The following is a 115,343-nucleotide window of genomic DNA, read 5'->3' as shown; positions in this document are numbered from 1 at the left end:
AAGAGCAGACCCGGTTCGCCGATGTCATGCACCGCTTGCATCTGTTCAGGAGAAAGTTTGCGCTTGATCCAGATAAAAGTGCGTTCGCCGGTGAATTTTTCGATCAGGCGGTCTTCGTTAAGATCCGGGAAAATTGCTGCCAGCGCTTTTGCGGCACCCACGCGATCAACCATGACAGGTGGTTGCGCGTAGAGCGAATTTGTTACCAGGTTGGTTGCCAGTATACGGCCGTTTCTATCAGTAATATCAGCGCGCTGTGCCGTGATTGACGGCCCAAGATAGGCATTGTTCGGCTCTTCCACTGCACTGCCGGACAGATGCGTCATTCGAAGACCAACCAGAAAAAAGGCGCAAAAGAAAAACACTCCAAGAACCAGCAATCGCCCTTCGGCACGAACCCGCGCTTTGTCGCGCATTTCTTCGTGGCGCAAACGAATGTTTTCGCGTTCTATCGCATCCGGGTTTTCACCTTTTTGACGGGCTTCCAGAATACGGGCCAATGGTCGCAGAGGTGTCCGGGTCATGGTTGCACCTTCACTTCACCTGAAACGTCAATTGAATTTGACAAGCTCACTAAATTTTCGACGGGAAAGGCAATCTGATCAACACGCCCAAACTGGTCCGGCATGAAGGGCAACAGACCAAGGCGATCAAAGTTAATTTCAGCAAGTTCACGCAGGCGGTCCGGGCGGTTAAGATACGCCCATTCGGCATTCAGCACGGCCAAAGCCTCTCTTTCCCGGCCAATTTGACGGTGCAAACGCTTTACTTCGCGCACAGCTTGCTGGGTTTTGTAATTTTCCTGATAAGCCCAGTAAGCCAAGCCCATCACAGCCATAGCCGAAAGAATGTAAAAGAAACTACGCATCTCAGTGACGTCCCCGATCCGTCAATCCGGGCAGACCCAGCCCGGTTCTGTTTGGTGGCGCTGCTTCAGCACCAGTACGAATAGCAACGCGCAATTTTGCTGATCGCGCGCGCGGATTTTCACCCAGTTCTTCATCATCCGGCCCGATTGCGCGCCGGAACTTCAGCTTGAACTGCGGTTGTTTTTGTTCAGTTTCAGGGGCATAGCGGCTTCCTTGCCCGCCCCCGCCCGACCGTGCCTGTAAAAAACGTTTCACAATCCGGTCTTCAAGTGAATGGAATGTCACGACAGCAAGCTGCCCGCCCGCGCCGAGCGCTCGCTCTGCCGCCTCTAGCCCTGCAACGAGCTCTCCAAATTCATCATTCACCGCGATGCGAATGGCCTGAAAACTGCGGGTCGCCGGGTGGCTTTGCCCCGGCTTGCCCCTTGGAATGCATTTCTCGATGACATCCGCCAATTGTAGTGTCGTTTCAAAGGGTGCGTCAGCGCGCGCCGTCACGATCGCCTTCGCGATCCGGCGAGAAGCACGTTCTTCACCGTACTGGAAAAGAACATCCGCTATTTCTGATTCCGTAGCTTTGTTCACCAGATCGGCGGCTGACGGGCCAGTCTGGCTCATCCGCATGTCAAGCGGGCCCTCTTTCATAAATGAAAACCCGCGTTCTGCCTGGTCAAGCTGCATAGACGAAACACCCAGATCGAGAACAACACCATCCAGCGGGGTATCACTATATGTATCTAGTTTGCTGAACGTGCCTTCGACAAGGCGCAGACGGTCCCCATATTTTTTTGTCCAATCCGCTGCCATCTCAAAAACCATCGGGTCACGGTCAACACCGATCACACAATCAGCGCCTGCCTCAAGCAAACCACGTGCATAGCCGCCCGCACCAAAGGTACCATCAAGCCAAAGACCTGATACTGGCGCGACTGCTGCCAAAAGTGGGCGCAGCAAAACAGGAACATGAGGTGTGGCATCAGGGAGTGTGCTGGCCTGTGCAGCCATTGCCTATTCCCCTTCTGCACCGTCTAGATAAACTGACGGATCAGCGTCGGGGTCAAACCCATCATCCGCTTCCAGATCGCTATACATCTCGGTCTCGTAGGTATCGGGATGCCAGATCTCAAACGTATCGCCGTTCCCGACGAAATAGGCCTCGCCTTCAAGACCAATCTTTTCACGCAACTTGGCCGGCAGGACCAAACGGCCTGTTTCATCAACCGAGGTATTGTGTGCTTGCGCGTGATAGAGACGCTGCAAAGCTTTGCGTTTTTTAGAGCCTCGCGGCAATTTACGAATTTTTTCGTCGACTTCCGAAATCGCCTCGGAAGAGTAACACTCCAGGTGTTTGCGTTTTTCGCTGCCATATACAATCACGATATGGGGGTTCAGTCCTTCGGTCCAATCAGGATCACCTGCTTCCAGAACACGACGAAACAGAGCCGGGATAGACACCCTGCCCTTGCCATCCACCTTGTGGTGGCCTTCGCCTCTGAATGTTCCAGCCACGTGCCTGCGGCTCCTCTGTTCTGCCCCTCAAAAGGAAACGGCGGTTTGAGCCGCTGCCACTGCTCAATCCGCCGCCCTCGTCCCATTTCTGGGGTATGTCCGACTGCGCGCGCCACCTGGGGGGATGTCTGCTCGCTCGCGCGCCGGATCTCAAATTAGATGAAAGCGGGTGCCTGTATGAAACCTGACTTGGTGCCTTTGGGGTTCTTTAGAATGCCCCTTTTTTGCCCGTCCTCATCTTGGATACAGGGATGCCATGGGAATTCATGGAAATCAACTGTTTTTTGTGGGAAAATTGACTTCCAATACATTCACTGGGATCGAACCGTTCCCATAATCAAACTATTTTTGAACAAACTGCACTACCTGTTGTGATTTAAAGAAAATGCAACACCATATATAGAAAAAATTTTTGGTGCGTATTTTTCCCATAAAATCCCGAAAATTTTTAAGAATTTGCCTTTTGGGATGGAAAAGACACGGCAAACAGCCCCCAGGCACTGCGAATCCGCAGTTAGATTTCGAAAGATTCGTGATTATTTTATCGGAAATTGGAATGTCCCACGATTTCCCAGAGGCTAGGATTCAATAGCCTCCTTCAAAAGCGGGACATCTCAGAACGAACCGGTTTCAGGCGGGTGCCGAAGTCTGAACAGAGAACGTGCCTCTCCGGCTACCCACTTTGATTCAGGCAATGCCACCCGCAACCAGCCGGTACGCGAGCTGCGCGTAGGCATCAGCCAACGGCCCCTCGCCTGCTGCAATCGGTGTGCCGTTGTCTCCGGCAAGACGCACTTCCAGGTCAAGCGGCAGTTCGCCCAGAAATGGCAAGCCAAGCTTCTCTGCCTCGGCGTGAACACCACCGTGACCAAAAATATGTGCCTCATGTCCGCATTTGGGGCAAACGTAAGATGACATGTTTTCGATCAGCCCAAGGACGGGTGTATTCAGTGTCTTGAACATGTTCAGCGCTTTGCGCGCATCAAGCAGCGCAACATCCTGTGGGGTCGAAACTACGATTGCGCCGGTCAGCTGGGTTTTCTGACAAAGTGTCAGCTGAACGTCGCCGGTACCTGGTGGCAAGTCGATGATCAGAACATCAAGCTCACCCCATTCAACCTGCCCCAGCATTTGTTGAAGCGCGCCCATAAGCATTGGGCCGCGCCACACAACGGCCTGATCCGGATCAACCATCAGGCCAATCGACATCAAGGTAACACCATGGGCGTGGAGCGGGATGATCGTCTTACCATCCGGGGACGCAGGGCGTTTGTTCACCCCCATCATCCGAGGTTGTGATGGGCCGTATATATCAGCGTCCAGCAATCCAACCCGCCGTCCCTGTTTCGCGAGGGCAACGGCAAGGTTTGAGGATACGGTAGATTTTCCAACACCACCCTTACCCGATGCAATCGCAACAATTCGGTCAACCCCTGAAACCTTCTGCGCACCTTGCTGAGGTGTGGGGTGGCGACCAATTTTAAGATCGGGCGGCGGCCCCTTTAGCGCGGCTTCTGCCGTGGGGCCGTGCGCGGTGAGAACAACAGACGTTTCGGTAACGCCGGGAATTCCGGCGACGAGCCGATCCGCCGCTTCGCGCAACGGGCCCATCTGCGAAGCCATCTCTGGTGTTTCGGCTTCAATGACGAACCGAACCGTGCCACCCTCTATTGAAAGCGCCCGCACCATGTCGCGCGAGACAAGATCGCCACCATCCGGCAGGCTTATCCGGGCCAATGCAGTCAGTACATCATCTCGCGAAACGGTCATGGGTCGTCCTCTTGAACAAATCTCAGGCATTAGTTGGCAGCTTTTCAGCAAAGCGCAAGGGGAGGCAAAGCAACTGCCTGCGTTTTCATCGTTTCGCTTAAGAATAGGTCAGCACAACGTATGCATTTTCTGCATAGCAGCATTGCTCATGCAAACTATTGTGCATTCGCAGCATTTGCCTATCTTCGTATCAGAAAGCGCAACACAGCGCAGGCAGAAAGACAAAGAGAAAGAAGCAGATCAATGGCTATTGCATCACATACACGCACAGTCGACCTTGGCCTGACTGACCGTATCGCAGTTTATTTCAAGGACCTTGCGTTCCGCGCAAACCAGTTCCGTCTTTACAAGAAGACGTTCGATGAGCTGAGCGATCTTAGCGACCGCGACCTAGCCGATTTGGGCCTGACACGGGCATCTCTCAGAAGCGTTGCTCACGAAGCAGTATACGGCCGTTAAAGTTTAAAGATTTCGGAAAACCCCTCCTCCTCCCAGGGTTTTTCGTTTTAGCGAAGATGATCTCCTCCCAGACATCTCGCTTCCTTACGGGGCACAGCCCCAAAGAATGCAACGGGTTTTCTCCTCCCATTGAGCCCGTAGCTGACGAAACGATGCCATGCACCTCCTCCCGCGTGACATCGTTTAACAATAGGGGCCTTGCCCCAACCAGATGCTAAAGGTCTTATCCTCCTCCCAAGACCTGATGCAAAAAAAGACGGCGATATCCACCTCCTCCCGGATATCGTCGTTTTTTTTGCTTTTGGCCTGTAAAGAATGTTTCGCTTAAAACGGCACGTCATCTACGCGGTCGGCCGCGACCACGAACCGGGCTATCACTTTTTTTGAGCCTGCCTTGTCGAACTCGATATCAAGCTTGTCGCCCTCGATCCCCATCACCGTACCGTAACCGAACTTTTGGTGAAATATCCGGTCACCTTGGCGAAAGACAGATACAGCCTCGGCGTCGATAACCAGATTCTTGCTTTCACGTGGTTGGCTGATTGTGCGGGTTTGACTACGCGCCTGCATTCTGCGCCAACCCGGTGAATTATAGGCGTCTGCGCGGGCGGCTTTCGCTTCCATCTGGGCGCCCATTCCCCCTCCACCCATGTCGGGCGAGGCAGCGCCATAGCCACCACCGTAAAGGCCGGGTGGGGTCAGCACCTCAACATGCTCTTCAGGTAATTCGTCAATAAACCGTGAGGGCAGTGCCGATTGCCACTGGCCGTAAACCCGGCGATTGGCTGCAAATGAGATAGTACATAGCTCTTCTGCACGTGTTATACCGACGTAGGCAAGACGACGTTCTTCCTCGAGCCCCTTTAAGCCAGTTTCATCCATCGACCGTTGCGACGGAAACAACCCGTCTTCCCAACCGGGCAGAAACACCGCAGGAAACTCCAAACCCTTGGCGGCGTGAAGGGTCATAATGGTGACCTTTTCCTCAGCTTCTTCTGATGAATTGTCCATGATCAGGGCGACATGCTCCAGAAACCCTTGCAGATTTTCGAATTGTTCAAGCGCTTTCACAAGTTCCTTGAGGTTTTCGAGCCTACCCGGTGCTTCTGGTGTTTTGTCTTTTTGCCACATCTCTGTGTAGCCGGATTCTTCGAGGACAACCTCGGCCAGTTCAATATGGCTTGTCTTACCGTCATGCGCAGCGTCAGCCCAGCGATCAAACCCGGCGATCAGCTTGGCAAGTTCACTTTTAGCCTTGCCTTTCAAATCTCCTGAAGACACGAGATACCGCGTCGCTTCCAAAAGCGACAACCCATTTTCGCGCGCGCAAATCTGGATGGTTTGCAGCGCTTTGTCCCCCACTCCGCGTTTCGGCGTGTTCACAATCCGCTCAAACGCCAGATCATCGTCAGGGCTGGTCACGACGCGGAAATAGGCCATCGCATCGCGAATTTCCATGCGCTCATAAAACCGGGGGCCGCCGACAACCCGATAGGGCAGCCCGATGGTCAGGAACCGGTCTTCAAACGACCGCATCTGATGCGAAGCCCGCACAAGTATCGCCATGTCATTCAATGACATCGGTTTCTGGCCACGGGTGCCGCGCTGCATTGCTTCGATCTCTTCACCGATCCAGCGCGCTTCCTCTTCGCCATCCCAATGGCCGATAAGTCGGACTTTTTCGCCCTCGTCCCGGTCGGTCCAAAGCGTTTTACCCAGCCGATCCTCATTGCCCGCAATCACACCGGACGCAGCGCCGAGAATATGTGGTGTCGAGCGATAGTTCTGTTCCAGCCGCACAACGACAGCGCCGGGAAAATCCTTTTCAAATCTTAATATGTTGCCAACTTCCGCGCCACGCCAGCCATAGATCGACTGATCATCATCGCCAACGCAGCAGATATTTTTATGCCCGCCTGCCAGCAAGCGCAGCCACAGATACTGGGCGACGTTCGTATCCTGATACTCATCAACAAGGATGAATTTGAACCAGCGCTGATATTGTTTCAACACATCATCATGCTGTTGAAAAATCGTGACGACATGCAGCAACAGATCGCCGAAATCGACGGCGTTCAGTTCCAGAAGGCGCCGTTGGTATTGACGATAAAGTGCGATGCCTTTTCCATCGAAGGCACCGGCTTCTGCCGTCGGCACGTTTTCGGGTTTCCAGGCACGGTTTTTCCAGTTGTCGATCATTCCTGCCAGCACACGGGCAGGCCAGCGTTTGTCGTCGATATTGGCGGCCTGTATCAGCTGCTTCAACAACCGCACCTGATCATCTGTGTCTAAAATTGTGAAATTGGATCTTAGATGTAGCCCTGATGAAGTCGGAGGAGTTGATTGAACGAAATTCGGCGTCGGTACCGGCCCTTTGTCGTAAGGGCCTTCGCTATCATTATCGTCGACCACTAATTCCGTATAAGGGTGGATTGATGTTTTTTCAGAAGTTTCACCAATCAGTTCTGCATGCCGCCTGAGTAGCTTGACGCAGATCGAATGGAACGTGCCCATCCATTTAATCGGATTTTTTACATTGAATGGTGTTTTCTCAAGCCGCTCTTTCATCTGGCGTGCGGCCTTGTTTGTAAAAGTCACAGCGAGAATCTCGTCCGGTCGCACCCGGCGAAGCGTAACAAGATGCGCAATCCGCGCCATAAGCGCCTTGGTTTTACCAGTGCCAGCCCCGGCCAACATCAGCACAGGGCCATCGAGTTGCTCCACTGCTTCGCGCTGCGCAGGGTTCAGGTCATCCAAATAAAACGTAGGTAATGCCGCCATTGCACGTGCGGACAAGGATGCGCCCTCAAAGGCGTCCGATTCATCAAAACTGCTCATGAAGATCAATCTAGCTTGAAGTCTGGCCGAGGGAAAGAGTGTTCCATGAATGTTCTACTGGTTAATTTCGGCAGAACGCGCGCAACACTTGCCTTTTTCAGACAAGCCAATAGAAGGATTTATATGGATCTGCACAGCACCTTTCCCGCAATCTCGGACCTGCAAGCGCGGGCAAGACGGCGCATTCCCCATTTTGTGTGGGAATACCTTGATAGCGCGACCGGTGAGGAAAAAACCAAGGCGCGCAATCGCGAAGCGCTTGATCAGGTGTTGTTACGCACGTCTGTATTGCACGGCGAATTCACGCCAGACCTGACCACAACCCTATTGGGGCGCGATTATCCCCTGCCCTTTGGCATTGCACCTGTTGGTATGTCGGGGCTGATCTGGCCGGGCGCTGAAAAACTTCTGGCACAGCTTGGTGCGGCGGAGGGTATTCCATATTGCCTGTCCACAGTGGCGAGTCAGACACCAGAAGCGGTTGGCCCACACATTGGAAATCAGGGATGGTTTCAGCTTTATCCCCCACGTGACCCCGACATTCGCGCAGACATTCTGGCGCGCGCCAAAAATGCTGGTTTTCACACACTCATACTAACGGTGGATGTGCCGGTTGCCAGTCGGCGTGAACGCCAAACCCGTTCTGGCCTGACAAACCCGCCCCGCCTTACCCCAAGGTTGATGATGCAGGTTATGCGGTGTCCAGAGTGGGCACTTGGTACACTACGCCTTGGAATGCCAAGATTGCGGTTGATGGAAAGCTATCAAAAGACGGAAGGTAACCTGTCTTCGACCCAGCACATCGGATATCTGCTGCGCACATCGCCTGATTGGGAATATCTCGACGTTCTGCGCAAGGAATGGGACGGTAATCTCGTGATAAAGGGCCTACTTGACGCAGGTGACGCGTGTCACATGCGGGACCTCGGTGCAGACGCGATCTGGGTGTCCAACCATGCAGGGCGCCAGTTTGATGGCTCCCCCGCGACAATTACCGCCCTGCCGGCGATACGCGCGGCGCTTGGCCCGGAAATGCCGGTTATCTTTGACAGCGGTGTCGCCGGAGGCCTCGATATCTTGCGGGCTCTGGCACTTGGTGCGAATTTTGTCATGCTCGGGCGCGCGTTTCACTATGGGCTTGGTGCCTTTGGTGCGCGTGGTGCAGCACATGCCGTGGACATTTTACGACAGGACATGATCGCCAATATGGGGCAGATCGGAACCCGGCAACTGAGCGATTTACCAAACCGCGCTTTCCAAAAATAAATTCACGATTTCGCCTTTCAACATGAGAGAGTCGTTTTCCGGGGTGGAAACGAGAACAAAACCCTTCACAAATCTTTCAAAATACCTAGTGCTTGGTATTGTGCTGCGACGCAGCATAACTGTATGTTCCCGACACGTGCAGGTCTGCCGGCGCGTTTGACACCAAAGTTTGACATCACATTGGGAGGATCTTGCCCGTGGCTGAATTTCAAAAAATCCTGATTGCCAACCGGGGTGAGATTGCGATCCGCATTATGCGGGCAGCAAATGAGATGGGCAAACGCACGGTCGCTGTGTTTGCTGAAGAAGACAAGCTGGGTCTGCATCGCTTCAAAGCGGACGAAGCCTATCGTATCGGCGAAGGTATGGGGCCGGTTGCGGCCTACCTGTCGATTGACGAGATCATTCGTGTTGCCAAGGAATGTGGCGCAGACGCTATTCATCCGGGCTACGGGCTTTTGTCGGAAAACCCTGACTTTGTGGATGCCTGCGTGGCAAACGGCATTACATTTATTGGCCCAAAAGCCGAAACCATGCGCGCCCTTGGCGACAAAGCCTCCGCCCGAAGAGTGGCAATCGAGGCGGGTGTTCCCGTCATCCCAGCGACGGAAGTTCTGGGAAATGACATGAAAGCTATCAAAGACGAAGCCGCTAAGGTTGGCTATCCGCTGATGCTGAAAGCAAGCTGGGGCGGCGGCGGACGCGGGATGCGGCCAATCTTTTCGGAAGACGAAGTTGAAGAAAAGGTTCTGGAGGGTCGGCGCGAAGCCGAAGCCGCCTTTGGCAACGGCGAAGGGTATCTCGAAAAGATGATAACCCGCGCCCGCCACGTCGAGGTGCAGATTCTGGGCGACACCCACGGCAATATCTACCACCTTTACGAGCGGGATTGTTCTGTTCAGCGCCGCAACCAAAAAGTTGTAGAGCGTGCGCCTGCGCCCTATCTCAGCGAAGCACAGCGTGAAGAGATCTGTGATCTTGGCCGCAAGATTTGCGCCCATGTAAATTATGAATGCGCTGGCACGGTTGAATTCCTGATGGATATGGAAACCGGAAAATTCTTTTTCATCGAAGTGAACCCGCGGGTGCAGGTCGAGCATACAGTGACAGAAGAGGTCACCGGTATCGACATCGTGCAGGCGCAGATTCTAATCGCCGAAGGCAAATCCATTGCCGAAGCGACAGGCAAGGCAAGCCAATACGATATCCGCCTGAATGGTCACGCGCTGCAAACCCGGATTACCACCGAGGATCCACAGAACAACTTTATCCCTGATTACGGGCGTATCACTGCCTACCGTTCGGCGACTGGCATGGGCATTCGGTTGGATGGCGGCACGGCCTATGCTGGCGGTGTAATCACGCGCTACTATGACTCCCTTCTGACCAAAGTAACCGCTTGGGCACAAACACCTGAAAAGGCTATTGCGCGAATGGACCGCGCCCTGCGCGAGTTTCGTATCCGTGGCGTTTCAACCAATATCGCCTTTGTTGAGAACCTGTTAAAACACCCAACCTTCCTTTCGAACCAGTACACAACCACGTTTATCGACGAAACGCCGGAACTGTTTCAGTTCAAACGCCGTCGTGACCGGGCGACAAAAATTCTGACATATATCGCCGATATCACGGTAAACGGACATCCGGAAACGGCTGGGCGCGTCAAGCCAGCAGAAGGGCTCAAGGCGCCAAAACCGCCTATTCCGCAACGCGAAGGGGTTTCCGGGACCCGCAATCTGCTTGAAGAAAAGGGTCCGCAGGCCATTGCGGACTGGTTGGCAGACCAGAAAAAGCTTGTATTGACCGATACAACAATGCGCGATGGGCATCAGTCCCTTCTGGCGACACGGATGCGTTCGATCGACATGATCAAGGCCGCCCCGAGCTATGCCGCAAACCTACCGGAGCTCTTCAGCATTGAATGCTGGGGCGGCGCTACCTTTGATGTCGCCTACCGTTTCCTGCAGGAATGCCCATGGCAGCGGCTTCGCGATCTGCGCGCAAAAATGCCAAACGTAATGACACAGATGTTGCTGCGTGCAAGCAATGGTGTTGGCTACACAAACTACCCCGACAATGTTGTGCAGGAGTTTGTTAGACAAGCTGCAACGACAGGAGTTGATGTGTTCCGCGTCTTTGACTCGCTTAACTGGGTCGAGAACATGCGCGTCGCAATGGATGCGGTTGTTGAAAACAACAAGATCTGTGAAGGCGCAATTTGCTACACCGGCGACATTTTGAATCCGGATCGCGCGAAGTACGATCTGCAGTACTATGTAAACATGGGGAAAGACCTCAAGGCGGCTGGCGCGCATATCCTTGGGCTGAAAGACATGGCCGGCCTGCTGAAACCAGCGGCCGCGCGCTTGCTGATCAAGGCGTTGAAAGAAGAGGTTGGTCTGCCGTTACATTTCCACACCCATGACACGTCTGGTATTTCTGCTGCCACGGTTCTTGCGGCGGCGGAAGCCGGTGTTGATGCGGTAGACGCGGCAATGGACGCCTTTTCTGGTGGCACGTCACAGCCTTGTCTTGGTTCAATCGTCGAAGCGCTGGCGCATACAGAACGCGACACAGGGATCAATATTGATGCTGTGCGCCAGTTGTCTGACTACTGGGAACAAGTTCGCGCCCAATATGCCGCTTTTGAAAGTGGCATACCAGCACCCGCGTCCGAAGTTTACTTGCACGAAATGCCCGGAGGCCAGTTTACCAACCTTAAAGCACAGGCGCGTAGCCTGGGGCTTGAAGAGCGCTGGCACGAGGTCGCCCGAACCTATGCTGATGTGAACCATATGTTCGGCGATATCGTTAAGGTAACGCCTTCTTCCAAGGTTGTTGGCGACATGGCGCTGATGATGGTCAGTCAGAACCTCACGCGTGAACAGGTTGAAGACCCGGCCGTTGATGTTGCTTTCCCGGACTCCGTCATCGACATGATGCGCGGAAACCTGGGCCAGCCCCCCGGTGGCTTCCCCGCAAAGATTGTAAAAAAAGTGTTGAAAGGCGAGAAAGCGGATACAAGCCGACCGGGCGCCCATTTACAGCCAGTCGATCTTGAGGCGACACGGGCAAGCCTCGTTAAAGAGTTGGAGGGCTTCAAAGTCGATAGCGAAGACCTGAATGGTTACCTGATGTACCCAAAAGTATTTCTGGATTACATGGGCCGACACAGGGTCTACGGCCCGGTGCGGACCCTGCCGACACGGACATTTTTCTATGGAATGGAGCCTGGAGAAGAAATCGCTGCAGAAATTGACCCCGGGAAAACGCTTGAGGTGCGCCTTCAGGCCGTTGGCGAAACCAATGAGGACGGCGATGTAAAAGTATTCTTTGAACTCAATGGCCAGCCAAGGGTCATCCGAGTCCCAAACCGACTGGTGAAATCCCAGACTGCAGCGCGCCCGAAGGCGGATGTTAGCAACCCGAACCATATTGGTGCTCCGATGCCGGGCGTGGTTGCGACGGTAACTGTCACAGCCGGACAGAGTGTGAAAGAAGGAGATTTGCTGCTGACAATCGAGGCGATGAAAATGGAAACCGGCATTCATGCCGAACGCGATGCGGTGGTAAAAGCGCTGCATGTTCATGTGGGTGCGCAGATTGATGCAAAAGATCTGCTTGTCGAACTGGAATAGTAGAAACTATTCCATTGCAGCGCTAACGCGCTATTCTTTAAAGCGCGCCCCTATGGGGCTCGGATGCCTCCGGCGGGGATATTTTTGGGAAAAAGAAAGGGCGTTTTTACGTTCCATAATCCAGGGTATCAGCGCCGGGAGCCAAACTGTTCAGCGATGGTTTTCTGTTAAAGTGTCCATAGGATAAGAGGCCGCAACAAGGAATTCAGAATGCCAGACCCGGTAACAGTAACTCCGCTTTATACTGGATTGCTGGCTTTGTTGTTTCTGTATCTGAGCGCTAGGGTGGTATTTCGCCGTTATGGCGCAGGTGTTTCTATTGGAGATGGAAACGACAAAGACTTGCAAAAACGCATACGCGTCCAGGCAAATTTTGCGGAGTATACTCCGATCGCCCCGATTTTACTGGCTATGGCTGAACTGCAGAGTGCACCCTTGATGGTTTTGCATTTCCTCGGACTGACGCTTTTGTTAGGGCGCTGCATCCATGCGATTGGTCTTAGCCGCACCCCACAGCTCATTTCCGCCTGTAGAGCAGGGATGTATTCGACCGTTGGAATGATTGTCATCACAGCCCTTTCCAACATAGTGCACGCCGTTTTCTAGCAATTTCAGGCGACGCTAAAAATAACATTGCCTGAATCGTTTCTTCCAAGCATCGTGCGCTAAACTGTCTTTGCCTGAGGCCTGCACGATGTCCGAATTCACTGAAAAACTGCTTATTTTTACAGATATCCACATTAGTGACCTAGGAAAGACGATCATTGATCTCGATCCGCTTGAACGTTTCCAGACCGGATTATCTCATGCTATTCAAACTCATCCGGACACCACACGCATAATCATTACCGGTGATCTAGCCCATAACGGGGAAATTGCGGAGTATCAGCGCCTTAGCAATGCCCTAAAAAATTTGCCTGTCCCTGTCACACTGATGATTGGCAATCACGATAATCGGGATAATTTCCTTTCGGTTTTTCCGGAAACGAAATGTACAGAATCCGGCCATGTGCAGGAGATGCTGGAGCTTGGTGATACGTGTCTGATCACATTGGACACTGTGGACGCACCCCCTTACCCGAAGGGCCGCCATGCGGGCCATCTATGTGGCGCACGGCTTGCGTGGCTTGAGACTGCGTTGACGCGCGCGAACGGGCGGCGGGTACTGATCTTTACGCACCATCCGCCGTTTCGCGTTGGATTCCCGGCAATGGATGAAATCAGACTTCGAAACGACACCGCACTTATGGCGCTGTTGCAGCGCTTCCCGAACGTCCGACATCTTTTTGCCGGGCATGTGCACCGTACAATTTCAGGCAACATCGGCGGTCTTGGGTTTACGGTGTTTAAAAGCCCCTGCCATCAAATGCCTATGGATTTAACGGGAAGGGACGGTTCTCTGTCCACCGATGAACCTGGCGCCTACGGCATCGTGTTGTTGTCAGCGGATAATGTGGTAGCGCATACAGAAGACTTTGAACAGGCACGGGGACCACATCCACAGCTACAACCAGCCGATGCGTAGCCACATTAAAGCCGGGTCAGGCTAAGAAATTGGGAGCGCGACAGTAGAACTGCTGTAACAAAAGAACAAACCACAAGAGGTATTCATGATAGAGCTACTCGCCAATCCTGCTGTCTGGGTTTCCTTCCTGACGCTCACGGTTCTCGAAATTGTTCTGGGGGTAGACAATGTTATCTTTATTTCTATCGCCTCATCCAAACTGCCACCAGAACAACGCCGAAAAGCCCGAACCATTGGGCTAATTGGTGCGTTGTTACTGCGTATTGGTTTGTTGTTTTCCATCGCCTGGATTGTATCGCTTCAGAAACCTTTGTTCGAGATTTTCAGCCAATCTTTCAGTTGGCGCGACATTATACTGATCGCCGGCGGTGTGTTCCTGCTTTATAAAGCGACAAGTGAAATTTTCGTTGAAATGGAGGGCCCGGAAAACACACAAAGGGTGATTGTGACCGGCTTTGCCTCTGTAATACTGCAAATTATGGTGCTTGATCTGGTCTTTTCTTTTGATTCAGTTATCACCGCCGTCGGCATCGCGGACCATTTGGAAGTCATGATCGCCGCCGTTGCCGTGGCCATCCTGATTATGATGATCGCGGCGGAGCCAATAGCCAAATTTGTAGAGGATCATCCATCGACTAAAATGCTGGCCCTGGCATTTTTGGTGATGGTCGGCGTCGCGTTGGTTGCCGACGGGCTGCATCAGCACTTTGAACGCGGGTTTATTTACGCAGCAATGGTTTTTGCCGGGGGTGTTGAAGGGCTGAACCTGCTTCGCAATCGAAAACACAGGAAGAAGGCGTAGCGCCAACGTCGTATATTTATTTATGCGTAGAGGTGTTTTTTTCACTTGCGGCTTGGTGCGAGACTTTATAGATGATGCTCACCCAATAGGATGCGGGCGTAGCTCAGGGGTAGAGCATAACCTTGCCAAGGTTAGGGTCGTGAGTTCGAATCTCATCGCCCGCTCCATTGGAAATAAAAAAAAACAACAAGTTACAGGCTACATAGTAGCTGGTGACTTGCATTATCACAAAAAATTTTAAGAAATTCCACAACAGAAAGTGTGATTTTTTCTTGGCAAGGTGCACAAAGCTATTCGCTTTGGCCTACCCTGAGCTGCGCCCGCGTCTGTCGTTATCAGATAACTTTTTGAAAAACTGGTATCTAACCATTCAACGAAAAACGCAGAGCGGTTACTTTGAACCCAAACTACCGCATGCTGCGCAGCGGGCAACCCGCAGCGAAATGCCGAAAGCGGCCACTGAAATCCATGTGAAGGCCAATTGTCACCATCCGGGCCAACCACGCCGACAGTCCGATCCGTTCCAAAAGTACCGGGCCTCCGGTTTATATTTTGGAGTGTGTATTCCAGCCTGCGGCCCTCGCCGACTCTCCGACTAATCTGTTATGGCTGATCGAACAACATGCCCCCGGCTCGTCAAAAGGGAATCCGTCCGTTTTACGGGCATCAATAATTAAAGGCCCTGAAAATGCCCGGATCTAAAAATGAACGGATTGGGTGACGTTGAAGCCGCAACCAACCCTCCAAAACCTTACTTTATCTTCTTGCCGGCGATTGCCAGAGCAGGCCTTCCGGCCAGAGAATTCGCAGTTGCCGAGATCTTGGGTTTCACTTGTTTGGGTTTTTTGGTCTCTTTATTGCCGCGCTTGCTATTGCCTTTAGACATAGGGCTTCCTTCGATTTTGCAGCGCCCAAAGTGGATGTCGTCTGGGCCGTTTCGGGGCTGCGGGTTATCCGCTGATCGCTTACGTGTGGCGAAAAGTGGGCTTCTTCTCGTTTTGTTACGCCCTCTTGAAGCCTCGGTTAGATGACGTGTTCAGAGGGTGCGGTGCTTTGAAATCATTGCCGCTGCAGGTGCCTGGAACATTTTCTTGGCCTCTGCAAAATCGTCGTGGGCATTCGCTAGCGATCCGGTCAATGCCGGCCAACACAATTCTGCTCTGGCAAAGGTCACCACTTGCTTGACTTACCATATGTCGTTGCAACCCCATTGCGCCATGCCTTTGTTCCCTTGCAACGGTGGCAAATGCGATCTCCGAAACCGGAACTCACAAATTCCATTTTGCAACGTAGGCATAGGCGGGATTTGGAGATGTCGGCAATCGCCTGTACGACACGATCATCGTCAATGACTGTTTTGGGGAGCTTGAGCTTAGGCTGCATTAGACCAACGTCAACCACGGCCCGCTGCGTTTGGCGGGGTATGGCTCTGGCAATGGCGTATCGCCTAGTATTACTTTTGCGATGTAAGGCGCTGTCATAGCCCGCATCAACGCGCCGTACTTCATATTAAATTTAACTTCGCTCCCGACGCTCAGGTGAGATCGGGTGGTTGTTATGACTGTATGGTCACTGGTTGCTCCGACGAACGTGACACCTTCGGGCATTGTCAGGCCGGTGACGTCAGTATCCTGGAGCCCAATTGCAAGGATTGAACGCGCAGTCAAATTGGTGTCCGGAACGAGACGTGGTAACGCCGGACTGGGATCATCGAACGGAAGAAGCTCTGGTTTGACCTTCGTTTCAATAACTTCGGCGATGAGTGTAAACGCATCCGTATAAAGACCGCCGATCTGATCCCCGGAAACAGGGTCAACGCCCAGAAGGATTGCTTCGCCTAACCGCAGATCATTGATGCGACCTTTAGAATCTGGCCCCAGCGCCCACGGCAAATTGGCAGAACTACCGCCTGAAACGATCCCAACGAAGGCTCCGCATGCACCTTCAATCTCATTCGCCAGGGTCGACAAATAAGCCATTGTTGTCGCTTTGGGCGCCAGATCGCTGAGGCAAGCGAAATTCGCGCCGATACCTTTCAATGCGACCCCTGGCATCTTGACGACGTGCAGCGCCATCGCAACGAGATGTTCTGGCATGATCCCTTCGCGCATGTCACCCATTTCGACCATCAAAATGATGTTGTGGATTGTCTTGGCTCGTATCGCGGCCGCTGCGAGGCCTGCTATAACTGAAATCTCGGTGTTATAGCTGGTCTCGCAGCTCAACACGATCTCGTCCAGCTGGCTAAGCATTGGGGAGCGGATCAAGCAAATAGGGCATTTGATACCAGCCTGACGCATCCTTTTCACGTTGCTTAACCGTGCCTCCGCGAGCCCTGCCACGCCACCTTCGAGCATCGCAGTTGCGACAGCCGGATCACCACAGACGGCCTTGGTCACACCGGTGATTGTGATCACGTGGGGCTTCAGAAGCTCGACGAGGCACCGCGTATTGTGGCGGATTTTGCTGAGGTCAATTTCGATACGCGGTGAGATCATTCCGCCGCCACAACAGGTTTTTGGAGAAGACCCGGATAGGCGGACAGCACGAGTCCAACAAGGCGCGATGTCGGACGGCTGAGAGCGTCGGTAACGGGGAGGTCAAGGTTTTCCGAGTAGTCCTCGATAGCCGCCTTGATCTCCGCCTCGGACATTCCCTCGTGATTAATTGTCACGCCAATCACTTTCGTATCGGCAAAAGCCTCGATCAGTGAAATCTCGCTCGCCGGATCTGGCATAACCATATTTGGAAAGTCACAGCGATGCTTGCGCATGGGCGCGTGCTGAAGAATAACGGCGTCAGGTTGGCTGCCGCGCAAAATGAACGCTGAGGTGCAGAAAGCCGGATGGCTCAGAGCGCCTTGGCCTTCGATCAAGATAACGTCCGGTTGTTCGGCATCAGATGCTGCGACAATGGCTCGCTCGAGCTCTCCACAACAGAACTGAGGCGGCACAGCGTCCATCGCCACACCGTATTTCGCACCTTGCATCAACCCAGTCTGGCCAGTGCCGACCAGAACCGTCTTGATACCTTGCACATTCAAGGCACGTGCAAGAACGGTTGCAGTTGTCCGTTTGCCAATTGCACAATCAGTACCAAGGACCGCGATACGGATCGCCTTAACATCAGCGATGCTACCGTCAAACAGGCGCATATTTTTGCTGGCCTTGGGCTTGCGGATATCTCGGATGGTGACATCTCTGGATTTGGCGAAGGCGGCAATCTCGGGATCATCGCCCAGGTATTCGTGCAACCCACTGACAATATTCATACCGAGTGCAATTGCATCGAGCACAACGCCGCGATCTTCCAACGAAAGCTTGCCGGTAGATGGGGCCATTCCGTAGATCAATGTGTCTGGCACGGTTGCTTCGTGAACAACTGCTGCTTCAATGTCGCCGAAGATAGGAATGTTATTGATGACATTGTCGAGGACCAGACCACTGTCCGATCCGTCGTGGTTACTGTCGATCACCGAAAGAACACGATAAGCCTGTGAATGTCTGATGAGGCCGTTTGCGGTTTTGCCATCAATCTTTGCGAAGTTACCCTCGCAATACACAACCGCGGTGGGTGCTTTAGTAATGTGTTTCTGGTTGATGGTATTTTCAGTTGGCAGGGTTTGAGCACCTCTTACTTTCCGTTGGATGGTATTCAGGGTCTCAAGTTCGGTTTCCATGTTTGGTCCTTTTGGGTGACCTGCGTGCTAGATTTCACTGTGATTGACGCAAGTTTTGAAACTCTGGGGTTCAAAGCCCAGAGCATTGAAGGTTAATAGTTGGGAACGCATTGGCCTTTTGATTTCCGAAAATTCCTGTGGCACTCCCAGCGGTTGCCTGACCTGTCGAGATGAGCGTTGGCAGGCATGTCTATCGCTTCGCATCTATCGCCAGAGGCGGAATATCCGCGTTCGCACTTCCATCCCTTTCCATAGGTCGCGTCATCGAAATAGGCGTTCATAGGGATTGCAACAGCCTCGCACGTGCCATCCTGTTCAACGAAACCGCGTTCACAAGTCCAGGGCTGCCCATAGCCTGATGCATTCAGATAGGCGTTGGTCGGCACCGCAATTAGGGAACACGCGTCTCCAACATCCTCAAACCCGCGATTGCAAAGCCATTCTGAACCGTAAGTGGCATTTGCCAGATAGGCGTTTTCCGGAAGAGTGATTTCCTGGCAGACATCGTCAACCTTTCGATACCCACGCAGGCATTGCCATCGTTCCCCCGATGGATCCAGAAAGCCTCCAACGGGAACAACTACTTCAGCACAAACAGCGTCACCAGTTTCCCGGAAACCATGAAAACATTTCCAACCAGTCCCATAGACCCGGTTCGTCGGATAGGCGTTTTGCGGAATGACAACGTCAACACATGTGTCGCCTTCAACACGATACCCTAAGTCGCACTCCCACCCGTCGCCGTAGTTTTTGGCATGTGCGTTGTCTGGCATAGAGATGGTGGAAGATTGCGCGAAGGCAGGAACAGAAAACAGCAGCAGAGCCCAAATAGCGCAGGTAAGAAGTGCTACCATGTATTGAATATTTTTACTTGGATCTACCGTTCGGCACACGCACGCCAAATTTGGTGTGCGCAGCCGCGGCAAATCAGTATTACGACGCATCAAGTTCAAGCCCTTCAATGCACGCCACTGCAAGGTCGCGGTTCGGCGCTTCAGTTCCTGGCAGTGTCGCCCAGCCCGTGTCCATGACCGCTCTGCGGCGGTTGAAACCAGTGGCGTCTTGAATGGTTGCTAATTTTGCAACGCGTTCAGGGTCAGCAGCCGACATATCCAGGCAAACGGGCACCATGGCTCGTGTGACTTCGTCACTGGCAAAGCTTTTTGCCATCTTCTCGGCGTTGCCGCCGGTTGTCCATCCGCCCCAAGCAAAGCCAAGGATAGTAGCCGCAACCGCGCCTACTACAGCGCCATATACTCCGGGTTTGGTCCATTCTGGAAAAGTCATTTTTTATCCTCCGGCGGAGAAAGCGCCGCCTCACTGTTTTTATGTTTGTTTTAACAGGCCCGATCTTGCGCACGGGCCATATCCAAGTCGCGATGATCTACAGGGTAGAATTGGGACTGGCCTGTTCCCTAGCCCACCTGATCAACAGAGGCGTTGGCCATCTGCGACAAGTTGTAAACCTGAGGTTCGGCAAGACCTTGTCCTGCGCGATGACCTAGTGACCTCCCGTCGGCAACTCTTCGATGTAGCCACCTGTTACAAAGAGATGAAAGAACGTCACAAATGACGTGGTCGTGCGCGATGACATCGGCAACCTTCCAATACACCAAGCCCCCGCGAGGGGCGTGATAGCTGAATTTCATTGATAGTGGTGTGCAATTCTCTTCAGCAGGCGGTGCGCCTGAACGGCAGAAAACGGCAGTCCCTTACCTGACCTACATAGCCACTTGGCCCAATGTTTGCAACCGAACGCGTTTTGACAGGTGGAACACGGGTTCCACACAGCCCGATCCTAGCTTTCAATCTGGACCACTCAAGTGAGGCCACGCGACAGCGGCCACGTGCGCCGCGCAAACAGGCCGGACACATGACCGCATCTGACAAACAACAATCACATCAGAAATGTCTTGCTATGCAGGAGCCAACGGTATGGACCCCGCCGCCCTCGACAGCCGGAAATTGTCGTTGATAAGCCCATCTGATGTCATAGACTCGGTGCACACGCTATGAGGGGCATCAAGGGAATGATATGGAAAAAATCGCGACTGGCGTTTGCCTGACATTCGATGACCTCTTCGTTGAGAACTGGCTTGCGGCATTGCCGATCTTTGAGTCGCATCAAGCCAAAGCGACCTTCTGCGTGACGCAACTGCACAGCGCGACAGCGGGCCAAATCGAAGGACTTCGTGCACTTCAGTTGCATGGGCATGAGATCGGGTTTCATTCTCGAACCCATCCCCGGCTTCTCCCTTACCTGCGCCAGTATGGCCTAGAAAATTGGTTGACCAAAGAGATCGATGCCGGTGTGGAGGAGCATCGCGCAGCAGGATTTCCAGCGACGAGTTTCGCCAGTCCCTTTCACGCGTCCACATGGGAAACGAGGCGAGAGACCGGAAAACGGTTTGAGGTCGTCCGGGCGAAGGGGCCACGCGGCATGACTGCAGATCAGCTGGTTCGGCGGATCTACAAGTCGCCCGGTCGAAACAGTTCGGTCGACAACATCGGATCAATTGATTTTCGACATTCCAGTCAAGGAGGATGGGAATGGATGCAAACCATTCTCGACGCCCTCGTCAAACATCGAGGGGTCGGTATCTTCACCGGGCATGACATCCGAAATGAGGCAACGGGCGAGGGCCGTTACTCCACGCATTCCGACATGGAACGTCTGTTAGGTGAAATCCGAGATCGAGGGTTGAGGTTCTACACATTGACCAATTTCGCACGAATTTCGGCCGGATGAGCTCTTTCCTGAGCCCGGATTTCTGAAAGCTCCGACTTCCCCATTCCCCGATATTCTTGCTCCAATTGTAGTATGCCGCATCGCCGATCCCCACGGCTCGATACGCTGATTTCACGTCACTACCAGACGAAAGGTTCTGCTCAATCTCGGAGTTGTTTCACAACGTCTTCGCCACTGTAGCGGTTTATGGCCATACTGACTTCCCTTCTCAGAAGAAAAAAGTGACCCAATCCTTAGGCGCAAGACAGGGGTCAAAAAGTCAGATTTATGCAGCGAATAATTTCGAGACCAGCTTCATTTCAGCAATACCAATGTTGGGTGGTTCATTGTTGTAAATCCAGCACCATAACATTGCAAAAGCGAGAGCGGGCAGCCGGTTTTCTCGGGTGTGAACATTCAGTAAGCATGAACTTCAATTAGATTGCTGTTTCTTAAGATTAGAATAAGGGGGATTTCGCTTGGCTCCTCATAGGCATACTGGCTGGATGGTATGCTTGAGTTCGGTCGTGTGGGTTGTCTTTTATCTTTTGATAGAGCAATAATTAGTGCCTGAAGCAGCGGAAACGTTGTTTGGGGATGAAATGAGAGAGATACTAAAAATCGAGGAAGAAACCCAATCTGTAAATTTGTCTGTGAGGGACATTGCTCCGCGCGTTTTTGCGGCTACCGATGAGTTGATTTCTAGTTCTGCGGGTTTATTGCGTTCATATGGTCAGTATCTCGACAAGCAAGATGACCCAACAGTTGAGCAGGAAAACAAATTTGCCACCGAAGTTGAAAGCTTGGCCAACACACTTTTGGATGCTTCAAGCACCATCCGGTCTCTTTTGAAAAAAATGAAACTTTTGCCAACTAGATTGCAAATGCCGACACGAACGTTGCTCTCCCTCACACACCTCAAGTGTCGATTTGATAAGTTTTCTGAGAGTTTTCGTGGTGGCGCAACCCCAAGCGGCGATTTCTTGAATGTAAGAAACTCATTCGCAAATGCCTAATCAAGCGGGACCAAGCTGCAAATTGATCGTACGTCGCTTGGTCTGCATTCAAGCTTGCGGAGTAACGCTGCTGGATGCAGTTGAAAGCATTGGTGAAAAAGGTGTGCGCCAAGTGTCGTTGTTCTTTGGCGCAGGGACAAACCCAGAGGATATCTCATTTGCAAAGGGCTGGGAAATCGTTGCTACCGGTGGTGTCGGCGAAGGGCTCTGGTATGTAGCCGAATCCAAAAATGTTGGCCCTCTTGAGCTTAACTTGGCGAGCGAAAGGGTACAGATAGATCCTGCCAAGGCCGAGTTGGATTTACTGTCAGCCGCAAATGCGGCGGTCGCCGTACGCAACGGTGAATGCGCCGACACAGTTCTCACTTGGCTTAAGTATCATTGCACGTCGCATGGCATGAACGCAGCAGTAATTTTGAACAGGGCGAAACCCGATACTGACGAGAAATTTTTAACCACATTAAAAAATGGCCTCAGAAAGGCTAAGTTTAGTTGCGACGTGGTAGTTTTAGATGCGGTAGTACCTCTGGGTAAAGTCGGTTTGCCGCCTGAAGCTCACCCTTATTGCGCACCCGCTGCCCCCGGTAAGGACAGAATGGTTGTTCCGGCGCCCGACCCTTGGTCTTCGCCTTTTGGAACGCCCCTCTTTTATGAAATTGCGCGTGTACGGCATTTGTCTAAAGCCCGCGCAGTTGCAAACATAGATGTTTCTGACTTGCTGGCAGAAGATGGGGATGGAAATATATTTGATCGTGCGGATGAATCTGCAGGTGGAGTGATCTCAATCCTGGGAACACGATGCTATCCGTGGCGAATCCGCAAAGATAAACCCATACATTTTGCGGATCATATTTGTATTCAATTTGACAATGATTCCAAGGTGCAAAAGTGGTGTATTGCGCCTGCCCGCGCTCCCGAAAAATCTGTTTGGCGCGCTGTGCGCGTGGGAAATGCAACGCCTGATAGGTCGCAAACAGCTAGATTTTATCGTTTCATGGCGCTTCGCCATCCGGAACGGTCGGTATCGAAGATCGTACCGAAGTCGTCTCTGGTTGAGCATCGCGATCTTTTAAGACTCTCTCAATACTACTTCAAACACAAACCGGTGCGCGCGCCCAAACTGTCATCGGAGCAGCCAACATCTCAGCGAGACCGTTGCGTGATCGTGACAACGATGAAGAATGAGGGACCATTTATATTGGAATGGCTGGCATATCATCGCGCAATCGGATTCGATGACTTTCTGGTTTATTCAAATGACTGCACCGACGGAACCGACAGTCTTTTAGATCTGCTGCAATCAAAGGGTTTTCTTCAGCACCGCAACAACCCCTTTCGCTCAAAAGGGCTAAAGCCACAGCATGCCGCGTTGCAAGCCGCCGAAAAAGAACAGGTCATTAAAAACTCAAAGTGGGTCGTCTGCATTGACGTTGACGAATACATCAACATTAAGGTCGGAGCTGGCACGCTTGATGATTTGTTTACGGTCATCCCTGACGCCAACATGATATCGATGACTTGGCGGCTTTTCGGGAACGCCGATATTCACGCATATGCAGATCGCTTTATAACCGAGCAATTTACAAGATGCGCGCCCGAACTCGCACGCAAACCACATCAAGCATGGGGCTTTAAGACGTTATTTCAAAACATCGGTCTGTTCAAAAAACTCGGGGTTCATCGACCCAAGGGCCTGAACGCCCAACTTGTGGATCAGATCAACTGGGTCAATGGATCGGGCGAGCCCCTACCGCGCAATCATTACCGAAACGCCTGGCGGTCCACCGTTGAAACTTACGGCTATGACTTAGTATCGTTAAACCACTATGCCGTTCGTTCGGCCGAAAGCTTTTTGGTCAAACGTGACCGCGGGCGTGTCAACCATGTGGATCGTGATCAGGGACTGGCGTACTGGTTTCGGATGAACAACAATGCTGAAGTGGACCATTCAATCGCTAGCAAATCAAAAGCTTTGATGTCCGAGTATGACGCGATAATGGCCGATGAAGAAATAGCTGCTATGCATGCTGATTGCGTTAGGATGCACCAAGAAAAGATAAGAGAACTTTTGGAAGTGCCACACTACGCGGAGTTTTACGCGGCATTGACAAGCCAGCGGCTCGAAAAACTATCCAGAATGCATGTGCATTTTGGCGCCAACGTATTCCTGGCAGGCCCGGAAGTTATTCCAGATGAAATCCTATCCCAGGACCCGGATGAAACGTTTTTTTTCACAGTTTCCAAACGCGAGACGACGCACGAGTAGTCAGACTATACCCCCAATTTCAGAATTCTATCCCGGTAGCTTTTCACGCACGCGAACCATTAAGTTTTCAAACGTATCAAAATTTTAAAATTTCCATGGCCCATGAGGCGGTGAGGGCCTGAACGGCAAAGTCACAAAGACAAAACTCAATAAACAAGAAAACCTGGGGGCCGAGATTGAAAAATAAAGGCCCTTGAAGGGTTTCACATAGATGGCGTTTCGATCTGAATATCTGTTATCTCCGGCTGAGTGGTGTCTGCAATGTTAACGCAATCAATCAGTTGCAACACGGATAGAGTTGATAGTAGATGGCAAAAACACGAACAATCAGAAATGGGGCAAGTGATCATCGCTGCCCGTTGACCAACAAAAAGGTTTATGCGTGATTACTTTCAACCAAGCGATAGCAGCTATGGACCTCGACGAAATTGCTTCGCTTGATACCAGCGCTTTCAGTAAGCAGGATATTCTAAATCTGATACTTCAGCGTTCCGAAATCATCCGTGATCAAGACAATCACAATCGCTATATCAAGGCTTGGACGCAGGGAAATAGCGCTCCGATAATGGAACTCATTGAAAAACTTGGCGCCGATCTAATAGCCAAACGCGCTGGTGCAGTCATCTTTCTCGAATACCTCGAATTGAAACCCATTTTCGAAAAAGCTCCTCCCAAGAAAGTTGCAGATATTGGGTGCGGATACGCTTTTTTTAATCTATTTTTGGCACGCGATTTTGGTTGCGAAGTGGTGCTAATTGATCTGGAGCAAAACGACCACAAGCATTTTGGCTTCGAAAATGAGGGCGCAGCCTATTCAAATTTGGACGTCGCGCGAAGACTTCTGACTGACAATGGATTAGAGGATGGATCGATCTTCACGCTGAACCCTGAAAAAGATAAACTAAACGAAGTAAGAAATGTCGACTTTGCTTTTAGTTTCATTTCTTGTGGCTTCCATTATCCTTGGCAGACTTACCAACGTTTCTTTAAGACCTCTTTGAATAAGGGGGGGGCAGTTATTCTTGATTTAAGGCGCCGCAAATCTTTGGCAGCGCAGGCTGATATGGCAGAACTTGGCACAGTCGAAGTAATTGGAGGATCTGCAAATGGAAGCGCAGATCGGATTATGTTGACGCTTTCGCAGTAATACGCAACCCGATCCTTGCACGAATTGCGCTGCTGCATGGGCAATTATCGAAGGGAGGGCTCATCTCAAGCACCCCGCGGAAACCGTGAATTGCCTGTACGCAGACTCGCTGCACGCATATAGTATCCAAAAAACAGAGCAAGCTTTCAGGAACCCTACATGGTATGTACGCGCGAAGTTGGTACTCTTTGGATTGGTGGCCCCCTGAGTTGGATGGAACAACTTTGCTTGAAGTCCTTTGTAGACAAAGGGCAAAAAATCACACTGTTCAGCTACGAAGATATCCCAAACATCCCAAAGGGTGTTGTTTGGCGCAGCGGGCGTGAGATCATCGATACAGACGACTTCATAAAATACGAGCAGAAAGACAGCTTTGCCCTTTTTGCGGATTTGTTTCGCCTTCACATGTTACACAGGTGCCCTGGTATGATCTGGATTGACACAGATGTTTATTGTCACCGACCTATCGACTGTAGCGACGACTTTGTGATGGCATTCGAGTTACCTGGTGAACACCGCGTGAACAATGCTGTTTTGGGCCTGCCCGCCGACAGTGAAATACTGTCAGAAATGCTGCAGTTTACATCAGACCGCACATCAATCGCGCCTTTTTTGCCTGAAAAACGCCAGCGAGAGATGCGTGCTGCGCGAGATGCTGGAAATCCGGTTCATGTTAGCCAGCAGCCCTGGGGGGTTTGGGGGCCGTTGATGGTCACCCATTTTGTCCACAAACTGGGCCTGGAAAAACACGTACTACCCCTTCAGGCCTTTTATCCTATTACATTTCCCAACCGCGGAAAATTTCTCCGCGATGCAAGCTATGTAAAAGAATACATCACTGACGAAACCACAGGACTGCATTTGTGGGCTTCCAACAAAAAGCCACTAGGTAACAATCACTTTGGCCTTCCGCCTGCAGGTTCCTATCTGGAATATTTGACCCAGCTTCACGGTATAAACACAGCTTTGGCACCAATAAAGGGCCGTGCTAAAGCGAGATTTGACGGTGGGTTAGTAGATGAGCTTGATCTCGACACTGTAGAAACGGTCGCGGATCTGACAGGTGAAGCACGTAGCCTCGTCTTGGCGTTGCATCATAAACATGACTGTGACATCCATTTGGTGAATGCTGATCGACAGGGCAACATATCAAAACACCATCAGGATTGGATCAATGGATATGTTCAGTTTTTGATCGATCATGATGTGAATTCAGACAGCGTTAAAGTGATTGAGAATAAAAAGGATTTACGTCCTGTCGACGTTATTTGTAATCTGCGCGGATTTGGCGATCAGTTCAAAGTGCCGGGACTAAAAACATTTCTGGACAGATGTCTTCATTCAGAAACTCGGCTGTTCATGGATATTCGCAAAAGATCCGGCGCTTTTCCTTTCCTGAAGGATTACGGTAGCTCTGTGGTTCTATCGGACACAGTTGAAGAGGGGCGAAAAGTGTCGCGCGTGATGTTCACGCCAAAGCCGCCACAAGCAAGCGATTCTGAAACCGATTGGGATCGAATTGCACAAGAGTTGGCCGGCAAAAATGGATTCTATCGACGAGGCATTGCTGGTCACTCATTCTTATACATGCCTCGCTCAAAGGACACGCTTGTTGTCACATTTGATAACCTCGACATTGCAATGACCAAACGTGATGATCGTCGGCCGTGGGGGTTTTCGCTAATCGAGAGTCAGGACTGGTCCATGCTGGGTGTCTTGGCTGGCGGCTGGACTTGGTATCGCGAACCTTGGGTCTATCAGCAATTCGATGAACTACGCGACAGCGGTTTCTTCAAACAATTCAAGCGCGTAATATTCTACGGAGCATCAATGGGCGGCTATGCTGCGTGTGCATTTTCGGTGGCCGCACCAGGTGCAGACATCGTCGTGATCAGCCCACAGTCGACATTAGATAAGGAAATAGTACCTTGGGAAACACGGTACAAGGTTGCTTGGGATCGTGATTTTTCCGGCGACTTTGGCGATGCTGCCGAAGTTTCAAAAGCAGCACGGAGCGTTTCGATTATTTACGATCCATATGAACCTTTGGACGCAGCACATGCTGCCCGCTTCAAGCATGACAATGTGCGACACCTGCGCGCGCCCCTGATGGGACACAGGTTGGGATCATCCTTGAACCAAATGGGATTGCTATCGCAGATTATTCTCGGCGCATTATCCGGAACACTAACCAGCCAAGAGTTTTATGGTTTGCTTCGCGCCCGCAAAAAATTCCCACGCTATCAGCGCGAGCTTTTCAATCGAGCCGTAGCACGCGGGCACGTTGAACTTGCCCGCACTCTAGGAAACTACATCCTTACAAGAAATGAGAATAACGCAGTCCGCAGAGGGCTCAAAAGCCTTTAGTCAAACATGGCCTTGGGTGCGCAAATCTTATCGGCGAGCCTAAATCCAGCGATGTATCAATTAATTGTTGGCTGTCGAGACAACATCTACCCACACAAAGGCGCATCGCCGTTGGATTTCACGAACACTTCGTCGATGTGCCACTGCCAGTTCGAAAAGGCCCGCATTCGGCTGACTCGATTTCTGCGTATCTCGGCCGCGAACATCGGGCCAAACCTATTCCACTAAAACCGGGCTGTCTCATGGCTGATTTCGATGCCACGCTCGTGCAGAAGATCTTCCACGTTCTTCAGCGTTAGCGGGAACCGAACATACATCATCACCGCCAGCCGGATGACTTCTGAAATTGTTTTGAAATAGCGAAAGGGACTGCGTTTTGTCATCCAACGAAGCTACAAAACCACCCTGCCCGCCTCACGCCGGTTTCTTCTGACTTTGCCCTCGGGGTGCGAAGAAGGCTTCGCCCAAGATTGAGAAGGTCTGCAATTGGCTATTAGAAGAAGCAACTTTGAACGCTTGGCAAGCTAGAGAGAGCCACTGGAACATTGTCTTACTGACAGGCTTCAAGAATAGCACTCAGGCCATCCAGAACCTTAGTCATATAGTCGCTGTCATACCCAGCTTCGTTCTGCAGAACACTTAGGAAAGCGCACGAAATGCCAGTACTCATATCAACTAGTAAAAATTGTCCGCCATATCCCGCGTGCCCGACCAAACGGCCATTTGTCATCAGATGGTTTGAGTATCGGAGCCAATCTTTAGGGGGAAGCAAAGTCACACCTGACCTGGCCAAAGATTTATCCAAAAAATCACGGGCAGCAACGTTCTTACCATCCACACCAATTCCACGGCGGGCGATCAGCAAACCAAACCGTGCCAGATCTTCGGCGCTCATGCACCCACCACCGGAAAATGCTGGCAGGCCTTCAGCGCACGCGCTGATGTGAAAGCTCCCTTCGTATCCCGCTGCATCAACAATATTCTCAATTAATACACTCAAAGGCACTGGGCTGATCTTTGCACAAATCAAAGTCAGCACATCCGTATTCGCAGACTTGTAGTCAGCAAACCCCGATTGATTTGTGAGGTCGTCACCCGTGATCCCATTTGCGAATTCTCGCAGCGTAGGCTCCGGAGCATCGCCTATTGGCAAGCGCCATCCAAGTGCGATTTCCTCGGTGTAGCAACCTGCCTGCGGGTCCTCGTAGTCTTCGGAAAAATCATTGGCAACATTCATATCTAAAAGATTTTGGACGGGTGCTGTCGCGTACCCCGAACCAATGTCCGGCAAGTAATATGAAACAGGTTTGCCTAAATCCAGCAGACCCTGTCCTGCCAGTTTGCCAACGATCAGATGGATATTCATCTTTGATATAGACTGTATCGAATGCGGGTGCTTCGTGCTGAAATCTTCCGCGCATGTTTCATAAAGAATCTGATCGCCCCGCGCGCAAACCAAAGCAGAGAACGCGGGGTGGCTTGTTAAGGCTGCGACTTCAGGTATCGAACCTAAATCACTGTGGTTGCCGTTTTTTGTTAGCGTCAGAACAGTTCTGGCGCGAAACATCAATGCACGGCGGAACAGAAGATGTGCGTTATGAAAGCCATGGCGGCGGTGCTCCGGTTGGTTCCAACGTTGTTTGTTATTTGGCCCAACACTGAGGTCAGGGTTGGAAACAGATTTCGGGAGCCTCATGAAGATCGCCCAGAATGAACTAATACATCGACAGCTAACACTTCCTTTTCGTAGACAAACAGCGGGTTGATTTCGACCTCGGTGATTTGATCCAAATTACTTAGTACAAATTCCGTTAAATTGAACAGAGACATGCACAAAACGTCAAGGTCGACCTTGGGTTTTCCCCGAAATCCTTCTAACAACCGAGATACCTTCAACGACGCAATCGCACCTTTGATTTCTTCATTACTTGTTGGAAGCAACAAGGTTTTGGCGTCCCCAACCAGTTCAACCAATATGCCACCACTGCCAATCGTAATGGCATAGCCAAACTGCGGGTCTTGTCTGATACTAACGAATAGCTCAGCGATCGGTGGCTCAGCCATTTTTTCAATCAGAAAACGGTCTGTAACCGCATCCGGATTATAAGATGTAACTTTCAACCGCATACGTTCCAATGCACCTGAAACGTCTTCAGAATTTTGAAGATCGAGTTCGACAGCTCCCGCCTCGGTCTTATGTGCAAGCTTAGGACCCATCATTTTCAAAACAACGGGGAACCCTATTTGCACAGCAGCCTCGACAACTCCTTTGCCTCTGACATCGGAGCCAGCAGGAATCGAAATATTTGCCCTTGAAAGCAGTTCTTTGCCTTCCACTTCCTCCAGTATTGACAATGTTTCCGGTATTGCTTTGACCTTCAGAAGTTTAGGAGAGTGGGCCAAAATTCTCGATCGTTCTTGCCGCCAATTTGCAGCGGCTGCCATTGCATTCAGTGATTCGTGGACACCCTGCATCGGTGCGACACCTAAATTTATCAGATGGCTACGCGTTTCAGCATCCATGTTCTCAGGAATGGTGGCACAAATTGCTGCCGGGGTTTCGGCCTTTGCAGCAGCATCAGCGAAAGCTATGGCGTCATTTTGATACAAGAATTTGGACTCATCCAAACCAGCTGCCGGGTAGTCCTGAACCAAAATCGTTGCATCGGCGTTGCTCAGAGAGATAGCTTGCTCAAAAACAGGCGCCGTAAATTCTGGCTGACCCCAAATTGGGGTCGTATAGTCAAGCGGGTTTGACACCGTTGCGATGCTTGGCAAAATGCTAATTAGTTTATTGGTGCTGTCTTCATCAAACGGTGGAAACACCAACCCTATGTTTTCCGCATGATCGGCCAACATCGTGGCACCACCACCGGAACAAGTAAAACCCGAAACTCTGTTTCCGCAAGGTGCGCCGACGACACACAGATACTTCAGCGTCTCAAGAAATTGAGATGGGCTTGTGACAGAAATCACCCCGGTTCGCTCAAAAAGAGCCTCGTATAGCTCCTTTGAGCCCGATAATGATCCGGTATGGCTGACCGTGAGTGACCGACCAATGTCAGAGCTTCCTGATTTTAGAGCAACAATCGGAATGTTCAGCTTCAGGGCTTTAAGAGAAACTTGCGCAAACCGGGGGATGTCCTGCAATCCTTCAATATGAACGCCGATTGCCCTTACCGCCGGTTTTTCGCTTAGGATTTCTATGTAATCCTCGAGCGATAAAACCGTCTGATTGCCTGCAGATATCATATACGCAAGCGGGACCGAACGCTGGCTCATCGTTATATCAGACGAAAACATACCGCTTTGCGTGATGATTGCTGCACCATAACCTGGGCAGTCACCGCCATGCGCAAATGGCCATAGTGCTGCATTGTCCAAGTAGTTGATCATGCCATAACAATTAGGCCCGATCAGGGCCATCTCGCCCACTGCTTCTTTTAGCGCGTGCTCAGCCGCTTCCCCTTCTGCACCTGCTTCTTTGAAGCCTGCGGTGTAGCAAACAACCCCGCCAGCCCCCATTGTTGCCAGTTTTTCAATTGTCTGAACTGCTGCATCTCTAGGAACTGCCAAAAACACGGCATCTGGAGCTCGTGGAAGATCGTCGACAGAAGCGAAACAAGATATTCCCGCCAGATCCTCACGTTTTGGATTCACCGGCCAATATTCACCCGAAAATCCGCGCCGGCGCGCTTCGCCAATTGCAACAATCGCATCCGCCCCGCCAACAAACGCAATATGACGCGGGTTAAGTAGCCGATCGAAATTCTTTCGTTGTTCCGGCGTCATGCACCAAGTGGCCTCAGGATAGAGCGTGTAATAATGTGGCGCTGGATTTCCGAAGTGCCGTCCCAAATCCTTTCTAGGCGGGAATCTCTCCACAGACGCTGTATTGGCAATTCTTCCATTAACCCCATGCCACCAAATATCTGAACGGTGTCATCGGCAACCTTGTTTAGCATTTCTGAACAGTAAACCTTGACCATTGCGGCATCCATATCCTGCATGTGGCCTGCGTCGGCACGTTGGACCGCATCTGTTACCAACAAATCGGCCGTGCGCAGTCCTATCGCCATATCAGCCAAACGGAACCCTGTTGCCTGAAAACTACCTATGGGTTTACCAAATTGCTTGCGGTTTGCCGCCCAGTCGGTTGCCAACTCCATAATCCGTTCGGCTTTGCCGCAGCAGGTCGCCCCTACCCAGATACGCCCCATACCAAGCCACTTGCCTGACAATTCCAGACCATTGCCCTCTTCACCCAGAATCTGATCAGGGCCAAGCCGTACATTGTCAAAACTCAAGGCGAAAGTTTTGTACCCACGGTAGCTTACGCATTTATTGCCTTCACGTATGTTAAAGCCCGGCAATCCGACATCAACGAGAAACGCGGTAACACGTTTGCGCGGTCCACGAGTTGTTTCATCGATACCGGTTGTGGCGAACACAATCGCAAAATCAGGCATACAGGGGCCCGAAATGAAGTGTTTTGAGCCGTTCAGTATCCAGTCGTCACCATCACGCCGAGCATTGGTCTTCATACCCATCACATCTGAACCAGCCTCTGGTTCAGTTAAGGCAAACAACTCGCGTTTTTCTCCGGTGACACATGGCGCAAGGTAGCGTTCAATCTGGTCACCTTTGCACGCCAGCAACAATTCTGTCGGACGCCCAATCCACGAATGGAGTGCGTGGCTGGTTTTGCCATACTCGCGTTCGACAACGGCCATTGCAGAGTAATTCAGCCCACCGCCACCGACATCTTCGGGTAAGTTTGAAGCATAAAGACCAACTTCCTTGGCGCGCGTTTCTATTTGGCGGCCCAATTCTTCGGGTACGTCGCCTAAACGATCAACCAATTCTTCATGAGGATAAATCTCCTCCTTCAAAAAACTGCGGACAGTGTTCAGCAAAAGTTCGTTTTCGTGGGAAACCGCGATATTCACATTTTACTCCCGCTAGTCATTCTGAGTTTGGGCGCGTCTGCGCGATAGAACCGTCGACACCCCAAAAGCAATTACAGTTATGGCGATCAAAACAACGGCCGCTGCCGCGACTGTCGGATCAGTATTCTCACGGATGCCGTTCCACATGCGGCGTGGCAGCGTGTAAACGTTGAATTTTGAAATGAACAAAGTCACCACGATTTCATCCCAGGACAGGATGAAAGCAAACAGCGCCCCGGCAAACACTCCGGGCCGAATGGATGGCAGGATAACGCGACGCATCGTTGCCCAGTTTGATGCACCAAGGTTCTTTGAGGCCTGCTCCAGCTTGGGATCGAAATTCGCAAGTGATGCGCTGACAGTAATCAACACCATCGGGCTAGCAAGAATTGTATGTGCGATGATCAATCCCGGATAGCTGTCAAGCAAGCCAAGCGGTATCCAAAGTCGGTAGAACGCCATCGCTGAAATGATCTGGGGAATAATCAATGGCAGCAACAGGAATGCTCGAACCAGTTCGCTGTACTTAGACGACACTCTCCACAAGCCAATGGCGCAAAGTGTTCCCAGAATAGTTGCGAGCAACGCGGTGCTTGATGCGATTATTGCACTTTGTGCAAAGCTGGAAAGCCATTCGGGGCTTGTGAATAGTTTTTCGAAATGCCTGAGCGAGAGTTCCCCCTTGGGCATCGAAAGAAACCGTTTTGGCGTCAGCGATACGGGGATCGAGATGAGCGCTGGCAGAACAAGAAAAAACAGCAGCACCCAGGCGCCAGTACGATTAAACATTGCTAGCATGCTTTGTTTCATGACGTGCTCCCCCCGAATACGGTGCTGAGCTTCATGAATTTCGACATGATATAGAGCAGCGCTAACACGCCGAACAACATCAGTGCAGCAAGCATCGCGGCGGTGCCCCATTTCAATGTCACAAGCAGTTGTACGGAGATATATTCAGCAACCATCAGCACCTTGCCGCCGCCAAGGATCGCAGGTGTGACATAGAAGCCAAGGCTTAGAATGAAAACAAGCAGGCAAGCCGCCACGATTCCGGGTTTGGTCAGAGGCAGATAAATGCGGAAAAATGTTTGCGACCCTGTGGCACCCAGATTTCGCGATGCACTCATTACCCGGGTGTCCAGCGTTTGCATGTTTACCAAAAGGGGCAGCACGGCATAGGGCACCATGTAGTGTACCATACCGATTAAAACACCGAGCTCGTTACGAACAAAGGCGACAGGTTCACTGATGATATTGAGGGTTTCTAACGCATTGTTCAAAAGGCCATTGTGACCAAGCAGCATCAACCACGAAAACGTACGCACCAGAATGGATATCCAGAAAGACACCAGTAACAGCGTCAGCATCAGTTTTTGTCGTTTTTTGTGCGCGTGCACCATGGCGTAAGCGATTGAATAACCAAATGCGACACTGATGATCGTAGTGATCAGACATATCCGGAAAGTTGTCCAGATAATGCGAAGTAAAGTGTCGTTGGTATATAGCTTTTGATAATTTTGCAGGCCCGGCTCTGGATCCGTCAAGCTTAGCCAAAGAATGTTCAGGATCGGCCCCAGATAGAGAACAACCACCAACATCAAAAAAGGCGCGACCAGCACCCAGCCAGGGCTTACATGTTTACGCAGGGAGTCGATCACTGAGTGCGCCTTTTAATTCAAAAATTATCTTTGATCAGCCCAGCCCGGTGATCAGGAAGAGGTATCGCCGGGCTGAGGCCTTTGGCTTAGCTGATCGCTTCAAGGAAAGCGTTCACTGCATCGCCGCCGTTCTCACCCCACCAGACCGGGTCGTTAAAGGCGACATTGTCGATGTTCATCGCTGACGTTATCGCATAGGGCTGCTGGTCTTCGGGGATCATGGCAAATGCCTCTGGGTTTGACGGTGTCATCCCCAAACACTCAAGCAGCTGAAGCTGCGCAGCAGGATCTTGCGCCGTGGCAATAAACTTCATTATTGCCTCGCGGCCCGCCGGATTACCCTTTGGAACAATGTAGGCTCCGGGCATCGCCAACGCTTCGTTCATTACCAACTTGTAGCGATCATCTGTGTCGATCTCGATGTTGCGGCCACGGTTTTGCCAGACCATACCCATGGAAACTTCGCCATTCACAACCATCGAATGTGCCTCGGACCCAGAACCCCAATAAAGGCTGTCGTCCTTCATGGCCACCAGCTTGGCCAGCGCACGATCCATATCAAGTGGGTAGAGTTCGTCTTTGGAGACACCGTCCGCCATCAAAGCCGCTTCAAGAGAGCCATTGGCCCATTTGTAAAGCGAACGTTTGCCAGGGAATTTTGCAGTATCAAAAAAATCTGCCCACGAGTTAGGGGGGGTATCGCCATATGCCTCGGTGTCGTAAACGAACGCATAGCCGTAAAGGATGATCGATACACCGTGCTCTACAGCATAGTTTGGCAAGGTTTTTGCCTTATCAACAACGTCATAATCGATCGCTTCAAGATGGCCTGATGGCCCAAGCGCGATTGCGTCAAACAGGTCTCCGTCGCAAACATCGGCTGTGACATTTCCACTGTCCACCATTTCCCTGATTTTACCCTGCAATGGGCCAGAGGTGTCAAAGCGCAAAGGCATTCCTGTGGCTTCTTCAAATGGTTTACCGATGGCATTGCCGTGGCATTCCTCGGATTGACCGCCCCAGTTCCACATTACGATCTCGTTCGCTGCAGCCTCGGCATCGCCGACCATAACTGCAGAAGAGGCCACACCCGCCATCGCACAAAGTGTGAGGAAAGACCGGCGGTTCATTCTTCCGGCTTTGAACGCCTCAGCCCCTTCGAACAGTGTTTCGCGCATGAATTGCTTGTCTTGCATAATGATAACTCCTTGTTGGTGTTAACGAGCTTTTGCTCTTTTAGCTGGCGCCATTTTCTGACGCTCAAATTGATCGTGATCTACCCGTTCCTTAGCTTAACTGTTGCCCTGTCTTCCCATGTCAAATCGACTGCTTGTCCTTCTTTAAGCGGGTACCTGTTTCTCCAGGAGTCGACATCAACCTCCAACTCCTCGTCGCCTTCGACGGAAACCATGAATTTCTGGACCGAGCCAAAATAGGTGATTGAGCGAATTGTTCCCGTAGCGCGGGCGGTGACATCTCCCTGCCCCGCCGGGTGAATATCAATCTTCTCTGGACGAAGAGCATGCAGCCCGTCTTTGAGATTAAGAAAGTTGCTTTTCCCAAGGAAACTTGCCGCGAATTTCGTTTCCGGCTTCTCATACAGTTCTTGCGGTGTTCCAACCTGCTCAATTGCACCATCCTGCATGATCACGATGCGGTCAGACATTGACAGCGCTTCTTCCTGATCATGTGTCACGTAGACGAAAGTGGTACCGACACGGCGGTGGATATCTTTCAGTTGCTCCTGGACTTCGACGCGTAGTTTTTTGTCCAATGCACCCAGAGGTTCATCCAACAGCAAAACCGGAGGGGCAAAGCAAAGCGCGCGCGCCAGCGCAACCCGTTGCTGTTGGCCACCAGAGAGCTGGCCCGGTTTGCGTTCGCCAAATTCATGCAATTGAACTAGGTCCAGCATCTCATCAACACGGGCAGATATCTCAGCCTTAGGGCGCTTGCGAACGTCCAGTGCGTAACTAATGTTTTCACGGACTGTCATGTGTGGAAACAGCGCATACCCCTGAAAAACCATACCAAAGTTGCGTTTTTCAGCGGGCACATTCGCGATTGACAACCCATCAAGCTCGATGTCGCCGGAAGTTATATCCAAAAACCCTGCAATCATCATCAACAGGGTTGTTTTTCCCGATCCCGACGGACCAAGCAGTGTCAGAAACTCACCTTGCTGAATTTCGAGATCAACATCGTCTACCGCGACAAAGGATCCGAATTTCTTTTGCAGTTTCTTCAGTTGAAGACTGCCTTGTGCGTTGTTCCCACCCACCATTTATTCGGTTGCTCCGCGCAACTTAAGCTTAATGCGAGCTTCGGCCGGGTTTATTGCGCGTCCGCCCATACGTTCTATAATTTCAATCGCACGCGTCACTAACTGACCGTTTGTGGCCAGAACCCCACGATCCAGATAAATGTTGTCTTCAAGACCAACGCGAACATTTCCACCCATAGCCACTGCCGCTGCCGCCATTGGCATCTGCATGCGTGAAATTCCAAAACTTGCCCAGCTTGCGTCCGGCGGAAGGTGGTCTTTCATTACCTTCATGGTATCGACGCTTTGATCTGCGCCCCAAGGAATGCCCAAGCAGATTTGGAACATGGGTGGATCCGCAATCAAACTTTCCGCAATCATCTGACGCGCAAAACGAATGTGACCCAGTTCAAAAACTTCAAGTTCGGGCTTCACACCCCAATTGCAGGTTAACTCGGCCATTTTTCGCAAAGTCGGCGGTGTTGAGATGTAAATCTCGTCGCCATCTCCGAAATTCAGAGTGCCACAATCCAGTGAACATATCTCGGGCATACATTCCTTGATGTGAGCAAGCCGTTCTTCAGGGCCGATCATGTCGGTACCCGGACCCGGCATTGCAGGATTATGTGCATCGGGCACCCAATCTCCCCCCATTCCGGCGGTCAGATTGATAATGACGTCCGTGTCGCTGTTGCGAATACGATCAACGACCTCTTTGAACAATTCAGGGGCGCGCGAACCCTTGCCCGTCTCTGGATCCCGAACATGGATATGCGCGACTGCGGCCCCGGCTTTTGCTGCCTCTATTGCAGCATCCGCAATCTGTTTTGGTGTGATAGGAACATGCGGGCTGCGGCCAGTTGTATCTCCGGCTCCTGTAACCGCACAGGTAACAACGACATCGTAATTCAAGCGCAATCCCCCCCTTATTTGACACCATCTTGAGGCGGAGTCCTTTTCTGCATGTCGATTTTTCGTCGAATCAGCTATACTTATGGCGAATATTCTCACTATCGAAGAAATATTGTGAAAGGGCGGGAAATGGATCTTGATCAGGACCCACAAACCAAAGCCATTGGCATTGCCTGTGTCTTAATTCCGCGTTTCAACATGATGACATTCACGAGTCTGCTCGAACCAGCTCGGATCGCAAACTACCTTTCACCAACACCGTTGTTTACTCAGGAGTTCTATTCTTTCGATGGTTCAGAAGTCGCGGCAAGCAACGGATTGTCTGTCAAATGCGTTCCACCGCCCGAGAAACTAGGGCGCAACGATATCGTTTTTGTATTAGGCAGTTGGGGTGGTGAGCACTATGCCAATACAAAGCTTTTTTCATGGCTTAGGCTGCAGGCACGCCTTGGAGTACGACTCTGCTCTGTAGAGATTGGCAGCTATATTTTTGCGCGCGCCGGGCTGTTGTCGGGCAAGTCTGTCACGACGCACTGGTCTTATTTGGCAGGGTTTCAGGAACAGTTTCCCGATGCATTGGCGACGGAACAATTGTTTACCGTAGACGGACAGATAATGTCCTGCTCGGGCGGAACAGCGGGTATCGATCTGATGTTACACATCATCCAAGACGAATATGGAGAACGACTAACTGGCGAAATTTCGGACCAGATTATGCACCACCCTGTCCGCCCACCCGATGCACCGCAACGCATGACACTGGGGCGTGGAATCGAAACACTAGCACCAGATGTTCGCGCTGCAATCAACATCATAGAAGCCTTTATCAGCGAACCTCTTACTGTTCCCGAGATCGCTGAACAAATTGGTATTTCCCAGCGGCAACTTGAGCGGCAATTTAAGAAGGCAATGGGCTGTAGTGTCGTCCAATTTGGCTTGCTCCTTCGCTTGCAGCATTCACGGGTATTGTTGATTTCAACCGACTTGGGGGTTCGCGAGATTGCAACTGCCTCTGGTTTCAATTCACTTTCACATTTTGCCTTTGCCTTTAAAAAATGTTTTGAGCGCAGGCCGAGTGAGTATCGAATGGCTTGGCCGGAAAATGACACGGCACCCCATTGGCCAGGGACGCTTTCAAAATTCCTGGATACACTTGAAGTCAACCACCGACTAAAACAGGCACAGCGTTCAGGGTACTAGGCCGTGTCGCGAATGGCGCGTAAAACTGCAACGATCTGACGGTCGCGTTTTGCCGCCATCTCTTCGAAACCGCGATCACCGGCAATTTTGTTGCACCCATCAACCATCCGGTCGCGCAATTCCTTGGTCAACTCGGGCGCCTCCAATCGAGTCCAAGGTAGTTTTAGCGCGGGTCCAAACTGATCAAGATTTGTGGCCATTCCACCTGCCCCGCACGCCACGTGAAATGCCATGCATTGCCCTTGAACCGCCATACGGGGCGCCGGGCCGTTAATAAGCGCAATATCGATGTCTTCCGGCGTCGCTTCGCCGTTTGCTACCATGTGCAAGGCTTCGCGCCACAGTGCCTCTTGAAGCCGTGTCGCCACAAATCCGGGAATTTCCTTTTTCATGACCAACGGCACTTTACCCGCGATTTTATAGAATTCTTCGGCCCAGAGTACGGCCTCTGGAGCTGTTTTTTTTCCGCCGACAATCTCGACCAAAGGCAGAAGATATGGCGGATTGAATGGATGCCCAATCACCGTTCTTTCGGGAGTGGCGCAGCCAGCCTGAATATCGGTCATCATCAGACCCGATGTTGATGATCCGATCACAATGTCAGGTGGCACGATCTGCCCAAGTTTTTTGTAGAGCGTCTGTTTCATTCCCAGATTTTCTGGCGCGCTTTCCTGAATGAACTCAGCGCCTTCCACGGCCTCGTTCAAGTTCGTTACGATCTTGAGTCTGTCCAGAGAAGCGCCAGACGAAAGACCAAGATCGGTTAGGCTTTTCCACGCAGTTTCCAGTATCGCCATAAAGGCGGGCGTTTCGTCTTTATCATGAAGATAAAGCGTTACATCGTAACCGCGTGCAAGAAAATGGGCGGCCCAGCCGCCGCCGATAGGGCCACCTCCGATACTGGTGACCCTCGTAACTTCATTCACAGCAGGAAGCATCTATTTGCCCTTAAAGCTGGGTTCGCGTTTTTCAACAAAAGCAGCAACCCCTTCAGCCGCATCTTCTGACTTCAGCATTTTGCGATAGGTAGGCATTTCGTCTGTCCGCATTTTTTGGAACGCCTGCTCCAACGGCACACATTCAATTGCACGCTGCACTTCTTTGACACTTTGCATCGCTAGCGGGGCAGACCAAGCAATTGAGTCAGCCCATTCACGCGCTGCTTCCATAAGTTGGTCTTTGGGTACGACCTTGTTGATCAGTCCATAGTGTGCTGCTTCTTCAGCACTCATCCGTCGACCGAGCAGAAACATTTCCATTGCAATGTTGTGAGGAATACGACGTGGAAGCCGTTGCAAAGCTCCAGCGTCCGGCACAATTCCGAGAGGCATTTCTGGTAGGCCGAACTCGACATTGTCGGCTGCGATAATCAGATCACACGCCATGGCAAGCTCGAACCCGCCGCCTATCGCAAGGCCATTCAGGGCCGCAATGACAGGTTTGTTCAGGTTCCAGTTTTCAGTTAGACCGGCGAAACCGCCGTCTCCATAATCGGCAGTCTCCCACCAATTGTCCAACTGCATCTCGCCAGCGTTTAGTGCTTTCAGATCCCAGCCTGCCGAAAACACACGGTCGCCTTCGGCTGTTAGAATTCCAACCCAAAGCTCAGGATCATCGCGCAACTCCGCAAAAGCGGCTCCCAAGGCCTGACTCATCGGTATGTCGATGGCATTTACCTTTGGTTTGTTCAGTTTCACTTCCAGAACGCGACCGTTCCGGGTTACCTCGACACCATTTGTCACACGTTTCTCCTAATTCAAGTTATGCGAAAGCAGGAATGACTTCGTCGCAAAACAGCTCGAGTGAATGCTTTTGTTCAGCCAATCCAAGCCCCATGCTCGCGTAGTAGATGAATTCATCTACACCGCGTTCTTCGTATTGCTTCAGCTTAGCGATCACCTCTTCGGGTGTGCCGAACATAAGGTTCTGCGCCAGCATGTCCGGATCATACTCATCGCGGTTCTCTAAGCTTTCCAGTGGAATCTGTTTGGCAAAACCATTGACCACATCATCAAGATTCTTGAACAGGTTTTCAAATTGGCTGAGCTGCCTGCGGGCTGCAGCGATGGGCACACCTCGATCCGAAGGTTTATCGTAGACAGCGGTATGGCGCATCATTGCGATAATCGGGCGTTTGGCACCGGGGTTTGCCTCCATCGCTTCGTCTAACCGCTGCAAGTAAAGATCAACCTCGCTCATTGGGCGGGTCAATGGCCAGGACATGATATTGTAGCCGTGTTTGACAGCATAATCGAAGGTGATTGGCGCACGTGCTGCCACCCATATTGGAGGATGAGGTTGCTGTAACGGTTTGGGAACAGAGGTTGCTTTGGGGAAGGACCAGAACTCACCGTCATGTGCATAATCCCCTTGCCATAACGCCAGTACTGCCGGCAGCATTTCATGCATGTATCGCCAAGCATCAGACTGTTTGAGCCCCGGATGCATCCGGTCAAATTCACGCTGGTAGGCACCTGATCCAATGCCAAACTCCAAACGTCCACCGCTGATCAGATCGGTCATTGCCGCTTCGCCCGCCAAACGAATTGGGGTCCAGTACGGGGCAACTGCAACGGCGGTACCCAACCGAATTTTTTTCGTATGCTCACCCCACCATGTCAGTATCTGGAACGGGTTCGGAGCAATCGTCATTTCCATCGAATGATGCTCGGCCGCCCAGACTATGTTGAAACCGCCCTTGTCCGCCATTTTGACCATCTCAAGGGTGTGCTGCTGCACATCGGTCATGTCCAGACTGTCATCAATCCGTTCCATGTTTATTGCGAGTTGGAATTTCATGTTCAGAGCCTTTCTCGTTCTGCCAGTAACCAGTTTATTTGGTCTTCGGCGTGGCTATTCTTTTTCAGGTGATACGCGTTTCACCGCATGACGAATGGGTTTGAGATTGGTTCGCTTGAAGTATTCATCCAGACGGTTTTTGGTCGGGTGTAGTCATACATCGCCTGAAAGCCGCTTTCGCGACCGTAGCCAGACCCTTTGATGCCGCCGAACTCGGCTATGGGTGAGACGACACGGTATGTGTTGACCCAGACAATACCAGCCCGCACAGCCTTGGCCATTCGCAAGGATCGGGCGCTGTCTTGGGTGAAGATGCCTGCCGCAAGGCCATGAACCGTATCATTCGCAAGTTCGATAACTTCGTCTTCATCGCGAAAGCGCAGAACACTCAGCACCGGGCCAAACAGTTCGGTATCCACGATGCGCATGTCCTGACGCGGACAGGCAATTATTGTGGGTTCGTAGTAAAGCCCGCCCATCCCTTCGGGGCGCTTGCCACCGCATAAAAGTTGCCCGCCTTCGGTTTGGGCATGGGCGACTTCGCGCTCGATATTTTCCAGTTGGCCTGTTGTGCAAAGCGGACCCATCTGGGTTTCTTCCATCAAAGGATCCCCAATTACGATATTACGCGCCATTTCTGTCATCTTTTCCAGAAACTCATCGGCAATATCTTCGTGCAGATACAGACGAGAGCCAGCGACACAGCTTTGCCCGGTCGCACCAAAGATGCCCGCAATTGACCCGTTCACAGCGCTTTCGATGTTCGCATCATCGAAGACAATGAATGGGGATTTTCCCCCAAGTTCGAGCGAGACTTCCGCGAAGTTTTCAGCAGAATTGTAAAGAACATGCCGCGCTGCATTCGGGCCGCCCGTAAACGAGATACGCGCAACCAGCGGGTGCGAGGTCAGGGCCTTACCACACGGGTCCCCGTGGCCCGTCATGATATTAACGACGCCTGCCGGAAACCCTGCCTGTTCAATCAGTTTGCCAAATTCAAGCATTGCGGCAGAGGCGTGTTCAGAAGCTTTCAGAACAACCGTGTTCCCCGCCGCAAGCGCCGGCCCCATCTTCACAGCAACAAGAAACAGCTGCGAGTTCCACGGTACAATTGCAGCGACAACACCAAGCGGTTCGCGATTGGTAAAGACAAAAAGATCAGGTTTGTCGATTGGCAGGGTTTCTCCGCTGATCTTGTCAGCACAGCCAGCATAGAAGTGAAAAAACTCGGCAATGTATTTCGCCTGCCAGCGCGTTTCCTTCAGCATCTTTCCCGTGTCGATAGACTCTGTCCGGCCTAGTTCTTCGGATTTCTCGGCAAGCAAGTCAGCCAGACGACGCAAGTGCTTGCCGCGTTCTGTCGGCGTCATGGAGGCCCAGGGGCCTTTGGTAAATGCGTGATGTGCGGAACGAACGGCCCGATCAACATCTTCGGCAGTTGCCTCCGGAGCGCGCGACCACACCTTGCCAGTCGTCGGATTAATACTGTCGAAGGTTTTCCCGTCAGACGCATCGACCCAATCACCGTCAATGAGCATCTGGTAGGTTTGGATATCCGTCATAGCGCCCTCGTCCCTGTCTGTTTCGATTCCTATTCTTATCGGTTCTTTCCAACAAACATGCGATTTATCGCCTTCTTGTGTCGAAAATTACCAAATGATTGATCCCCTATGAAGTCTAGCTTGAGTTTAGGGAGGCTCCACAAATGTCAAAGAGAAAGCAGGTTATTGGTGGACCGCTAGAGATTGGTGGGCGCGTGCTGTCATTGTCTCGTGCAATTCGGGCGGGAGATTTCGTGTTTCTGACAGGCCAGATCCCAATGCAAAACGGCGCACCGATGACCACTGGGACAGTAGAAGATCAAACCCGTGCTATTCTCGAAGACATCAAGATAACGCTGGCCGAAGCCGGGTGTGGTTTGGAGGATGTCGTGAAAGCGATGGTCTGGCTCAGGGACCGGGCTGATTTTCCGGGCTTCAACGCAGTCTATGGCGCGTATTTCCCGAAAGAGCCGCCAGCGCGCTCCGCAGTCGTCAGCGATTTGCTCGTCGATGTGCGCGTCGAGATCGAAGTCGTCGCCTACCGCCCGGTGAAAGTAGAAATTTAGATGAAGAGTACCGCACATGATGGCACCGTATTCGAACAATATGGACCCCAAGCCAAAGAGGCTGTCGTTTTGATCCATGGGTTAGGCCTGAACCGTGAAGTCTGGCAATGGCTGGTTCCGGCACTTAGCGACAACTACAATGTTATCACCTATGATCTTTTTGGGCATGGCGACAGCGCACGACCGCCTTGCCCCCCGTCGCTCAAGATGTTCTCCGATCAACTACGTGAATTGTTGGACTATTGCGAGATATTGGCCGCCGCTGTTGTTGGGTTTTCGCTTGGTGGCATGATCGCACGGCGGTTTGCACAGGATGAACCTGAACGTGTTTTGGCGCTCGGCATTCTGCATTCACCACATCAACGCACAAAAGAAGCGCAGGCGGCAATTTTGAAACGCGTAGACCAAGCCCGAACAGACGGGCCTGCTGCTACGGTTGAGGCTGCCCTGGAGCGTTGGTTTACAGATGATTTTCGCCAAACGAACCCAGAAACAATGAACCTTGTACGCTCTTGGGTACTAGCCAACGATCCGGCGGTTTATCACACCATTTACCGGGTATTAGCTGATAGCATTGATGAAATTACCTTACCAAAACCACCCATAGCCTGTCCGACAATTGTGATGACCGGTGATGAAGACTTCGGCAACGGACCAGAGATGGCTCAGGCAATTGCAGCGGAGATCGAGGGAACTGAGACATATATTCTTAAAGGCCTGCGTCATATGGCACTTGCCGAAGACCCAGCAACCACAAACCTCCCTTTGAAGGGGTTTCTGGATCGTGCGATTGTAAAGGGTGAAGGTTTATGAACAGCACGAGTGAAGCAGGTATTCTCAAAGGGCTCCGCGTGCTGGATCTTAGCCGGATGTTGTCTGGCCCCTACTGTACAATGATGTTGGCTGATCACGGCGCGGAGGTGATCAAAATCGAAAGCGCGGGCGGCGATACAAGCCGAAACAATGGCCCGTTTCGTGATGATGACCCGGATCATGAATGGGCTGGATATTTTGTCAGTCTGAATCGCAGCAAGAAAAGTGTTCAGCTTGATCTTAAAACCCGTGAAGGAAAAGCCGCCTTTCGAGCTTTGGCAGCAACAGCCGATGTGATCGTTGAGAATTTTCGCCCTGGCGTCATGGAGCGGTTGGGCTTGTCGTACGAGAGCCTTGCCGAAATCAACCCGCGCCTCGTCTATGCTGCAATCCGTGGCTTTGGTGACCCGCGTTCGGGCGAAAGCCCATATGCTAACTGGCCCTCTTACGATGTGGTTGCGCAGGCGATGGGGGGCATTATGGGACTAACGGGTCCGGATGCGCAGACGCCGACCAAGGTTGGGCCCGGAATTGGCGATGTCTTCGCGGGTTTGATGATGTGCTTTGGCATTATGGCTGCCCTACGGGTGGCAGAGGCGACAGGTAAGGGCCAGTTCGTTGACGTCGCTATGTATGACGCCATGATTAGCCTGTGCGAGAGAGCGGTTTATCTACATGATTTTAATGGTTCAGTCCCCGGCCCTGAAGGTAATGATCACCCCTTTCTTGCGCCCTTCGGTCTGTTCCCGGCTAAAGACGGCGATGTAGCAATTGGGATTGTGGACGACGCATTTTGGCGCGCCTTGACCAAGGCAATGGAATTGCACGAACTTGGAAACGATGCCCGCTATGCAACACGAAGCGCACGTTCTGCCAATTCTAAAGAGCTAAACGCGTTGGTTTCAGTATGGACGAAATCTTTCACCAAGGCAGAGTTGTCACAAAAGCTTGGCGGGGTAATACCTTTTGGACCTCTTAATACAATTGCAGACATCGTTGCTGACCCGCATACATCGGCACGGGAAATGCTCGTCGATGTCCCGCATCCTGACCCGAATGCGCGGCCCTGGAAAGTTGCTGCTAATCCGCTTCGTTTTAGTGCGTCACCTTTGCCCGCACCCAAAACACCACCGCGAATGGGGGCCGACAATAACGAATTTTTAACAACATCTGCGCTGATACAAATATCAATCGACAAGCAACGCGAGCTTCGCGACGCGTTTAGCACATTCGCAACAGGCGTCACCGTTGTCACGACCCGCCAATCAGATGGAACACCGCGAGGTTTCACCGCCAACTCTTTCACTTCCGTTTCGCTTGACCCTCCACTTTTGTTGATATGTGTCGCAAAGTCTGCCCTTAGCTGTGATGTCTTCATCGCATCTGATCATTTCGCGATCAATGTTCTGAGTGAAGATCAAAAGGCAACCTCCGGATTGTTTGCTTCCCAGCAAGCCGACAAATTTGAAATATCTGATTGGCATTCTGGTACCTCTAACATGCCGCTTTTAGACGGCTCGTTGGCCAGTTTTGTTTGCTCAAAAGAAAAACTGATAGACGCTGGGGACCACATCATTCTGATTGGTCGTGTCGTTGATTTTGCTGAAAATGACGGCTCACCTCTGGTTTACTTTAAAGGTAACTATTTTTCTGTCGGGCTAGAGGAACAACTGGTCTCGGCAGCTTCGCATTCTGGTGATCTGACGATAGGGGCTATTGTTCAGCAAGATCAGAAACTGCTTTTGGTGGTTGAACCAGACAGTTCGTTCACTGTGCCGAAAATTTGTGGCAAATCAGCGAGCCTCGAAAGTTTGCGGGATCAATTGCGGCGCGATAATTTGAACCCGGTCCTGGATTTCTTATACGCGGTTTATCAGGACAGCGAGACCAGGGCGCACGGCATCTTCTACCATGGTACAGTTAAAGGAGATGCGCCGGAACGGTCAGCCTTTTTTCCCTTGAAAGACGTACCACTTGAAAAGATCAAAAGCCAGGCTGAACGCAGTATGCTTAAACGCTATATAAGCGAATTCCGTCACGGAAGTTTTGGTATTTATCAAGGCGATGAAACCAAAGGAACGGTTCATCACGTCACAAAAGTTGAGCCGTCAAGACACTGAAATAGGAAGCAACATGTTACCAGAACTCAGAAAAGTTGTTACTTTTGATGAAGATATTCACCGCGAGGGGGGAAGGGATCGCTGATCCGGTGTTGCACATCATTGGTGTCGCGGCAGTTGTCCGGAACCCTTGGGCTGGGCGTAGTTATGTCGAAAATCTGTCTCCTGAAATTCAGCGAATGCCACCACCCCTAGGCAAGATGTTGACGAATAGATTGATTGCCCTCGCTGGTGTTGTCAGACAAATGCGAGGCAGTCACTTCTAGGCCAGTTGTGCGACTATTTATGCCGCGCAGAGTTGACGCCACTCAGCGAGAGCGACGGTGCGGTTGAGCTTGAAATTATCGCGTGAGTAAAGGTGACGTTCATGGTTGAAATGATTGCAAACGGAGGCCTGTACTGAGACGAATTTCTGCATGCTTCGCATTCGGCGGAAGCGCAGCATGGCTCGTTCTCGTCGCCGAAACGGAATGTATGAATTCTCAACCCGGTTGTTCAGCCAACGGCCGGTTTCTTGTCTGTCAGCATTGCCGATGATCTTCATCGCGGCGCCGTAAGACCGCTGTAGATCGGTCACGACGACATTTGGCTGGCCAAAACGCTTCATCGTTTTTTGAGGAAATTCAATGCTGCTTTGCGATCACGTTGCTTGGTGACATAGCTTTCAAACACCTCGCGCTCATGATCCACAGCGCTCCAGAGATAGTGGGTTACACCGTTGATTATTACGAACACCTCGTCCAAATGCCATTGCCAATTTGAACGAGCACGAAGTTGCTGAACCCATTTTCTGCGGATTTCAGCGGCGAACAACAGGCCAAACCGGCTCCACCAAAACCGGATGGTTTCGTGGCTAGCGTCAATGCCACGCTTATGCAGAAGGTCTTCAACATTGCGCAACGAAAGAGGGAACCGGACGTACAACATAACTGCCAGCCTGATAATCTCTGGCGACGTTTTAAAATAGCGAAATGGACTGCGTTTTGTCATCCAGCGAGGCTACGAAACCACCCTGCCCGGCTCAAGTCGGTTTTGTCTGACAGTGCCTCTTGGTGGGCTAAGGGGAACCTCCTGCGGAACCTGAAGGTGCCATCTGCGAGTTCATCAAGGTGTTTTAGGGTAACCTGCTTGCACATTTAGTTGCTCCCAAGGACGCATTTTGTGTCCATGATGTGTTACAGCTGTCCGGTAAATCCCTTAAAATCAAGCATGTATGATGATTTTATCGAAAAATGGTGCCCCCACACGGCATTGAACTTCTATATCAAGTCGTAACAATCCACTCCTTTTTTTGATATTTCCCTTAATTAGCGGACTTTAAGGCATTTCATCTGGTTTCAAGCTGCATCAATATATACTATATGTAGAGGTGGATTGGCAGGGGGATTGATTTTGATACTCCACAAGTTGACGGCAGCTTTAGTTCGCAATGCCACGCCTGGTAAGTACTCGGACGGCGGTGGTTTGTGGTTAGTTAAGAGAAATGATGGAGGCGCACAGTGGGTGCTAAGGGTTACGGTTTACAGCAACCGTAGAGAAATGGGCCTTGGGTCGCTATCTGCCGTAAGCCTTAAAGAGGCGCGACAGGCTGCTGAAAAATGGCGCGCGATTGTTCGTGATGGCAAAGACCCGATCAAAGAACGTGAACGCCAACGACGCGAGGCGGCAAGAGAACGGCATACCCTAGCAACCGTTGCCGCTGAGGCCTTCGAAGCTCGCAAGGCCGAACTTAAAGGCGATGGTAAAGCTGGCCGATGGTTCACGCCACTTGAGCTTCACGTTTTGCCCAAGATTGGAAATATTCCAATCGAGGAAGTTGACCAGCAAGACATCAAAAGGACCTTGGCGCCGATTTGGCACATGAAAGCCGACACAGCACGCAAAGCGATGAACCGCCTCGGTTTAGTTCTGCGTTTCGGGGCAGCGATGGGCTTAGATGTTGACCTTCAAGCGACAGAAAAGGCCAAGGCATTGCTCGGCAAGTCCCGCCACGTTCCACAGAACGTTCCTGCCCTACACTGGAAAGACGTTCCGGAATTTTATGAAAGCCTCTCTGACGGTTCCATTACACATTTGGCGCTAAGGTTACTCATACTCACGGCTGGCACGAGGTCCAAACCCATTCGTTTTCTCCGCGTCGAGCAAATCCAAGGCGACCTTTGGACTGTTCCCGGAGAGCTTATGAAATCACGTCAAGGGCATGCGAAAGATTTTCAGGTGCCGCTTTCTCCGGAAGCGATGTCGGTCATTGAGCAAGCCAGGCCTTTCTGTCGTGATGGCTATTTTTTTCCAAGCGTTCGAAAAGGGGTGATCTCGGACGCAACGATGGCTCGGCTCATGGAGCGACGCGGCATGACGGCACGCCCACACGGTTTCCGGTCCAGTTTTCGCACATGGGTTGCGGAAACCACGGAAACGCCACGAGAGGTCGCTGAGGCGGCTCTGGCACATGTTACCGGAACGTCAGTCGAGCGTTCTTATCGCCGGACCGATTTTCTCGAAAAGCGGCGCCCCCTTATGAACCAATGGGCAGACCACGTAACTGGTTCTAGCAAAATCCCGAGTAGCGAACCTATGTGATGAAGCCACCTCCGATCACCATTCCTGTCAACTTTTTGTCTTACGGTGACACCGAGTCTCAATCAGACGATGTCTATCGGGCCATATTGCGAGATCTTCAGTTTGAAATTCCGCATGAGGAGTTTGAGGAGTGGGAAGAGCGGGGGAAAATCGAAGAGCTAAATTGTCACTTTCGGAAAATTGCGCATTTGTTGGCCACCTATTTTGAAACCGACGAGCCTTGCTGGATCGAACAAACTAAAGATTACTGTGAATATTTTGATCTTCCGATTCCGAAGGCTCTCCAAACCGCCAAGACGCTTGAAGTCACAAACTCGCAGACGGCCCGGGCAAAGCGACAAATTGAAAAAGATGTATGGTTTTATGAAATGTTGTCTCTGGTACTCTGTGGAGTTTCCGTCGAGACGGCAGCCGAGATTGCCACTTATTGGGCGCGGTTTTTCTTGGGTCGAGACGCAAGGATTACCGCGAGTACACTCGAAAAACAGTTTCCAAAATGGCGAAAAGACAGCGATTTCGCCACTCACCTAAAGTCATGGTTCGAAGGCCTAAGTGAAGCGGAAAGAGATACATATCGCACACGAACCCATAAAAGAGCAGAAAGATACTCCCCCGATAAGTATCTGCCAAAGCATCTAAAAGGGAACCGACGGGGGGACTGAAATCTCTTTGGCCAAAAACTGTCCCATTATTTAGAAGACTAGACTGGTGTTTCATGTTGCCCAGCGAAACAAATTGGGGCGTTCGACATGAAATACCTGAACTTCAACCAGCTTGGTGAGAAACTCGGCAACAGAAGCAGAAGCTCAATTTACCGCGACTTGGAGCATGGGCGATTGCCACGCCCGCTTCGCATTGGCGGCCGCCTCTACTGGCCAGAACAGCAGATTGAAGAATGGATTTCGAAACTTCAACCTGACATCACGAGCGATTGAGCCAGCCAATGCCACGCGTGTATGCGAATAATTCTCTTGAGCTTTGGAGTTTTGGCGGTGAGTGCTGAAGCGTTGAAATGGTGGACTGAAATAAAATTGAGAGGGGTCTACAACATGAACCCAAACGACTACCGAGTTATGGATATGCTGGCATACCAACATCATACGGAGGATTGTTGGAGAATGGATTTCACCCAAAGCCAGCTAGCGCGTCTATCTGATATGGATCGACGATGCTTAAGACGATCAGTAACCAACCTAGAGCTCAACGGATGGATTGTTCGGAACAAAAACCGCCCAGGATACAAGATGCACTACAGCATTCCGAGATTTGAGGAATGGATCGAACACAAGAATGAATTAGAGGAAATCGCGTTTTAACAGCGAATTGGGAAAGCCGGCCTAAATCTAGGGTCAGGACCTATCAATCTTGAAACTCGGCAATGTCCGCTCAAAGCCCAGAGGAGACATTAGATTCAAGGGCAGCATTTGGTACTTTAGGGCGAATTCTGTTGAAAAACTCTTCTTGATTTGAAGGCCATCGGCTGATTCAATTTCCCTATAAAGCGAGGGGCTGAGCGATGATGGGACCGAAGCAGGAAGCACAGGCGGCGCTGTTCTATGAGTTCTCACTGGAAGATCATGTCCCCCATGATCACCTGCTGCGATCCATTGATCGTTTCGTCGATCTGAGCGACATCCGCCAGTATCTGTCCGAGTTTTACAGCCACACAGGCCGCCCATCGATTGATCCGGAACTGCTGATCCGGATGCTTTTGGTGGGCTATTGCTTCGGTATCAGGTCAGAGCGCCGGTTGTGCGAAGAGGTGCATTTGAACCTCGCCTATCGCTGGTTTTGTCGCCTTGATCTGTCTGATCCAATACCCAACCACTCGACCTTCTCAAAGAACCGGCACGGGCGCTTCCGTGAGAGCTCTTTGCTGCGCCACTTGTTTGAAAAGACCGTCGCGCGCTGCATTGCTGACGGTTTGGTGAGTGGGCAACGGCTTGCGGCAGATGCCAGCTTAATCGAAGCTGACGCCAACAAACAGAACTCTACGCCAAAGGAAGACTGGGACCGCAGCACCATTGATCCAACTGATGCGCCACGCGCCGTTCGCGAGTATCTCAATGTGCTGGATGATGCTGCCTTTGGTGCAGCATCTGAGGTTGAGCCCAAGTTCACATCCCATTCTGACCCCTCCAGCCAATGGACGGCGGCACGTAAAGGCCCAGCATTCTTTGCCTATTCCACCAACTATCTGATCGATACCGATCATAGTGTGATCGTCGACGTCGAAGGAACGAGGTCAATCCGGCAGGCTGAAGTAGGCTCTGTTCGCACCATGTTGGATAGGATCAAGCATCGGCATGATTTGGATCCCGAACGCCTCATTGCAGATAGCGCCTATGGGTCAGGGCCGATGCTTGGGTGGCTCGTTGACCGCAAAATCAATCCCCACATTCCGGTACTCGACAAAGCCGGACGGACAGACGGAACATGGTCTCGCGTCGACTTCGAATGGGACGCCGAGAACAACCAATACATCTGCCCAGAGGGCGAGCCGCTCAAACAGTTCCGCCGCAACTATTCCGACCCCAATCGCGGTCCCAGCGGTAAAGGTGTCGCCAAGTATCAGGCGTTGAAACATACCTGTCAGGCCTGCCCATCAAAAATGCAGTGCTGCCCGAATGCGGAGGCCCGGAAGATCACCCGCGAAGAACATGAAGACGCCCGCCAAATGGCCCGCGATATCGCGAAGACCAAACAATACGCCGTATCGATGCGGCTTCGAAAGAAGGTCGAGATGCTCTTTGCCCACCTCAAGCGCATCCTTGGCCTGGGTCGCCTCCGATTACGAGGTCCGTGCGGCGCAAATGACGAATTCCTCCTCGCTGCAACCGCCCAAAACCTCCGCAAACTAGCCAAGATCTTTCCTGCACCGCAGCAAATGCAAAAAGCCTGATGTGGAAGGCGCTTGCGCCGCGTTAAAGCCTCTACTTTCTGCGCCAGCAACACGTTGTTTTTCCACAGAATCGGCGGAAAGCAGCCTTTCGCTGCGGGCGCTCAGCTTTGCCTTCTGATGGAAGAAAGCTGCCGTCCTGATGGGTGTATACTTTGGGGAAATCAAAGCTTAGCTCGGTCCAAACAGCGGAATTTCGATAAGCATTCCATTTATTGTAATTGAACCTTTTTATTTATTATCTTCCGCAAAACTCAACTGAAGCGATTAATTTAGCCCTGAACGCAACTAGAAATGCACGCTGGAACAATGCAAATCTTTGTGAAACACTGGGTATTAGACCAATAGATTCATGGATCCGAAGAATTGCCAATTTTAAAAATCGACCTTGCCACACGGGTTCTTGATGACCAGATGCAGGTGAACCTCATTCATCCAGGTGCCCGCTACGTATTCTATGACAATGTTATTCAAAATTCACTGCTGCCAGTAGATCTGCCATTCTTCGACGTCCCAGACGGGCAACCCGTACCGGACGCCGACCAGATCGCCCCGATGCTCGAACGGGCAAGGATTATGCGCAGATGGGCAAAACGACCGAAATCTGAGGCGCGCACTCCGCGACCCTCGCGAGACCTTGATTTTTACCGGACTGGCCTCAACCTCGTCGCGGGAGCACAAGGGGCAAGGACTAGGCTCAGAAACGCCGCGCAAGAAATCCTCTGGGATATGCCCGAAAGTAGCCTTGTAGTGATCCCGCAAAAGGGCATTTCAGGCAAAGCTGTTCTAGCCGAATTAGGGTCGCAGAACGCCGCAAGGTCTCGGGTTCAAGGACATGGACACTATGCTGGACTTGAATTCTTGGCGCGTTCCGTAACGGTCGTAAACAAAGTCCCCATGCTAGCTTTGCCTGCGGACGTTCTGGGTGCTGCTCGATCGACCAGCGCAGTCCAAAACATCGGCGGGCATTCTGAGGATAGAATTCTTCGCCTTGCGTATGGTGACTATCAACGGGACAGCGATTTTGTAGCTGGCGTGATGGCCAACACTGATGATTTTGACGCCCTTGTCCTGGGTCAGATGATTGATCTACACGTCGCAATCGAGCATTTCGTCGAGACTGGTGAGGTACTCGAACCTGGTCGGGTGACGTGGGCACGACGGGTCGCACACGCGCCATATCTTCATGCGACGATTAATAGCCCCAACGGTCGCGCATCTCTCGAGTCGAAAGGAGTGGCCACTTTTGGGGTGAAATTGCTTGGGATCGTTGCTGCTAGCGGCATTTCGCTTGCGGTTGCAGGTGATCTGATTGCTCAAGGTCATGTCGATGTCGCAAACAGCCAAGAACCTGGAGGAAGCACCGCGATAATCCAAGCTAGTGCGAGCGCTTTGACCAACTTTTTCGCAACATCTGGATATTCGAGCTATAATGAATATCTTGTAGGGTTGCAAAACGGCCTCGAACGGAACGCAACAAAGCCACAGGGGACGGCTAAGATTACGCCATGACACCGATGACAGCTGACCAAGACCAAAATCCGACAAAGAAAGTCTCCGCCGTTTTGCAGTGGGCTCGAAAGTCGTGGCTAATCCAGTTCGTTATCTGGGCAAGGTGGTTCCTCAGCATAGGGCTGACCCTCTTAGCGCTGCTGTGGTCAGCGTATGTTCTGGGGCAGGATATCAGCAATAACCTATCCTATGATTACAAGGCGTTGCAAGAAACCCAGAAGACTCTTCTGCAAGATGCCCAAGAGTTTCGGGATGCGCTTCTCAATCCGAATGTTGATGTCGCTATGGAAGATGAGCTCAAGGAGTTGAGAGAGACGGCCATCGAAACGATTGCGTCCTTAGGTGGGATGCGTACACCAAGCAATCGGATCGAAGTCGCAAAACTTGCGTATCGTGATGCGTTGCAGGAGCTCATCGCCGTTTCCAATCGCCTTGCACGTGGTGACCACGCGGGAATGGCAATTCCCCTCCATAATGCCCTGCAGAGTGTTGCAAACGAGGGAGGTAATCTCAATGATGAGATCAGCTATTTCCAAGGCGGTATGTGGCCTCAGTTGAAAGCGGCTATTTTTTAACTGGATCACTAGTCATACTTTCCCTCCCTCTCGTCGTGTTTACTGGCGTGGTATTTTGCCTGCTGGACTTCACGCATTGTGATCATTGCTCACTCAGCGTTGAGGTGCTCCCAAGCGGGTTTAGACTCGGTAGCCAACTTGATACATGACCGGATGTCAGGCTTTGCCTATACAGCGAATGTCTCCTTCAGTGGGCCGCATTGCAGCATGCCAAGGTCCGGAAAGGGCCGTAAGCCACATCAACTAAAATGGCGAAAAGCGGACACTCGCCGCATCACGCACCGACGGTAACAATGCGCAGGAACCGGACTTTGCAAAGTTTGACGGACTTTGACTTGCACAACTGCGAAAGAACAAAAACGACTGGCCGCGCTCCGTATCGCAAAGTAGTAACACTTGAAAACTGTTCAATTTTCCAGCTAGGCTTGAGGCCCTTATTCTGAGTGCACTGCAGCCTTCGTTGTTCTAGCCTACAAGAGACATATGTACCCATATCCTGTAAAAGACCTAATCCCCGACTTTGCGTTCGCAATGATGAATGAGCTGTTTAGGGTGGTGAATGAGCAAGCGCTCGAACTCAAATCAGACCTGCCTTCGTTTACAAAGTGCAACTTCAAGATAGGTTTAGACGAAAATGTTTGCATCACCACGATCCAGTTCAAAGAAAGTGGTTTACCTGCTGGCGGCTCAATGGATGAGGACGAGTTCACTGACCTGCGTAACTCAGTGGGAAATGCCAGAGAATATTCCGAATTGTGTCAGATTCAGGCATTGTCAGACCGTTTTGGCTGGGATCGAGTGTTGATTGTAGCGGACGTGGAAAATGAAACCATCGATTGGCACCAAGTCCATCGTGATCTCATAAGCTGGGCAAATGATAAACCTCTTCCGCGTGCACGACGGATCAATGAAAACCGGGTTAAGATGGCGCTTCCCGCTCCGCCGCAATACTCCCTCAAGGATGTAGAGGCTGCAATGTGGGTCCTTGAATGTGATGAAGCTTGCATCCAAGGAACTGCTTTTGATCTAGAAGGCTTCGGCACGATCACGAATAACCACGTCGTAAGTGGAACTTTCAACTTGAGGGCGTTCCGGGCAGATGATGTCTCTCAAAAGTATCCGGTTACGATCAAGAAGAGTAACAGCGTCCTTGATTTAGCAGTTATTGAGATCGAAGGCGCTTCGGTTTCAGGCGCTCTGAAACCATCAAACCGAGATTTGAACCAGATGGATCACGCAGCTGTTTGCGGATTCCCAAATTACAATCGCGGAGATTCCGGTATCCTCTCGCCCGGAGTTATCGTGGGCACTCGAATGAAGTCAGGGGTCCGCCGCCTTCTTACCAATGCCGGTATAGTTAGCGGCATGAGTGGGGGGCCGGCGATTGCCCAGGACAATCGAGTTATTGGCATTTGCGTGACCGGTTCAAATTACATGCAAAAGAGTCGAGAAACCGAAGATCAGTCCATTATTCCAGTTTCTGCCTTGGAGCTATTGGAATAGCTCAAAGTCTGTTTTTTTCTGAGGCTTCGGGTTATTCCTGACTTGCCACGAAGGTCCGCATCGGGAAAATTGAAACGTCGTAATTTTGAACGGCCGAATGTCGGCTATGGGCCGTCATTGCCTACTGCGGCCTAAGCGATCATGCTTGACCGCACGAACAGCGTACAACAAAAAATTGGAAACATAGATTTGGACCGCAACCAGCTCGATGAAATAGTGAGAACATGCCTGCAAGAACTCTACGAACAAGATGGGCAGATCTTAGCTCAAGACATCGGTGAACGCGCAATATGCGGGCGACTGGCTATGCTGATGGACCCGAAGTTTACGCGATACAACGTGGATATTGAGTACAATCGCAAGGGTCCCGGTCTGGAACCGAAGGACATCGAAATGCCGGACGAAAACGGTGTTTTGACGACCAGTCGAGTTTTTCCGGATATCATAGTGCATGACCGTGGGCACAATCTTCGCAACCTCTTGGTTGTTGAGGTGAAGAAGTCCACCAATGCCGTCGGTGATGAGCACGATCACGCTAAGCTGCAGGCGCTGTGTTGGCAGTTGCGATACCAAAACGGATTGTTCTTGCGTTTGTCGACAGGGCCAGAAGCTGACTCAAGACGGGTTCAACAACAATGGTTTGAAGGGCCTGTGATTGATGAACTTTGAACGGCCTATTTTGAGAGGCTGCAGCGCAGTGAAAACGAATGTTGGCTGTAGGTCGAAGAAGGAAAATCTTTTGCGATGACAGTGCTGAGTATTGAGAGAGCAAATACTACTGCATTCAAGACCTTTAGTAATTCACATGAAGAGCTTGGGAATGTCCTAAAGATAGTCAGCGTAGGCCTTTCGCTGACAATAGAAGAAATTCAAAATGGAACCCCGGCTAAATCACTTTGGTCGCGAGTTGGGGCGCTATCTGAGCATTGGGGGACAGTACCCATTTTCACTCAAGAGATTGCGGAAACAGCATATGCCGAAGTTGCGAACCTTGGACTCGCCAGGAGTTTTTCAGCGTTCGATAGATATTTGAGCGACATTGGAGCCGAGCTTGATAGCATCGACCATTATCACTCTTCACAGCCCGTCGCATTGAAAAGCGGACCGGACGACGACAGTGGTGGCCTCGACAATCCAGGGATGGCGTTTGAAAGGTTTTGTGAACGCCAAAACTTCAGCAGATTGAATGTCGAATTTGTAGCGCCTGTTTTTGACTACTATCGTGCGGCTCGTAATTGCATAATTCATCGTAGCGGGGTGGCAAGTCGAGAGCTAGAGACGAAGGTAATTTCGGCCAGCCTATCTGAGTCTTTGGCCAACTGGGAAGAGCTAACGAACGAGCACGGGCCGCTGAAGTTGAAGAGCTTTGAGGAAGGTGAACCGATCAGACTCGACTATTTTGACGCGATTTTATGTTCCTCGATCTTAAGACGCCTAGCCTTGGATATCGACGCCCAAGTGATAAGACGCATGGGGATTGAAGGTTTAACTTTATTGGCTGCAAAACGTTACATGAAACGATGTCAGATCGGCGCAACCAATCTCGAACATTCTACCGCGCCAAAGGCCATCGCTTCGTATTTATCACGAGTTAACCGTGTTGTTGGGGTTGGCTGGAAAACTGTTGAGCCCCAACTCAATAGACTTGGAATTCTTAAAGACTTAAATCGAGCATTCGAAGGCAAGCGCTAGACACTGACCTGATCATACCAAGCGCTGTAGCTCGACACCAATGTCCGGTTTTGAGAAGCTGCGCAGCAGCGTCCGTGGCGCGGTCCAAAGTCCGCTACGGGCCGTTAGCGGTAGTCGCGCCTTTTGCGGCCAATGTTCGATTTGTCCGCATGCCGGTCATTCGGGCTATATTGGATTAATAGGTCCTGACCCTAATTACGCAACTAGATTAGAAATCCGACCACAAAACTTATCCAATTCAGCCGATAAGAATGTGGGACACCACGCCCACCAAGTTGGGACATTACGTCCCACATTGCCGGACACCACGCCCACCTTTTCAAGCAAGTTAATTCAAGAAGAAAACATCCAATGACGTGCTGAACTATTTTTAGTCTAGAAAGCCTACGAAAAAAACATTGTTCCAGCGTTGCGCAACCAAGCGCTAAATACAGCACGAAATCGGGTTATATTTCCCACGGCACGCGCGCGCGCGCGATGAACGGATCTCTGTCATAGCACCCAACGTGGCGAACACGCGGTTTAATACCCAAATCCAATCAGCGTAGCATGTTGTTAAGTTTATTTCGCCAGTGGTTCCTAATTCTCGTGAACTGTAATCTTTTCAAGAGATAGAGGGCCAGGCTGACCATCCATGTGATAGGTCACAAGAGGGCCGACGGTTCCAGCTGAGTAATCCAAGCACAGGGCGTTTGGCGCTTGAAAGGCAGGGGTTCCATCGAGCCAGTAATGCCCAAAGAACACGGGGATTGCGATCTCCGGATAAACACTACCGCTAATACTCGAAGGAAGCTCTTCCTGCGGAAGATCACGAAGATCAGGAACCGATATTGCAATGTCAGGCCACGTTTTTGCACTGCTATTCCACCACTGAAGGCGAATTTCCGTGCGATGTGAACCTTCCTTGTCCTTGATGGAATACCCAGGGGGAAGCGGCGCTTCTGGTCCTTTGGTTGTCGTTTCCACAAGGTTAAAAAGGGGGTCGCGTTCGTCAGCAGCTCGAATGATCTGGTCTTCGCTTAAAACACCGAGATTTGAGAGGCCGCGCAGGCGCTCAATTTTTGTTTCATCCCAGCAAGCGTGGACCGCCCGAAAGCCATCAAGCTCGAGATAGAGCGGCAGGCTCCTCATCCAGGCGATTGCATCTGCTGTTTGAGTTTCACCAATTGGAAACTCCTCTAAGAAGGCCTTATGTTGCCGAATATTTTTTTCGGACTTCGGTCGCAGTGCCTCCCCAGTTTTTGGGTTGTCTGTGTGGAAGTGAATGGCGTTGAGTTCGTGGTTGCCCATTATGGCGAAGGCAGTTCCTGCGTCGACCATGTTACGCACAATCGACAAGACTTCACGGTTGTCGAGACCCCGATCAATGAAGTCACCAAGAAAGATACATTGCCGGCCTGGGTTGTCGTGGCGCCAAGCACCGTTGCGGAGTTTATATCCAAGGCTTGCCAACGCCCCTTTGAGCTTTGCGGACTGGCCGTGAATGTCTGGTATAACGTCGTACAAAGTTTTTCCTTCCGGATATTTGTGTTATTTTAAGCGTGAGGGAGCGGAATTGCGACACAGAAGCAATTTTGCAACGAAATGATGCGCCTATTTCTGAAGACCAAATAACCGAGGCATTACCCCACCGGGCGAAGCGAATAGACACTACCGCCACGAAAGCAGAACCCCCTGATTACTTCGTCGATTTCATTTAGAGTCATGTCGAGGCACTAGTAGGCGGACCGCAGCTTGCGAACCATTCAAACAAAGATTTGATGGATACTCGGGTGGATTAGAGGCTAAATTTAAACATTTTTTATTTCTATTTCTGAGTGTTAGTGAACATATTAGGTGCCCTATAGCGGCAACGAACACCTATAATCTTCAAGAAAACAAGAAATCGCATCGCGGTTGAACTGAACAGTTCGGGCGCGTGGTTGTGATAACCGATCGGTGATCCCGCGCTGTCGCTCCTTTGATGAAAAGCTCCTTGAAGGCGCATACTCGGGTCCCTGAAACGCTTGAAAGCCTACGCCGATCGGCGTGAAGGTTAGTCCTTCTCCAAGGAGGCCCTCTACAAATCCCAGGCGATGAGGAGCAGGCCGACGGAGCGGAACGAGGACGCTGCAAACTGGTCCCAAGATGTCGAGCGGAAAAAACCCTCCTTTCTTCGTAAGAAGCTCGAGCAGGGCAAGAGTTTTAAGGACTAACGCGAGAGGTGATAGGATCCTGTGCGGCGGGTGTCCACACCTGCCGCACTTTTTGGCAAGGCACCTGCCCCTATAGTGGAATGATGGACTGATCAGCCTGAACACGTGAGTGGTAATGACAGTTTTCCTAGTCTAATCATGATTAGAATTTGCATTTGAAGGCGCAGCCATGTTCGCATTTTATGACTTAGAAACAACGGGCACGTCTCCCGCTTTTGATCAACCGCTCCAGTTTGCTGCGATTTTAACAGATGATAAGTTCAGACAAATCGAACGGGTCGACATTCGCTGCAGGTTGGCCCCGCATATTCTTCCGGCGCCTTGGGCGATGGCTGTAACCGGTGTCACGCCCAACATGCTAGAAGATCCGAGCCTGCCCTCCTGGTATGAATTTTCTTTTCAAATAGCCGACCTCATATCTCGCTGGGCCCCGGCAACCTGGACCGGATACAATACCATCGCCTTTGATGAAGAGTTTCTACGGCAGTCGTTTTATCAGAACTTGCATCCCAATCTTTACCAAACCCAGTTTGATAACAATGATCGCTTGGATCTGATGAAAGTCGTATACGCCGCCTGGGAGCTTGCTCCAGATGCTCTCTCTTGGCCGCTTGATGACAAAGGTCGCCAGAGCTTCAAACTCGACCGTCTCGCCCCCGCCAACGACTTCGCACACCACGATGCTCACGATGCATTAGGCGATGTGGAAGCTACCATTCATTTGGCGTCGCTTCTTCGTGAGCGCGCCCCTGATCTGTGGTCACAAGCTTTGCAGAACAGAGATAAAAATGAGGTTGGCCGCAATCTCGAAAGTGCGCGGCCTCTTCGACTAATCGAACGGTTTGGTGCAGCTCCTCCCCGTTCCTACTTTGGTGTTTTTGCGGGGAGAAACCCAACAAATCGAAATTCCGTCGCCTTTCTGGATCTGGATTTATGTGACACAGCCCGCCTCCTGGAGGCTGATGACGAGACGCTTGCGAAAGCAGTGTCAGCATCGCCTAAGCTTATCCGGACAATTGCCATCAATAAGGTGCCCAATGTCTTCCCTATTGCCGACCCTCAACCCAAACATCTTGCAGCTGCGGATATAGTGTCCGCACGCCCAGATTTTCAGAAACGCGTTGGCCAAGCTTTGGCCAATCGTTACGCCGACCAAGAGCCACCAGAGCATGTAGAACAAAAGATTTATAGTGGGTTCTACAGAGCCGCCGATAAACGAATACTGGAACTCTTCAAGGGTTCTAACTGGGAGCAACGGACTCATCTGGTTAGCCAGTTGGAAGACGAGCGGCTACGACAACTTGGTCAACGTCTATCATACTGGAATGCTCCCAACTTCGTTTCAGAAAATTTTCGTTCAGCCGCTCAGGCTGCGGTGCATGAGCGATGGGTGTCAAATGATCCAAGCGCACCATGGACTACGAAAGCGGCCGTTGAAAAACAACTGGTTGAAATTTCGAGCGAAGGAGTTCTGACTGCGGAAAACTTAGGCTATCTTCGGGAATTTTACCGAAAAAAGTTATCTCAATTAGTATGATTGTGCTGAGTATACATGTTCAAGCTCCCATCAGACAGCAGCCTCAACTGCCCGGATGACCGTTCACTTGCCTGATTTCTGAGTCCGTCTCAGCCCGTAACGCGCTCTTCAGGTCCGCAATATGTGTCTTCGTAAAATAGATGGTTTGATCCGCCTTCGCCAAAACAATCTCTAATCTGCTTTCGGTGAGGTCGACAAACATGACCTTCATGATGTCCTTCGACCCGTTCGCGTGTCTGAACATCGCTGCGTGGTTAGGGCACAATGCGAGATAGTTTTGGGGATACCGTTTCTTGAGATCTCTGTCGCTTAGAAACTCTACCGCCTCAAAATATGGACTTCCATCATCAAGAGCAAATGGCATTGGTTCTTCGCAAATTTGACAGAAGAGCCCATCATCACCTGTATACTGGTGCTGCAGGTACTGCTTCGCTTCTTCCTTGACGGCTCCTTGGCCGACCGAAACACTTCTCGAGCGCTTCTCCGTTTCTCGCCCCTGTGCATCCTCCGCGATTTCACGCATTTTGGCATCTCGGCGCTCGGTATTGCTAGGTTCATTCTCGGGTAGCCCACCGGCACACTTCCGCCTGCGGCTTTCCTCGAGCATTTCGAGACGCTCTTCAGCTGATAGCGAAGAAAGCTCGTTTAGCAACTCTAGGTCACCAGGGTTTTCGAAGCCTAGCTCAACGGCGGCAGCCTGCCTTTTGTCTTTTTTCGCCTGAGCAGCGGCTGCCTCAGCGCGAGACTTTTCATTTTCGAGTTCAACTTCTTTGCCGAATTCTGTCGCTTTGACCCAGCCCCAACCAGGGTCAAAAGTGAACCCGTCTGGCAGAAGTTCCGCTCGGGCAGCCGCGGGACGAACGAACTTCCCAGATTGAGGAACCCACTCAAGCTCTTTCAAAGTATGAATGAGCTGAGAGTCGACGTATCTGGACCCCCCAGAACGGTTTATCTGATACTGCGCTTTAAGATACTTTGAATACGGAGATTGTAGGTTTGAAACCAACGTCATCCAAACCAATTTCGACAACGCTACGGATTGGTTTTTTAGGGTCTTCTTCAGATTTGAAATCTTGAAATCCCTATCAATTGAATATTCGGTCCAACGCCAGCCCGGAACCTGGAATAAGTAGTCCCATCGCACATTGTCCCGGCAGCTAGTCTGCTCGATCTCTAAGAGAGTCTGTGTACCAAGACTATCTGCCAATTCAGCTATCTTTGGCAGTTCAATAGGGAGTTTCTGGTACAAAGAATGAAGTTGCACCATGTCCTTGGAGTTAGTGACAACCTCATAATACTCGCACAGCCCCGTATCCAAGTAAGGATCATCGAGATAGATTTCTCCTGGTTTGTGCCACTGTCCATCACTCCCAAGAAAAATCCAATAATCTTTAAACGCAGATCTTGCCGAAGGTTCATTTTCGACCAGTTTAATGAAGCGTCGGAGGTGGGCGACGTAATCCTTCTCGTTCAAAGCGTGATCGGAAGATGAGTAACGCTTCTCGAGCAGTGCCTCGACAAGCTGTCGCTCTCCAATTTCAGATACACCAACTTCCTCCAGAAAAAGCTTTGCGAACTTCTTGCGCTTCGGGCTAGTTCCACCGTCCAGGACTTCGCGATCGACGCACGGGACAATTTTCTCGTACCGCCCTTGTTCATCGGGAAAATAGGACTCGTCTGGAACGCCGAAGGTGCCATCCCTAAGCTTGACGATCTTGGCGTCGGTCAGTTGGTAAAGCTCTTCCTTCGTATCTGGATCGCTTGCGAGAAGGGCATATAGCTGCTGTACCCACTCCGGAGACTTCGCCGACAGCCACTCCAAGAACTGAGTGTCGGGCGGACTCCACGAGTAGCTTGCATTCAAATTACTGGCTACTTCTTCAAGAAAATCATTAACATCCCAATCCTTGATAGCCAGGCTACTCATGAACCTCTCGACGTTCGTACCCTGCAGCGCACGGCTTGCAGCCCACTTTGGCGCCACATCCGAGTATTCGATAAGAAACTCGATGTCCTCTATCGAAAGTAGCTCTTTGAGCGAGGCCTTGGCTTGGATGAGGTGTTTTGCGGGCGCATGAATCTTGTCGAAGGTTGGAGTGAGCGGCTGCTCGTTGAAAGCAACTGTGATCTTCTTCCTGATGACCTGATACCGATCGCCAAGCTGATCATTGCGGTTCGGCAAAACTGCAAGGAAATCGGTCGTCATGAAGCCCAACGACTTTACACCGTGAAGTGCGTTCACGCTCAGCGACGCAAGCTGTTCGAAAAGAGGTGCGTTGGCAGGGGTATCTTTGATACTCGCGCGGCTGAGCTCCGGGACAAACGGGGCATGCAGGTGGTAGCGAAGCCCCGACGTCTCCTTCTCCGCCGGGAAGAACACCGCCACCTGCCCTTTGACCGGTACGATCTTGAACTGCTTAGCCAGTGGCACATCAGAACGGTAAGGCTCTTTCTCTTTGGCCGGTTCCAAGCTGAAAGCAACCGCAACCTTCTGCCTCGACAGTCCTTCCACGGTTTCCGAAAACCTCAGAAAATGCGACGAGGCTGTTGTCGAGCCGCCACTTTCCTTTAGGACTTCGACATGTTCCTCAGAGTGCTCAACACGCAGAATTGAGCCCTGTTGTTCATCATCTGTTTTCCAGTTGATCGCATGAATGTTTGACAGGAAGAGGAGCGTTGTTTCTGCAAGGTCACGAAGACCTTCGCCTACCTCTTTAAAGGCCACGTCTTTTGGTTTTTTCGGATTATTGAACGGAAACCAGAAGCGCGTAACTGCCGGATCGCCACCGTCCAAATCGAGGCATTCAGGCATTACAAGTCGTGAGATGCGAAACGCAAAGTCTCCCGACCGGATTTCGGGCGTGAGAGTGTACACGAATACAGATTTGAACCCGACGCCGAATTTTCCAATTTCGTCGGCAGATTTTTCCTTTGTACTGTTATGTATTCCCGTGATTGAACGAACATCCGGCTCAGTGAAGACCCGCGCGCCATTGTGTTCGAACACACATCCTCCCGAGCTCAGTGAGAAAGAGACTTCCGTCGCTTGGGCGTCTTCTGCGTTCTGAAGCAACTCAAAAACAAAGTGCGCCTGGTCCGGGTAGAATTCTTCAAAGATATCGAGATTGATGTCCCCTTCATTAGCGTCCAGCCCTTCTAGGAACTTTCGTCGTTGCTCGGACAGTTTGGTCAGGAAATCAGTCACTGCTTAACACCCTGAACCGAAATGGTACCGAGCATGACCGATGCAGCCCTTATATCGCCCGTATTACCTGCACTGCTTAGTTCCCTCACTCGACGTTCGAAGTCAGCGTTCGCCCGCGCGAGTTCCGCTTCCTTCATTCTGTGGATGCGGTCGTTGGTGGCTTTTGAAAGCTGATCCTCTAGGGTCCGCACACGAGCACGATGGCTTACCGTCAGGCTCTGAACTCTATGCTCCGCCAGCTTCTGATTCTCGGCGATATGATTGGCCTGCGCTGCCGACCACTTCGCATGGTGCAACCGGTCGAGATCATCAAAGTCAAAGGAGAACTGTGAAACAGTTCGGATGGGCTCCACCGCCGTATGCAACACCTTGAGCAGCGCGGCTTCTACCACGGGGTTGGTGGCGACTGCTACGAGCTGTTCGTCAGGCTTGATGCCATGCATGGTCCATCTGTACAGCGCGAACTTGTGCTGCCCCGGTGGTAGACCCTCCGCGACCTCTAGTGAGCAGTACATCGCTTCATCCATTTCAAGGAAGCGCGCTGCCTGCCTTACAAGAGGGTGCAGAACAGTGAGATGTGCCGCAGATGGGTTCTCAGCAGCGGTCTCTTGGTCGAAGGTTACCAACAGGTTAGGGTCGCCGCCCTTCAGCCATTTCTCCCAGTTTCTGGACGATATGTCCTTGCCGCGCTTGATCATCCTAAAGTCTGCAAGAAGTGCATTTCGCACTTCTTGACTAACCCTAAGCGTCCTAAGCGGCTTCTCACCTGGAAGTGGGTCCGTGTCCCCGCCTGTTTTGGACTGAATGTACCTTGTTAGACAGCGCTTGATCGAAGCTGGTGAAAGCCATTCGCTCTCTGCATCTTCGATTTCCTCGCGCCATGACTTCTTCGGCACATTAAGCCCGAAGAGTTCAGATTCCTTTTCCTCAAGGTCTTGCTCTTCTTTGATCCGACGGATCCCGTTGTCTGCGAGTTGCTTAAGTTTCTTCTCCCTTTCCTCTTCCGTCAGGACAAAACTTTCTGCGATGTCATGAATCTCCTGTGTAATCTCGCCAAGAATTTCTTCGCTTCCCCCCACCGCATGATGAAACACACCTATCCGCCAAAGACAGCGCTGATAGATGTCAGCGTCGACCGTTCCGGGCGTTACGAGATTGACGATACTGACAGCCTCACTCTGCTGCCCATAGCGGTCAATCCGCCCGATTCGTTGCTCGACCCGCATCGGATTCCAAGGAAGGTCATAGTTGACCAAGAAGTCACAGAATTGGAAGTCTAGACCCTCACAGCCGACTTCGGACGACAGGAGCACGTCGAGCGCATTGTCGTCCTCTTTGGGAAGAGCAAATCGCCGCCTGAGGTTAGCACGTTCTTCATCGGAAACATCCCCATGAATTAAGCCAAAGCGAAGGCCTGCCGCCTCGGCGTGCCTCGCGAGATAAGCCAGCGTGTGTCTAAAAGTACTGAAAACAAGCGCTTTGTTATTTTCTAGGCCACCCTTGCCACTCAATGCGCCGATAAACGCTTCAATCTTTGCGTCTTTAGGGTCAAGTTGGTCAGCCTTTTCGAGAAGCTCTTCGATTTCGTTTCTTATTTCCTCGAGGAAGGACAGATCGACGTCATCGTCGATGTCGTTGCTTTCAATCACCTCAAGCTGATCAAGTTTGCGCGCCAGAATATCGGAGAGAAGGGGAGCCAATCCGTAGAGGCAGCTCGCAGCCTGCCTGCGGATCGTCGTCATCATGAACTTGACGTTCTGTTGTCCGTGGCAGCGTGCGAGGATTTTAGCGATGATGCCTAGGAGCGTATCGTGCAAGTCCCTTTGCTGATCGGAGAATTCAACTGTAAGTGTCTGGGGCTTCCGAGTTGTGAATTCTCCGATGTCGCGGCGGCGAGTTCGGTTGATGATAGAGCTGAACGTATAGAGATCTTCGAGCGTTCGGGTCATCGCCACGCGATCGGTGTCGGAAATATCAATCTCCTGAAGCTTGTCGAAAGACTCCTGGAAGTTAGTCTCTTCCCTTAAGAACAGGCGTCCCCACTCTGTTTTAGCGGCCTCCTGCAGTTGATCTGCGGCAGCCTGCTGCCATCCATCGGCTTTTTCTCGGCAGAGACGTACAGCCTCATTAATGAAGCGATTTGGCTGGGCCATCTGCTCAAAGCTGGCCTCGTCGATGACAAGATCTGGACGGACGACGTTCAACAAGGTGAACAGATCAGGTCTACCGAGTTGCACGGGCGTCGCTGTCATTAGCAAGACCGCCTTGGCGTTGTCGCAGAAGTACCTGACCCCTTGGTGTAAGAACGTGTCGGAGTTGCGTATGTGGTGCGCTTCGTCGACGATGACAAGATCGAACGCGGGGGCTGGGTCGAGCGAAAGCAAGCCGCGATCTTTCCTTGTTCTGCGATCGCTTTTGCCGAAAATGAGCTCGGAGTCGAAGAGCGAGAAGGGCACAATTGCCTTACCGTATTTGTCCGGCCACTCACCCTCGAGATCGGTCTCGTGCAGGCAATGGCGCAGAAGCTTGCCATCGAGGTGGGTGAACTCCTCGTCAAAACGCTTCATCTCGGTTTGCCACTTTCTTTCGGCTACAAGCGCTTTCGGGCAGATCACCAAGATCGAGGAGATGTCCATCCGGGCACGGAGCTCTTTAATGACAAGTCCCGCCTCAATGGTCTTACCGACGCCAACTTCATCGGCGATCAGCAATCGAGGTCGATCGGAGCGGATGAGCTTCAAGACCGGCCGATATTGGTAGGGCACGAAATTTACGCGTCCCGATCGCAACGAGAACAAATTGGCCGTGGAGGGTGATAGCAGGTGTAGCGCCGAAAGCCGCGCTTTGAGTTCTTCAATCGAAATTTCCGGCTTCTGGTCGTCATCACCGCCCACTGCCCGAAGCTGGCTCTCGTAGTAAGTGGCTTTCGACCCATCCTGGAAGACTCGGTAACGTATCTCGGGTCCCCCTAGGATTACCTCAAGTACAGGGACTATGACACTGTTGTCTGAACGAAGCGTCACAAGTTCGCCGACGCTGAATAGATGGATGGGAGTCTCGAGAATCACCTCAACCGGAGTGTCTGATGCCTGATTAGTTTGCTCGTGTTTTTCTTTAGGCCGCTGCGTCATTGAATCCAAAGCTGCGTCCTTAACCGCCTTCGCCGCATCGATTGCGCCATTTTCGGCTTCGATCAAAGAGAGCAACCGCTCGAGCGTATCGGCGTCCCGGTACATTTCGCTGGGGTGTGCCTCTTCTACTGAGGCGTGAGCCCATTTGTTCCTTACAGTCTGTAGCTCCTTCACCCAGTTACGCGCCTCACGAGGCAACTGCAGGCTATTTGCAAGTTCATACCAGTTTTGATCCAGAACTCTGAGCAGAGCAGCAAGGTCAAGTTCGCGAAGCTTGGACAACCTTTTTTCTTCGATTATCCTCTGCTGTTGAAAGCTTAATCTTTCTACAACATGCTTTTCCCACCAATATTCGGATAGCTTTGGGAGTTCCTGTTGAAGAAACTTAGCTAGTTCGGCTGATGCTATTCGTAGTTCGTTGTGCATTCGGCGTATCTATTCCATTCTTCAAAGCGCGTTTAAGGACATTGAGGCAATTAAATTTCAGTATTCCTCAATGAGGCGCTTGTGCCAAGCACCTTAGGTCCAGGCACTCGAACCCGGAGGGCGCTAGACCGGTGACCAATCTAGACCCGTCGATGGGGGGGGCATTAGTAGGCGATTAGTAGGGGATGTACGTCAAACGTTCTCCTGCGCTGTCCGGCGGCGTCCAAGGTCGATACCAGAAATAGCATAATGACTATAATGGGTTATCCAACTTTGGACGGTGCTGTCCGATGTTGTTCAACTCACGGACTTCAAAATTCGTAATGATGGGGTCGGAGGTTCGTGCCCCTTCAGCGGCACCAATTCACCCAAGAAAAACAATGAATTAGAAAGTTCTCTTTCTGAGACTCCCTTCGGATTGAGCAGCGAGTTTTTAGGCTGCTTCTGAAAATCCAACGGATACGTCGGCAGTGCCGTTGTACCTTATGAGGGTATTGGCATTTCGTTGAGGTCTCTTCGTGCGTCTTGCCAATCGGGATAGTGCCGCGACAATATAGCAAAGAAGCTATCTGAGTGCTTAGGCTCAATCAAATGGATCATCTCATGGAGTACGACGTAGTCGAGTAGATCGCGTGGTTTTTTCACCAGCTCAGTATTTATGCGAATTGCTTGAGCAGCATGATTGCAACTACCCCATTTGGTTTTCATTTTCTGCAGAAAATACCTCTGTGGACCGACACCGAGGACAGCTTCCCATTTGGAAATATGTCGGGGAACTGTTCGATGCATTTCCGAAAGTACCCAGCTACGGAAAACGCCTTCTCTTCGCGTTTCCGAAGCTCTTGGATCTACTCTCATTACTATCCGATTTGGGCTTACAACAACCTCAGGGCGGCCCTGTTGCGGTTCCACTTCCAGCAAGCGCCGCCTGCCCCAAACAAAATGGCTCTCCCCGCTTATGAAATGCCTAGGTTCTTCTCTGGCTTGCTGCCGAAACTGTTCCTGTTTTTGCCGTATCCAGCCAATTCTGGTTGCTGCATATGCACGCGCAATTTCAAGTCGCGTGTCCAACGGAATCACGAGCGACACGATTCCTTCAGGCGGATGAACGGTGAGATGAACGTTTTTAACGTCCTTCCTTGTTACCGATATGTCTAAGTCACCGAGTTCGATAGTTTCCAACGTCAATACCCTGGCTGATTTTTGACAATTTCGAACAGCGCAGCTGTTGCTTCACGGTCGCGGGACATCAGAGGAAATAGGATATTTAGCACCTGCCGCTCCTTTATCTCATCTCCTTTGAAGTTTGCCGGAGCATTGCCTCGTATTGCATCATCGATCTTAACCGCCAATTGAGCCCGCTTTTCGCTATCGGACGGACATATGAAAACCGTCGCAGGGAGATCGGGCAGGTTGTTGAAAAATACTGAAGCCTCTTTCTTCCCGGCCAAAACGGCGGGACGTTCTTCGGATGGAGTTGGAGAACCGATCTTTTTTGCAAGTTCTTCGGCTTTTCTAAGAAACTCTTCATATGCCGCTGCATCCGCTCGACTTTGCTTGATCAGGTCATCAAGAAGTTTTGACATCTGCTCATAATAGCGAGGATCTGTAAGTTGATCACGGATGATCGTTTTTCGAATATTGTTGATGATAGCCTCTGCCACTGAGCTGTTGCTGAGCTTTCCCTTCTCATTAAGCTTGGCAGCGATGGCATCATGGATGCCGGTCTCTATGATTAACTCAGTTAGTGATAGATTGGACAGGCCTCCCAGCGAAGTAGGCGTGTCGGCTTGAATATAGGTGTTGATGAGGTGCCGCATGTCCGCCTCATAAGGCTTGATATCAAGCTCTTCACCAGAGTGTTTTTTAATGGCTGCACGCGTATCACTGTGGAAATGCACCTCGTTTTGAATGCTGGCTTGCTCGGCATCCGAATAGCCCGCTTCGCTCAGATTCTGTGCAACAGAAGCAAACGCGCGAACGAACACGGCAACCGCTTTGTAGTATGAAACCCTCAAAGCTTCTGTGTCATTTAAAGCATTTGGATCATTTGCGTCACCACAGAAATAACGAAGATATTGTTCTACCTCCCTAGGCTCCGGTACTGGCTCGACCAAAAACCGCAGACCTTCCCTCGCTTGGTCGAGTTTTTCTCTTCCTGCTTCCAACCAGTTTTTAATTTCGACGTTATCCTTGCCATCCCCACCTTCATCTATGTCCAACTTGTCTGAATTATAAACGGCGATTGCGCTCTGGACGTCCCCGAAAAGCTCCTTGAAATCGACGATGTAACCAAAGTCTTTGTCGTCACCGTCTAACCGATTTGTTCTGCAAATCGCTTGGAACAGACTGTGATCTCTCAGTTCGTTGTCGAGGTAGATGTAAGTGCAGCTGGGTGCGTCAAATCCAGTCAGGAGCTTGCTTACAACGATAAGCAACTTCAAATTGGCTGGCTCCTCGATGAACCTCCGCTTGGTTTCGTCCTCGTACTGCTTTGTCGTTTGGCTCGGCCCTAGGACGTGCTTGGTATAAGTGTCGAACTTGTACCGTTCATCACTGTTTGCAGGCTCACGGGAAATCGCGTTATGATTAGGTTCATAGGATGTAATGAGACCGCAGTATTGGCCAAAGCTCGTGTTCTGGAACAGCCGAAAATAGTGGCATGCATCATAGATGGAAGCGGCAATCAAAATAGCGGTTCCACGGTCATTGTTCAGCCGCGGTTTCAGACCAAAATCCTGAATGATTTCGCCAACGATCCGCTGCTTACGCTCGCCCGCGCTCATCAGGTCCTCCATGTTGGCCCACCGCTGGCGCAGTACCGCTTTCTGGAAGTTGTTCAAGCCCTTGGTCTTTTGCTCGAACCAGTCGTCAATCGCCTTCTGGTTTGTCAATCGCTGCGGCACGTCACGCGGATCATACTTCAGGTCGAGTACGACCTTGTCCTCAACGGCCTCGTGAAACTTGTATGTGTGGATGTAGGTCCCAAAGACATCGCGGGTCATCTGCTTGTCGCGACGCAGCAGCGGCGTACCAGTGAACCCGACGAATATCGCCCCTTCCAGCCAGCGTTTCATCTGTTTGTTCATGTCGCCGCCTTGGGTGCGGTGGCACTCGTCGACAAACACGTAAAACTGTCCCGAAACCACAGGTCGCGGGCCGGATAGATCAGTGGAGTCAAACTTGTGGACGAGGGCACAGATCAGACGCGGCAATGGGCTACCAAGCCACGACACGAACTCGTTTCGGCTGGTGACGCGTGGTGAGGGGTCATCTTCGCCGACAACGCCTGCGTTGCGCATAACACCTTCGATTTGCTTGTCAAGCTCATCCCGATCGGTGACCACAAGGATACGGGCATCAGGATCGTTTTCTAAAATCCACTTCGCCATCAGCACCATCAGGATACTCTTTCCGCTGCCCTGGGTGTGCCAGATGACACCACCCTCACGCTTTTGCAGTCGTTCCTGCGCCAGCTTGACGGCTTTGAACTGGTGCTGGCGTGGCACCTTCTTTTGGCCGGCATCGAAGACAATGAAGTTACGGATCAGGTCAAGCAGCCGATCCTTGCGGCACATCTGCGCAATCGGACGATCCAGAAGCTCTCCCGCCGCGCCAGTGGTGCTATCGGGTTCTTCGTCCTTCCACTGGACAAAGAACCCCTCTGGCGTCCCCGTGGTGCCGTAACGCAGGCCTGCGGCGTCACTGCCTGCCAGCACCAGCTGAACAGTGGTGAAAAAGCCCTCGTTAAAGATGGGTTCCTGATTGGTGATCAACTGGCGAACGCCGTCGCCAATCTCGACCGAGCTGCGCTTGAGTTCGATCACCCCCACAGCGATCCCATTGATGTAGAGCACAATATCAGGCCGCCGCTCGTGTCCGCCATTCAGCGTGACCTCTTCGGCAATCGCGAAATCGTTGGCGTCTACATTGTCCCAATCGATCAGCTTCACCGTCTCATAGGGCTTGCCGGGATCGACTTGAACCGGGACGCCATAGCGCAGAAGCTGATAGGTGCGCATGTTGGCTTGGTAGAGCGTGACACCTGTGACCTCTGCGCGGGTTTTCAGAGTGACTAGGGTGCGCGAGATATGGGCTTCCGAATACCCACGGACCTTAAGATTGGCGCTCAGCAGATCGGTTTCGATGTGGCGGTTGCCATCACGTTTGGACCAGTCGCCAAGGTGGATGAAGCCAAGGCCCCCGTTCCTTTCCGTGGCGGTGATCATGGCGGCGAGGCGGTTTTGTGAGGCGCGTTCGGAGCGGGGACGGCTAGTCATTGGCAGCCTCCTTAAATGGTAGGCGCGTCTTGCCGGTCAGGAGCTCCTGCATCATTGCTTGCTTGAGCCGATAGGATTTCTTTCGCTTTGCTTCAAGAAAGTTGATCTCGCTCTCCATGTCCGAAAGTACCTGAGCGAGAGCTGCCTGCTCCGAAGGCGAAGGGACGCCAACTTTCACCCTTTGGTACTCTGCAATCCAATACCGCTTGTGACCCGACTTGATGAATTCCGCAGTTCGCATGATCTCATACAAAATCCGTAAATTATCGATTTTGCGTTTCTTGGCCAGCATCTTCATTGCAGAAGACTTTGCTTTGAAGGGGAAATCTACGTACTTGGAGGCAGTGGTGAAGTCGTCAAAAATAATTACCGGCACGTTCGCATAAATACCATGAGTTTCGTTAGTCATTCCAAGCAAAAATGACTTGCCTGCTGTTAAAACAGGAATGTTGTACTGTTCGCTATACTCCGTTGAAGAAACTAAATATTTTGTCGGTTGTTCGTAGTCGAGAAGCTCCCCCAGCTCGCATTCTTCCCACTCGCCATTAAAGCCTACCAACCGTTTTTTACCGGTGAGAAGTTGTTGCATGGTGCCGGTTTTCAGGTCTCGTTTCTTAGCGATTAGCCGATCCAACCCATCCAACAGTGCATACACATCCCCTAAAGCCTCTGCAATCGCGTGTTGTTCCGACCTTGACGGTTTTGCCAACATCGTAGCTGACAAGGACTTCCCATTGGTCAGTGCTCGCGTGGTGTAGCTCGCTCTTGAAGTAACCTGATCACGGAAGTATCTAGGCCGAAAGCAATAGGCTTTGAACTCGTCGACTAGGGCGTCATCACTTGGTCTTGCTCGCAACACAAAGCCGCTGAAAACTGTGCTCTGCGTATCATCGAGCATAACGGCGGCTGTTCCAATTTCTTCAACCGTCTCAGACGTGCGGGTGAAAAACACGTCGCCTTTTAAGACTTCGTAAGACTGCTGCTCCTTGGAGGTTACGTCGACCTTACCCTCAACCATGCGAACACGCAGTGCAGGGTGGTTGTACACATCCATGTAGTTGACGATGGAGGTGCCATGACCGAAGAACTCTTTTGCTTTGTTGAGACCGTTCTTAAAGGTGAAGAGATCACCGACGGGAACAATATCCCAATCCTCCGGAAAGTTGCCAAAATCGGTATCCTGATATCCTCCGCTCACTCCCATGTCGCACCCATATTTCTAAGGTGATCGGCAACTTTGGCGCTAAGTTTTACAAGTTCCTTATCGAGATCAGGAAGTGATGTCTCATACCGTTCAGCCAGCTCACGGACGCGACCAGTAAGCCTCTGCGCCGTGCGATCAAGTTCTGATGCAATGTCACTACCGAGCTGTGTTAGCCACTTGTCAGCGATGACAAGCACCTTCACCTCATCCTCGGTCAACGCGGGATACTTCTCATGGATGGCTTTATCGAGAGCTGTCCGCGCGTCCTTTCGCTTCTTCTTCATCGCTTTTTGGGCATCCAGTAGTGTCTTGTAGTCTGATAGCGCCTTAGCCTCATCCGCAAAATCAGCGTTGCCCTTGATTTGCTTCAGCCGCGCATTCAGCAGCTTCTCCGCAACTTTTTGCTTACCCTCGTCACCTTCAATGGCGTCAACGAGCAGCCCTTCCTCACCGCTGCCCTCTTCAAAGGCCTCGGTCATCTTCTGTTCCAGCTCTGACAATTCTACATCGAGCGCATCAATCGCCGCTTGCTCCGCCGTGAAGTAGCGCGCCACCAAAATGGAAGCAGGCACCAGATCTGATTTGAACCGTCGCGCCCCGATCAGATAGTCAGCTGGTTCAGGCCAGGCCAATTTGTTGTCTTTGTTTTTTATCTTCACAATCTCACGTGGCTGCACCCCTGTGGTCCACCCATCTGCCGCGATCAAATAGCAATCGTCCTGCATCTGCTCGGCCCAGTAGTCCATCAGGTATTGATAGACGTCATAAGCGTTCATCAACGGGGCAGCTTTGAAGCCAGTCAATAGATTTTCGGAGATCGTGTGGATCAAGTCCTTGGGTAAACCATCCTGCGCAAACCCGTTCAGGTGAGGCGTGTTTTGCTTACGCCAGTCGGCGAAGATTTGGTCGACCTTTGCCTTGAATTTCAGGAACTCTGCATTTGCGAAGATAGTCGGTTTCAGCTCAGACACATCAACACGCAGCGAATAGTATCCGGGACGATCAAACGGTTCGAACAATTCAGCCCTGACGGACGGAACCACATCCCAATAGTCTGACAAGCCGTCGATGTCGCGCTCAGGAATGCCCCCGCGCAGATGGCCGTTGATGTCTTGAAGGTCCTCTGGCTCGCTGCTGTCGATGTAGCGCGGTAGGTTGAGATTGAATGCGTTCTTTTCGCTCGAGATTAGATTGAAAGGCACCATACGCGCGTACCCTTCGATGTCCTGCCCCTTAGTGAAGGCATCAACGATCCGATGAATGTCCTGAGACCGCAGCCGGTTTTTCGGGCCGTCCTTTTTGAACCCTTTGGACGCGTCGATCATAAATATGCCGTGCCGGTTCGCGGCATTTTCCTTGTCGAGTACAACAATGCAGGCTGGAATGCCGGTTCCGTAGAACAAGTTGGCAGGCAGCCCAATGATGCCTTTTAAGATACCTGATCGGACCAGCTTCTCGCGGATGGCTGCCTCCGCGTTACCACGGAACAAGACGCCGTGCGGAAGAATGCAAGCCGCCTTACCGCTGCCTTTCATGGAACGAATGATGTGCAAGAGGTATGCGTAATCACCCTGCTTGGCAGGCGGGTTGCCCCATGCCCAACGCTTGTGTTTGTCGTCTTCGCCTAGGTTGACGCCGGTTGACCACTGTTTGTCCGAGAATGGAGGATTGGCGACGACATAGTCATAAGTCCGCAGACGTTCCTCATCCAAAAACTTAGGTGCGGCAAGCGTGTCACCAGCGAGAATGTTAGCGCTCGGGAAATCATGCAAGATCATGTTCATCCGCGCCAAACCTGCGGTTGTAACGTCCTTTTCCTGCCCCTCAAGTGTGATATGTCTTTCGGCTTGAGCCGCAACTTTCAGAAGCAATGAACCTGAACCACAGGTCGGGTCATAGACAGTCGTGGAACCAACAGTGTTCTCATGGGATATGCCGATAACACTCGCGATTATTCGGCTGACTTCCGAAGGAGTGTAGAACTGCCCTTTGCTTTTGCCGCTTTGCGTCGCGAAGTGCCGCATCAGGTATTCGTAAGCATCTCCAAGAATGTCATCGTTTTCGGCTCTGTTCTGGGAGAAATCGAGTTCAGGTTTCTGAAATATACCAATCAGGTTTGAGATACGCTTTACCTTCGCATCGCCTTCGCCAAGTTTGGTGGGATCATCGAAGTCGGGAAAATCGCTTCGCGCGAGTTTGCTGTTAGCCTCAATAAGTGATTGAATGACCTGTGTATTGATCTTCTCGCCGATATTGGGGTTACCCTTGAGGGCCACCATATCTTTGAAGCCTGCTCCGGCGGGAATAACAACCGCCGGAGCGAAATCATCAGTATCGGCGTATTTGTCCGACACATATTTGATGAAGAGCATAAAGAGAACGTAGTCTTTGTATTGAGTTGCATCCATTCCTCCGCGCAAAGCGTCACAAGATGCCCAAAGGGAAGAATATAATTCTGATTTCTTAATCGCCATTGATTGCCTGAACCTCAGTCGGTTGGGCGACCTGAGTAACAACCAGATTCGCCTGTTCTTTTCCAAAACCTAACGACAAACACGGACAGCCGCCACAGCGACTTGCGCGCTGACCGGCGGTTTGGGATGGACTAAGGTAGAGGAATTGCTGAAGGGTCGCTTTCTTCTATCGCCGGATGGCACCGAGGAGGCTGGAAAACCCTTTAATCCCGCATCGCATGAGCACTACCCCTTCAATCAGGCCATAAGGTTCAACACGGATTGAGTACGCTTCACAACAAGCGAGACACAAAAGAATGACGAATGAAAGTTCAAACTTTAGGTGGTCGAGAAGGTGGATAAGGAATAAAAAATTTCAATTAAATAACATAAAAACAATAATTTAGTTTAATATATTGGTGCCCCCACACGGACTCGAACCGCGGACCTACTGATTACAAATCAGTTGCTCTACCAGCTGAGCTATAGGGGCTCGCGGGTGGATTTACGCGGTTGTTTGCTGTCTTGCAAGCCTCTCATTCGCAAAAGTTGCTCAATTTATCGATTTGAACGGGCCATGAGCAAAACGGCACAAAGGCCAACCAGAATAACCATCATCGCTGCCGGGGCGGCGCCAGCCAGGTTTTCAAGCGACGCCTGCTCGTAAACCCTTGTCGAAAGCGTGTTGAAATTGAACGGTCTGAGCAAAAGGGTTGCAGGCAGTTCTTTCACACAATCGACAAAAACCAACAGTAGGGCCGTCCCGACAGAGCTTCGGATTAACGGGATGTGCACCTCGCGAAGCACACCTCCCGCGGTTCTGCCCAAAGACCTTGCCGCCATCGGCAAGCTTGGGGAGACACGGCCAAGGGCTGCATCCGCAGTCCCTTGCGCGATCGCGAAGAAACGGACCGCATACGCGTAGATTAGCGCAAAGGCTGATCCGGTGAGCAAAAGACCGGGATCAAAGCCAGTAGCGGCTTCAATCCCATCCGCAATCAGGTGATCCAGAGCCGCCATCGGGATCAGGATACCAACAGCGAGAACCGCACCCGGTGCGGCGTAGCCTATCGTTGAGACGGGTAGTAAAATGCGTGGTAAGCGCCGTCCTGTTAATCGCACTCCGTACACCATGAACAAGGCAGCAGAAACAGTCACAAGCGCTGCAATGCCACCAACAACAACGGTGTTTGCCAGCGCACGGACAAGAGCCGGATCAGCCCAGGGATGCGCATTGCTCAGAGCATGACTGCCAATCACGAGGGCGGGAAGAAGGAACCCAACTGCGAAGGGAATAAAACACAAAATCGATGCGACCCCTGCCTGCACACCCTTCAGTTTAACGGGTGTAACCGGGCGCTGGTGACGCGCCGTACTGTAATAGCGATTCTTCTTGCGGCTGGTTTTTTCCAAAACAACCAGAAGCAACACGAGTGTCAGAACCACGCCTGCTATCTGCGCAGCACCACCTGCATTGTTGCTTTCCAGCCAGGTACTGAAAATGCCAGTTGTCAGTGTCTGAACGGCAAAATACTCGACTGTGCCAAAATCACTGACCGTTTCCATCATTACGATAGCAGCCCCCGCAGCGACCGCCGGACGTGCCAGAGGCAGACCAACCCGGAATAACCGAGCGACCGAACCCGCGCCTAAGGCGCGAGCGACTTCAAAGCTGGAAGCTGATTGTTCGCGAAAAGCAGCCCGGGCCAACATGTATACGTATGGGAATAGCGCGCCCGTCAGAACGACAATCGCAGATCCGCGCGATCTGATTTCAGGGAACCAATAGTCGCGTGAATCAGCCCAGCCAAAGGCCTCTCGCAAAAACGTTTGCACAGGCCCTGCGTATTCCAGAAAATCAACCAGCGCATAGGCCCCTACATAGGCAGGGATCGAAAGTGGAAACAACAACAGCCATTCCAACCAACGTGCTCCGGGGAAGCGATACATCACCAAGAGCCAGGCCGCGCCCACGCCCACGCAGGCCGAGAGAGAACCGACAGACACCATCAAAATAACGGTGTTTGAAAGATAACGCGGCAACGTCGTTGAAACCAAATGAGGCCAGATGTTTTCCGCCGGGTTAAACCCAATCCAAATCACAGCTGCGATCGGCAAAATCACAAGAATCGCAATAACTGCAGCGCCGAAAGACCACGGGTTCAGCGTGCTTCTCCGTTTCGGCACTGCCATAAGATGAGCGTTTTTCTCAGACATAAAAGGCGCAGTATCGGAAAGCGGTTTCACTGTCCAGAAAAGCCCGTATATTGACCCGGATGAATCTTTGAAAGTTGTCGTGATTTTATGCAGGTTGTCTTTCACATCGGTGCCCATTCCACAGATGAAGACCGGCTTTTAAAGTGCTTATTGAAAAATAAGGATGTTCTCAGAAGTCAGGGGGTGGTTGTCCCCGGCCCGAGTCGTTTCAGAAAATTAATCCGTGAAACATTGGCCGCTCTTGGGGGGGAAACACCCAAGCGGGAAACGCAAGACGCGCTTGTCGATGCGATAATCGATGAAGATGAAGCAACGCGTTTGATTCTGTCTGGTGAACACATGATCTGCGTTCCCACTCGCATTTTCCATGGCAGCGAATTTTATGCGTTGGCTGGCAAGAAAGCACAGGCACTTGCTGGCCTATTTCCCGCAACTGAGGTGGAGTTTCATATCGGACTTCGCAATCCGGCAACCTTTATCCCGAGTGTTTTTGACCGCACCAGCAACATATCTTACGAAAATTTCATGAACGAGATTAACCCGCTCGATATTCGCTGGTCCGACGTATTGAAACGCATCAAAGCTGCGGTTCCAAATGCAACTCTCACGGTTTGGGCCAACGAAGATACACCGTTGATCTGGGCGGAACTCATGCGCGAGCTTGCGGGCGTTGATCCTATGGTTGAGCTTTCAGGAACAGATGATCTGCTAGCAGAAATTATGACCCGCAGCGGCTTTAAAAGGTTCCAAAGCTATCTGGAAAGCCATCCACCGCGAAACGAAATTCAGAAACGCCGTGTGATCGCTGCGTTTCTGGGGAAATTTGCGATGGTGGAGAAGATGGAGCAAGAATTGGATATTGAGGGCTGGACGGACGACTATGTTGATCAACTCACTGATCTTTATGAAGAGGATTTGGATGAGGTTCAGCGCATGCATGGCGTCAATTTCATCGCGCCCTGACACGGAGTCAGGGCTGCAAATAAGATACAATTTCACACTTCGATGAACTCTGGCTCGTATGTAACAGGAAAATTAACTGACCTCGCGATAAAGCAATATTGGTGAATTTCCTTATGGATTTCATGGGCGCGCTGTAAGTCTGCACCTGCTTTCACCTGGATTCTCGGTCTCAATACCGCGCTTAGAAAACGCCCTGCCCCATTTGGTGCCGTTTCGCCTGTTCCAAGCGGATCGTCCGAGTAAGCTGTCACAACGATCCCTTCAACGCTGGCAAGGTGGAGATACCAGAGCATGTGACAGGCCGACAAAGTTGACAGCAACAGATCCTCGGGGTTGAGCAGGTTAGGGTCGCCCCCTAACAGTGGGTCGTTTGAACAATGGATAACCGGCTTACCCGGAGTCTCGATATTCCAGGTGCGTGCGTATGCGCGATAGTCACGCGTCCCAACCCCTTGATCCCCTGTCCAGACGACACGTGCGGTGTAGTCGTACTGTTTTGCCATGATATTTCCTTTAATTCGATTTTGTATACGTGTATACATTATGAAAAATCAAACGAAAGACCTGAAATGACAGCCGAAGCTATTGCAGCGACTCTACAGCACGACATTCTTTCTGGAACGCTCTCTCCCGGTACAGAGCTTGTACAATCTGAACTGGCGGCGCGGTTTCAGGTTAGCCGCATTCCAATTAGGGATGCGCTGATGTTGTTGTCCGTCGAAGGTGTTGTGACCGTTACGCCGAACCGGGGAGCGCGTGTCATACAGCTGTCGCCTTCAGAAGTGCAGGAAATATTTGATATGCGTGTCTTGCTGGAAGGTGATTGCCTGCGGCGCGCTATCCCATACATGCAGCAGGCAGATTTTGAAAGAATTGAACATGTACTCCGCCGTTCAAATCTGGAAGTGCAAACAGAAGGCTGGGCTGAAGGTGACTGGAATTTTCACCTTGCGCTTTATTCGCCTTCGGGCCGCAAACATCAAATTGTGATGATAGAAAAGCTTAGGCGCCGATGCCAGTTACACATCGCAGCATATCGCACCCTGCCCGAAGAAACCCTGCAATGGATCAGGGATCATGAATTGATCATGAAGCATTGCAGAAATAAAGAAACAGAAGCAGCGGTTGACGCACTTAAGCGTCATTTGTCCGAAGCAGGCAAAACGCTGGTGCGTGCAATGCCCACATCATAAAACGAAACCGCCCCAGGTTTGCACCTACATTCCCAACGCTTCTTTATACATTTCAAGCACGGCTTCTTCTTCGGCAATGTCATTCGCATCTCTTTTGCGAAGCGCTATCACTTTGCGCATGACTTTGGTGTCATAACCCCGGCCTTTTGCCTCGGCCATCACCTCTTTTTGCTGTTCAGCAAGGTCTTTCTTTTCGGCATCAAGCCGTTCAATACGTTCAATAAACTGGCGCAGTTCATCCGCAGTTACGCGGTAGCTACTGTCAGAGGTAATGTCGTTCATGCGATGGCCCCATATTTCGAATGAGCCCCTGAGTAGCCGGGCTGGCAACAGGCTGCAAGACCCTTGCGCGCCTATCGCACATCCTTTACCCGAAGGTCAGGCAAACAAAGAGGTTAAGCCAATGGCAAACATGATCTGGCTCGGTGCTGCTGTTTCGCTTGTCGGACTTGCGGGGCTTATTTGGTGCATCGTCATTGCGGCTTCTGCAAAACGGAACAGTCTTGATGACGACGAGATGCGCAGGCGACTTCAAAAAGTCGTTGTTCTGAATATGATCGCGCTCCTGCTCTCTCTGATTGGCCTGGCCATAGTCGTCGTTGGAATTATGCTTTCTTAAGTGTCAGCAGACCTGCTCTGAAAGCCCGAAATGCGAAAATGAGTTCGCAACAGCTACACCGCGTTGAGTGTGTCAAAGCCATGTCCAGCCTTTATGACCTCGTCAAACAAAGGAGAGGGTGTCCAAAACTTGTCTTCCTTGGCGAATTCCCGAAGTTGGTTGCGCAACGACAACAGGCCCGAAAGTTCTGCCGCTTTCATCGGACCACCCCGCCAGCGCGGAAAGCCGTAGCCATGTATCATCGCAACATCAATGTCCGAGGGCCGCTGCGCGATCTTGTTCAGCACTAGGTTTGCACCTTCATTCACCATTGCAGAGAGACATCTGTATAGAATTTCTTCGGGCCCGAACGCGCGCGGGGTTATGCCCTTTCTCTCTCGCTCGGCGGCGATAAGCCCCAGAACTTCGGGATCTTCGACACCCAAACGGCTACCATCTGCATAGGTATAGTATCCACGCCCGGCCTTTTGGCCGAGCCAGCCCTTCTGACACATCTTGTCACCAATCGCGATGTATCGCATTTCAGGATCTCGCGTGGATTTTAATCTTTTGCGACGGGCCCACGATATATCAAGCCCCGCCAGATCAAGCACCTGATACGGGCCCATCGGAAAGCCAAAGGCGCGCATTGTGGCGTCAACCTGATAAGGGCTCGCCCCGTCTTCCAACATAAAGTCTGCGGCGGTTCTATACGCAGCCAAAATGGAATTGCCGATGAACCCATCGGCAACCCCGGAACGCACCGGGATCTTTCCAAGTTTCTTGGCGAGCGTAAAACCCGTGGCGACAACGTCAGCCTCCGTTGCCTCTCCAACCACGACTTCGACAAGGCGCATAACATGAGCCGGCGAAAAGAAATGTAGCCCTAAAACGTTCTCTGGGTGTGCAACACCCGCAGCAAGCGTATTGATATCAAGATAGGACGTGTTCGTCGCGAGTATCGCACCCGGTTTGATAACCGCGTCCAAAGTCGCGAAAACCTGTTCCTTTACAGACATATCTTCAATCACGCATTCGATAACGAGATCTGCCTCGCTCACAGCGAAATAGTGAATATCGCCAGTAAGACGCGCCATTCTTTCATCAAGCATCTGTGCGGTTATGCTCCCTTTTCGAACAGCTTTATCGAAAACAGATTCAATCCGGGCTAGTGCCGTATCCAACATGGGCTGATCCCGGTCAACAAGAACAACACCAAACCCCGCATCAAGAAAAGATGCAGCAATGCCTGACCCCATGGTGCCGCCGCCGACAATCCCTACGATCTCAACGGGCCTTGGTTTTGCACGCGCCACTTCGGGCGCTTTTGCAGCTTTGCGCTCCGCAAAGAAAACATGCCGTAAGGCTGCGGATTGATCTGAGCGCAAACAATCCTCAAACGCTGCCTGCTCAAAGGCCAGCCCACCCTCAAAGGGCAACAACATCGCAGCCTCAACGCAATCAACAATCTTTGCCGGCGCAAAGAGCGGGTTGCCTGCCAATGCCTGCCGCTTTGCCGCAACCGCTCTGGCATACCCAACTGGATCGCTTAATCCTTCGGTGCGTTCACGCGTGGGTCGCAGCGCGTTGGGTTTGCCAATAAGTTCGTGTGCAAAGTCGAGCGCCGCATCCCTGACATGTGCGCGTGAAACCCCGTCTATCAGCCCTAAGTCGACGGCTTTTGCAGCCGATATCGGTGCCTTGGCAATCATCAGATCAAGCGCCGCCTCTGCCCCGCATATTCGGGGAACGCGCTGCGTACCACCCGCACCCGGCAAAATGCCAAGCGTGACTTCGGGCAAACCAAATGTCGTCATTGGGTCTGCGATGCGATAGTGCGCAGCAAGAGCAAGCTCAAAGCCACCACCAAGAACCGTGCCGTGCACGGCAGCAACGACAGGTTTGCATGTCGCTTCAACGCGGTTGCACACATCCGGCAACCACGGATCCACCGTTGGCTTGCCAAATTCGGTTATATCCGCGCCTGCCGGAAAGGTACGCCCCTCGGCAAACATCACGATGGCTTTGACATCATCATTTGCTTCGGCATCGTCAAATGCAGTGACGAGGCCCTGCCGAACCGCGGCATTTAGTGCATTAACCGGTGGATTATTGATTGTAATAACAGCAACGCCGTCATTGACGTTAAATTTTACCTCTTGCCCCATAAGGTTCAACTCCCTGCGCGCATACCCGATCTTTGTCCGGATTTTAACGCACTATTGCACCACGGCGTGAAAACGCAAAGCCGACTTTAAAAAATTTGCAAAGCACGGCCTTAAAAAATGCAGCGCACCAAGAGCTTAGAGTGGCATGTTATCAAACAATTCCTCTGCTTCTTCTTCTTCAAGGGCCAGTTCAAAGGCAGCTAAGTCTTCAGGAACGGGTAGTCCCATCGCTTTAAACTCGGCGATTTTTTCGCGCAGTTGCTCTTGTAAAACATGCGCATCCTCTGGTCGCTTCTGAATTTCATCCATCAGCAACAGCGCCGCAGCTTTCAGGTTTTCAAATGACATAATAGCTTCCTCCTAAAATTAATTCACTACTCACACTATACAGCGCAATTTTTACAGAACGGTGTATATGGCAACACATCCAAGCGTGCTGGCAAAATCTCGACGCCGCATTTAACGCAAAATCCATACTCGTCAGCTTCTATTCGTTCCAAAGCAGCCTGTATCATGCGGATTTCCGCCTGACTTGTAACGCCCATAGTTTCAAGCACTTCGTCTTCTTCGCGCTCTACTGAACGGTCTTCCCAATCCTTGGATACGGGCTCATCCAGCTCTTCTTCAATATGGTGGATTCGCTCATCTAACTCCTGCAGACGTTCCAAGAGAGCAGCTTTTCTTTCGGCGATTTTTGTCATCTGTGTTCTCCTTTGATCAGAAGCACTATGGAGCGAGTACACCAGCCCTTCTTTGACGCAGGTCAATAATAACATGACACACTGGTATGGCTACACCACTCATGGTATTGCGCGATTTATGGATATTCGACAAATCACACCCGACTATGCGGTTTCGCCCCAAATCGAAATCAGCGATGTTGCGGAAATCGCAAACGCCGGTTTCACGACGTTGATCTGCAACAGACCAGATGCAGAGATACCACCAACCCTGCACGCCACAAAAATGCGCACCGCAGCCAAAGCTGCCGGGCTGAAATTTGTGGAACTACCCGTTACACACAGCACAATGACGCCAGACCTTATTGCCGCGCAGGCCGCCGCAATAGAAACGTCAGAAGGCCCCGTACTTGCCTATTGCGCCTCAGGCACACGTTCGACAATTGTTTGGGCCCTGTCCAAGGCAGATACGCAGCCTGTCGATGAAATTATCGCAACCGCGGCCGAAGCAGGATATCAGATCGAAGGCGTTCGTCCCCATCTGGCCGCGATTGCAAAAGATTGAGTTAAGAGTCAAACAACCTCTCTCGTCAGATATGACATCGATCAAGGTTTCTCACTCATCACTTTCAATGGCAGTGCTGAACCATCTTCTTGCTGGTTTTCCTCTAAGCCATCGCTCGTTTCAGAGTTATCTTCATTCGCTTCACGGACCTGTGGGGCCGGTGATCCGCTGATGCTGGCCAGATGTGGCGCAACCGCGCCCTTACCCTCGACGCTTAACAGACGAACCGCACGACACCCATGCAACTGACCCAGCTTGGCATTTGCCAGCTCGATTCCGGTATTGGTTTCGAGCGAAACGGAGGAAAGCGCGCTGGCCGGAAGTGTCAGAATGTCCCCAACTTTTAGAGCTTGGACAGAGAACAGCGGTGCCATGTAGCGATGCAGGATCGCGTCAATCTGTGCTTCGCTCGTCATAACCGATGCAGAAAGCGTCTGATGCCAGTGGCGCACTTTGGTTTCACTGTCGTTCCCGACGGTTTTCTCAAACTGGGACGGAAGCGCTATTAAAATCTGACCCCGTTTCGCACCCAGCGCCATATCAATCTCTAGTTGGTAGAAGCGGTAGGATACATTTTTTAGAGCTAGGCCTAACTTACGGACTTCTTCGATACGGGTGCCGAACCGATACCCAAAGAACCATTCCCCCCTTTGCAACGGGTGTAAAAGTTCGTCTGCCGTTTCAAAAACCTTGTTTACGAAACTTTCACACATCAACGCGTCGGTGTGTGTTGCAAGCCGCGGCACCGCAGCCTGGGTGCTGACTTGACCCAGAGTTTGCACCTCGATCAATCCTGCAAGAACCTGCGGATCAATCGCCATGCAACCCTTTGCACAGTCTGGCGCGTCAAGCGTTACAAGCAACGCAGCTTCAGGCAGTTCGTTTAGCAGACGCGGGAGCATCAATTCAGTTTCGCTTTGCAACGTTGCCGCCAAGGCCATGTCAAAACCATTTTGCGCCGCCAGTGCAAAGGCGTGGCACAACTGTGAAGCAGCTATCACCGCTGGCTTTTGCTGGGTGTTTTGCGCAGAAATTGTAATTTTCTGCAAAACAGATTGCATTGGCGCCTCTGAATTGGTCGAAACCCGGTTAACCACGCCTCGACCATGCTGCGCATTGATTTAGAAAGTGTTACTTCTGAAAGCCGAAATCACGATTGTGATTTAGACCACTTGTTTTAAGTTCAAAGAAACACGGAAGGCCGCACCACCCTGCCCCGGAAGATAAGCGATTGTACCACCCAGATTGGTCATGATTTCGCGACAAATTGCCAACCCCAGTCCAGCACCACCCGCCGCCGCATGATCTGAAAGGCGCGAGAATTTCTCAAAAATCAATGATTGGCTTTTGGTTGGAATACCCTGACCATTGTCCACAAAGTCCACTTCGACGCGAGATTCATACTTACGCACTTTTATGGTCAGCTGCGGATCCGGCGCAGCGCAATATTTTCGCGCATTCGCAATCAGATTAATAAAGACCTGACTCAAACGGTCACTATCCGTAACAAGCGTCACCATCTCAGACGCTGTGTCGCGTCGAACCTTCAGAATTTGGGTCGTTTGCGCCTGCGAAGAGGCTGAAACAGCACGTTCTATCACGTCACGCAATCTAACCGGTGCCTCGTTCAACACCACTTGACCGTTCTCCAGAACACTGAGGTCAAGAAGGTCGTCCAGCAGGCGCGTCAGGCGTATCGTTTCATCATGAATGATGGAAGAGTATCGGCGTTGATCGACAGGGGTCATTCCTTCCATGTCGCGTAAAATTTCAGAGAACGCGCGAATAGATGTCATAGGCGTTCGCAATTCATGGCTGATCTGGCTAAGGAAGGCGTCTTTTTGAACCGACAATTCCGTTAGCTTCTCATTTGCTTCCCTAAGCTGGCGCGCAGTGCGGCCAAGCTCTGCCGACTTCGCTTCAAGCTGACTGGAATATTCTAGTATCTGAGCAGTCTCATCGGCCACGGCAAGCAGATCCTCAACAGAGACACGCGCACTGCCCGTTATCTGGCCAATCATCGCATGGGCCGTCGCAGCCCCGACAGATCCGGCCAGTTCTCGTTCCAGCAACTCTAGAAAATCAGGGGATGTATCAGGCAAAAACCCGACCTTACCCTGTGCTTGCGCTTCATGCTGGAAAAGCCGTTGGGCCTGCTCTGGCCCAAGGATGCGCTGCGACATCACCAGCAGATCTTCGGATTCCACACCACTTTTTGTCCAACCACGTGGGCCGGTGCTGTGCTCAAAGATATTCACGAACTGAACACCCTGAAGCCGTTCAAGAGGTGTCGGAAAACTTAGCAACGACCCGAGGCAAAAGACCAGGGTGTTCAAAACCATGCTCCAGATCAATGCATGAACAACCGGATCCAGTCCAGCGATCCCGAACAAGGCCTGCGGTCGCAACCAGCCAAGCCCCCATGGTCCGGATAGCATGACGGTTTCGGGCAAAATATTAGCCCCGCCAATCGACGGTAAGAAGAGTGTGTAACCCCAAACGATAAATCCAACGATAAGCCCGCCTGCGGCACCGACACGTGTTGCCCTTCGCCAGAAAATACCACCAAGCATCGCAGGTAATACCTGAACAACGCCCGTGAATGAGATCAGGCCAATGGCCGCAAGCGCAGTGCCACCGCCAGAGTAGCGAAAATATGCGTAGCCCAGCGCCAGTACTGCCCCGATTGATATACGCCGCGCCATCAGGACGACCTGGCGCACGTCACCAGATACAGTCGCCCCTGTCGTTGTTGCCGCCAGCCATATTGGCATCACTATGTGGTTTGACACCATTGTGGAAAGCGCGATCGCCGCCACGATGACCATAGATGTTGCCGATGAAAATCCACCCAGAAAGCTAAGCAGCGCCAGCCCATCCTGCCCCTGTGACAAAGGAAGGGTCAAAACAAACAAGTCCGGGTTTGAACCTGCAGGCATCAGGTCGAGACCAACCACCGCGATCGGCACAACAAACAGGCTCATCAAAAGCAGATAGAGTGGAAAGGCCCAACTGGCTGTCAGAACATTTCTCTCGTCGGTATTTTCGACCACCATCACCTGAAACATTCGGGGCAAACATAAAAATGCGGCCGCCGAGAGAAAGATTAGCCCGGCCCAACGCCCGGGGCGAAGTTCCCAGTTTGCTATCGGGGATGCGTCGATACGCGCCAAAATATCTGATGGCCCACTCGCAACGCCCCAGACGACAAAGATGCCAACTGCTAGAAGTGCTACCAGTTTTACAATCGCTTCAAAGGCGATGGCAGTAACCACCCCATGATGCCGTTCGTTTGCGTCTAGGTTACGCGTGCCAAACAGAACAGTAAAAAGCGCCAAACCCGCCGCGACCCAGAGCGCCGTCGCATTAAGGTCTGGCAAATCCCAACCTGACGAAACTCTTTCCGGTGCACGATCAGCGAACACGGCGAATGATAATGTCACAGACTGAAGCTGAAGCGCGATGTACGGTGTCGTGCCAACAACTGCGAGCAAGGTTACGAGCACACCCAGCAAATTCGATTTTCCATAGCGTGATGAAATCAGGTCAGCGATTGAGGTGATGCGCTGCGTTTTTCCGATGCGAACGAGTTTTCGTACAATCCACAACCAACCGACCATGACCAACGTGGGACCGAGATAGATCGTTACAAACTCAAGCCCGGATCGAGCTGCATTTCCGACAGCGCCATAGAACGTCCATGCTGTGCAGTAAATCGACAAGCTGAGCGTGTAGACGATTGGTGATTGTAGCCACCCAAGTTTGCCGAGGGCCGCGCGCCTGTCCGCGAAAAATGCAATTACAAACAAAAGCACCACGTAAGCGAGGCAAACAACAATCAGCATATTGAAGCCGACCATCAGGGCGCGTCCCCTTGTTCCTGGTCCAGTTCCTTTTGTTCTTTTAAAAGATTCTGCTCCTTTAAAAGGCGCGAAAACATTGCTGAAAGCAGCACAAGCCCAAACCAGACCCCAAACAAATACAAAATGGCCGATGACGTCGATGCTGGCTCGGCTTCTGAGTTCCGGAGTAACGGCAGAATTACAAGCAAAACCCCCAGCAAAGGTAACAGATGCGCTGCATCCATTACGCGCCTGCGCCGATAGCTTTGGTTTGCCAAAAACAGCGGCTGTCGCCGATCACTCATGGTCCTGCAAGCTCGCGAACACAATTAAGAACGTCGGAGTTCGCAAAGGGTTTTGTCATAAATCTGCTTGCGCCATAATGTTCTGCCAGTTCACGATCTTTGGTTTGACCTCGGGCTGTGAGCATCAGGACAGGCAAGGCCTCGGTTTCTTCTGCTGAACGCAACTCCTGCAATATGTCAAAGCCACTCCTGTTAGGAAGCATCACGTCAAGAATAACAACGTCTGGTTTTATCTTTTGAATCGCAGACATTGCCGTTGCACCGTCAGAATGGGTTTCAACACGCCAGCCGTCCCGCGACAGGATAAACCTTACGGCCTCAATAATATTTGGTTCATCCTCTATCAGAAGGACTGTCTTGCCCATCTGCTCCCCCCTTTTGACCGCCTTCCCTAAACGGCTGCCCGCCAACTATCAGCAAGAAATTACCTTAAGTCAAAACCCATCCGATAAAATTGATGGTTCTCGTCGTGCGACACACTCTATTTTTGGGCAAATCCGGCAGCTTGTTCCAACAGACCGAACTGTGTTGATGCCGGTCTCCGCCAACAAATCGATTGGCAGGACAAGCATTTGCACTTCGTAGACGGCGACCCCGTCAAACCCGTCCGGGTAGCGTGGTTGCGACAATGCGTAGGTCAAAAACTGACGCGGGTTGCGGCCAACTTGTTCAACAATCGTACGTATTGGCGCCATCGGTTGCGCCAATGCCCCATAAAGAGGCCAAAGCGCGCATACAGCCCCAAACCGAGGCACATCAAACCCGGTAGTGGGTTTACGAAAGGTCAATGTTCCCGATGCGTCGCAGGCAACACGCCCAATCCTGAGGTGCTCCGCTTTGGACGGAAGGGTCGCCAATCTCCGAAAGACAATATCAAGCCCAACACCGAAATACGTTGCGAGCCGGGCCGGATCGTAATGCATCTCTGCAGCTGCGGCCTGAAACGACGCGAGAGGCAGGGCGTCCGCGTCTGCGCGATAGGTTTGCAAATATGCTAGTATCAACGCGCGTGCGGAGAGCGTTAGCTTAACGTCGTCTTCTATCAATTGCTCGGGTGACTGCGTCTTTGCGCCTTCTAGTTCTGCAACATGATAATCGCGACCTTCCAGCCAGACTTCCAGTTCCTCCTGTGGCGAGGTCAGTTCGCGTTCTGCATCGCCGGCTGCATCAAGGTAGGTTACCAAACCTTCCACACTTTCTGCCAAACGCAATGCGTCTTCGTGAATATTCGTCTGAAAACGTCTTTGCCAGCTCGGTTCAATTTCACCCGGCTCTGCAAGAATAGAGGATGTAGACCGAATTGCCGTTACGGTGGAAAGCACCTCGTGCAAAGAAGCCGATAAGAATGGATCGTGTGTTAAACGGTCAGATAATGTTTCAACCGTTCTCTCTAGCTCTTTGACTCTGCGATGGCCTGCAACCAATAATGTGGCCCACCCGGGGAATCTGCCGGCAAACTCTTCAACCCGATCAAGTTCAACAGGTGGGGTAGATTGATCCGAGGCCGCGTCTCGTAGATCAACCATCATCGTAGCTTCAGCCCCCTCAGATAAGCTCGACACGTCGACTTTCAACACCCTCGCCAAATCCACCAGCAATTTACCTGCGATTCTGCGGCGGTTGTGTTCAATCAAATTAAGATAGGACGGCGAAATCCCAACTTCATTGGCCAATTCCGACTGCTTCAAACCCAAATCCAGACGCCTGCCCCTGATCCGGCTACCCGTCAATGTACGGTTCGACATGGAAATCTCCGTTTAAAACAATAGGTTTCTGCATCTGCGAGTTAAGAAATTTACAAAATCTTCTATCACGCTGTCTATATCTTTACAAAATTATTGTTTCGATAAAAGCAGTTGTTGCGAAATTTTCATACCCTGAGCGATACTGCACCCAGCCTGTAAAAGGCCCGCACCAGTGCAGAGGAGGCATTGGTGCACTGTATCAACGGGAGAAATTTATATGTCCTATTCGAAACCGACACGTCGCGGCTTGTTGAAAACCGGGGCCATCGCTGGCGCTGGTCTTGCTATGCCAACAATCTTTACGGCGTCGTCAGCACATGCTTTCACTAACGAACCAACTGGCGGCAGCGTCACGCTTGGTTTTAACGTTCCACAATCCGGCCCCTACGCAGACGAAGGTGCAGACGAATTGCGCGCTTACGAGCTTGCAGTTGAGCACCTGAATGGTGGTGGTGACGGCGGCATGATGCCGACGTTCTCGTCTCAAGTGCTCGATGGCACCGGTATTTTGGGTAAAAAAGTCGAGTACGTAACTGGCGACACCCAAACCAAATCAGACGCCGCGCGTGCATCTGCCCGCTCGATGATCGAAAAAGATGGCGCAATCATGATCACCGGTGGTTCATCCTCCGGCGTTGCGATTGCTGTCCAAGGTCTCTGCCAAGAGGCAGGCGTTATCTTTATGGCTGGCCTGACCCACTCTAACGACACAACGGGCAAAGATAAAAAAGCCAACGGTTTCCGACACTTCTTCAACGGCTATATGTCTGGTGCAGCGCTCGCACCAGTGCTTGCAGCTCGTTACGGCACCGACCGGACAGCATACCACCTGACTGCAGATTACACTTGGGGTTGGACACAGGAAGAATCGATCGCTGCCGCGACCGAGGCACTCGGCTGGTCAACCGTAGACAAAGTGCGCACACCGCTTGCAGCAACGGACTTCTCGTCCTACATCGCACCGGTTCTGAACTCCGGCGCTGACGTATTGGTGCTGAACCACTATGGCGGTAACATGGTGAACTCGCTGACCAACGCGGTTCAGTTTGGCCTGCGTGACAAGCAAGTGAACGGCAAGAACTTCGAAATCGTCGTTCCGCTCTATTCACGCCTGATGGCTCGTGGTGCTGGTGAAAACGTTAAGGGCATTCTTGGCTCGACGAACTGGCACTGGTCACTTCAGGATGAAGGCTCCAAAGCTTTCGTTCGCTCGTTTGGTCAGAAATATGGCTTCCCGCCATCACAGGCCGCGCACACAGTATACTGTCAGACCCTGCTTTATGCAGACGCAGTTACGCGCGCCGGATCGTTCAACCCATGTGCGGTTGGCGAAGCTCTCGAAGGCTACGAGTTCGACGGTCTTGGCAACGGTCCAACTCTTTATCGTGCAGATGACCACCAGTGCTTCAAAGACGTGCTTGTGGTGCAGGGTAAAGAGAACCCGGAAAACGAATTCGACCTTCTCGAAGTTGTTGAAGTTACTCCGGCAGCTCAGGTTACATATCCAGCAGATCACCCAATGTTTGCGGGTGGCAACCTGGGTGAATGTAACCCAGGCGCATAAGCCTAAAAAATCGCCGGTCGCGCGTTTTGCGCGGCCGGATCTTGCTGACAGGCCCTTCCGCGGGCCTTTCATTGCAACGTTGATCCAAAGGATCAGGCAACCAAAAGAACTGGGTGGCATACGATGGACGCGCTCCTTCTACAAATTCTCAATGGTCTGGACAAAGGCAGTGCATACGCGCTGATCGCGTTGGGCCTTACTCTCATCTTCGGCACGCTAGGTGTTGTGAACTTTGCCCACGGGGCCTTGTTTATGATTGGTGCGTTCTGTGCAGTGACACTGCAAAAGATCCTGAGCCTGAGCTCGACGACACTTGATCCGACAAAAACCGATTTCCTTGGCAACCCGGCCAAGATCGAAACACCCTATGTCGAATCCTGGTTTGGGCCAGAGATCGGCGCCGCCCTGATCGACTGGTCGGTTCCTCTTGGCATTTTGTTTGCCATTCCGATCATGATCAGCATCGGCTTTATCATGGAACGTGGCCTGATCAAGCATTTCTACAAGCGCCCACACGCTGATCAGATTCTTGTAACCTTTGGTCTTGCCATTGTGCTGCAGGAAGTCATCAAGCATTTTTATGGCGCCAACCCGATCCCAACCCCCGCCCCCGACGCGTTTCGCGGATCATTCGACTTTGGGTCAATGCTTGGGTTTGACCCAAACGTGATCATTTACCCCTACTGGCGGTTGGTCTACTTCTTCTTCTCCGTCTTGATCATTGGTGGCGTCTTTGCCTTCCTGCAATTCACCACCTTCGGTATGGTCGTTCGCGCGGGCATGGCTGATCGCGAAACCGTTGGTCTGCTTGGTATCAACATCGACAAACGCTTCACAATCATGTTTGGTATCGCCGCTGCAGTGGCTGGACTAGCCGGTGTTATGTACACACCCATCAACTCGCCCAACTATCACATGGGCATGGACTTTCTGGTCCTGAGCTTCGTCGTCGTTGTTGTTGGCGGCATGGGTTCTCTTCCAGGCGCAGTGCTCGCGGGCTTTATGCTGGGTATTCTCGAAAGCTTTGCTTCGATGAACCAAATCAAAGCCATTTTCCCTGGTATCGACCAGATCATCATTTATCTGGTTGCCATTCTCATCCTACTCACACGCCCACGCGGGCTAATGGGTCGTAAAGGCGTGATGGAGGATTAATTCATGCTAGGTCTAGAAAATAAAGACACAAAGTTCCTGTTGGTCGTTGTGGCGCTGACTCTGTGCACGCCGATCATCCTTCAACCCTTTCCGGAAGGCTCGTCGCTGGCGCAGTTCAACGCTGGCTATCCAGACTTGATGCAACGTTTCGCTATCTTTGGTATCTTTGCCATTGGTTTTAACATCCTCTTCGGCCTGACTGGTTACCTTTCGTTTGGCCACGCAGCCTTTCTGGGTGTCGGCTCTTACTCGACCGTCTGGATGTTCAAGTTGCTGTCCTACAATGTTCTGCCGGGGCTTGTCCTTGCGGTTATCACTTCGGGCATCTTTGCGCTGTTCATCGGGTATATCTCTCTGCGTCGCTCGGGTATTTATTTCTCGATCCTAACGCTGGCATTCGCGCAAATGAGCTTTAACCTTGCCTATTCAGTGTTGACACCAATCACCAATGGCGAAACTGGACTTCAGGTTTACACTGATGATCCACAGTACCTGATGGGTGAAGGCGCGCTGACGACAACCCATGTTTTCGGTCTGGCAATGAACAAATCACTCATTGTGCCGATTGGGGGGTGGGAGTTTAACTTTAACGTTGGCTATTATTTCTGCGCGATCATCGCCATCCTTGCCTTTTACCTCAGCCTGCGCATTTTCCGGTCACCTTTTGGGCTGATGCTGCGTGCTGTGAAATCAAACCAACAGCGTATGAACTATACAGGGCTTAACTCGCGTCCCTATACACTGGCCGCGTTTGTGATCTCAGGTATGTATGCTGGTCTTGCTGGCGGCTTGCTCGCCTCAATGGATCCGCTTGCTGGAGCCGAGCGTATGCAGTGGACTGCGAGTGGAGAAGTCGTGATCATGACCATCCTTGGTGGTGCGGGTACATTGATGGGTCCGGTACTTGGTGCTGGTTTCATTAAGTACTTTGAGAACATCTTTTCCAAGATCAATGACAACGTGCTGCATGGCTGGTTCAGTTTCTTGCCTGACGGTATTGAAGATTTCTTCATCAATATTGTTAACCCCTTCTTCGGCGAAGGCTGGCATCTGACACTTGGTCTGCTGTTCATGTGTGTCGTGATCTTCCTGCCAGGTGGTCTGATGGAAGGTGGACAACGGATTTTGAACCTCCTTAAACGTAAATCCAAAGACACCGCTGATGACGACTCTGCACACCACCCGAAACAATCGCCTCACGTGGCCGAATAAGAAGGATACGAAACAATGGGTATTCTCGAAATCAAAGGTGTCGGCAAACGCTTTGGCGGTCTGCAAGCGCTCGGAGATGTTAACCTCAGCGTAGAGGAAAATTCTGTACACGCGATCATCGGGCCTAATGGTGCCGGCAAATCAACCTTGCTCAATTGCCTGATCGGTAAGCTGATCCCGGATACCGGCAGCGTCATGTTCGACGGGCAGTCCGTTCTGGGCCGCGCACCACATGAGATCAACCAAATGGGCATTTCAAGGGTGTTCCAAACACCCGAGATCTTCGGTGACCTCACAGTTTTCGAAAATATGTTGATCCCCTGTTTTGCAAAACGCGATGGTGCATATCGGCTTCATGCCTTTGAGACCATCCCGGCAGAAAAAGAAATCGTCGAAAAAGCAGAAGCAATGCTCGAAGACGTAAACATGCAGGACAAGATCCACATGCATGCCGCATCGTTGTCACGCGGCGACAAAAGGCGCCTGGAAATGGCGATGTGTCTGGTACAGGAACCAAAACTTCTTCTGCTTGACGAACCAACCGCAGGTATGGCGCGTGCTGATACCAACAACACCATCGATCTTTTGAAAGAGATCAATGCCAAGCGCGATATTACCATGGCGATCATCGAGCACGACATGCATGTGGTATTCTCACTTGCAGAACGGATCACAGTCCTTGCACAGGGAACACCGCTTGTCGAAGACACGCCGGAAAACATCAAAGGGCACCCCAAGGTTATGGAAGCATACCTTGGCCAAACCCAACAATAGGAGGCGACAATGAACGCACTTCCAAAAAACGCCAATCATGCGTCAACCGCCCCCGCTTATTTTTCGGTCTGGGATCTGCACGCTTACTACGGCGAAAGCTATATCGTGCAAGGCGTCAGCTTTAACGTGCACGAAGGTGAAATCCTTGCCCTTCTGGGACGCAACGGTGCCGGCAAAACCTCAACGCTGCGCGCAATTGCACGGCTCGACAACCCTTCACTGACGCATGGTGAAATCTGGCTGGACCACGAACGTCTGCATACCATGAAATCACATGAGGCGGCGGTTGCAGGTATGGCGCTTGTCCCTGAAGATCGTCGTATTATCGCCGGACTTACGGTCGAGGAAAATCTGCAGCTTGCACAAATCGTTGAACCTGTCGGCTGGTCACTTGAGCGGATTTACGACCTCTTTCCCCGTATGGGTGAACGTCGCAAACAAGAAGGCGTAACCCTGTCAGGCGGGGAACAGCAAATGCTTGCAATCGCGCGAGCACTGGCCCGCGACATCAAAGTTCTGTTGCTTGATGAACCATACGAGGGTCTGGCCCCGGTGATTGTCGACGAGATCGAGAAAACACTCAATGTCATCAAAGAGCAGGGAATTACGACCGTGATCGTTGAACAAAATGCGATCCGTGCACTTAATCTGGCTGATCGCTCTGTTATCCTTGATACAGGCACCGTCGTATTTGACGGTACCGCAAAAGAGGTGCTTGATAACGCCGAATTGCGGGCCGAGTATCTGGCCATCTGATTACAGACACGGACAGATTTGTTCTGTCCGCGTACCCTTGCAAGAGAGTTTTTCATAATCATGACCGACAAAACCTATCCACCCACCGCCGAATTCGCTGCCAACGCCCATGTTGATCAAGCTAAATACCGGGAAATGTATGCCGCCTCGATCTCTGATCCCGATGGTTTCTGGCGCCAGCATGGACAACGGATCGACTGGATCAAACCCTATACATCGGTCAAGGAGACCAACTACGCCTATGGCGAAGTTGACATCAAATGGTTCTCGGACGGTACTCTGAATGTCTCGGCCAACTGTATCGACAGACATCTTGCAACCCGGGGCGACCAAACAGCAATCATCTGGGAACCCGATAACCCAGACGAGCAAGCGCTCCACATCACTTACAAAGAACTGTACTCCAACACATGTCGCATGGCCAATGTGCTGAAAGACCTGGGTGTTACCAGGGGCGATCGTGTCGTGCTCTACATGCCGATGATTCCAGAGGCGGCATATGCGATGCTGGCCTGTACGCGTATCGGTGCGATCCACTCGATCGTCTTCGCGGGTTTCAGCCCGGACGCGTTGGCAAACAGAATCAATGATTCAGAGGCTAAAGTCGTTATCACCGCGGACGAGGCCCCGCGCGGCGGGCGCAATACAGCTCTGAAATCCAACACAGACGCAGCCTTGCTGCATTGCTCGGACAAAGTCAAAAACCTTGTTGTAAAACGTACCGGTGGACAAACGACATGGAAAGAAGGCCGCGACTACGACTATAACCTTCTCGCTGCGGCCGCCTCTCCAGATTGCGAACCTGAAGAGATGAATGCCGAAGATCCGCTGTTCATCCTCTATACCTCTGGCTCTACGGGCAAACCCAAAGGCGTTGTACATACGTCCGGCGGCTACCTGGTTTACGCGTCGATGACACAAGAATACGTTTTTGATTACCACCAAGGCGATGTCTTCTGGTGCACAGCAGATGTCGGCTGGGTTACGGGTCACAGCTATATTGTCTACGGTCCCCTCGCGAACGGCGCGACAACAGTTATGTTCGAAGGGGTGCCAACCTATCCTGATGCATCCCGCTTTTGGCAGGTTTGCGAAAAGCATAAGGTTAACCAATTCTATACCGCACCCACGGCGATCCGTGCTTTGATGGCACATGGCAATGAGCCGGTTGAAAAATGCGATTTGTCAGATCTCAAAGTTCTTGGCACAGTCGGCGAGCCAATCAATCCCGAAGCCTGGAACTGGTACAATGACGTTGTCGGCAAAGGGAATTGCCCAATTGTGGACACCTGGTGGCAAACCGAAACCGGGGGTCATTTACTTACCCCACTCCCCGGCGCAACCACCACAAAACCTGGCTCTGCCACCCTACCCTTCTTCGGGATAGAGCCTGTCATTCTTGAACCGACAAGTGGTGCTGAGATTAATGAAACCGAAGCTGAAGGCGTGCTTTGCATCAAAGACAGCTGGCCTGGACAGATGCGCACCGTCTATGGCGATCACGAGCGTTTCCAGCAAACCTATTTCTCTGACTACAAAGGTTACTACTTTACCGGTGACGGATGTCGCCGCGACGCAGATGGTTACTACTGGATCACGGGGCGCGTTGACGACGTAATAAATGTCTCAGGCCACCGAATGGGTACAGCAGAAGTCGAAAGCGCCCTCGTTGCACACGCAAACGTCGCGGAATCTGCGGTTGTGGGATATCCCCACGACATCAAAGGTCAGGGCATCTACGCCTATGTAACTCTGATGAATGGCGTTGAACCAACCGAGGAATTGCGTAAAGAACTGGAAAAATGGGTTCGCACTGAGATTGGGCCGATCGCCAAACCCGATCTCATTCAATGGGCACCCGGCCTTCCAAAAACCCGCTCCGGGAAAATAATGCGCCGGATTCTACGCAAAATTGCTGAAAACGATTTTGGTGCACTTGGAGATACATCGACACTCGCCGATCCTTCCGTCGTGGATGAGTTGATCGAAAACCGTATGAACAGAAGCTAACATTACTCTTTCTTTATTCTCTAAATATCCCCGCCGGAGGCTTGAAAGTTGAAAAATCTTATCTAAGATTTTTTGCCTCCGGCGGGGATATTTTAGGGAAAAAGAAAGTTATTTGGTTAAATCTTGACCGGCGGTACAGGCGGGGACGCCGATGGCCGTGGATGAAGAAAGCACCTCGTCGCGTCTATGCCGGCGAGGTGCAAATTCATCTAACTTCTGTGACTGGCCAGTATTAATTCCAACCGTTTCATTTCCCTCAAAACACGATCCGCCTGCATCTTTGGCATCAAACTTAGTTTAAGTTGAGTTGCCATCAGGATAAGAACTGCACCTGATAACCCCCACTTTACTGCTGACAAAAGTTCGGTTGTGTTGAAGAAATATATGGCGCACCAGACTCCTGCTAAAAACAGGATGGCCTGCGTGATCATAATGACCCATGTAACCCAGCCGAGTTTGCCGCTGAACTGGCTCAATCCCAGTTGAAACCAACCCTGCTCTGACGTGGCCTCAATGATCTCGCGATCTTCTTCGCGCAATGCCTCTTCGATCAGTTCATCAAGTCTACTCATCACATGCTCCTTTCAAAGCGTCTTTCAGTTTTGCTCTCGCGTGCATCAGCCGTGTTTTCACGGTACCGCGAGGTATATCCAATGCGATGGCCACCTCGGCCACACTCATATCTTCCAGGTAAAACAGGGCAATGGTCGCTGCCTGATCAGGGGGTAAACTTGACATTGCTTTGCGCACTGCGCGTGCATCTGAAGCTGCTTCACCAACGTCCGGCATACTAGTTTCTGTTTCGACAGAAACTGCTGCCGATAATGCCCGCCGCGCAACATTCCCTTTAACAAATCGCGCAGCCCGCCGGGTTACAATTCTTGTCGCCCAGGCTGCGAAGGCGCGCGCTTCTCGCAGCCCGTGCAGACCACGCAGGATTTCAATCCAGGCTTCTTGTACGATATCACGTGCGTCGTCAGCACGACCCGACAGGCGCATCGCGTGAGCCAGCAACCTTGGACCACGAAGCCTTACCAACTGATCCAGCGCGCGGGAGTCACCCGCCTGCGCGCGCAGCACAAGCAACTCTTCCAAACTCCGCTCGGCCTGTTTCATCTGCTTCAACCCACCATGCTTCTGTATATAAGGTGGCACGCCAGGCCCAATCGGTTCAAAAGAAAAGGCGCGGCCGAAGCCGCGCCTGCTTTGATTTTAAATTTGGCCAGGGCTATTTCAGTGCTGCATCCGTGATTGCGTGAGTCCATGCACCTTCAGGTGCTGCAGAGATAACCGGGTCAGACCCGCCGGCCAACAGCGTTGCGACCGTGCGATCATAAGCTGCAATATCAAGCGCACCGTCAGAACCCGCTGTAAGCTTGGCGATTTCGCCCATCATACGGCGTTGGTGCTTTTCAGTTTGTGCACCGGTTTCATCGTTTTCGAGCACAATGTCTGCTGCTGCATCCGGGTTTTCCTCGGCCCATTTCCAACCGCGCATAGAGGCACGTACAAACCGCACAAGCTGATCTTGAAAAGCTTCGTCCGTCAACCTGTCTTCCAGAACATAAAGACCATCTTCCAGTGTCGCCACGCCCTGATCTTCGTATTTGAAGGTCACTAGGTCATCAGCGCCAAGGCCCGCATCAATGATCTGCCAGTATTCATTGTAGGTCATGGTTGAAACGCAGTCTGCCTGCCCTTGCAGGATCGGATCAACGTTAAAGCCTTGCTTCAGCACGGTCACGCCGTCACCGCCATCTGTCGACAGACCAAGCGTTCCCATCCAGCTGAGGAACGGGTATTCGTTGCCATAGAACCAGACGCCCAATGTCCGACCGGCAAAATCTGCGGGCGTTTCAACACCCGAATCTTTACGGCAGGTCAGCATCATCCCGGACGATGCAAAGGGTTGCGCAATGTTGACCAGCGGCAAGCCTTGTTCACGTGCGGCAAGTGCTGATGGCATCCAGTCGATCACCACGTCAGCGCCACCGCCCGCAATAACCTGAGCAGGTGCAACATCCGGGCCACCCGGCAGGATGGTTAAGTTCAGGTCTTCTTCTTCGTAAAAGCCGTTTTCAAGCGCTACGTAGTAGCCAGCGAATTGTGCTTGCGTTACCCATTTCAACTGCAGCGTCAGATCATCTGCCGCTTCAGCCATACCGGCCCCAAACGCCATCGCGCCCGCCAGTGCAGTTGTCAGCATTTTCTTCATTTCAGTCTCCCATGTTGAATTTATTGTTGATTCAGCTTCGTTGTGAGGGGTGCCAGAAGGTGACCCCTTTTTCTATCATTGCGACCACCCCATAAAACGCCGATCCGGCGAGCGCTGCAACGGTGATCTCTGCCCAGACCATATCAAGCGACAGGCGGCCGACCTCTGTTGAAATGCGAAATCCCATTCCGCGAATGGGCGAGCCAAAAAATTCCGCCACGATTGCACCGATAAGCGCTAATGTTGTCGAAATCTTCAACCCATTGAAAATAAACGGCATTGCCGCAGGAAGGCGTAGTTTCAGCAAGGTCTGCGGATAACTAGCGCCATAAGTGCGCATCAGATCACGCTGCATATGATCGCTTGCCGCGAGCCCCTGCACGGTATTCACCAGCATCGGGAAAAACACCATCACAACAACAACGGCAGCCTTCGAGTGCCAGTCAAACCCGAACCACATCACAAGGATGGGTGCTGTCCCGATAATCGGCAGCGCCGCGATAAAGTTGCCAACCGGCAGTAACCCGCGCTGCAAAAATGGCGATCTGTCGATCATGACAGCCGTCAGGAAGGCGGCACCGCAGCCGATAATGTACCCGCTCAATGCGCCTTTGACGAATGTCTGAACAAAATCGACCCAAAGAATATCAAGCGAACTCGCAAACCGAGCGGCGATTGCTGTTGGCGGAGGAAGGATTACATTTGGCACCTGAAGCCCACGCACCAACCCTTCCCAGACGACGAGCAAAGTGATCCCAAAAACTGCGGGTACAAACAGTTTGACTAATCGCGTTCCTCGCAGAGGCGAATTTGCCAGCCAGAAATTTATCCAGGTCATGACGGCCCAAAAAGCCAAAGATCCGATCACCCAACTCATGGCTTCATCCCCATACGGCGCAGGGTTCCCCGCTGCAGCGCCCCAATAAGGCCGACCAGCGCGGCAGCCAGAACCGCAGCCCCGATAAGCGCGGCCCAGATTTGCAGCGTTTGCCCATAGTAGCTACCGGTCAACATACGCCCGCCAAGACCCCGGATCGGGCTTGCAGAAAGCTCTGCCACGATGGCACCAACCAGAGAGGCGGCTATGCCGATTTTCAGCGATGTAAAGAAATAGGGCATCGAAGACGGAAGGCGCAATTTCCAGAAAGTCGCCGCGCCGCTGGCGCTATAAGTGCGCATAAGATCAAGCTGCATCGCGTCTGGGGCGCGCAGACCTTTGACCATACCGACAACCACGGGAAAGAAACTAAGGTAGGCCGCGATCACCGCTTTCGGCAGCAAGCCCTTCATGAATGCGGGTTGCGTTCCAAACAGGGCTTCAGCAGTATCTTTGCCCAGAAAATCGGTCGCACCAATTGTGTTCATCACAACAACCAGCATGGGTGCGATTGCCAAAATAGGGATCGTCTGACTTGCAATGGCCCAGGGCATCACGCTCATATCCATTGCGCGGGAATAAACGATCCCCACTGCAAGCAACACACCAAGGCCGGTGCCAAAGATGAAGCCAAGCAATGTCGCGCTGAGTGTTATCCAACCGTGAAAAACCAAACTGCGTTTTGAAGTGATATTTTTCTCAACCGTCGTCTGCCAAAGCTCGGTGACCACCTGATGCGGTGCAGGCAGCACTGGCCGTTCTTGCGCCAATGTATCAGTAACAATTTCGGAAAGGCTAAGTTCAACACCTGCGCGTTCGGCCTGATCCAGCGCCCATTTGCTATTCATCCAGATGGCGCCTGCGTACCAGATTGCCATCAATGCCGCGACAACGGTGAGGATAGGGATAATCGACCTCATGCGCACATCTTTCGAATTAACAAAATCATGCAAGCATTAGTATTTATTTGTTTATCAAGCATCGTCACCATGCCCCGCACGAAGCCCCTCACGTACCCGATGCGCGATATCAATGAATTCCTGCGTATCGCGAATATCCAGACTACGGTCTTTTGGTAGCGTGCTCTCTATAATATCAGTGATCCGCCCGGGACGCGGGCTCATGACAACAATCTTTGTTGAGAGGTAGACCGCTTCGGGGATTGAGTGGGTAACAAAACCAATGGTCTTTTCCGTACGTGCCCAAAGTTCCAGTAACTGTTCGTTAAGATGGTCCCGTACAATTTCATCCAATGCCCCAAAGGGCTCATCCATCAGAAGAATATCAGCGTCAAACGCCAGCGCCCGTGCAATGCTCGCGCGCTGCTGCATTCCGCCAGAAAGCTGCCAGGGGAATTTTTTACCAAATTCTTTTAGATCAACAAGTTCAAGAACCTTATTAACGTGCTCTGCCATCTCAGCCTTGCTGAACCCCATGATCTCGAGCGGTAGTTTTATGTTGCCCGCAATCGTGCGCCACGGGTAAAGGCCTGCGGCCTGAAATACATAGCCATAGGCGCGGTTACGGCGTGCCTCGTCCGCGGACATGCCGTTTACGGTAATGGAGCCGTTGCTTGGCTCTTCAAGCGCCGCCATTGCCCGAAGGAACGTGGTTTTCCCACACCCGGACGGGCCGATGAAACTGACAAAATCACCCTTGTTGATGGTCAGGTTCACATCCTTCAGTGCGTGAACCGGCCCATCATTGGTCTGAAACGTCAAATCCAGATTGTTTGCTTCGATTACAACGTCTTGATCCAAGACATCCCCCTGTCAATCGCCCCGTTCTGGGGTCCCTGTGTCGTTACGAGCCCACATAGTGGACTCGCTACTATCAAATCCCTGCCGGTATGTTCAGCGGATCACGCTCAATCTTGCGTGGAGAGTTCAGTGCTTTCCACTGGCTAAGTGCGGTGTGCGCAGACGGGAACGCAGGGCGCGGCACGAACCGGCCTCTTCCCGGTTGCGGCTGGCTGTTTTGCCCCCAGGCCCAGATCACTTCACCCCGACTTAGGGTATAGCGGCTTTGGGCGCTCACGTTGAAACCCTCGAATACGTTGTAGTCGAGCACGGAATGGTGGTTCGCAGGCGAAATGGTTTTAGATATTTTTGGGTCCCATACCACGATATCGGCATCGGCGCCTTCGACAATCGCACCTTTTTTCGGATATATATTCAATATCTTGGCGACGTTTGTTGAAGTGGCTGCGACAAATTCATTTGGCGTAAGCCGCCCGGTTTCGACGCCTTCGGTCCAGAGCACGGCCAGCCGTTCCTCAAGCCCGTTCGAGCCATTCGGAATGATCCGGAAATCATCGCGGCCCGCGCGTTTCTGTTCGGTGTTAAACGCCGCGTGGTCCGTTGCAACAACCTGCAGGCTGCCCGCCTGAAGCCCGGCCCAAAGGCTGTCCTGATGGTCCTTGCTGCGGAACGGCGGTGACATGACACGCCGCGCGGCATGATCCCAGTCTTTGTTGAAATACTCAGACTCATCCAGAGTCAGGAACTGGATCAGTGGCTCACCATAAACCCGCATGCCTTTTTGCCGCGCACGGCGGATTGCCTCATGCGTCTGTTCACAACTCACATGTACGATGTAAAGCGGCACACCTGCTGTATCGGCAATGGTGATCGCGCGGTTCGCGGCCTCGCCTTCCAGTTCGGGTGGGCGTGAATAGGCGTGGCCCTCTGGCCCCGTGATGCCCTGATCAAAATACTTCTGCTGAAGCTCTGCCACCAGGTCACCGTTTTCGGCGTGGACCATCGGCAGCGCACCAAGCTCGGCGCAGCGCTTGAAGCTCGCGAACATCTCGTCGTCTTCAATCATCAACGCGCCCTTGTAGGCCATGAAGTGTTTGAAGGAGTTGACACCCATCTTCACCGCGTCTTCCATCTCGGTGAACACATTCTCATCCCAGCCTGTGATCGCCATGTGATAGCCAATGTCAGAGCAGATTTGCGGCGCGGATTTGCGGTGCCATTCGTTGATTGCGTTCTTGATAGAGCCGTCAGCCCCCGGCAGGCAGAAATCAACCACCATCGTGGTGCCACCTGCTGCGGCGGCCCATGTGCCGGATTCAAAGGTTTCCGCCGCCGTTGTTCCCATAAATGGCATTTCAAGGTGAGTGTGCGGATCAATCCCACCGGGGATGACATAGGCGCCTTCGGCGTCGATGTATTCATCGCCCTTCAAATCCTCGCCAATCTGCTTGATCACCTCGCCCTCGATCAGGACATCGGCCTTCCATGTACGGTCTGCAGTGCAGACGGTGCCGTTTTTGATGACTTTGGTCATTGATCTTCTCCCTATTCCACAATTCCCGCCGTTTCGACCACCGCGTGCATCAGCACATCTGCCCCGGCTGTGGCCCATTCCCTGGAGATCTCCTCGGCCTCGTTATGGCTTAGCCCGTCAACACAGGGGCACATGACCATTGCGGTTGGGGCGACGCGGTTGATCCAACAGGCGTCGTGCCCGGCACCTGAAATGATGTTGCGGTGGGAATAGCCCAGCCGTTCAGCGGCATTCCGCACGGCAGTTACACAAGTTTCGTCAAAGGTGACCGGATCAAACCCGCCAACCTTTTCAAACTCAACCCCCAGACCCATTTCATCGCAAATCGCCTGCGCGCCAGTTTTTAGCCGGGCTTCCATATCTTCGATCACTGCCAGATCGGGCGAGCGGAAATCAACAGTGAACACCACCTTGCCCGGAATCACGTTGCGCGAGTTCGGATAAACATCAATATGGCCCGCCGCACCCACAGCATCGGGTGCGTGGCTAAGCGCGATCTGATTGACCAGTTCCAGCACATGGGCAAGGCCAAGCCCCGCATCCTTGCGCATCGGCATGGGGGTAGAGCCTGTGTGGCTGTCCTTGCCGGTGATTGTCACTTGCGTCCAGCTCAGGCCCTGACCGTGGGTCACAACGCCAATGTCTTTGCCTTCTATCTCAAGAATCGGGCCCTGTTCGATGTGAAGTTCAAAGAAGGCATGCATTTTGCGCGCGCCAACCTCTTCATCACCCCGCCAGCCGATGCGTTTCAGCTCGTCCCCAAATTTCTTACCTTCGGCGTCTTCACGGTCATAAGCCCAGTCCTGCGTGTGCATCCCAGCAAATACGCCTGACGCTAACATTGCGGGGGCATAACGTGTGCCTTCTTCGTTCGTCCAGTTGGTCACAACGATGGGATGTTTGGTCTTGATCCCAAGGTCGTTCAGCGTGCGCAGGATTTCGAGCCCGCCAAGAACCCCAAGCACACCATCATATTTACCACCCGTCGGTTGGGTGTCGAGGTGCGAGCCGACATAGACCGGCAGCGCCTCAGGGTCTGTTCCTTCACGCCGGGCGAACATGTTGCCCATGGTGTCGAGCCCCATCGTGCAACCCGCCGCTTCGCACCAGGTTTGGAACAGTGCACGGCCTTCGCCGTCTTCATCCGTCAGGGTCTGGCGGTTATTGCCACCCGCAATGCCGGGGCCGATTTTGGCCATTTCCATCAAAGAGTCCCAAAGGCGTTCGCCATTGATTTTCAGGTTCTCACCGGGTGCAGCCATTCTCTCTCTCCCTAGGTCGTGTCAGGTGCCGGGCCTTCTGCCTCTTGCATTTTTTTACATCCTGACCGTATGGTCAAGATAACACGACCACAACCTGACCAACCGGTCAAGAAAATTCTGGATGGTTTTTGCAATGCCTATAGCCCAGCGCCCCGCCCGCAAAAAAGATATTCGGCAGGAGAATGAAAAGCTTATTTTAGAAGCAGCCGAAAAAGTCTTTGCAGAAGCGGGGTTTGGCGGGGCAACCATGCAGTTGATTGCGGATGTTGCCGGTCTGCCCAAGGCCAATTTGCACTATTATTTTCCAACAAAAGAATCCCTGTACCGACAAGTTGTGCAGAACATTTTTCAGGTCTGGTTGCAGGCCGCAGACATCTTTGATGCCGCCCCCGGCCCTGCCGAGGGAATCGGGGCATACATTGACGCAAAAATGGAAATCAGCCGCAGGCACCCCGCTGGGTCTAAAGTCTGGGCGTCAGAAGTGATGCATCGTGCGCCTGTTATTCAGGATTATCTGGAGAACACTTTGAAAGATTGGACGGATGGGCGAATGGCTGTCATTCAACGCTGGATTGACGCAGGTTTGATGGACCCGATCAACCCACGCCATCTGCTTTATATGCTTTGGGCCACAACCCAGCACTATGCCGACTTTGGTCATCAGATTGAAACGCTGAACAACGGCAAACCCTTGTCTGACAAAGACTGGGCAGAGGCGAAGGTATCTGTAAAAGAGATCATTCTCAAAGGTATCGGGGTGGTGCCTGTTGGCAAAAATACCGGTTAATCCTGCTACATTGGGTAAACTCATTAGATTAGGGCGCAGTGTCCATCTGATTTTATTGTTCAAATTGCGCTGAACGTTTATAGAAAAGAACCCGCCCGGGCCTTTGACAAAGCTATTTTTGGGAAGACGCATGACTCAACCGCGCACACGCATTCAGCAGAAGAATATCACCACAATTCTGGATGCCGCATTAGAGGTGTTTTCGCAGTATGGGTATCGCGGTTCCACGCTGGATCAAATTGCTTTGGCATCCGGGTTGTCAAAGCCAAACTTGCTTTATTATTTTCCGTCGAAAGATGCGATCCATATCGCGCTTTTATCGAGCCTTATGGACACATGGCTTGATCCGCTACGCGCAATGGACGCCAAGGGGGATCCGAAACAGGAAATCCTGTCTTACATGCACCGCAAACTTGAGATGAGCCGCGATTACCCCCGTGAAAGCCGCTTGTTTGCGAACGAGATCATACAAGGCGCACCGCGGATCAAAGAAACGATCAACGGAGAATTGAAAGAACTGGTGGATGCGAAGGCAAAAGTCATTAAGAACTGGATTTCTGAAGGAAAGATAGCCAACGTAAACCCGCACCATCTGATCTTTTCAATCTGGTCCCTGACCCAGCACTACGCCGACTTTGACGTTCAAGTCCGAAGTGTTCTGGCAGGCAAGGAAGATGACCCATACCCGGAGGCAAAAGCGTATCTGGACCTTTTGTTCACCAAGCTGCTGACACCTTAGAAAAGAGAAGACCGCAAGGAGATTAGGTGGGCTTTGCAGGCAATTCAGACATTGCCCGGATCAAAGCCCCCACCTGATCCGGTTTAAGCGCGGCACTCGTGTTAAATCAGGAACCGGCGCAGGCTTCTTAAGAACAATTTTGTGGTGGGTGGATCACTTCGGTGAGGGTCCGAATGAGGCGGCAACCTCTGCACCCGTCATCATCTTGGTCTCGTTCGAGAACTCATAGAACTTCGGTTTGCTGTCAGTGAAGACCTGCAACGACATGCGTAATTTCGACTGATCGTCGAACAGGCCAGCGGCTATCTGATAATCTTTGCTGTCTATGATGTGATAAAAAAGGTTTGATCCGCATTTCGTACAAAAACCCCGTTCCGCCCAGTCAGATGAACGTGTTCGACCAATGCTCTCTTCGCCTTCGAATGCCGCATTTTGGCAATTCACTCCCATGAATGGCCCTGACGACCATTGTCGGCACATGTTACAATGACAAGCTGCGACAGTTGGCTTGCGGGCTGTCGCAACAATCTTCACGGCACCACACATGCATCTCCCGGTCAATTCCATCTCATTTGCCACGAATGAGCTCCATATCCACCAAATCCAGTTCACCGAAATCACTATCGAAGGACAGGGTTCGCGGCAACAATCTTAGTTAGCTCGAACTCGCCGCTCATTACTCGTCAACAATGACATTAACGCAAACCATCACTACTTTCCGACCTCCCCCCAAACGAAAACACCCCGACACAAGGCCGGGGTGAAGGTGGGGTTAAAAACCCTGGGAGATTGTTCATCCGCCGAAGGTTGGCTCCGAGACTGCGGATGGGTTGTTTGGATGCGTTGTCCAGTTCGCGTATTCGGACGGAACCTTTTCGCCTGTGCGCGGGTCTATCTGACCCGGCTGCATAGGTTCCATCGTGATACAGTCTTCAATCGGACAAACATCAACGCACAGGTTGCAGGCGACACATTCGTCATCCATCACCTCAAACACGCGATCTTCGGACATTGAAATCGCCTGATGGCTGGTATCTTCGCAAGCGGCATAACACCGACCGCAGCTGATACAGGCATCCTGATCAATCTTGGCTTTGGCAATGTAGTTGAGGTTCAAATACTGCCAGTCGGTAACGTTTGGCACGGCTTTGCCAACAAAATCGTCGACAGAGCTATGCCCTTTTTCATCCATCCAAGCAGAGAGACCCGAACACATTTCCTGAACGATTTTAAAACCATAGGTCATAACGGCGGTACATACCTGAACATTACCGCACCCAAGCGCCATGAACTCCGCAGCATCACGCCATGTGGTAACACCGCCGATGCCAGATATCGGCAAACCCGCTGTTTCCGGATTGCGTGCGATTTCCGCGACCATATTCATTGCGATCGGTTTGACTGCCGGACCACAGTAGCCGCCGTGCGTTCCTTTGCCATCAATCATTGGCTCTGGTGACATTGCATCCAGGTTCACCGAGGTGATCGAATTGATCGTGTTGATCAGGCTGACGGCATCTGCTCCACCGCGCTTGGCTGCCTCTGCCGGACGACGAATATCGGTGATATTTGGCGTCAGCTTTACGATCACAGGCATCCGGGTATTTTGCTTGCACCAGCGTGCCACCATTTCGATGTATTCTGGCACCTGCCCCACAGCAGAACCCATACCACGTTCCGCCATGCCATGAGGGCACCCGAAGTTAAGCTCGATGCCATCCGCGCCGGTTTCTTCGACGACAGGCAAAATCGCTTTCCATGCCGCTTCTTCGCAAGGCACCATAAGTGATACAATCATCGCCCGATCCGGGTAATCACGCTTTACAGCCTTGATTTCTCGCAGATTTGTCTGAAGCGGACGATCCGTGATCAGCTCGATATTATTGAGCCCCAAAAGCCGCCTGTCAGCCCCGTAAATCGCGCCATATCGTGGGCCGTTTACATTAACCACGGGCGGGCCCTCCGACCCAAGTGTTTTCCAGACAACGCCACCCCATCCGGCCTCAAACGCGCGGCGGACGTTGTACTCCTTGTCCGTTGGCGGTGCCGAAGCGAGCCAGAACGGGTTCGGGGATTTGATCCCCAGAAAATTTGCAGAAATATCAGCCATATTTATTCCTCCTCTCAGCCCATCAGGCTTTGGTGGATGTCTTCGGCAGCATCGCGGCCTTCGGCCACGGCTGTCACTGTAAGGTCGTCCCCGCCAGTGGCGCAGTCCCCGCCAGCCCAGACGTTGTTAACCGACGTACGCCCCGCGTCGCTAACGGCGATTTTACCACCCTCCAGAATGATCCCTTCAGGTGTTTCACCAAGCGTCTGGCCGATTGCCTTTAACAATTGATCCGCAGGTAAACGAAATGTCTCGCCAGTGCCGCGCAGGCCGTCGCTGGTGGTTTCGGTATATTCGAACTCCACTTCCTGAACGGCCCCATTGCCATGCACCTTCACGGGTTGCGCATTTTCAAGAATGCGCACCCCAGCCGATGCTGCGAGATCCTGCTCAAATCCTGAGGCCCCCATCTGATCACGGCCACGGCGATAGGCGATAGTCACGTTTTCAGAACCAAGCAGTTTTGATTGTACTGCCGCATCAACAGCCGTCATCCCGCCCCCGATGACAACAACATTTCGTCCAACAGGAATGGTTGACATATCCTCGGCCTGCCGAAGTGTGCTGATGAAATCAACCGCATCAGACACTCCGTCTTTATCAACGCCCTCTGCCCGAAGTGCATTTACGCCCGCAAGGCCGATTCCAAGGAACACAGCGTCATATGCCGTCGTCAATTGGTCAATGCTTAGCCCGTTTCCGAGCGATTTTCCGGTCTTGAGGGAAATTCCGCCAATCTGCAAAAGCCAGTCAACTTCGCGTGCAGCAAACCCATCTACGGATTTGTAGGTAGCGATTCCAAATTCGTTCAGACCGCCAGCCTTTGATCGTGCATCAAAGAGGTCGACATCATGACCATACATCGACAAACGGTGCGCACAAGAAAGGCCCGCAGGCCCTGCGCCGATGACGGCAACCTTTTTACCAGTCACGTCGGCGCGACTGAACGGATGCTTGCCGCTATTCATCAGTTTGTCTGTCGCATATCGCTGCAAACGTCCGATTTCGACGGGCTTACCCTCAGCAACCTCACGCACACAAACCTCTTCGCACAACGTTTCTGTCGGGCAGACCCGCGCGCACATCCCGCCCAGAATGTTCTGAGAAAAAATCGTTTTTGCGGCTTCTTCAGGTGTTCCAGTCTGAATCTGACGAATGAACATCGGAATATCGATGTCGGTAGGACAGGCGGTTGTGCATGGCGCATCATAGCAAAAATAGCATCGGTCTGCGGCAACGGCAGCTTCATGCGGCTCATAAGGCGGATGCAAATCTGAAAAATTTTCCTGGTATGCCTCTGCACTCAGTCTGCCTGACTGAATCCCCGGCGTCATTTGGCTGTTTGGCATTACCGGCCTCCCTGCTGGTTTATGTCACGCGAATCTTGCCACAAGTTCATTTTTTTATCAAATGGTAAATTTTTAGTCTCTCTTTTTTCGTTAACGCATTGTTTTTTCTCACTGGCACATGGCAGTCTTCCATTTAATGGCAACAATCGCTTTTCACCCTACATTGGCTGACGTATAAGCAAACGAGCTCAGGGCAAGCTCGCTACAGACGAGCAGCAAGACCGATCGAGGATGGCATGACAAAAAAATCTCAAGATTCAGACGTTGCATTTATTCAGGCGCTGGCAGAATTGCTGCACGAGAATGATCTGACCGAACTTCAAGTCAAACGTTGTTACGGCGAGGACGACAGTTTGAACGTCCGGGTCAGCCGCGCAAAAACGGTTCTCGCTTCTGCGGCTGTTCAAGCCGCAGCACCTGTTGCAGCACCCGCTGCACCCGCACAAGGGGCCCCTTCAGCTCCTGCTGCCAACTCAGAAGACCCAGCGAACCACCCTGGTGCTGTTTCTTCACCAATGGTCGGCACAGCCTATTTGGCTGCTGAACCGGGTGCCGCCGCCTTCGTCACAGTTGGCTCGCAGGTCAACGAAGGCGACACCCTGATGATAATTGAAGCCATGAAAACCATGAACCAAATCCCCGCGCCCAGATCTGGCACGGTTAAACGCATTCTGGTGACAGACGGGGACGCAGTCGAATATGGCGCTCCCCTGATGATCATCGAATAAAGGCAGGCGCCATGTTCGAAAAGATCCTGATCGCCAACCGAGGCGAAATCGCTTTGCGCGTCATTCGTGCAGCCCGGGAAATGGGAATCAAATCGGTCGCCGTACATTCGACAGCTGATTCAGACGCAATGCATGTGCGTATGGCTGACGAGGCAATCTGCATCGGGCCTCCGCCCGGCGTGGACAGTTACCTTTCGATTTCATCGATCATTTCTGCTTGCGAAGTCACAGGAGCACAAGCCATTCACCCCGGCTATGGCTTCTTGTCCGAGAACGCGAATTTCGTACAGATCGTTCAGGATCATGACATCACGTTTATCGGACCGACGGCGGAACATATCCGCATCATGGGCGACAAGATTACCGCCAAGGAAACTATGAAGGCGCTGGGTGTGCCATGTGTTCCCGGATCCGAAGGTGGTGTCCCTGACTATGAAACGGCACAAAAAGTAGCTGAAGAAGTGGGTTACCCTGTCATCATCAAGGCAACTGCCGGTGGTGGTGGACGCGGCATGAAGCTCGCCAAATCCGCTGATGAACTTGAAACGGCGTTCCGCACGGCGCGTTCCGAAGGCAAATCAGTCTTTGGTAACGATGAAGTTTATATTGAAAAATACCTGGGTGCGCCACGGCATATCGAAGTTCAGGTTTTTGGGGACGGCAAGGGTAAAGCCGTTCATCTGGGAGAGCGTGACTGTTCACTTCAACGCCGCCATCAAAAGGTTTTCGAAGAAGCCCCCGGCCCAAGCATTACACCAGAATTGCGGGACAAGATTGGCAAGACCTGCGCCGACGCAGTCGCGCGTATCAACTACATTGGCGCTGGCACAATTGAATTTCTCTATGAAAACGGTGAATTCTTTTTCATTGAAATGAACACGCGACTCCAAGTCGAACATCCCGTTACAGAAGCCATCTTTGGTGTAGACCTTGTTCGTGAACAGATCCGCGTGGCAGGTGGGCTTTCAATGTCATTTGGGCAGGATGATCTGGACCTGCATGGCCACGCAATCGAGGTGCGGATCAACGCGGAAAAACTCCCGAACTTCAGCCCCTGTCCCGGCAAGATCACCGCGTTTCATGCACCGGGTGGTTTGGGTGTGCGTATGGATTCCGCACTCTATAACGGTTATTCAATACCCCCCTATTACGACAGTCTGATTGGGAAGCTGATTGTGCATGGCCGCGACCGACCAGAAGCACTGGCTCGGTTAAAGCGAGCCCTGGGAGAGTTGATTGTAGATGGCATTGATACCACCCTGCCACTTTTCCATGCGTTGCTTGATGAACCGGATATCCAGACTGGTGACTACGACATCCACTGGTTGGAACATTGGCTGGAAACCAACCTGGGCGGGTAGCCAGTGCTTGGGGGGTCTTCCCCGTGACTGAAAAAATCACACCTGAAATGTTGCTTCGCGCTTATGCTGCGGGCGTTTTTCCTATGGCAGATTCACAGGAAAACCCCGAGATTTTCTGGGTGGACCCGTTAGATCGGGGAATTTTGCCATTGGACAAATTCCACATTTCAAGAACCTTGAAGCGAAATATACGCCATGAAACTTTTCAAATTAGAACAAATTTTGACTTTTTTTCTGTTTTAAAAGGATGTGCAGACAGAAATGAGACCTGGATCAATGACTCAATCTTTCAGCTTTACCTGTCACTGCATGAAATGGGCTTTGCGCATTCAATGGAGGTTTGGCAAGAAGATACATTGGTGGGGGGGGTATACGGCGTAGCGCTTGGCGGTGCTTTTTTTGGTGAAAGCATGTTTTCACGACGCAAGGATGCGTCAAAGATCGCGCTGGCTTATCTTGTAGACAGGTTGCGGGTCGGGGGGTTTACGCTATTCGATACACAATTCATCACCCCACATCTTGCATCCTTGGGCGCTGTTGAAATTTCTCGCGCGCACTATCGTGAATTGCTGGAACAGGCCTTGCTTGTAAACGCAGATTTCAACAGACAGGTTGGCACGCCAAGCGGTCAGGACGTGATACAGCGCAATACCCAAACATCATAGCGCGGGTGGTCCAGAGCATTGAGCGCGGGTGATGATGCAATCATCCATCCTTCGAACAAAGGTGAAACCGAGCCTTCGCCACGAATTTCCAGCGAAGCAAAAGCGTCGCCCGCGGGATTTCCCGTTGGGTAGCGACAGCTGTTAAGTTTGATCTCCAACCTTCCGAGCTTTACGACCTCGCCCGATGACATCTGATAGTCAGCTAGGTTACCGTTTACCTTATCAAGACTGCGCAGCACAGCGCCGCTCGCTTCCGTGGCATCTTGTGCGTTTCCCTGACTTGCGGCCAGAGCAGCAACAATTGCCAAAGCTCGGATCATTCTTCACTGCCTGATACGAATTTCAGCAACAAGGACACGAGGCTTACTGCGCCTTGCGTATCCTCTATCTCCGATCCTGGTTCGTAATTCAGGGGCGAACCACCGGGTAATATTTCAACAAAAGTTCCACCCAAAAGCCCTTCAGAGGAAATTTGGATAGAGCTGTCGTCCGGAACTACGACACCTTCAAAAACCGAAATCTCACTATCTGCTCTGAAATTTTGTGTGTTCAGGTTCAGCCCGATCACCGTTCCGACTTTGACACCGGCCATCCGAACGTCAGTCCCGATCGAAACGCCTTCGACGGATCTGAAACTCGCTTTCAAGGAATAGTCGCCACTTTCAGTGGAGAACCCCGTTGCTTGCCCGGCAAAAACAAGAAACCCTATCGCGACAGCCAGAACGGCCCCGCCGACCAATACCTCTGTTGTATTCTCAGACATTTAAGTATCCCAAGTCTGTGGATTACTCAGGCTTCCAGGCTTCATAGTCTTTACCAGACTTAGTGGCCGTGTGCCTGATTGAACCTGCAGGCGCATAGGCAAGCTCTGTACCTGTCAGGTTTTCCTGATGTTGCTTTTCCCAAGGCTTATGCGCCAATGGTGTCTTTGTCGGTGGCTCGTCCCAGGTGAAATGCAACCAGCCGTGCCAGTCAGGGGAAATGCGGCTCGCTTCAATATCGTTAGCGTAATTCACCCAGCGGCGTTTTCCGTCGCGGGTTTGGTAAAAGATATTGCCCTGCTCATCCTCGCCAACTTTGACACCTTTGCGCCAGGTAAATAGCCGTGTACCAAGCGTTTGGCCGTGCCACCAAGTGATAAGAGACAAAATAAAGCGCATGAAACCCTCCGGGAGCAATTTCTCATGATATGAACCATGTTTGCGCCAAGGTCCAGTGGAAGAGAGCGCATCGTGATAATGGAGCGTCATTTCATTTCAGAATTTGGCTTTGCTGCGCCGAGTTTCAGGACGCGTAAGGGAGTAGTTCTATTCGAGAGCTGAAAACTCCATCAGTCTCAGAATGGAAAAGGGCCGCCGCACACACGATGGCCCTATCCTAATAATTTAGCAGGTCTCAGTCGCCAGCGTATCTAACCAACGGAAACCGGATTTTCTTTCGCATCACTGTGTACGAAAAGCGGTGCTGCATCAGAATTTACAGCCTCTTCATTCACAACAACCTCATCAACGCTGTCCATTCCGGGCAATTCAAACATCGTATCCAGCAAGATATCTTCCATGATAGACCGCAAACCTCGAGCACCCGTTTTCCGGTTTATCGCACGTTTTGCAATTGCAGCCAGCGCATCTTCGGTAAAGGTCAAGGTCGTGTCTTCTAACTCAAAAAGCCGTTGATATTGTTTGACCAATGCATTTTTGGGCTGCGTCAGAATCGTGATAAGCGCGTCTTCGTCCAGATCAGTCAGTGTTGCGATGACTGGTAGGCGGCCAACAAATTCCGGGATCAACCCAAATTTAAGAAGATCTTCAGGCTCAAGTTCAGTGAACATCTCACCGACACCGCGGGTGTCGTTGTCTTTCACATCTGCGCCGAATCCCATGGATGAACCCTTGCCACGCGTCGCGATAATCTTTTCGAGACCTGCGAATGCACCGCCGCAAATGAACAGGATATTCGTGGTATCAACCTGAAGAAATTCCTGCTGCGGATGCTTGCGCCCGCCTTGTGGCGGAACAGAAGCGACTGTGCCTTCCATAATTTTCAGCAACGCTTGCTGAACGCCTTCACCCGACACATCACGGGTTATCGAAGGATTGTCAGATTTACGCGTGATCTTATCAACTTCGTCAATATAAACGATACCACGCTGCGCGCGTTCAACATTGTATTCAGACGCTTGCAACAGCTTTAGAATAATGTTTTCAACGTCTTCCCCAACGTACCCTGCTTCGGTCAGCGTTGTGGCGTCAGCCATTGTGAAGGGGACATCCAGAATACGCGCCAGCGTTTGCGCAAGAAGCGTTTTACCGCACCC

General features: G+C 51.7%; 96 protein-coding genes, 2 tRNA genes and 2 pseudogenes (2 of these 100 running past the window's edge). 42 read left to right on the top strand and 58 right to left on the bottom strand.

Annotated features, from left to right (window positions below):
• The 5 genes from MWU63_RS06870 to MWU63_RS06850 form a co-directional block, all read right to left on the bottom strand.
• On the bottom strand, window positions 1-524 hold the 5' portion of the coding sequence (locus MWU63_RS06870; RefSeq protein WP_213888573.1) for a penicillin-binding protein 2. Its footprint begins 1,261 nt before the window's first position; the window shows 524 of its 1,785 coding nt (coding positions 1-524); the start codon lies at window positions 522-524; its stop codon lies beyond the left edge, outside the window.
• Window positions 521-868 carry a cell division protein FtsL gene (locus tag MWU63_RS06865; protein WP_213888574.1) on the bottom strand — a complete coding sequence of 116 codons (348 nt, stop codon included), beginning with the start codon at window positions 866-868 and terminating at the stop codon, window positions 521-523. The genes MWU63_RS06870 and MWU63_RS06865 overlap by 4 nt, the downstream gene beginning before the upstream one ends.
• Before the next feature lies 1 nt (window position 869).
• Window positions 870-1,874, bottom strand: a complete 1,005-nt coding sequence (rsmH, locus tag MWU63_RS06860; RefSeq protein WP_247077364.1) for a 16S rRNA (cytosine(1402)-N(4))-methyltransferase RsmH — start codon at window positions 1,872-1,874, stop codon at window positions 870-872.
• Window positions 1,875-1,877: 3 nt separating this feature from the next.
• Entirely contained in the window at window positions 1,878-2,378 is a 501-nt protein-coding gene (gene mraZ, locus MWU63_RS06855) for a division/cell wall cluster transcriptional repressor MraZ (RefSeq protein WP_213888576.1), read from the bottom strand.
• Between the two features lie 687 nt (window positions 2,379-3,065).
• Complete coding sequence (locus MWU63_RS06850; protein WP_213888577.1) at window positions 3,066-4,148, bottom strand: Mrp/NBP35 family ATP-binding protein; 1,083 nt, start codon at window positions 4,146-4,148, stop codon at window positions 3,066-3,068.
• Between the two features lie 243 nt (window positions 4,149-4,391).
• Between MWU63_RS06850 and MWU63_RS06845 the strand changes: the two genes are divergently transcribed.
• Window positions 4,392-4,607 carry a DUF1127 domain-containing protein gene (locus MWU63_RS06845; protein WP_213888578.1) on the top strand — a complete coding sequence of 72 codons (216 nt, stop codon included), beginning with the start codon at window positions 4,392-4,394 and terminating at the stop codon, window positions 4,605-4,607.
• Window positions 4,608-4,931: 324 nt separating this feature from the next.
• On the opposite strand, the gene MWU63_RS06840 is transcribed toward MWU63_RS06845, so the two are convergent.
• The gene (locus tag MWU63_RS06840) at window positions 4,932-7,445 is read right to left on the bottom strand and encodes a UvrD-helicase domain-containing protein (protein WP_247077363.1); all 2,514 of its coding nucleotides are present in this window, start codon (window positions 7,443-7,445) and stop codon (window positions 4,932-4,934) included.
• A gap of 123 nt (window positions 7,446-7,568) precedes the next feature.
• On the opposite strand from MWU63_RS06840, the gene MWU63_RS06835 reads away from it, so the two are divergent.
• The 6 genes from MWU63_RS06835 to MWU63_RS06810 all read left to right on the top strand — a co-directional run bounded on the left by MWU63_RS06835 (window position 7,569) and on the right by MWU63_RS06810 (window position 14,843).
• Window positions 7,569-8,711, top strand: a complete 1,143-nt coding sequence (locus tag MWU63_RS06835) for an alpha-hydroxy acid oxidase (protein ID WP_213888734.1) — start codon at window positions 7,569-7,571, stop codon at window positions 8,709-8,711.
• A 197-nt stretch (window positions 8,712-8,908) separates the two neighbouring features.
• Window positions 8,909-12,349 carry a pyruvate carboxylase gene (locus MWU63_RS06830; protein ID WP_213888580.1) on the top strand — a complete coding sequence of 1,147 codons (3,441 nt, stop codon included), beginning with the start codon at window positions 8,909-8,911 and terminating at the stop codon, window positions 12,347-12,349.
• 210 nt (window positions 12,350-12,559) lie between these two features.
• Window positions 12,560-12,955 (top strand): MAPEG family protein, encoded by a 396-nt coding sequence (locus MWU63_RS06825; RefSeq protein ID WP_247077361.1) that lies wholly within the window; start codon window positions 12,560-12,562, stop codon window positions 12,953-12,955.
• Between the two features lie 88 nt (window positions 12,956-13,043).
• Entirely contained in the window at window positions 13,044-13,874 is an 831-nt protein-coding gene (locus MWU63_RS06820; RefSeq protein ID WP_213888582.1) for a phosphodiesterase, read from the top strand.
• Window positions 13,875-13,959: 85 nt separating this feature from the next.
• A complete protein-coding gene (locus MWU63_RS06815; RefSeq protein ID WP_213888583.1) occupies window positions 13,960-14,676 on the top strand; it encodes a TerC family protein in 717 nt (238 codons plus the stop codon).
• Between the two features lie 92 nt (window positions 14,677-14,768).
• Window positions 14,769-14,843, top strand: a tRNA-Gly gene (locus MWU63_RS06810).
• 584 nt (window positions 14,844-15,427) lie between these two features.
• Here MWU63_RS06810 and MWU63_RS20380 read toward each other — a convergent pair.
• From MWU63_RS20380 to MWU63_RS06790, 5 genes are all read right to left on the bottom strand, one after another.
• On the bottom strand, window positions 15,428-15,562 hold the full coding sequence (locus MWU63_RS20380) for a hypothetical protein (protein ID WP_281414288.1): 135 nt from the start codon (window positions 15,560-15,562) through the stop codon (window positions 15,428-15,430).
• 496 nt (window positions 15,563-16,058) lie between these two features.
• Entirely contained in the window at window positions 16,059-17,174 is a 1,116-nt protein-coding gene (locus MWU63_RS06805; RefSeq protein ID WP_213888584.1) for an alanine/ornithine racemase family PLP-dependent enzyme, read from the bottom strand.
• Window positions 17,171-18,355 carry a DUF1611 domain-containing protein gene (locus MWU63_RS06800; RefSeq protein ID WP_213888585.1) on the bottom strand — a complete coding sequence of 395 codons (1,185 nt, stop codon included), beginning with the start codon at window positions 18,353-18,355 and terminating at the stop codon, window positions 17,171-17,173. Before MWU63_RS06800 ends, MWU63_RS06805 begins: the two co-directional genes overlap by 4 nt.
• 92 nt (window positions 18,356-18,447) lie before the next feature.
• A complete protein-coding gene (locus tag MWU63_RS06795; protein WP_213888586.1) occupies window positions 18,448-19,209 on the bottom strand; it encodes a hypothetical protein in 762 nt (253 codons plus the stop codon).
• A 79-nt stretch (window positions 19,210-19,288) separates the two neighbouring features.
• Window positions 19,289-19,642, bottom strand: a complete 354-nt coding sequence (locus MWU63_RS06790) for a hypothetical protein (RefSeq protein ID WP_213888587.1) — start codon at window positions 19,640-19,642, stop codon at window positions 19,289-19,291.
• A 748-nt stretch (window positions 19,643-20,390) separates the two neighbouring features.
• Between MWU63_RS06790 and MWU63_RS06785 the strand changes: the two genes are divergently transcribed.
• The 5 genes from MWU63_RS06785 to MWU63_RS06765 all read left to right on the top strand — a co-directional run bounded on the left by MWU63_RS06785 (window position 20,391) and on the right by MWU63_RS06765 (window position 27,879).
• Window positions 20,391-21,104 carry a polysaccharide deacetylase family protein gene (locus MWU63_RS06785; protein ID WP_213888588.1) on the top strand — a complete coding sequence of 238 codons (714 nt, stop codon included), beginning with the start codon at window positions 20,391-20,393 and terminating at the stop codon, window positions 21,102-21,104.
• A gap of 545 nt (window positions 21,105-21,649) precedes the next feature.
• Window positions 21,650-22,099: a hypothetical protein gene (locus MWU63_RS06780; protein ID WP_213888589.1), complete on the top strand. Its 450-nt coding sequence runs from the start codon at window positions 21,650-21,652 to the stop codon at window positions 22,097-22,099.
• Entirely contained in the window at window positions 22,092-24,365 is a 2,274-nt protein-coding gene (locus MWU63_RS06775; protein ID WP_247077358.1) for a glycosyltransferase family 2 protein, read from the top strand. Before MWU63_RS06780 ends, MWU63_RS06775 begins: the two co-directional genes overlap by 8 nt.
• A 412-nt stretch (window positions 24,366-24,777) precedes the next feature.
• Window positions 24,778-25,512 (top strand): class I SAM-dependent methyltransferase, encoded by a 735-nt coding sequence (locus tag MWU63_RS06770; protein WP_247077356.1) that lies wholly within the window; start codon window positions 24,778-24,780, stop codon window positions 25,510-25,512.
• A gap of 159 nt (window positions 25,513-25,671) precedes the next feature.
• Window positions 25,672-27,879 carry a hypothetical protein gene (locus MWU63_RS06765; RefSeq protein WP_247077349.1) on the top strand — a complete coding sequence of 736 codons (2,208 nt, stop codon included), beginning with the start codon at window positions 25,672-25,674 and terminating at the stop codon, window positions 27,877-27,879.
• 104 nt (window positions 27,880-27,983) lie between these two features.
• Here MWU63_RS06765 and MWU63_RS06760 read toward each other — a convergent pair.
• From MWU63_RS06760 to MWU63_RS06720, 9 genes and pseudogenes are all read right to left on the bottom strand, one after another.
• Window positions 27,984-28,262, bottom strand: a pseudogene (locus MWU63_RS06760) (IS6 family transposase); the annotation flags it as partial.
• A 167-nt stretch (window positions 28,263-28,429) separates the two neighbouring features.
• Window positions 28,430-29,575 (bottom strand): serine hydrolase domain-containing protein, encoded by a 1,146-nt coding sequence (locus MWU63_RS06755; protein ID WP_213888593.1) that lies wholly within the window; start codon window positions 29,573-29,575, stop codon window positions 28,430-28,432.
• Window positions 29,572-31,671, bottom strand: coding sequence for an acetate--CoA ligase family protein (locus MWU63_RS06750; RefSeq protein WP_247077347.1), 2,100 nt, complete (start codon window positions 31,669-31,671; stop codon window positions 29,572-29,574). The genes MWU63_RS06755 and MWU63_RS06750 overlap by 4 nt, the downstream gene beginning before the upstream one ends.
• Window positions 31,668-32,828, bottom strand: a complete 1,161-nt coding sequence (locus tag MWU63_RS06745; RefSeq protein ID WP_213888595.1) for an acyl-CoA dehydrogenase family protein — start codon at window positions 32,826-32,828, stop codon at window positions 31,668-31,670. The genes MWU63_RS06750 and MWU63_RS06745 overlap by 4 nt, the downstream gene beginning before the upstream one ends.
• 12 nt (window positions 32,829-32,840) lie before the next feature.
• The gene (locus MWU63_RS06740) at window positions 32,841-33,638 is read right to left on the bottom strand and encodes an ABC transporter permease (RefSeq protein WP_213888596.1); all 798 of its coding nucleotides are present in this window, start codon (window positions 33,636-33,638) and stop codon (window positions 32,841-32,843) included.
• On the bottom strand, window positions 33,635-34,486 hold the full coding sequence (locus MWU63_RS06735; protein ID WP_247077345.1) for an ABC transporter permease: 852 nt from the start codon (window positions 34,484-34,486) through the stop codon (window positions 33,635-33,637). Before MWU63_RS06735 ends, MWU63_RS06740 begins: the two co-directional genes overlap by 4 nt.
• Before the next feature lie 86 nt (window positions 34,487-34,572).
• Window positions 34,573-35,682, bottom strand: a complete 1,110-nt coding sequence (locus tag MWU63_RS06730; RefSeq protein WP_213888597.1) for an extracellular solute-binding protein — start codon at window positions 35,680-35,682, stop codon at window positions 34,573-34,575.
• Window positions 35,683-35,762: 80 nt separating this feature from the next.
• Entirely contained in the window at window positions 35,763-36,770 is a 1,008-nt protein-coding gene (locus tag MWU63_RS06725) for an ABC transporter ATP-binding protein (protein ID WP_213888598.1), read from the bottom strand.
• The gene (locus MWU63_RS06720) at window positions 36,771-37,661 is read right to left on the bottom strand and encodes a 3-keto-5-aminohexanoate cleavage protein (RefSeq protein WP_213888599.1); all 891 of its coding nucleotides are present in this window, start codon (window positions 37,659-37,661) and stop codon (window positions 36,771-36,773) included.
• 129 nt (window positions 37,662-37,790) lie between these two features.
• Here MWU63_RS06720 and MWU63_RS06715 point away from each other — a divergent pair, with 129 nt between their 5' ends.
• A complete protein-coding gene (locus MWU63_RS06715) occupies window positions 37,791-38,861 on the top strand; it encodes a GlxA family transcriptional regulator (RefSeq protein ID WP_213888600.1) in 1,071 nt (356 codons plus the stop codon).
• Here the strand turns inward: MWU63_RS06715 and MWU63_RS06710 are convergent.
• The 4 genes from MWU63_RS06710 to MWU63_RS06695 all read right to left on the bottom strand — a co-directional run bounded on the left by MWU63_RS06710 (window position 38,858) and on the right by MWU63_RS06695 (window position 43,222).
• The gene (locus tag MWU63_RS06710) at window positions 38,858-39,799 is read right to left on the bottom strand and encodes a 3-hydroxyacyl-CoA dehydrogenase NAD-binding domain-containing protein (RefSeq protein ID WP_247077343.1); all 942 of its coding nucleotides are present in this window, start codon (window positions 39,797-39,799) and stop codon (window positions 38,858-38,860) included. The genes MWU63_RS06715 and MWU63_RS06710 overlap by 4 nt on opposite strands.
• Complete coding sequence (locus MWU63_RS06705) at window positions 39,800-40,603, bottom strand: carnitinyl-CoA dehydratase (protein WP_213888602.1); 804 nt, start codon at window positions 40,601-40,603, stop codon at window positions 39,800-39,802. It lies immediately after the preceding gene.
• Between the two features lie 19 nt (window positions 40,604-40,622).
• Window positions 40,623-41,660, bottom strand: a complete 1,038-nt coding sequence (locus tag MWU63_RS06700) for an LLM class flavin-dependent oxidoreductase (RefSeq protein WP_213888603.1) — start codon at window positions 41,658-41,660, stop codon at window positions 40,623-40,625.
• Window positions 41,661-41,740: 80 nt separating this feature from the next.
• Complete coding sequence (locus tag MWU63_RS06695; protein ID WP_213888604.1) at window positions 41,741-43,222, bottom strand: aldehyde dehydrogenase; 1,482 nt, start codon at window positions 43,220-43,222, stop codon at window positions 41,741-41,743.
• 143 nt (window positions 43,223-43,365) lie between these two features.
• Here MWU63_RS06695 and MWU63_RS06690 point away from each other — a divergent pair, with 143 nt between their 5' ends.
• Genes MWU63_RS06690 through MWU63_RS06675 form a run of 4 tightly spaced genes read left to right on the top strand, consistent with a single transcriptional unit; the run spans window position 43,366 to window position 46,966 of the window.
• Window positions 43,366-43,767, top strand: coding sequence for a RidA family protein (locus MWU63_RS06690; protein ID WP_213888605.1), 402 nt, complete (start codon window positions 43,366-43,368; stop codon window positions 43,765-43,767).
• Entirely contained in the window at window positions 43,768-44,580 is an 813-nt protein-coding gene (locus MWU63_RS06685; protein ID WP_213888606.1) for an alpha/beta hydrolase, read from the top strand.
• Window positions 44,577-46,700 carry a CoA transferase gene (locus MWU63_RS06680; RefSeq protein ID WP_247077341.1) on the top strand — a complete coding sequence of 708 codons (2,124 nt, stop codon included), beginning with the start codon at window positions 44,577-44,579 and terminating at the stop codon, window positions 46,698-46,700. The genes MWU63_RS06685 and MWU63_RS06680 overlap by 4 nt, the downstream gene beginning before the upstream one ends.
• A 47-nt stretch (window positions 46,701-46,747) precedes the next feature.
• Window positions 46,748-46,966, top strand: a complete 219-nt coding sequence (locus tag MWU63_RS06675; RefSeq protein ID WP_246531668.1) for an amino acid synthesis family protein — start codon at window positions 46,748-46,750, stop codon at window positions 46,964-46,966.
• A 17-nt stretch (window positions 46,967-46,983) separates the two neighbouring features.
• Here MWU63_RS06675 and MWU63_RS06670 read toward each other — a convergent pair.
• Window positions 46,984-47,690, bottom strand: a pseudogene (locus MWU63_RS06670) (IS6 family transposase).
• Between the two features lie 399 nt (window positions 47,691-48,089).
• Between MWU63_RS06670 and MWU63_RS06665 the strand changes: the two are divergent.
• The 9 genes from MWU63_RS06665 (at window position 48,090) to MWU63_RS06625 (ending at window position 57,461) form a co-directional block, all read left to right on the top strand.
• Entirely contained in the window at window positions 48,090-49,280 is a 1,191-nt protein-coding gene (locus tag MWU63_RS06665; protein WP_247077430.1) for a site-specific integrase, read from the top strand.
• A complete protein-coding gene (locus tag MWU63_RS06660) occupies window positions 49,277-49,942 on the top strand; it encodes a hypothetical protein (protein ID WP_247077339.1) in 666 nt (221 codons plus the stop codon). The genes MWU63_RS06665 and MWU63_RS06660 overlap by 4 nt, the downstream gene beginning before the upstream one ends.
• Window positions 49,943-50,029: 87 nt before the next feature.
• On the top strand, window positions 50,030-50,215 hold the full coding sequence (locus tag MWU63_RS06655; protein WP_247077337.1) for an AlpA family phage regulatory protein: 186 nt from the start codon (window positions 50,030-50,032) through the stop codon (window positions 50,213-50,215).
• Between the two features lie 581 nt (window positions 50,216-50,796).
• Window positions 50,797-52,182, top strand: coding sequence for an IS1182 family transposase (locus MWU63_RS06650; RefSeq protein ID WP_247077336.1), 1,386 nt, complete (start codon window positions 50,797-50,799; stop codon window positions 52,180-52,182).
• Window positions 52,183-52,545: 363 nt separating this feature from the next.
• Complete coding sequence (locus tag MWU63_RS06645; RefSeq protein ID WP_247077334.1) at window positions 52,546-53,691, top strand: hypothetical protein; 1,146 nt, start codon at window positions 52,546-52,548, stop codon at window positions 53,689-53,691.
• Window positions 53,688-54,266, top strand: coding sequence for a hypothetical protein (locus MWU63_RS06640; RefSeq protein ID WP_247077332.1), 579 nt, complete (start codon window positions 53,688-53,690; stop codon window positions 54,264-54,266). Before MWU63_RS06645 ends, MWU63_RS06640 begins: the two co-directional genes overlap by 4 nt.
• A 531-nt stretch (window positions 54,267-54,797) precedes the next feature.
• Entirely contained in the window at window positions 54,798-55,769 is a 972-nt protein-coding gene (locus tag MWU63_RS06635; RefSeq protein ID WP_247077330.1) for a serine protease, read from the top strand.
• A 306-nt stretch (window positions 55,770-56,075) separates the two neighbouring features.
• The gene (locus MWU63_RS06630; protein WP_247077328.1) at window positions 56,076-56,438 is read left to right on the top strand and encodes a hypothetical protein; all 363 of its coding nucleotides are present in this window, start codon (window positions 56,076-56,078) and stop codon (window positions 56,436-56,438) included.
• A gap of 75 nt (window positions 56,439-56,513) precedes the next feature.
• Complete coding sequence (locus MWU63_RS06625) at window positions 56,514-57,461, top strand: hypothetical protein (RefSeq protein WP_247077326.1); 948 nt, start codon at window positions 56,514-56,516, stop codon at window positions 57,459-57,461.
• Window positions 57,462-58,040: 579 nt separating this feature from the next.
• On the opposite strand, the gene MWU63_RS06620 is transcribed toward MWU63_RS06625, so the two are convergent.
• Window positions 58,041-58,967: a metallophosphoesterase gene (locus MWU63_RS06620; RefSeq protein WP_247077324.1), complete on the bottom strand. Its 927-nt coding sequence runs from the start codon at window positions 58,965-58,967 to the stop codon at window positions 58,041-58,043.
• Window positions 58,968-59,825: 858 nt separating this feature from the next.
• Here MWU63_RS06620 and MWU63_RS06615 point away from each other — a divergent pair.
• A complete protein-coding gene (locus MWU63_RS06615; RefSeq protein WP_247077323.1) occupies window positions 59,826-61,193 on the top strand; it encodes an exonuclease domain-containing protein in 1,368 nt (455 codons plus the stop codon).
• Window positions 61,194-61,236: 43 nt separating this feature from the next.
• On the opposite strand, the gene MWU63_RS06610 is transcribed toward MWU63_RS06615, so the two are convergent.
• The 8 genes from MWU63_RS06610 to MWU63_RS06575 all read right to left on the bottom strand — a co-directional run bounded on the left by MWU63_RS06610 (window position 61,237) and on the right by MWU63_RS06575 (window position 78,109).
• Window positions 61,237-64,398 carry a hypothetical protein gene (locus tag MWU63_RS06610; RefSeq protein ID WP_247077321.1) on the bottom strand — a complete coding sequence of 1,054 codons (3,162 nt, stop codon included), beginning with the start codon at window positions 64,396-64,398 and terminating at the stop codon, window positions 61,237-61,239.
• On the bottom strand, window positions 64,395-67,955 hold the full coding sequence (locus tag MWU63_RS06605) for an SNF2-related protein (RefSeq protein ID WP_247077319.1): 3,561 nt from the start codon (window positions 67,953-67,955) through the stop codon (window positions 64,395-64,397). Before MWU63_RS06605 ends, MWU63_RS06610 begins: the two co-directional genes overlap by 4 nt.
• Window positions 67,956-68,438: 483 nt before the next feature.
• A complete protein-coding gene (locus MWU63_RS06600) occupies window positions 68,439-69,137 on the bottom strand; it encodes a SprT family zinc-dependent metalloprotease (protein WP_247077317.1) in 699 nt (232 codons plus the stop codon).
• A gap of 2 nt (window positions 69,138-69,139) precedes the next feature.
• Window positions 69,140-72,235, bottom strand: a complete 3,096-nt coding sequence (locus tag MWU63_RS06595; protein WP_247077315.1) for a type I restriction endonuclease subunit R — start codon at window positions 72,233-72,235, stop codon at window positions 69,140-69,142.
• Window positions 72,228-73,439, bottom strand: coding sequence for a restriction endonuclease subunit S (locus tag MWU63_RS06590; RefSeq protein WP_247077313.1), 1,212 nt, complete (start codon window positions 73,437-73,439; stop codon window positions 72,228-72,230). The genes MWU63_RS06595 and MWU63_RS06590 overlap by 8 nt, the downstream gene beginning before the upstream one ends.
• Window positions 73,430-75,913, bottom strand: coding sequence for a class I SAM-dependent DNA methyltransferase (locus MWU63_RS06585; RefSeq protein ID WP_281496551.1), 2,484 nt, complete (start codon window positions 75,911-75,913; stop codon window positions 73,430-73,432). Before MWU63_RS06585 ends, MWU63_RS06590 begins: the two co-directional genes overlap by 10 nt.
• A 396-nt stretch (window positions 75,914-76,309) precedes the next feature.
• Window positions 76,310-76,385 (bottom strand) — tRNA-Thr (locus tag MWU63_RS06580).
• A gap of 65 nt (window positions 76,386-76,450) precedes the next feature.
• Window positions 76,451-78,109, bottom strand: coding sequence for an iron ABC transporter permease (locus tag MWU63_RS06575; RefSeq protein ID WP_213888623.1), 1,659 nt, complete (start codon window positions 78,107-78,109; stop codon window positions 76,451-76,453).
• 150 nt (window positions 78,110-78,259) lie between these two features.
• Between MWU63_RS06575 and MWU63_RS06570 the strand changes: the two genes are divergently transcribed.
• On the top strand, window positions 78,260-79,072 hold the full coding sequence (locus MWU63_RS06570) for a hypothetical protein (RefSeq protein WP_246531670.1): 813 nt from the start codon (window positions 78,260-78,262) through the stop codon (window positions 79,070-79,072).
• 32 nt (window positions 79,073-79,104) lie between these two features.
• Here MWU63_RS06570 and MWU63_RS06565 read toward each other — a convergent pair whose 3' ends face one another.
• Window positions 79,105-79,575, bottom strand: a complete 471-nt coding sequence (locus MWU63_RS06565; RefSeq protein ID WP_213888625.1) for an OsmC family protein — start codon at window positions 79,573-79,575, stop codon at window positions 79,105-79,107.
• 66 nt (window positions 79,576-79,641) lie between these two features.
• Here MWU63_RS06565 and MWU63_RS06560 point away from each other — a divergent pair, with 66 nt between their 5' ends.
• A complete protein-coding gene (locus MWU63_RS06560; RefSeq protein ID WP_213888626.1) occupies window positions 79,642-80,265 on the top strand; it encodes a GntR family transcriptional regulator in 624 nt (207 codons plus the stop codon).
• 24 nt (window positions 80,266-80,289) lie between these two features.
• Here MWU63_RS06560 and MWU63_RS06555 read toward each other — a convergent pair whose 3' ends face one another.
• Window positions 80,290-80,547: a DUF2312 domain-containing protein gene (locus MWU63_RS06555; protein ID WP_213888627.1), complete on the bottom strand. Its 258-nt coding sequence runs from the start codon at window positions 80,545-80,547 to the stop codon at window positions 80,290-80,292.
• Window positions 80,548-80,668: 121 nt separating this feature from the next.
• Between MWU63_RS06555 and MWU63_RS06550 the strand changes: the two genes are divergently transcribed.
• Window positions 80,669-80,884, top strand: coding sequence for a hypothetical protein (locus MWU63_RS06550; RefSeq protein WP_213888736.1), 216 nt, complete (start codon window positions 80,669-80,671; stop codon window positions 80,882-80,884).
• A 53-nt stretch (window positions 80,885-80,937) separates the two neighbouring features.
• Here the strand turns inward: MWU63_RS06550 and MWU63_RS06545 are convergent, their stop codons facing one another.
• From MWU63_RS06545 to MWU63_RS06535, 3 genes are all read right to left on the bottom strand, one after another.
• Window positions 80,938-83,031 (bottom strand): 3-hydroxyacyl-CoA dehydrogenase NAD-binding domain-containing protein, encoded by a 2,094-nt coding sequence (locus tag MWU63_RS06545; RefSeq protein ID WP_247077309.1) that lies wholly within the window; start codon window positions 83,029-83,031, stop codon window positions 80,938-80,940.
• Window positions 83,032-83,166: 135 nt separating this feature from the next.
• A complete protein-coding gene (locus tag MWU63_RS06540; protein WP_213888629.1) occupies window positions 83,167-83,379 on the bottom strand; it encodes a hypothetical protein in 213 nt (70 codons plus the stop codon).
• Between the two features lie 35 nt (window positions 83,380-83,414).
• Window positions 83,415-83,732, bottom strand: a complete 318-nt coding sequence (locus tag MWU63_RS06535; RefSeq protein ID WP_213888630.1) for a TraR/DksA C4-type zinc finger protein — start codon at window positions 83,730-83,732, stop codon at window positions 83,415-83,417.
• 118 nt (window positions 83,733-83,850) lie between these two features.
• Here MWU63_RS06535 and MWU63_RS06530 point away from each other — a divergent pair, with 118 nt between their 5' ends.
• Complete coding sequence (locus tag MWU63_RS06530; protein ID WP_213888737.1) at window positions 83,851-84,276, top strand: TIGR01244 family sulfur transferase; 426 nt, start codon at window positions 83,851-83,853, stop codon at window positions 84,274-84,276.
• A gap of 41 nt (window positions 84,277-84,317) precedes the next feature.
• Here MWU63_RS06530 and MWU63_RS06525 read toward each other — a convergent pair whose 3' ends face one another.
• From MWU63_RS06525 to MWU63_RS06510, 4 genes are all read right to left on the bottom strand, one after another.
• Window positions 84,318-85,337 (bottom strand): FliM/FliN family flagellar motor switch protein, encoded by a 1,020-nt coding sequence (locus MWU63_RS06525; protein WP_247077307.1) that lies wholly within the window; start codon window positions 85,335-85,337, stop codon window positions 84,318-84,320.
• A gap of 102 nt (window positions 85,338-85,439) precedes the next feature.
• Window positions 85,440-88,136 carry an ATP-binding protein gene (locus MWU63_RS06520; RefSeq protein WP_213888632.1) on the bottom strand — a complete coding sequence of 899 codons (2,697 nt, stop codon included), beginning with the start codon at window positions 88,134-88,136 and terminating at the stop codon, window positions 85,440-85,442.
• A 283-nt stretch (window positions 88,137-88,419) separates the two neighbouring features.
• Window positions 88,420-88,788, bottom strand: coding sequence for a response regulator (locus MWU63_RS06515; protein ID WP_213888633.1), 369 nt, complete (start codon window positions 88,786-88,788; stop codon window positions 88,420-88,422).
• A gap of 69 nt (window positions 88,789-88,857) precedes the next feature.
• Window positions 88,858-90,168, bottom strand: coding sequence for a helix-turn-helix transcriptional regulator (locus tag MWU63_RS06510; protein ID WP_247077305.1), 1,311 nt, complete (start codon window positions 90,166-90,168; stop codon window positions 88,858-88,860).
• A 217-nt stretch (window positions 90,169-90,385) separates the two neighbouring features.
• Between MWU63_RS06510 and MWU63_RS06505 the strand changes: the two genes are divergently transcribed.
• From MWU63_RS06505 to acs, 6 genes are all read left to right on the top strand, one after another.
• The gene (locus tag MWU63_RS06505) at window positions 90,386-91,732 is read left to right on the top strand and encodes a substrate-binding protein (protein ID WP_213888635.1); all 1,347 of its coding nucleotides are present in this window, start codon (window positions 90,386-90,388) and stop codon (window positions 91,730-91,732) included.
• A gap of 123 nt (window positions 91,733-91,855) precedes the next feature.
• Window positions 91,856-92,887, top strand: coding sequence for a branched-chain amino acid ABC transporter permease (locus MWU63_RS06500; protein WP_213888636.1), 1,032 nt, complete (start codon window positions 91,856-91,858; stop codon window positions 92,885-92,887).
• Between the two features lie 3 nt (window positions 92,888-92,890).
• The gene (locus MWU63_RS06495) at window positions 92,891-94,099 is read left to right on the top strand and encodes a branched-chain amino acid ABC transporter permease (RefSeq protein ID WP_213888637.1); all 1,209 of its coding nucleotides are present in this window, start codon (window positions 92,891-92,893) and stop codon (window positions 94,097-94,099) included.
• Window positions 94,100-94,114: 15 nt separating this feature from the next.
• Entirely contained in the window at window positions 94,115-94,873 is a 759-nt protein-coding gene (locus MWU63_RS06490) for an ABC transporter ATP-binding protein (RefSeq protein ID WP_213888638.1), read from the top strand.
• A 9-nt stretch (window positions 94,874-94,882) separates the two neighbouring features.
• Entirely contained in the window at window positions 94,883-95,629 is a 747-nt protein-coding gene (locus MWU63_RS06485; RefSeq protein ID WP_213888639.1) for an ABC transporter ATP-binding protein, read from the top strand.
• Window positions 95,630-95,689: 60 nt separating this feature from the next.
• Window positions 95,690-97,639 (top strand): acetate--CoA ligase, encoded by a 1,950-nt coding sequence (gene acs / locus MWU63_RS06480; RefSeq protein WP_247077303.1) that lies wholly within the window; start codon window positions 95,690-95,692, stop codon window positions 97,637-97,639.
• Between the two features lie 209 nt (window positions 97,640-97,848).
• Here the strand turns inward: acs and MWU63_RS06475 are convergent, their stop codons facing one another.
• The 8 genes from MWU63_RS06475 to MWU63_RS06440 all read right to left on the bottom strand — a co-directional run bounded on the left by MWU63_RS06475 (window position 97,849) and on the right by MWU63_RS06440 (window position 105,287).
• Window positions 97,849-98,211 (bottom strand): DUF6768 family protein, encoded by a 363-nt coding sequence (locus MWU63_RS06475; RefSeq protein ID WP_213888641.1) that lies wholly within the window; start codon window positions 98,209-98,211, stop codon window positions 97,849-97,851.
• Window positions 98,204-98,755: an RNA polymerase sigma factor gene (locus MWU63_RS06470; RefSeq protein ID WP_213888642.1), complete on the bottom strand. Its 552-nt coding sequence runs from the start codon at window positions 98,753-98,755 to the stop codon at window positions 98,204-98,206. Before MWU63_RS06470 ends, MWU63_RS06475 begins: the two co-directional genes overlap by 8 nt.
• A gap of 112 nt (window positions 98,756-98,867) precedes the next feature.
• A complete protein-coding gene (locus MWU63_RS06465) occupies window positions 98,868-99,854 on the bottom strand; it encodes an ABC transporter substrate-binding protein (protein ID WP_213888643.1) in 987 nt (328 codons plus the stop codon).
• A gap of 31 nt (window positions 99,855-99,885) precedes the next feature.
• Complete coding sequence (locus MWU63_RS06460; RefSeq protein ID WP_246531677.1) at window positions 99,886-100,692, bottom strand: ABC transporter permease; 807 nt, start codon at window positions 100,690-100,692, stop codon at window positions 99,886-99,888.
• 35 nt (window positions 100,693-100,727) lie between these two features.
• Entirely contained in the window at window positions 100,728-101,651 is a 924-nt protein-coding gene (locus MWU63_RS06455) for an ABC transporter permease (protein WP_213888645.1), read from the bottom strand.
• Window positions 101,652-101,705: 54 nt separating this feature from the next.
• Entirely contained in the window at window positions 101,706-102,491 is a 786-nt protein-coding gene (locus MWU63_RS06450; protein WP_247077301.1) for an ABC transporter ATP-binding protein, read from the bottom strand.
• A gap of 73 nt (window positions 102,492-102,564) precedes the next feature.
• On the bottom strand, window positions 102,565-104,025 hold the full coding sequence (gene hydA / locus MWU63_RS06445; protein WP_213888647.1) for a dihydropyrimidinase: 1,461 nt from the start codon (window positions 104,023-104,025) through the stop codon (window positions 102,565-102,567).
• 11 nt (window positions 104,026-104,036) lie between these two features.
• Window positions 104,037-105,287 (bottom strand): Zn-dependent hydrolase, encoded by a 1,251-nt coding sequence (locus MWU63_RS06440; protein ID WP_213888648.1) that lies wholly within the window; start codon window positions 105,285-105,287, stop codon window positions 104,037-104,039.
• 133 nt (window positions 105,288-105,420) lie between these two features.
• Here MWU63_RS06440 and MWU63_RS06435 point away from each other — a divergent pair, with 133 nt between their 5' ends.
• Together MWU63_RS06435 and MWU63_RS06430 are read left to right on the top strand one after the other, a co-directional pair.
• The gene (locus tag MWU63_RS06435) at window positions 105,421-106,074 is read left to right on the top strand and encodes a TetR/AcrR family transcriptional regulator (RefSeq protein WP_213888649.1); all 654 of its coding nucleotides are present in this window, start codon (window positions 105,421-105,423) and stop codon (window positions 106,072-106,074) included.
• Window positions 106,075-106,204: 130 nt separating this feature from the next.
• Entirely contained in the window at window positions 106,205-106,813 is a 609-nt protein-coding gene (locus MWU63_RS06430) for a TetR family transcriptional regulator C-terminal domain-containing protein (protein WP_213888650.1), read from the top strand.
• A gap of 153 nt (window positions 106,814-106,966) precedes the next feature.
• Here MWU63_RS06430 and MWU63_RS06425 read toward each other — a convergent pair whose 3' ends face one another.
• The 3 genes from MWU63_RS06425 to MWU63_RS06415 all read right to left on the bottom strand — a co-directional run bounded on the left by MWU63_RS06425 (window position 106,967) and on the right by MWU63_RS06415 (window position 110,272).
• Window positions 106,967-107,392, bottom strand: coding sequence for a GFA family protein (locus MWU63_RS06425; RefSeq protein ID WP_213888651.1), 426 nt, complete (start codon window positions 107,390-107,392; stop codon window positions 106,967-106,969).
• Window positions 107,393-107,606: 214 nt separating this feature from the next.
• Window positions 107,607-108,923, bottom strand: a complete 1,317-nt coding sequence (preA, locus tag MWU63_RS06420; RefSeq protein ID WP_213888652.1) for an NAD-dependent dihydropyrimidine dehydrogenase subunit PreA — start codon at window positions 108,921-108,923, stop codon at window positions 107,607-107,609.
• 14 nt (window positions 108,924-108,937) lie between these two features.
• On the bottom strand, window positions 108,938-110,272 hold the full coding sequence (locus MWU63_RS06415) for an NAD(P)-dependent oxidoreductase (RefSeq protein WP_213888653.1): 1,335 nt from the start codon (window positions 110,270-110,272) through the stop codon (window positions 108,938-108,940).
• 236 nt (window positions 110,273-110,508) lie between these two features.
• Between MWU63_RS06415 and accB the strand changes: the two genes are divergently transcribed.
• The 3 genes from accB to aat are packed head-to-tail and all read left to right on the top strand — an operon-like array spanning window position 110,509 to window position 113,026.
• Window positions 110,509-111,000 (top strand): acetyl-CoA carboxylase biotin carboxyl carrier protein, encoded by a 492-nt coding sequence (accB, locus tag MWU63_RS06410; RefSeq protein ID WP_213888654.1) that lies wholly within the window; start codon window positions 110,509-110,511, stop codon window positions 110,998-111,000.
• A gap of 11 nt (window positions 111,001-111,011) precedes the next feature.
• Entirely contained in the window at window positions 111,012-112,361 is a 1,350-nt protein-coding gene (gene accC / locus MWU63_RS06405) for an acetyl-CoA carboxylase biotin carboxylase subunit (RefSeq protein ID WP_213888655.1), read from the top strand.
• A 47-nt stretch (window positions 112,362-112,408) separates the two neighbouring features.
• A complete protein-coding gene (aat, locus tag MWU63_RS06400; protein WP_213888738.1) occupies window positions 112,409-113,026 on the top strand; it encodes a leucyl/phenylalanyl-tRNA--protein transferase in 618 nt (205 codons plus the stop codon).
• Here the strand turns inward: aat and MWU63_RS06395 are convergent.
• The 4 genes from MWU63_RS06395 to clpX all read right to left on the bottom strand — a co-directional run.
• A complete protein-coding gene (locus MWU63_RS06395; RefSeq protein ID WP_213888656.1) occupies window positions 112,990-113,346 on the bottom strand; it encodes a DUF2155 domain-containing protein in 357 nt (118 codons plus the stop codon). The genes aat and MWU63_RS06395 overlap by 37 nt on opposite strands.
• Window positions 113,343-113,789, bottom strand: coding sequence for an outer membrane lipid asymmetry maintenance protein MlaD (mlaD, locus tag MWU63_RS06390; protein ID WP_213888657.1), 447 nt, complete (start codon window positions 113,787-113,789; stop codon window positions 113,343-113,345). Before mlaD ends, MWU63_RS06395 begins: the two co-directional genes overlap by 4 nt.
• Before the next feature lie 22 nt (window positions 113,790-113,811).
• A complete protein-coding gene (locus tag MWU63_RS06385; RefSeq protein WP_213888658.1) occupies window positions 113,812-114,186 on the bottom strand; it encodes an NADH:ubiquinone oxidoreductase subunit NDUFA12 in 375 nt (124 codons plus the stop codon).
• A gap of 251 nt (window positions 114,187-114,437) precedes the next feature.
• Window positions 114,438-115,343, bottom strand: the 3' portion of a protein-coding gene (clpX, locus tag MWU63_RS06380; protein ID WP_213888659.1) for an ATP-dependent Clp protease ATP-binding subunit ClpX. The gene runs 360 nt beyond the window's last position; 906 of the gene's 1,266 nt are visible here — the last part of the coding sequence; the start codon falls outside the window, past its right edge; the stop codon is at window positions 114,438-114,440.

This window comes from Pseudohalocynthiibacter sp. F2068, assembly GCF_023015645.1.
Classification (GTDB): domain Bacteria; phylum Pseudomonadota; class Alphaproteobacteria; order Rhodobacterales; family Rhodobacteraceae; genus Pseudohalocynthiibacter; species Pseudohalocynthiibacter aestuariivivens.
The sequence above is the reverse complement of the archived record's forward strand: the minus strand, read 5'-3'. Positions and strand labels throughout refer to the sequence as shown.

What these genes read in the sequence shown, in the direction of transcription:
- MWU63_RS06865 (WP_213888574.1), bottom strand. Translation starts at nt 868, where the DNA reads ATGCGTAGTTTCTTTTACATTCTTTCGGCTATGGCTGTGATGGGCTTG.
- rsmH (WP_247077364.1), bottom strand. Translation starts at nt 1,874, where the DNA reads ATGGCTGCACAGGCCAGCACACTCCCTGATGCCACACCTCATGTTCCT.
- MWU63_RS06850 (WP_213888577.1), bottom strand. Translation starts at nt 4,148, where the DNA reads ATGACCGTTTCGCGAGATGATGTACTGACTGCATTGGCCCGGATAAGC.
- MWU63_RS06845 (WP_213888578.1), top strand. Translation starts at nt 4,392, where the DNA reads ATGGCTATTGCATCACATACACGCACAGTCGACCTTGGCCTGACTGAC.
- MWU63_RS06840 (WP_247077363.1), bottom strand. Translation starts at nt 7,445, where the DNA reads ATGAGCAGTTTTGATGAATCGGACGCCTTTGAGGGCGCATCCTTGTCC.
- MWU63_RS06835 (WP_213888734.1), top strand. Translation starts at nt 7,569, where the DNA reads ATGGATCTGCACAGCACCTTTCCCGCAATCTCGGACCTGCAAGCGCGG.
- MWU63_RS06825 (WP_247077361.1), top strand. Translation starts at nt 12,560, where the DNA reads ATGCCAGACCCGGTAACAGTAACTCCGCTTTATACTGGATTGCTGGCT.
- MWU63_RS06820 (WP_213888582.1), top strand. Translation starts at nt 13,044, where the DNA reads ATGTCCGAATTCACTGAAAAACTGCTTATTTTTACAGATATCCACATT.
- MWU63_RS06815 (WP_213888583.1), top strand. Translation starts at nt 13,960, where the DNA reads ATGATAGAGCTACTCGCCAATCCTGCTGTCTGGGTTTCCTTCCTGACG.
- MWU63_RS20380 (WP_281414288.1), bottom strand. Translation starts at nt 15,562, where the DNA reads ATGTCTAAAGGCAATAGCAAGCGCGGCAATAAAGAGACCAAAAAACCC.
- MWU63_RS06805 (WP_213888584.1), bottom strand. Translation starts at nt 17,174, where the DNA reads ATGATCTCACCGCGTATCGAAATTGACCTCAGCAAAATCCGCCACAAT.
- MWU63_RS06800 (WP_213888585.1), bottom strand. Translation starts at nt 18,355, where the DNA reads ATGGAAACCGAACTTGAGACCCTGAATACCATCCAACGGAAAGTAAGA.
- MWU63_RS06795 (WP_213888586.1), bottom strand. Translation starts at nt 19,209, where the DNA reads ATGGTAGCACTTCTTACCTGCGCTATTTGGGCTCTGCTGCTGTTTTCT.
- MWU63_RS06790 (WP_213888587.1), bottom strand. Translation starts at nt 19,642, where the DNA reads ATGACTTTTCCAGAATGGACCAAACCCGGAGTATATGGCGCTGTAGTA.
- MWU63_RS06785 (WP_213888588.1), top strand. Translation starts at nt 20,391, where the DNA reads ATGGAAAAAATCGCGACTGGCGTTTGCCTGACATTCGATGACCTCTTC.
- MWU63_RS06775 (WP_247077358.1), top strand. Translation starts at nt 22,092, where the DNA reads ATGCCTAATCAAGCGGGACCAAGCTGCAAATTGATCGTACGTCGCTTG.
- MWU63_RS06770 (WP_247077356.1), top strand. Translation starts at nt 24,778, where the DNA reads ATGGACCTCGACGAAATTGCTTCGCTTGATACCAGCGCTTTCAGTAAG.
- MWU63_RS06765 (WP_247077349.1), top strand. Translation starts at nt 25,672, where the DNA reads ATGGTATGTACGCGCGAAGTTGGTACTCTTTGGATTGGTGGCCCCCTG.
- MWU63_RS06755 (WP_213888593.1), bottom strand. Translation starts at nt 29,575, where the DNA reads ATGAGGCTCCCGAAATCTGTTTCCAACCCTGACCTCAGTGTTGGGCCA.
- MWU63_RS06750 (WP_247077347.1), bottom strand. Translation starts at nt 31,671, where the DNA reads ATGACGCCGGAACAACGAAAGAATTTCGATCGGCTACTTAACCCGCGT.
- MWU63_RS06740 (WP_213888596.1), bottom strand. Translation starts at nt 33,638, where the DNA reads ATGAAACAAAGCATGCTAGCAATGTTTAATCGTACTGGCGCCTGGGTG.
- MWU63_RS06730 (WP_213888597.1), bottom strand. Translation starts at nt 35,682, where the DNA reads ATGCAAGACAAGCAATTCATGCGCGAAACACTGTTCGAAGGGGCTGAG.
- MWU63_RS06725 (WP_213888598.1), bottom strand. Translation starts at nt 36,770, where the DNA reads ATGGTGGGTGGGAACAACGCACAAGGCAGTCTTCAACTGAAGAAACTG.
- MWU63_RS06715 (WP_213888600.1), top strand. Translation starts at nt 37,791, where the DNA reads ATGGATCTTGATCAGGACCCACAAACCAAAGCCATTGGCATTGCCTGT.
- MWU63_RS06710 (WP_247077343.1), bottom strand. Translation starts at nt 39,799, where the DNA reads ATGCTTCCTGCTGTGAATGAAGTTACGAGGGTCACCAGTATCGGAGGT.
- MWU63_RS06700 (WP_213888603.1), bottom strand. Translation starts at nt 41,660, where the DNA reads ATGAAATTCCAACTCGCAATAAACATGGAACGGATTGATGACAGTCTG.
- MWU63_RS06695 (WP_213888604.1), bottom strand. Translation starts at nt 43,222, where the DNA reads ATGACGGATATCCAAACCTACCAGATGCTCATTGACGGTGATTGGGTC.
- MWU63_RS06690 (WP_213888605.1), top strand. Translation starts at nt 43,366, where the DNA reads ATGTCAAAGAGAAAGCAGGTTATTGGTGGACCGCTAGAGATTGGTGGG.
- MWU63_RS06685 (WP_213888606.1), top strand. Translation starts at nt 43,768, where the DNA reads ATGAAGAGTACCGCACATGATGGCACCGTATTCGAACAATATGGACCC.
- MWU63_RS06680 (WP_247077341.1), top strand. Translation starts at nt 44,577, where the DNA reads ATGAACAGCACGAGTGAAGCAGGTATTCTCAAAGGGCTCCGCGTGCTG.
- MWU63_RS06675 (WP_246531668.1), top strand. Translation starts at nt 46,748, where the DNA reads ATGAAGATATTCACCGCGAGGGGGGAAGGGATCGCTGATCCGGTGTTG.
- MWU63_RS06655 (WP_247077337.1), top strand. Translation starts at nt 50,030, where the DNA reads ATGAAATACCTGAACTTCAACCAGCTTGGTGAGAAACTCGGCAACAGA.
- MWU63_RS06650 (WP_247077336.1), top strand. Translation starts at nt 50,797, where the DNA reads ATGATGGGACCGAAGCAGGAAGCACAGGCGGCGCTGTTCTATGAGTTC.
- MWU63_RS06640 (WP_247077332.1), top strand. Translation starts at nt 53,688, where the DNA reads ATGACACCGATGACAGCTGACCAAGACCAAAATCCGACAAAGAAAGTC.
- MWU63_RS06635 (WP_247077330.1), top strand. Translation starts at nt 54,798, where the DNA reads ATGATGAATGAGCTGTTTAGGGTGGTGAATGAGCAAGCGCTCGAACTC.
- MWU63_RS06630 (WP_247077328.1), top strand. Translation starts at nt 56,076, where the DNA reads ATGCTGATGGACCCGAAGTTTACGCGATACAACGTGGATATTGAGTAC.
- MWU63_RS06625 (WP_247077326.1), top strand. Translation starts at nt 56,514, where the DNA reads ATGACAGTGCTGAGTATTGAGAGAGCAAATACTACTGCATTCAAGACC.
- MWU63_RS06615 (WP_247077323.1), top strand. Translation starts at nt 59,826, where the DNA reads ATGTTCGCATTTTATGACTTAGAAACAACGGGCACGTCTCCCGCTTTT.
- MWU63_RS06605 (WP_247077319.1), bottom strand. Translation starts at nt 67,955, where the DNA reads ATGCACAACGAACTACGAATAGCATCAGCCGAACTAGCTAAGTTTCTT.
- MWU63_RS06595 (WP_247077315.1), bottom strand. Translation starts at nt 72,235, where the DNA reads ATGACTAGCCGTCCCCGCTCCGAACGCGCCTCACAAAACCGCCTCGCC.
- MWU63_RS06590 (WP_247077313.1), bottom strand. Translation starts at nt 73,439, where the DNA reads ATGGGAGTGAGCGGAGGATATCAGGATACCGATTTTGGCAACTTTCCG.
- MWU63_RS06585 (WP_281496551.1), bottom strand. Translation starts at nt 75,913, where the DNA reads ATGGCGATTAAGAAATCAGAATTATATTCTTCCCTTTGGGCATCTTGT.
- MWU63_RS06575 (WP_213888623.1), bottom strand. Translation starts at nt 78,109, where the DNA reads ATGTCTGAGAAAAACGCTCATCTTATGGCAGTGCCGAAACGGAGAAGC.
- MWU63_RS06565 (WP_213888625.1), bottom strand. Translation starts at nt 79,575, where the DNA reads ATGGCAAAACAGTACGACTACACCGCACGTGTCGTCTGGACAGGGGAT.
- MWU63_RS06560 (WP_213888626.1), top strand. Translation starts at nt 79,642, where the DNA reads ATGACAGCCGAAGCTATTGCAGCGACTCTACAGCACGACATTCTTTCT.
- MWU63_RS06555 (WP_213888627.1), bottom strand. Translation starts at nt 80,547, where the DNA reads ATGAACGACATTACCTCTGACAGTAGCTACCGCGTAACTGCGGATGAA.
- MWU63_RS06550 (WP_213888736.1), top strand. Translation starts at nt 80,669, where the DNA reads ATGGCAAACATGATCTGGCTCGGTGCTGCTGTTTCGCTTGTCGGACTT.
- MWU63_RS06545 (WP_247077309.1), bottom strand. Translation starts at nt 83,031, where the DNA reads ATGGGGCAAGAGGTAAAATTTAACGTCAATGACGGCGTTGCTGTTATT.
- MWU63_RS06540 (WP_213888629.1), bottom strand. Translation starts at nt 83,379, where the DNA reads ATGTCATTTGAAAACCTGAAAGCTGCGGCGCTGTTGCTGATGGATGAA.
- MWU63_RS06535 (WP_213888630.1), bottom strand. Translation starts at nt 83,732, where the DNA reads ATGACAAAAATCGCCGAAAGAAAAGCTGCTCTCTTGGAACGTCTGCAG.
- MWU63_RS06530 (WP_213888737.1), top strand. Translation starts at nt 83,851, where the DNA reads ATGGATATTCGACAAATCACACCCGACTATGCGGTTTCGCCCCAAATC.
- MWU63_RS06525 (WP_247077307.1), bottom strand. Translation starts at nt 85,337, where the DNA reads ATGCAATCTGTTTTGCAGAAAATTACAATTTCTGCGCAAAACACCCAG.
- MWU63_RS06520 (WP_213888632.1), bottom strand. Translation starts at nt 88,136, where the DNA reads ATGGTCGGCTTCAATATGCTGATTGTTGTTTGCCTCGCTTACGTGGTG.
- MWU63_RS06515 (WP_213888633.1), bottom strand. Translation starts at nt 88,788, where the DNA reads ATGGGCAAGACAGTCCTTCTGATAGAGGATGAACCAAATATTATTGAG.
- MWU63_RS06510 (WP_247077305.1), bottom strand. Translation starts at nt 90,168, where the DNA reads ATGTCGAACCGTACATTGACGGGTAGCCGGATCAGGGGCAGGCGTCTG.
- MWU63_RS06505 (WP_213888635.1), top strand. Translation starts at nt 90,386, where the DNA reads ATGTCCTATTCGAAACCGACACGTCGCGGCTTGTTGAAAACCGGGGCC.
- MWU63_RS06500 (WP_213888636.1), top strand. Translation starts at nt 91,856, where the DNA reads ATGGACGCGCTCCTTCTACAAATTCTCAATGGTCTGGACAAAGGCAGT.
- MWU63_RS06495 (WP_213888637.1), top strand. Translation starts at nt 92,891, where the DNA reads ATGCTAGGTCTAGAAAATAAAGACACAAAGTTCCTGTTGGTCGTTGTG.
- MWU63_RS06490 (WP_213888638.1), top strand. Translation starts at nt 94,115, where the DNA reads ATGGGTATTCTCGAAATCAAAGGTGTCGGCAAACGCTTTGGCGGTCTG.
- MWU63_RS06485 (WP_213888639.1), top strand. Translation starts at nt 94,883, where the DNA reads ATGAACGCACTTCCAAAAAACGCCAATCATGCGTCAACCGCCCCCGCT.
- acs (WP_247077303.1), top strand. Translation starts at nt 95,690, where the DNA reads ATGACCGACAAAACCTATCCACCCACCGCCGAATTCGCTGCCAACGCC.
- MWU63_RS06475 (WP_213888641.1), bottom strand. Translation starts at nt 98,211, where the DNA reads ATGAGTAGACTTGATGAACTGATCGAAGAGGCATTGCGCGAAGAAGAT.
- MWU63_RS06470 (WP_213888642.1), bottom strand. Translation starts at nt 98,755, where the DNA reads ATGAAACAGGCCGAGCGGAGTTTGGAAGAGTTGCTTGTGCTGCGCGCG.
- MWU63_RS06465 (WP_213888643.1), bottom strand. Translation starts at nt 99,854, where the DNA reads ATGAAGAAAATGCTGACAACTGCACTGGCGGGCGCGATGGCGTTTGGG.
- MWU63_RS06460 (WP_246531677.1), bottom strand. Translation starts at nt 100,692, where the DNA reads ATGACCTGGATAAATTTCTGGCTGGCAAATTCGCCTCTGCGAGGAACG.
- MWU63_RS06455 (WP_213888645.1), bottom strand. Translation starts at nt 101,651, where the DNA reads ATGAGGTCGATTATCCCTATCCTCACCGTTGTCGCGGCATTGATGGCA.
- hydA (WP_213888647.1), bottom strand. Translation starts at nt 104,025, where the DNA reads ATGACCAAAGTCATCAAAAACGGCACCGTCTGCACTGCAGACCGTACA.
- MWU63_RS06440 (WP_213888648.1), bottom strand. Translation starts at nt 105,287, where the DNA reads ATGGCTGCACCCGGTGAGAACCTGAAAATCAATGGCGAACGCCTTTGG.
- MWU63_RS06435 (WP_213888649.1), top strand. Translation starts at nt 105,421, where the DNA reads ATGCCTATAGCCCAGCGCCCCGCCCGCAAAAAAGATATTCGGCAGGAG.
- MWU63_RS06430 (WP_213888650.1), top strand. Translation starts at nt 106,205, where the DNA reads ATGACTCAACCGCGCACACGCATTCAGCAGAAGAATATCACCACAATT.
- preA (WP_213888652.1), bottom strand. Translation starts at nt 108,923, where the DNA reads ATGGCTGATATTTCTGCAAATTTTCTGGGGATCAAATCCCCGAACCCG.
- MWU63_RS06415 (WP_213888653.1), bottom strand. Translation starts at nt 110,272, where the DNA reads ATGCCAAACAGCCAAATGACGCCGGGGATTCAGTCAGGCAGACTGAGT.
- accB (WP_213888654.1), top strand. Translation starts at nt 110,509, where the DNA reads ATGACAAAAAAATCTCAAGATTCAGACGTTGCATTTATTCAGGCGCTG.
- accC (WP_213888655.1), top strand. Translation starts at nt 111,012, where the DNA reads ATGTTCGAAAAGATCCTGATCGCCAACCGAGGCGAAATCGCTTTGCGC.
- aat (WP_213888738.1), top strand. Translation starts at nt 112,409, where the DNA reads ATGTTGCTTCGCGCTTATGCTGCGGGCGTTTTTCCTATGGCAGATTCA.
- MWU63_RS06395 (WP_213888656.1), bottom strand. Translation starts at nt 113,346, where the DNA reads ATGATCCGAGCTTTGGCAATTGTTGCTGCTCTGGCCGCAAGTCAGGGA.
- mlaD (WP_213888657.1), bottom strand. Translation starts at nt 113,789, where the DNA reads ATGTCTGAGAATACAACAGAGGTATTGGTCGGCGGGGCCGTTCTGGCT.
- MWU63_RS06385 (WP_213888658.1), bottom strand. Translation starts at nt 114,186, where the DNA reads ATGCGCTTTATTTTGTCTCTTATCACTTGGTGGCACGGCCAAACGCTT.